Origin of the sequence: Methylorubrum subtropicum (assembly GCF_038442325.1) — a bacterium.
GTDB lineage: Bacteria > Pseudomonadota > Alphaproteobacteria > Rhizobiales > Beijerinckiaceae > Methylobacterium > Methylobacterium subtropicum.
The window spans coordinates 111,699-223,910 of record NZ_JBBXMW010000007.1 but is presented as its reverse complement, the minus strand read 5'-3'; the positions used below and the strand labels follow the sequence as shown (position 1 = coordinate 223,910).

At 70.0% G+C, this 112,212-nt stretch carries 110 protein-coding genes, 1 tRNA gene and 1 riboswitch (2 of these 112 running past the window's edge); of the genes, 64 read left to right on the top strand and 47 right to left on the bottom strand.

The annotated features are described in order from the left end of the window. The 3 genes from AAHG03_RS12460 to AAHG03_RS12450 form a co-directional block, all read right to left on the bottom strand. Positions 1–1,087 carry the 5' portion of a DNA-packaging protein gene (locus AAHG03_RS12460; protein ID WP_342150986.1) on the bottom strand. 218 nt of this gene lie to the left of the window's left edge, so only the first 1,087 of its 1,305 coding nucleotides appear in the window; the start codon lies at positions 1,085–1,087; its stop codon lies beyond the left edge, outside the window. Then, positions 1,011–1,385, bottom strand: coding sequence for a hypothetical protein (locus tag AAHG03_RS12455; protein ID WP_342150985.1), 375 nt, complete (start codon positions 1,383–1,385; stop codon positions 1,011–1,013). Before AAHG03_RS12455 ends, AAHG03_RS12460 begins: the two co-directional genes overlap by 77 nt. Before the next feature lie 194 nt (positions 1,386–1,579). Beyond that, the gene (locus AAHG03_RS12450; protein ID WP_342150984.1) at positions 1,580–2,227 is read right to left on the bottom strand and encodes a hypothetical protein; all 648 of its coding nucleotides are present in this window, start codon (positions 2,225–2,227) and stop codon (positions 1,580–1,582) included. A gap of 2 nt (positions 2,228–2,229) precedes the next feature. Between AAHG03_RS12450 and AAHG03_RS12445 the strand changes: the two genes are divergently transcribed. Further along, complete coding sequence (locus tag AAHG03_RS12445) at positions 2,230–2,403, top strand: hypothetical protein (protein ID WP_342150983.1); 174 nt, start codon at positions 2,230–2,232, stop codon at positions 2,401–2,403. 119 nt (positions 2,404–2,522) lie between these two features. Here AAHG03_RS12445 and AAHG03_RS12440 read toward each other — a convergent pair whose 3' ends face one another. The 12 genes from AAHG03_RS12440 to AAHG03_RS12385 all read right to left on the bottom strand — a co-directional run bounded on the left by AAHG03_RS12440 (position 2,523) and on the right by AAHG03_RS12385 (position 14,627). Beyond that, positions 2,523–3,134 carry a hypothetical protein gene (locus AAHG03_RS12440; RefSeq protein WP_342150982.1) on the bottom strand — a complete coding sequence of 204 codons (612 nt, stop codon included), beginning with the start codon at positions 3,132–3,134 and terminating at the stop codon, positions 2,523–2,525. 201 nt (positions 3,135–3,335) lie between these two features. Further along, complete coding sequence (locus tag AAHG03_RS12435; RefSeq protein ID WP_342150981.1) at positions 3,336–4,316, bottom strand: IS1595 family transposase; 981 nt, start codon at positions 4,314–4,316, stop codon at positions 3,336–3,338. A gap of 284 nt (positions 4,317–4,600) precedes the next feature. Next, on the bottom strand, positions 4,601–5,374 hold the full coding sequence (gene cobJ, locus AAHG03_RS12430; RefSeq protein ID WP_342150980.1) for a precorrin-3B C(17)-methyltransferase: 774 nt from the start codon (positions 5,372–5,374) through the stop codon (positions 4,601–4,603). Continuing rightward, a complete protein-coding gene (locus AAHG03_RS12425; RefSeq protein ID WP_342150979.1) occupies positions 5,371–6,165 on the bottom strand; it encodes a precorrin-2 C(20)-methyltransferase in 795 nt (264 codons plus the stop codon). The genes cobJ and AAHG03_RS12425 overlap by 4 nt, the downstream gene beginning before the upstream one ends. Further along, complete coding sequence (locus AAHG03_RS12420; RefSeq protein ID WP_342150978.1) at positions 6,165–6,797, bottom strand: precorrin-8X methylmutase; 633 nt, start codon at positions 6,795–6,797, stop codon at positions 6,165–6,167. The genes AAHG03_RS12425 and AAHG03_RS12420 overlap by 1 nt, the downstream gene beginning before the upstream one ends. Continuing rightward, the gene (gene cobG / locus AAHG03_RS12415) at positions 6,794–8,083 is read right to left on the bottom strand and encodes a precorrin-3B synthase (protein ID WP_342150977.1); all 1,290 of its coding nucleotides are present in this window, start codon (positions 8,081–8,083) and stop codon (positions 6,794–6,796) included. The genes AAHG03_RS12420 and cobG overlap by 4 nt, the downstream gene beginning before the upstream one ends. Beyond that, positions 8,080–11,538: a cobaltochelatase subunit CobN gene (gene cobN, locus AAHG03_RS12410; RefSeq protein WP_342150976.1), complete on the bottom strand. Its 3,459-nt coding sequence runs from the start codon at positions 11,536–11,538 to the stop codon at positions 8,080–8,082. The genes cobG and cobN overlap by 4 nt, the downstream gene beginning before the upstream one ends. Before the next feature lie 10 nt (positions 11,539–11,548). Continuing rightward, on the bottom strand, positions 11,549–12,160 hold the full coding sequence (locus AAHG03_RS12405; protein WP_342150975.1) for a Uma2 family endonuclease: 612 nt from the start codon (positions 12,158–12,160) through the stop codon (positions 11,549–11,551). Between the two features lie 67 nt (positions 12,161–12,227). Then, the gene (cobW, locus tag AAHG03_RS12400; RefSeq protein WP_342150974.1) at positions 12,228–13,262 is read right to left on the bottom strand and encodes a cobalamin biosynthesis protein CobW; all 1,035 of its coding nucleotides are present in this window, start codon (positions 13,260–13,262) and stop codon (positions 12,228–12,230) included. 4 nt (positions 13,263–13,266) lie between these two features. After that, positions 13,267–13,671, bottom strand: coding sequence for a DUF1636 domain-containing protein (locus tag AAHG03_RS12395; protein WP_342150973.1), 405 nt, complete (start codon positions 13,669–13,671; stop codon positions 13,267–13,269). Next, positions 13,664–14,422, bottom strand: coding sequence for a CbtA family protein (locus AAHG03_RS12390; RefSeq protein WP_342150972.1), 759 nt, complete (start codon positions 14,420–14,422; stop codon positions 13,664–13,666). The genes AAHG03_RS12395 and AAHG03_RS12390 overlap by 8 nt, the downstream gene beginning before the upstream one ends. Positions 14,423–14,450: 28 nt before the next feature. Then, on the bottom strand, positions 14,451–14,627 hold the full coding sequence (locus AAHG03_RS12385) for a CbtB domain-containing protein (RefSeq protein ID WP_342150971.1): 177 nt from the start codon (positions 14,625–14,627) through the stop codon (positions 14,451–14,453). A 44-nt stretch (positions 14,628–14,671) separates the two neighbouring features. Continuing rightward, positions 14,672–14,863, bottom strand: a riboswitch (cobalamin riboswitch). 92 nt (positions 14,864–14,955) lie between these two features. Here AAHG03_RS12385 and cobU point away from each other — a divergent pair. Together cobU and cobO are read left to right on the top strand one after the other, a co-directional pair. Continuing rightward, entirely contained in the window at positions 14,956–15,477 is a 522-nt protein-coding gene (gene cobU, locus AAHG03_RS12380) for a bifunctional adenosylcobinamide kinase/adenosylcobinamide-phosphate guanylyltransferase (RefSeq protein WP_342151029.1), read from the top strand. Further along, positions 15,474–16,073 carry a cob(I)yrinic acid a,c-diamide adenosyltransferase gene (gene cobO / locus AAHG03_RS12375; RefSeq protein WP_342150970.1) on the top strand — a complete coding sequence of 200 codons (600 nt, stop codon included), beginning with the start codon at positions 15,474–15,476 and terminating at the stop codon, positions 16,071–16,073. The genes cobU and cobO overlap by 4 nt, the downstream gene beginning before the upstream one ends. A gap of 42 nt (positions 16,074–16,115) precedes the next feature. Here cobO and AAHG03_RS12370 read toward each other — a convergent pair whose 3' ends face one another. Together AAHG03_RS12370 and fae are read right to left on the bottom strand one after the other, a co-directional pair. Further along, the gene (locus AAHG03_RS12370; protein ID WP_342150969.1) at positions 16,116–16,457 is read right to left on the bottom strand and encodes a hypothetical protein; all 342 of its coding nucleotides are present in this window, start codon (positions 16,455–16,457) and stop codon (positions 16,116–16,118) included. A 130-nt stretch (positions 16,458–16,587) separates the two neighbouring features. Then, complete coding sequence (gene fae, locus AAHG03_RS12365; RefSeq protein ID WP_342150968.1) at positions 16,588–17,127, bottom strand: formaldehyde-activating enzyme; 540 nt, start codon at positions 17,125–17,127, stop codon at positions 16,588–16,590. Positions 17,128–17,405: 278 nt separating this feature from the next. Between fae and AAHG03_RS12360 the strand changes: the two genes are divergently transcribed. Beyond that, positions 17,406–17,627: a hypothetical protein gene (locus tag AAHG03_RS12360; protein ID WP_342150967.1), complete on the top strand. Its 222-nt coding sequence runs from the start codon at positions 17,406–17,408 to the stop codon at positions 17,625–17,627. A gap of 67 nt (positions 17,628–17,694) precedes the next feature. On the opposite strand, the gene AAHG03_RS12355 is transcribed toward AAHG03_RS12360, so the two are convergent. Beyond that, a complete protein-coding gene (locus AAHG03_RS12355; protein ID WP_342150966.1) occupies positions 17,695–18,141 on the bottom strand; it encodes a hypothetical protein in 447 nt (148 codons plus the stop codon). A 184-nt stretch (positions 18,142–18,325) separates the two neighbouring features. Here AAHG03_RS12355 and AAHG03_RS12350 point away from each other — a divergent pair, with 184 nt between their 5' ends. The 3 genes from AAHG03_RS12350 to AAHG03_RS12340 all read left to right on the top strand — a co-directional run bounded on the left by AAHG03_RS12350 (position 18,326) and on the right by AAHG03_RS12340 (position 21,762). Continuing rightward, positions 18,326–19,201 carry an alpha/beta fold hydrolase gene (locus AAHG03_RS12350; RefSeq protein ID WP_342151028.1) on the top strand — a complete coding sequence of 292 codons (876 nt, stop codon included), beginning with the start codon at positions 18,326–18,328 and terminating at the stop codon, positions 19,199–19,201. Between the two features lie 363 nt (positions 19,202–19,564). After that, on the top strand, positions 19,565–20,476 hold the full coding sequence (locus AAHG03_RS12345; RefSeq protein WP_412759742.1) for a sulfurtransferase: 912 nt from the start codon (positions 19,565–19,567) through the stop codon (positions 20,474–20,476). Next, positions 20,473–21,762, top strand: coding sequence for a YeeE/YedE family protein (locus AAHG03_RS12340; protein ID WP_342150965.1), 1,290 nt, complete (start codon positions 20,473–20,475; stop codon positions 21,760–21,762). Before AAHG03_RS12345 ends, AAHG03_RS12340 begins: the two co-directional genes overlap by 4 nt. A 91-nt stretch (positions 21,763–21,853) precedes the next feature. Here the strand turns inward: AAHG03_RS12340 and AAHG03_RS12335 are convergent, their stop codons facing one another. Both AAHG03_RS12335 and AAHG03_RS12330 read right to left on the bottom strand, forming a co-directional pair. Continuing rightward, on the bottom strand, positions 21,854–22,006 hold the full coding sequence (locus AAHG03_RS12335; RefSeq protein WP_342150964.1) for a hypothetical protein: 153 nt from the start codon (positions 22,004–22,006) through the stop codon (positions 21,854–21,856). 140 nt (positions 22,007–22,146) lie between these two features. After that, entirely contained in the window at positions 22,147–25,443 is a 3,297-nt protein-coding gene (locus AAHG03_RS12330; RefSeq protein WP_342150963.1) for a hybrid sensor histidine kinase/response regulator, read from the bottom strand. Positions 25,444–25,745: 302 nt separating this feature from the next. On the opposite strand from AAHG03_RS12330, the gene AAHG03_RS12325 reads away from it, so the two are divergent. Together AAHG03_RS12325 and AAHG03_RS12320 are read left to right on the top strand one after the other, a co-directional pair. After that, positions 25,746–26,882, top strand: coding sequence for an OpgC family protein (locus tag AAHG03_RS12325; protein WP_342150962.1), 1,137 nt, complete (start codon positions 25,746–25,748; stop codon positions 26,880–26,882). After that, a complete protein-coding gene (locus AAHG03_RS12320; protein ID WP_342150961.1) occupies positions 26,804–27,766 on the top strand; it encodes an SGNH/GDSL hydrolase family protein in 963 nt (320 codons plus the stop codon). The genes AAHG03_RS12325 and AAHG03_RS12320 overlap by 79 nt, the downstream gene beginning before the upstream one ends. A gap of 334 nt (positions 27,767–28,100) precedes the next feature. On the opposite strand, the gene AAHG03_RS12315 is transcribed toward AAHG03_RS12320, so the two are convergent. Then, positions 28,101–28,244 (bottom strand): NepR family anti-sigma factor, encoded by a 144-nt coding sequence (locus tag AAHG03_RS12315; RefSeq protein WP_342150960.1) that lies wholly within the window; start codon positions 28,242–28,244, stop codon positions 28,101–28,103. Between the two features lie 257 nt (positions 28,245–28,501). Here AAHG03_RS12315 and AAHG03_RS12310 point away from each other — a divergent pair, with 257 nt between their 5' ends. Next, entirely contained in the window at positions 28,502–29,887 is a 1,386-nt protein-coding gene (locus tag AAHG03_RS12310; protein WP_342150959.1) for a lipopolysaccharide biosynthesis protein, read from the top strand. A gap of 4 nt (positions 29,888–29,891) precedes the next feature. After that, positions 29,892–31,046, top strand: coding sequence for a GNAT family N-acetyltransferase (locus AAHG03_RS12305; RefSeq protein WP_342150958.1), 1,155 nt, complete (start codon positions 29,892–29,894; stop codon positions 31,044–31,046). A gap of 188 nt (positions 31,047–31,234) precedes the next feature. Here the strand turns inward: AAHG03_RS12305 and AAHG03_RS12300 are convergent, their stop codons facing one another. Beyond that, entirely contained in the window at positions 31,235–32,224 is a 990-nt protein-coding gene (locus AAHG03_RS12300; RefSeq protein WP_342150956.1) for a CobW family GTP-binding protein, read from the bottom strand. Positions 32,225–32,509: 285 nt separating this feature from the next. Between AAHG03_RS12300 and AAHG03_RS12295 the strand changes: the two genes are divergently transcribed. After that, a complete protein-coding gene (locus tag AAHG03_RS12295; protein WP_342150955.1) occupies positions 32,510–32,785 on the top strand; it encodes a hypothetical protein in 276 nt (91 codons plus the stop codon). A 21-nt stretch (positions 32,786–32,806) separates the two neighbouring features. On the opposite strand, the gene AAHG03_RS12290 is transcribed toward AAHG03_RS12295, so the two are convergent. After that, positions 32,807–33,382: a TetR/AcrR family transcriptional regulator gene (locus tag AAHG03_RS12290; RefSeq protein WP_342150954.1), complete on the bottom strand. Its 576-nt coding sequence runs from the start codon at positions 33,380–33,382 to the stop codon at positions 32,807–32,809. A gap of 181 nt (positions 33,383–33,563) precedes the next feature. Between AAHG03_RS12290 and AAHG03_RS12285 the strand changes: the two genes are divergently transcribed. From AAHG03_RS12285 to AAHG03_RS12230, 12 genes are all read left to right on the top strand, one after another. Beyond that, on the top strand, positions 33,564–34,493 hold the full coding sequence (locus AAHG03_RS12285) for a quinoprotein relay system zinc metallohydrolase 2 (RefSeq protein ID WP_342150953.1): 930 nt from the start codon (positions 33,564–33,566) through the stop codon (positions 34,491–34,493). Positions 34,494–34,527: 34 nt separating this feature from the next. Then, positions 34,528–35,343, top strand: coding sequence for a quinoprotein dehydrogenase-associated SoxYZ-like carrier (locus tag AAHG03_RS12280; protein WP_342150952.1), 816 nt, complete (start codon positions 34,528–34,530; stop codon positions 35,341–35,343). 4 nt (positions 35,344–35,347) lie between these two features. Continuing rightward, positions 35,348–35,926: a rhodanese-like domain-containing protein gene (locus AAHG03_RS12275; RefSeq protein ID WP_342150951.1), complete on the top strand. Its 579-nt coding sequence runs from the start codon at positions 35,348–35,350 to the stop codon at positions 35,924–35,926. An 11-nt stretch (positions 35,927–35,937) separates the two neighbouring features. Then, complete coding sequence (locus tag AAHG03_RS12270; RefSeq protein WP_342150950.1) at positions 35,938–36,324, top strand: thioredoxin family protein; 387 nt, start codon at positions 35,938–35,940, stop codon at positions 36,322–36,324. Positions 36,325–36,657: 333 nt separating this feature from the next. Beyond that, a complete protein-coding gene (gene panB / locus AAHG03_RS12265) occupies positions 36,658–37,482 on the top strand; it encodes a 3-methyl-2-oxobutanoate hydroxymethyltransferase (protein WP_342150949.1) in 825 nt (274 codons plus the stop codon). Between the two features lie 254 nt (positions 37,483–37,736). After that, a complete protein-coding gene (locus AAHG03_RS12260) occupies positions 37,737–37,880 on the top strand; it encodes a hypothetical protein (protein WP_342150948.1) in 144 nt (47 codons plus the stop codon). Between the two features lie 25 nt (positions 37,881–37,905). Continuing rightward, on the top strand, positions 37,906–38,217 hold the full coding sequence (locus AAHG03_RS12255) for a hypothetical protein (protein ID WP_342150947.1): 312 nt from the start codon (positions 37,906–37,908) through the stop codon (positions 38,215–38,217). 164 nt (positions 38,218–38,381) lie between these two features. Then, positions 38,382–38,915: a hypothetical protein gene (locus AAHG03_RS12250; protein ID WP_342150946.1), complete on the top strand. Its 534-nt coding sequence runs from the start codon at positions 38,382–38,384 to the stop codon at positions 38,913–38,915. Between the two features lie 93 nt (positions 38,916–39,008). Then, entirely contained in the window at positions 39,009–39,494 is a 486-nt protein-coding gene (locus AAHG03_RS12245) for a hypothetical protein (protein ID WP_342150945.1), read from the top strand. Between the two features lie 120 nt (positions 39,495–39,614). Then, positions 39,615–40,595: a DctP family TRAP transporter solute-binding subunit gene (locus tag AAHG03_RS12240; RefSeq protein ID WP_342150944.1), complete on the top strand. Its 981-nt coding sequence runs from the start codon at positions 39,615–39,617 to the stop codon at positions 40,593–40,595. 11 nt (positions 40,596–40,606) lie between these two features. Next, positions 40,607–42,580: a methyl-accepting chemotaxis protein gene (locus AAHG03_RS12235; RefSeq protein WP_342150943.1), complete on the top strand. Its 1,974-nt coding sequence runs from the start codon at positions 40,607–40,609 to the stop codon at positions 42,578–42,580. 434 nt (positions 42,581–43,014) lie between these two features. Next, complete coding sequence (locus AAHG03_RS12230) at positions 43,015–44,376, top strand: cytochrome P450 (RefSeq protein WP_342150942.1); 1,362 nt, start codon at positions 43,015–43,017, stop codon at positions 44,374–44,376. Positions 44,377–44,428: 52 nt separating this feature from the next. Here AAHG03_RS12230 and AAHG03_RS12225 read toward each other — a convergent pair whose 3' ends face one another. From AAHG03_RS12225 to AAHG03_RS12205, 5 genes are all read right to left on the bottom strand, one after another. Continuing rightward, positions 44,429–45,040, bottom strand: a complete 612-nt coding sequence (locus AAHG03_RS12225; protein ID WP_342150941.1) for a PepSY domain-containing protein — start codon at positions 45,038–45,040, stop codon at positions 44,429–44,431. Positions 45,041–45,220: 180 nt separating this feature from the next. After that, a complete protein-coding gene (gene minE / locus AAHG03_RS12220) occupies positions 45,221–45,499 on the bottom strand; it encodes a cell division topological specificity factor MinE (RefSeq protein ID WP_342150940.1) in 279 nt (92 codons plus the stop codon). Further along, positions 45,496–46,311 (bottom strand): septum site-determining protein MinD, encoded by an 816-nt coding sequence (minD, locus tag AAHG03_RS12215; protein WP_342150939.1) that lies wholly within the window; start codon positions 46,309–46,311, stop codon positions 45,496–45,498. Before minD ends, minE begins: the two co-directional genes overlap by 4 nt. Positions 46,312–46,322: 11 nt before the next feature. Next, positions 46,323–46,961 (bottom strand): septum site-determining protein MinC, encoded by a 639-nt coding sequence (minC, locus tag AAHG03_RS12210; RefSeq protein ID WP_342150938.1) that lies wholly within the window; start codon positions 46,959–46,961, stop codon positions 46,323–46,325. A 349-nt stretch (positions 46,962–47,310) separates the two neighbouring features. Beyond that, the gene (locus AAHG03_RS12205; protein ID WP_342150937.1) at positions 47,311–48,291 is read right to left on the bottom strand and encodes a hypothetical protein; all 981 of its coding nucleotides are present in this window, start codon (positions 48,289–48,291) and stop codon (positions 47,311–47,313) included. Positions 48,292–48,566: 275 nt separating this feature from the next. Between AAHG03_RS12205 and AAHG03_RS12200 the strand changes: the two genes are divergently transcribed. After that, positions 48,567–49,721: a calcium-binding protein gene (locus AAHG03_RS12200; RefSeq protein ID WP_342150936.1), complete on the top strand. Its 1,155-nt coding sequence runs from the start codon at positions 48,567–48,569 to the stop codon at positions 49,719–49,721. Positions 49,722–49,820: 99 nt separating this feature from the next. Here the strand turns inward: AAHG03_RS12200 and minC (AAHG03_RS12195) are convergent, their stop codons facing one another. After that, entirely contained in the window at positions 49,821–50,549 is a 729-nt protein-coding gene (gene minC, locus AAHG03_RS12195; RefSeq protein WP_342150935.1) for a septum site-determining protein MinC, read from the bottom strand. 256 nt (positions 50,550–50,805) lie between these two features. Next, positions 50,806–52,053 carry a DUF2254 domain-containing protein gene (locus AAHG03_RS12190; RefSeq protein WP_342150934.1) on the bottom strand — a complete coding sequence of 416 codons (1,248 nt, stop codon included), beginning with the start codon at positions 52,051–52,053 and terminating at the stop codon, positions 50,806–50,808. Between the two features lie 235 nt (positions 52,054–52,288). Between AAHG03_RS12190 and typA the strand changes: the two genes are divergently transcribed. Then, positions 52,289–54,115, top strand: a complete 1,827-nt coding sequence (gene typA, locus AAHG03_RS12185; protein ID WP_342150933.1) for a translational GTPase TypA — start codon at positions 52,289–52,291, stop codon at positions 54,113–54,115. A gap of 73 nt (positions 54,116–54,188) precedes the next feature. Here typA and AAHG03_RS12180 read toward each other — a convergent pair whose 3' ends face one another. The 8 genes from AAHG03_RS12180 to AAHG03_RS12145 all read right to left on the bottom strand — a co-directional run bounded on the left by AAHG03_RS12180 (position 54,189) and on the right by AAHG03_RS12145 (position 63,645). Continuing rightward, positions 54,189–55,877 carry a methyl-accepting chemotaxis protein gene (locus tag AAHG03_RS12180; protein ID WP_342150932.1) on the bottom strand — a complete coding sequence of 563 codons (1,689 nt, stop codon included), beginning with the start codon at positions 55,875–55,877 and terminating at the stop codon, positions 54,189–54,191. 216 nt (positions 55,878–56,093) lie between these two features. Continuing rightward, on the bottom strand, positions 56,094–56,261 hold the full coding sequence (locus tag AAHG03_RS12175) for a hypothetical protein (protein WP_342150931.1): 168 nt from the start codon (positions 56,259–56,261) through the stop codon (positions 56,094–56,096). Positions 56,262–56,301: 40 nt separating this feature from the next. Continuing rightward, on the bottom strand, positions 56,302–57,315 hold the full coding sequence (locus AAHG03_RS12170; protein WP_342150930.1) for an NAD-dependent epimerase/dehydratase family protein: 1,014 nt from the start codon (positions 57,313–57,315) through the stop codon (positions 56,302–56,304). Continuing rightward, complete coding sequence (rfbC, locus tag AAHG03_RS12165) at positions 57,312–57,845, bottom strand: dTDP-4-dehydrorhamnose 3,5-epimerase (protein WP_342150929.1); 534 nt, start codon at positions 57,843–57,845, stop codon at positions 57,312–57,314. Before rfbC ends, AAHG03_RS12170 begins: the two co-directional genes overlap by 4 nt. Positions 57,846–58,038: 193 nt before the next feature. Continuing rightward, positions 58,039–59,268 (bottom strand): class I SAM-dependent methyltransferase, encoded by a 1,230-nt coding sequence (locus AAHG03_RS12160; RefSeq protein WP_342150928.1) that lies wholly within the window; start codon positions 59,266–59,268, stop codon positions 58,039–58,041. A 165-nt stretch (positions 59,269–59,433) separates the two neighbouring features. Further along, entirely contained in the window at positions 59,434–60,516 is a 1,083-nt protein-coding gene (rfbG, locus tag AAHG03_RS12155; protein ID WP_342150927.1) for a CDP-glucose 4,6-dehydratase, read from the bottom strand. Continuing rightward, on the bottom strand, positions 60,516–61,283 hold the full coding sequence (rfbF, locus tag AAHG03_RS12150) for a glucose-1-phosphate cytidylyltransferase (protein WP_342150926.1): 768 nt from the start codon (positions 61,281–61,283) through the stop codon (positions 60,516–60,518). The genes rfbG and rfbF overlap by 1 nt, the downstream gene beginning before the upstream one ends. 211 nt (positions 61,284–61,494) lie before the next feature. Next, positions 61,495–63,645 carry a glycosyltransferase gene (locus AAHG03_RS12145; RefSeq protein ID WP_342150925.1) on the bottom strand — a complete coding sequence of 717 codons (2,151 nt, stop codon included), beginning with the start codon at positions 63,643–63,645 and terminating at the stop codon, positions 61,495–61,497. A gap of 220 nt (positions 63,646–63,865) precedes the next feature. On the opposite strand from AAHG03_RS12145, the gene AAHG03_RS12140 reads away from it, so the two are divergent. Further along, positions 63,866–64,510 (top strand): MarR family winged helix-turn-helix transcriptional regulator, encoded by a 645-nt coding sequence (locus AAHG03_RS12140; RefSeq protein WP_342150924.1) that lies wholly within the window; start codon positions 63,866–63,868, stop codon positions 64,508–64,510. Between the two features lie 6 nt (positions 64,511–64,516). On the opposite strand, the gene AAHG03_RS12135 is transcribed toward AAHG03_RS12140, so the two are convergent. Continuing rightward, the gene (locus AAHG03_RS12135) at positions 64,517–64,774 is read right to left on the bottom strand and encodes a hypothetical protein (protein WP_342150923.1); all 258 of its coding nucleotides are present in this window, start codon (positions 64,772–64,774) and stop codon (positions 64,517–64,519) included. Between the two features lie 163 nt (positions 64,775–64,937). On the opposite strand from AAHG03_RS12135, the gene AAHG03_RS12130 reads away from it, so the two are divergent. After that, on the top strand, positions 64,938–65,852 hold the full coding sequence (locus tag AAHG03_RS12130) for a DMT family transporter (protein WP_342150922.1): 915 nt from the start codon (positions 64,938–64,940) through the stop codon (positions 65,850–65,852). A gap of 18 nt (positions 65,853–65,870) precedes the next feature. On the opposite strand, the gene AAHG03_RS12125 is transcribed toward AAHG03_RS12130, so the two are convergent. The 4 genes from AAHG03_RS12125 to AAHG03_RS12110 all read right to left on the bottom strand — a co-directional run bounded on the left by AAHG03_RS12125 (position 65,871) and on the right by AAHG03_RS12110 (position 69,764). Next, entirely contained in the window at positions 65,871–66,149 is a 279-nt protein-coding gene (locus AAHG03_RS12125) for a hypothetical protein (RefSeq protein ID WP_342150921.1), read from the bottom strand. Between the two features lie 413 nt (positions 66,150–66,562). Continuing rightward, a complete protein-coding gene (locus tag AAHG03_RS12120) occupies positions 66,563–67,873 on the bottom strand; it encodes a hypothetical protein (protein WP_342150920.1) in 1,311 nt (436 codons plus the stop codon). Positions 67,874–68,076: 203 nt separating this feature from the next. Next, a complete protein-coding gene (gene msrB, locus AAHG03_RS12115; protein WP_342150919.1) occupies positions 68,077–68,490 on the bottom strand; it encodes a peptide-methionine (R)-S-oxide reductase MsrB in 414 nt (137 codons plus the stop codon). 101 nt (positions 68,491–68,591) lie between these two features. Further along, positions 68,592–69,764 carry a YihY/virulence factor BrkB family protein gene (locus AAHG03_RS12110; protein ID WP_342150918.1) on the bottom strand — a complete coding sequence of 391 codons (1,173 nt, stop codon included), beginning with the start codon at positions 69,762–69,764 and terminating at the stop codon, positions 68,592–68,594. A 132-nt stretch (positions 69,765–69,896) separates the two neighbouring features. Here AAHG03_RS12110 and AAHG03_RS12105 point away from each other — a divergent pair, with 132 nt between their 5' ends. Then, positions 69,897–70,592 carry an SDR family oxidoreductase gene (locus AAHG03_RS12105; protein WP_342150917.1) on the top strand — a complete coding sequence of 232 codons (696 nt, stop codon included), beginning with the start codon at positions 69,897–69,899 and terminating at the stop codon, positions 70,590–70,592. Between the two features lie 13 nt (positions 70,593–70,605). On the opposite strand, the gene AAHG03_RS12100 is transcribed toward AAHG03_RS12105, so the two are convergent. After that, positions 70,606–71,094, bottom strand: coding sequence for a CAP domain-containing protein (locus AAHG03_RS12100; RefSeq protein WP_342150916.1), 489 nt, complete (start codon positions 71,092–71,094; stop codon positions 70,606–70,608). Between the two features lie 214 nt (positions 71,095–71,308). Next, positions 71,309–71,385: transfer RNA gene (locus tag AAHG03_RS12095), tRNA-Asp, on the bottom strand. A 438-nt stretch (positions 71,386–71,823) separates the two neighbouring features. On the opposite strand from AAHG03_RS12095, the gene AAHG03_RS12090 reads away from it, so the two are divergent. The 31 genes from AAHG03_RS12090 to AAHG03_RS11940 all read left to right on the top strand — a co-directional run bounded on the left by AAHG03_RS12090 (position 71,824) and on the right by AAHG03_RS11940 (position 105,840). Continuing rightward, entirely contained in the window at positions 71,824–72,189 is a 366-nt protein-coding gene (locus AAHG03_RS12090; protein ID WP_342150915.1) for an NADH-quinone oxidoreductase subunit A, read from the top strand. A gap of 43 nt (positions 72,190–72,232) precedes the next feature. After that, entirely contained in the window at positions 72,233–72,820 is a 588-nt protein-coding gene (locus tag AAHG03_RS12085; protein WP_342150914.1) for a NuoB/complex I 20 kDa subunit family protein, read from the top strand. A gap of 10 nt (positions 72,821–72,830) precedes the next feature. Then, entirely contained in the window at positions 72,831–73,502 is a 672-nt protein-coding gene (locus tag AAHG03_RS12080; RefSeq protein WP_091942010.1) for an NADH-quinone oxidoreductase subunit C, read from the top strand. A gap of 11 nt (positions 73,503–73,513) precedes the next feature. Beyond that, on the top strand, positions 73,514–74,704 hold the full coding sequence (locus AAHG03_RS12075) for an NADH-quinone oxidoreductase subunit D (RefSeq protein ID WP_342150913.1): 1,191 nt from the start codon (positions 73,514–73,516) through the stop codon (positions 74,702–74,704). Beyond that, positions 74,701–75,102 carry a hypothetical protein gene (locus AAHG03_RS12070; protein WP_342150912.1) on the top strand — a complete coding sequence of 134 codons (402 nt, stop codon included), beginning with the start codon at positions 74,701–74,703 and terminating at the stop codon, positions 75,100–75,102. Before AAHG03_RS12075 ends, AAHG03_RS12070 begins: the two co-directional genes overlap by 4 nt. A gap of 2 nt (positions 75,103–75,104) precedes the next feature. Continuing rightward, positions 75,105–76,433, top strand: coding sequence for an NADH-quinone oxidoreductase subunit NuoE (gene nuoE / locus AAHG03_RS12065; protein ID WP_342150911.1), 1,329 nt, complete (start codon positions 75,105–75,107; stop codon positions 76,431–76,433). A 4-nt stretch (positions 76,434–76,437) separates the two neighbouring features. After that, positions 76,438–76,692 carry a hypothetical protein gene (locus AAHG03_RS12060; protein WP_342150910.1) on the top strand — a complete coding sequence of 85 codons (255 nt, stop codon included), beginning with the start codon at positions 76,438–76,440 and terminating at the stop codon, positions 76,690–76,692. A 17-nt stretch (positions 76,693–76,709) separates the two neighbouring features. Beyond that, positions 76,710–78,011, top strand: coding sequence for an NADH-quinone oxidoreductase subunit NuoF (nuoF, locus tag AAHG03_RS12055; RefSeq protein WP_342150909.1), 1,302 nt, complete (start codon positions 76,710–76,712; stop codon positions 78,009–78,011). 5 nt (positions 78,012–78,016) lie between these two features. After that, entirely contained in the window at positions 78,017–78,502 is a 486-nt protein-coding gene (locus AAHG03_RS12050; protein WP_342150908.1) for a hypothetical protein, read from the top strand. A 13-nt stretch (positions 78,503–78,515) separates the two neighbouring features. Beyond that, complete coding sequence (gene nuoG / locus AAHG03_RS12045; protein ID WP_342150907.1) at positions 78,516–80,582, top strand: NADH-quinone oxidoreductase subunit NuoG; 2,067 nt, start codon at positions 78,516–78,518, stop codon at positions 80,580–80,582. 11 nt (positions 80,583–80,593) lie between these two features. Continuing rightward, complete coding sequence (gene nuoH, locus AAHG03_RS12040) at positions 80,594–81,616, top strand: NADH-quinone oxidoreductase subunit NuoH (protein ID WP_342150906.1); 1,023 nt, start codon at positions 80,594–80,596, stop codon at positions 81,614–81,616. A gap of 13 nt (positions 81,617–81,629) precedes the next feature. Further along, positions 81,630–82,118, top strand: coding sequence for an NADH-quinone oxidoreductase subunit NuoI (gene nuoI / locus AAHG03_RS12035; protein ID WP_342150905.1), 489 nt, complete (start codon positions 81,630–81,632; stop codon positions 82,116–82,118). Between the two features lie 125 nt (positions 82,119–82,243). Then, a complete protein-coding gene (locus AAHG03_RS12030) occupies positions 82,244–82,864 on the top strand; it encodes an NADH-quinone oxidoreductase subunit J (RefSeq protein WP_183570476.1) in 621 nt (206 codons plus the stop codon). A 2-nt stretch (positions 82,865–82,866) separates the two neighbouring features. Then, positions 82,867–83,172, top strand: a complete 306-nt coding sequence (gene nuoK / locus AAHG03_RS12025) for an NADH-quinone oxidoreductase subunit NuoK (RefSeq protein ID WP_243913647.1) — start codon at positions 82,867–82,869, stop codon at positions 83,170–83,172. A 54-nt stretch (positions 83,173–83,226) separates the two neighbouring features. Then, entirely contained in the window at positions 83,227–85,353 is a 2,127-nt protein-coding gene (gene nuoL / locus AAHG03_RS12020; RefSeq protein WP_342150904.1) for an NADH-quinone oxidoreductase subunit L, read from the top strand. Then, the gene (locus AAHG03_RS12015) at positions 85,353–86,933 is read left to right on the top strand and encodes an NADH-quinone oxidoreductase subunit M (protein WP_342150903.1); all 1,581 of its coding nucleotides are present in this window, start codon (positions 85,353–85,355) and stop codon (positions 86,931–86,933) included. Before nuoL ends, AAHG03_RS12015 begins: the two co-directional genes overlap by 1 nt. Further along, positions 86,930–88,369 (top strand): NADH-quinone oxidoreductase subunit NuoN, encoded by a 1,440-nt coding sequence (nuoN, locus tag AAHG03_RS12010; RefSeq protein WP_342150902.1) that lies wholly within the window; start codon positions 86,930–86,932, stop codon positions 88,367–88,369. The genes AAHG03_RS12015 and nuoN overlap by 4 nt, the downstream gene beginning before the upstream one ends. A gap of 5 nt (positions 88,370–88,374) precedes the next feature. Further along, positions 88,375–89,349, top strand: a complete 975-nt coding sequence (locus AAHG03_RS12005; RefSeq protein ID WP_342150901.1) for a biotin--[acetyl-CoA-carboxylase] ligase — start codon at positions 88,375–88,377, stop codon at positions 89,347–89,349. 18 nt (positions 89,350–89,367) lie between these two features. Further along, positions 89,368–91,041 (top strand): ribonuclease J, encoded by a 1,674-nt coding sequence (locus AAHG03_RS12000; protein WP_342150900.1) that lies wholly within the window; start codon positions 89,368–89,370, stop codon positions 91,039–91,041. Between the two features lie 202 nt (positions 91,042–91,243). Further along, entirely contained in the window at positions 91,244–91,648 is a 405-nt protein-coding gene (mce, locus tag AAHG03_RS11995) for a methylmalonyl-CoA epimerase (RefSeq protein WP_091942038.1), read from the top strand. Between the two features lie 202 nt (positions 91,649–91,850). Continuing rightward, a complete protein-coding gene (locus AAHG03_RS11990; protein WP_342150899.1) occupies positions 91,851–92,183 on the top strand; it encodes a DUF1467 family protein in 333 nt (110 codons plus the stop codon). Between the two features lie 10 nt (positions 92,184–92,193). Beyond that, on the top strand, positions 92,194–92,829 hold the full coding sequence (locus tag AAHG03_RS11985; RefSeq protein ID WP_342150898.1) for an acyltransferase: 636 nt from the start codon (positions 92,194–92,196) through the stop codon (positions 92,827–92,829). Positions 92,830–92,988: 159 nt separating this feature from the next. Next, positions 92,989–94,266, top strand: a complete 1,278-nt coding sequence (locus AAHG03_RS11980) for a sugar MFS transporter (protein WP_342150897.1) — start codon at positions 92,989–92,991, stop codon at positions 94,264–94,266. Between the two features lie 492 nt (positions 94,267–94,758). Beyond that, positions 94,759–96,084, top strand: coding sequence for a proline--tRNA ligase (proS, locus tag AAHG03_RS11975; protein WP_342150896.1), 1,326 nt, complete (start codon positions 94,759–94,761; stop codon positions 96,082–96,084). 10 nt (positions 96,085–96,094) lie between these two features. Further along, positions 96,095–97,402, top strand: a complete 1,308-nt coding sequence (locus tag AAHG03_RS11970; protein ID WP_342150895.1) for a lipoprotein-releasing ABC transporter permease subunit — start codon at positions 96,095–96,097, stop codon at positions 97,400–97,402. 10 nt (positions 97,403–97,412) lie between these two features. Further along, entirely contained in the window at positions 97,413–98,123 is a 711-nt protein-coding gene (locus tag AAHG03_RS11965) for an ABC transporter ATP-binding protein (protein ID WP_342150894.1), read from the top strand. Between the two features lie 25 nt (positions 98,124–98,148). After that, on the top strand, positions 98,149–99,024 hold the full coding sequence (locus tag AAHG03_RS11960) for a sulfotransferase family protein (protein ID WP_342150893.1): 876 nt from the start codon (positions 98,149–98,151) through the stop codon (positions 99,022–99,024). A 24-nt stretch (positions 99,025–99,048) separates the two neighbouring features. Further along, entirely contained in the window at positions 99,049–99,888 is an 840-nt protein-coding gene (locus AAHG03_RS11955; RefSeq protein ID WP_342150892.1) for a glycosyltransferase family 2 protein, read from the top strand. A gap of 143 nt (positions 99,889–100,031) precedes the next feature. Then, complete coding sequence (locus AAHG03_RS11950; protein WP_342150891.1) at positions 100,032–100,712, top strand: sulfotransferase family 2 domain-containing protein; 681 nt, start codon at positions 100,032–100,034, stop codon at positions 100,710–100,712. A 508-nt stretch (positions 100,713–101,220) separates the two neighbouring features. After that, a complete protein-coding gene (dnaE, locus tag AAHG03_RS11945; RefSeq protein WP_342151026.1) occupies positions 101,221–104,742 on the top strand; it encodes a DNA polymerase III subunit alpha in 3,522 nt (1,173 codons plus the stop codon). Between the two features lie 312 nt (positions 104,743–105,054). Further along, positions 105,055–105,840, top strand: coding sequence for a lytic murein transglycosylase (locus AAHG03_RS11940; protein ID WP_342150890.1), 786 nt, complete (start codon positions 105,055–105,057; stop codon positions 105,838–105,840). A gap of 4 nt (positions 105,841–105,844) precedes the next feature. Here AAHG03_RS11940 and AAHG03_RS11935 read toward each other — a convergent pair whose 3' ends face one another. Beyond that, positions 105,845–106,549: a gamma-glutamylcyclotransferase gene (locus AAHG03_RS11935; RefSeq protein WP_342150889.1), complete on the bottom strand. Its 705-nt coding sequence runs from the start codon at positions 106,547–106,549 to the stop codon at positions 105,845–105,847. A 254-nt stretch (positions 106,550–106,803) separates the two neighbouring features. Beyond that, entirely contained in the window at positions 106,804–107,202 is a 399-nt protein-coding gene (locus tag AAHG03_RS11930) for a hypothetical protein (RefSeq protein WP_342150888.1), read from the bottom strand. Between the two features lie 111 nt (positions 107,203–107,313). Here AAHG03_RS11930 and recO point away from each other — a divergent pair, with 111 nt between their 5' ends. From recO to AAHG03_RS11910, 4 genes are all read left to right on the top strand, one after another. Then, positions 107,314–108,054, top strand: a complete 741-nt coding sequence (recO, locus tag AAHG03_RS11925; RefSeq protein ID WP_342150887.1) for a DNA repair protein RecO — start codon at positions 107,314–107,316, stop codon at positions 108,052–108,054. Positions 108,055–108,205: 151 nt separating this feature from the next. Continuing rightward, positions 108,206–110,452, top strand: a complete 2,247-nt coding sequence (gene parC, locus AAHG03_RS11920; RefSeq protein WP_342150886.1) for a DNA topoisomerase IV subunit A — start codon at positions 108,206–108,208, stop codon at positions 110,450–110,452. A 360-nt stretch (positions 110,453–110,812) separates the two neighbouring features. Beyond that, positions 110,813–111,901, top strand: coding sequence for a glycoside hydrolase family 19 protein (locus AAHG03_RS11915; RefSeq protein ID WP_342150885.1), 1,089 nt, complete (start codon positions 110,813–110,815; stop codon positions 111,899–111,901). 248 nt (positions 111,902–112,149) lie between these two features. After that, positions 112,150–112,212 carry the start of a hypothetical protein gene (locus AAHG03_RS11910; protein WP_342150884.1) on the top strand. It continues 183 nt past the right edge of the window, so the window shows 63 of its 246 coding nt (coding positions 1–63); it begins with the start codon at positions 112,150–112,152; its stop codon lies off the right edge, out of view.

Here is a 112,212-nt window from a genome sequence, read left to right as displayed (position 1 = left end):
GCGTCGCCCGCACCGGGAGAACCGGCACATTCGCGTCGGCCTCGGCGAAGACGGCCGTGACCATCTCGCCGCCCTGGTTGACCTCCGCCACCAGGGCGTCGGCCTCCAGCCGGTGATAAAGCGCGAGCGCCGACCGCGCCCAGGCGGCGGGGCTCGCCCGTTCCAGGGTCGCGTCGGCGAGCACGTAGGCGGTGCCGTCGGCGGCCAAGCCGGCCGCGACGATCCCGCAGGCATCGGCCCCCGCCCGCGAGGAGGCCGGCGGATCGACCGCGACCGCGATCCGTCGCAGCACGGGTGCTGCGGCGACACGGGCGCGCTCGATCCCCTCACGGGTCCAGAGCGCGTCCGGCCGATCCTCGATCAGCTCGCCGTCGAGTTCCTGTCGCCCGAGCCGGGTGCCGGCATAGCGGCCGACCACCTCGTCCAGAAAGACCGGCGCGAGGTTTTCCGAGTTGTCGGCGGTGCGCGAGCGGGTCACCGCGGTGCGCGGATCGGACAGCAGCCGCCGGATCAGCGGCACCGGCCGCGGCGTCGTCGTGACGAGGCCGCGGGGACGCCGGCCCAGCCGCAGCCCGAACTGGATCATGTCGTAGGCGGCTTCCGCCTCGCGCCACTTGGCGACCTCGTCGGACCATGCCGCCCCGAACTGCGGCCCGCGCAGGGAATCCGGTTCTTCGGCCGAGAAGGCGAGCGCCACCGCACCGTTGTCGAACACCAGCCGCCGCCGCGACGGCTGCCACGAGGGCGGCACGTGGCCGAGTGAGGGCAGGCCGAGGAGACCCGACGGCCCCTCGATCATCACGTCGCGCACGTCGGCAAAGGTCTCGCCGATGAGCGCGATGCGCCCCACAGCAGCGTCGGTGAAGGCCGGATCGCCGTGGGCCAGCCCCCGCACCCACTCGGCGCCGGTGCGAGTCTTTCCGGACCCGCGCCCGCCGATCACCGCCCAGGTGGTCCAATCACCGGGCGGGGGAAGCTGATCCTCGCGGCCCAGATGCTGCCAATCGACGTCAAGCGCCTGAAGGTGCTTCAGCGGCAGGGTCGCCAGGAACCGAGGCCCTAGTTTCTTGCGCCTCGAACGCTGCATAGCGTCGCGCGAGATCCGCGCGGAGTGCCACGAGGTCGAGGGGCGGACCGCCCGATCCATGCCCCTCCTCCATCCGCAATTCATCGAGCAGGGCCTTGAGGCCGCGCAGGTCCCGCAGCACCTTGGCCGAATCGAACCCACCCGGCGTCACCTCGGCATCGAGGGCGGTGTCGAACCGGTCGATCTGCCGTTCCACATGCGCAAGAAACTTCGCCCGCAGCCGCTTGGCCGTCGGCGCCGGTTTCTTACGTGGCTTGGGGCTGGGCGGCTCATCCTGGGGTTCGGAGCTTCGCGACATCGCGGGGTCTCCATCCACACTTCTTGAGCGTGGGAAATCTCTACCTCAGGAGCGTCGCGCTGTCAATGCTAATTTTCCTAATTATATACCTGAGAAAGCAGACACTGGCTCCCCTTGCCACTACAATGCCTTAGCTAAGGCATTGAGCAGACAGGGTGAGTTCGCTATGGCGGACGCTGAAAAAGTCGAGGAATTTAAGCCTGATCGTTTAGGCGCGGAACCGAGCGACGAGGCCATTCGGGCGGGAGTCCGATTTCTGTGGCGCTCAGGGCGCTTAAGCGAAGAAGCTCCGGGTCCAGACGCTGATCTAGTGCGGGCTCTCGTGCGCGTTGTCCAAGAAAGAGACCGAGTACATAGGCATACATCTTGAGGTCTCTCGATAGAGCCCACAAACTACGCTCCGCGGCCTCAATCATATGTTGCGTGAAAACAGGATATCCTCGCAGCGGATCGGGGCCGTATTTAGCTATATTATTCAGATCTCTTATCATCGGGCGCAATTCGTATTGTTTATCGCGTTTGGCCTGCGGATTAATCATGACCTGATAGTGCGCTATCGCATTTCTAGTTTTTCGCCTTTTCGTTGCCCGATTATACAGAGACTTCCAGCGAGAAAGCACATCACCGCTTGCAAGACGCATCGAAACAGCCGAATGCGTAATGCTTATTTTCACCTCCGGGCTTTGGACGGCATAGAAGCTTGCAAACGCTGGTGCGCTGTTTGGCGCGCCGATGGCTTCCATATAAATTGCGGCCAGCTCATCCTCGACGTGCGCCCAGGCTGTGATGCAGCGGCCTATGGCGGTGTAAAATCGTAGATCGACTTCTTCCTCAGGGGACATTGATGGCCGCCAATGATTCGAAAAAGAAGCCGCAGCTTACCGACGCTGACAAGGCGCTCCTAGAAGCCGATCCCGATTGGGAGCGGATGGGGCAGGCGGCGAAGCAGTTGCTGAGCGAGAGACCATCTAAACAGGGTGCGACGAAGGTTAGCGCACGAGCCAAGAACAATCCCTGATGGGCAGGAGACATTAATGCATCAACATCAAAAATATGGAATAAATGACAATGCCCCGCTCGCCGAAGAGACGGCGCATTCTGTTATAGTAAAATTGCTGCGCGCCGAAATCGCAGATGCTAAGCCTGACGACTTAGCCTTTCTCGAAGGGCAGGTTCCGCGCATAGCGCGAGATATATTGCATCGTCTTTATTCGATGGATGTTGGCTCAGCATCCTTTTAAATTTCATGCCAAATTCACACACCAGATCGTTATGGTCAATGATTTTTTGGAAGTCGCGCTCGCGATAAACATAGATATGCTCCTCACTAATTCCATCATAAGTATGCTTTGGGTTAGCGAGAAGAAATGCATCTGGGATTTCTGGCGAATAACCCCAAGTCCAATGAGCTAATTTATCCCTTCCAGTTTGGCCGGTCTTGGCCGTCTTGATGATCGCCATTAAGAGATCACGATAGTTGTCTTCAAGTACATCATTGGCAACGGCGTTGATTATTGTCGTTTTGGCGTTTTGCGCTTCTAGCGCTAGATACGCAACAGCGGCCGGTTCGCTTGGACCGCCCAACATATGAATATATGTATCGAGCATAAAGCGTTCGACATTTGACCATGATATAATCGCTTCCATTGCAAGCAGTCCAAGTTCGGAATTGTGCCGAAGAGGGCGATCCCCAGCATTGCACATGACGATACTAGCACCGGGCATCACGCGAGACAGGGGTTGAGGCATCAGAGGCTCCATTGGTGGCTCCGGCAATAACACGCTAGAGGAAGCCAAAACCGATGGCGCGGCTCCGACGACCTCGCCGCAGCTAAGCATGAATTCAGCAGGTTTGGGACTCAACTACTAGCAAAGTCGCGCGGACAAATGCCCAGCCGTTGCATACCGCAGCGCTAATCTTTTCGCTTCAACAACCTAAGGCGATGCCTCTCAGCCATGTAGGTATCGACCGGCCTCGTCAGTCCGCCGATAGGTGAGGCGCTTGCCAGCGATGCCAGCCGCAAGCTTGCAGGAACGCTCGTAATCCGAAAAGCCGAGCTTCGTGCGGGTGTTGTAACGGAAATCGAACTCCGCGAGGTAGCGGTGCAGGTGCTTCTCAGCGCAGTGCTGATAGATGCCACGCATGCCACGCTTGAAGACCGAGAAGTAGTTTTCGACCGTGTTGGAGTGGACTTCGCGGTCGGTCAGGCGAACGTACTCGCCAGCCGAATGCTTGACCGTGGAATGCTCCACGAAATGCGCTGAGAGGCCCGTGTAAAGGCGGCTCTCATCGGTCATGAAGCGGCTGTCCTTGGAGATGTTCGCCTTCACGATCTCCTGCACGTTGGCCTTGGTCGCGGTCGCGGGATGGAAGGAACGGACAGTGCCGCCGCGCTCGACCAGGGAGACGACGGCGCACTTGTCGTAACCGCCGCCGGTCTTGAGGTGGGGACGGCCCTTGCGGGACTTGGACGGCTGCGCCTCTTCGACCTTGCCGATGTAGGTCTCGTCAGCCTCTACGACCTTGCCAGCGCCGCCCATGGGCTCCTGAGAGCCGGGAAGCGGGCGCATAGCCTCACGCAAACGGTGGGACATGAACCATGCCGTCTTGTAGGTGATGCCGAGCATACGGTGAAGCTGGTGGGCCGGGACGCCTTTCTTGCTCGCGGCCATCAGGTGAAGGCCCATCACCCACTTGGTCAGCGGGATTTTGGAACGCTCCATCACCGTGCCGACCGTGACCGTGAACTGCTCACGGCACTCGTTGCACTGATAGACGCCGGGGCGGTGAGACTTGCCGGCTAGAGCCCTGATCTTGGCCTGATCGGCGTTGCCGCAGTGAGGGCAGGTCCGACCCGTGGGCCAACGCTGTGCCTCAAGCCACTCGCGGGCGGCGGTCTCATCAGTGAAGCGGGGCTGGTTGAGCGACATGGCGGGCGGGTCCGTTCGATAGATAGGACTTACACCCTCATTCTTGCTTTGTCACGTATATAATTGCGCTAATTTTCCTATATAAGGGAAATATGCCGGATGCATCGCCCCTCCAACCCTCCCCCCTCATCCTGAGGCGGCGACGCGAAGCGGCGCCCTCGAAGGAGGGCTCCAGTGGAGCGCGCGATCCCTGGAGCCCTCCTTCGAGGCTACGCCTTCGGCTCCGCACCTCAGGATGAGGGGGTTTGATGGGATTAGGATGGGATGATCGAACCGGCCAACGATCAGCCCGCGGCCACGCTCCGCGGCGTGTAGACGAACGGTGCCTGCCCCTCCCGCTCGATCAACCGCGTCGTCGAAGTCCCGATCAGAATCATCGTCGCCATGTCGGCGGGCGCCGTGCGGGCTTCCGTCAGCGTCAGCACGCGAACCGATTCGTCGGGCCGGGTCACGGCGCGGGCGAAGATGACGGGGGTGGTGGCGGGCAGGATTTCGGCGGCGAGCGCCAGCGCGCGGCCGAGTTGCCAGGGGCGGGCGGACGAGATCGGGTTGTAGAGGGCGACCGCGAAGCCGGCGCGGAACACCGCCTCCAGCCGGGCGGTCACGACCTCCCAGGGCTTCAGGTTGTCCGAGAGCGAGAGCGCGCAGAAATCGCCGCCCAGCGGCGCGCCGAGCCGGGCGGCGGCGGCGAGCATGGCGGTGATGCCGGGCTCGATCCGGATGTCGAGGGTGCGCCACTCCGGTAAGCCATGTTCGATCGCCTCGAACAGGGCCGCCGCCATGGCGAACACGCCGGGATCGCCCCCCGACACCACCGCGACGTGGCGGCCGGACATGGCGAGTTCGAGGGCGTGGCGGGCGCGGTCGAGTTCGACCCGGTTGTCGGTGGAATGGCGGGTGAGGCCTTCGCGCTCGGGCACGCGGGCGACGTAGGGGTGGTAGCCGATCAGGTCCTGCGCGGCGTCCAAAGCCGCGCGGGCGGATTCGGTCAGTAGGCGCGGGTCGCCGGGGCCGAGGCCGACGACCGTGACGCTTCCCCCGGAATTTGCCCGAGTCACGGCCGGCGGCCTTCGCCGGGCACCAGCACCATCGAGAAGTAGGGGGCGGAATCGTCGGGCTTCTGCGCCAGCGGGATCACCCGCTCGCCCGCCATGGTGCCGCGCTCGACATAGACCGCGCGGTCGAGGAAGCCGGTCTCGGCCAGCACGCCGCGCACCTTCGGCAGATGGCGCCCGAGCTTCATGATGACGGCGGCATCCGTCCCCTTCAGGCGCTCGACCAGCGCCGCTCGCGGCAGTGTCGCGGGCAGGATGGTGAGCACGTCGTCGCCCCAGGTGATCGGCGTGCCGGCCCGTGTCCAGCAGCCCGACATGCCGGTGACGCCGGGGATCACCTCGACGGGGAAGCGGTCCTTCAGGCGCCGCCACAGATGCATGAACGAGCCGTAGAAGAACGGATCGCCCTCCGACAGGATCGCGACGTCGCGGCCCGCGGTCAGATGCGCGGCGAGCCGGTCGGACGCCTCGTCGTAGAAGCCGGCAAGCGCCGCGACGTAGTCCGGATGATCGGGCGGCAATTCGGTGGTGTAGGGATAGGCCAGCGGAAACTCGCGGGCGGGGTCGCGCAGCACCGCGTCGGCGATGGTGCGGGCGTTGCCGCGCTTGCCCTGCTTGCAGAAGTGGACGAGCACCGGCGCGCGCTCCAGCACGCGCATCGCCTTGACGGTGAGGTAGTCGGGATCGCCCGGCCCCATGCCGACGCCGAAGAGCGTGCCGGTCTTCTGGCGCACGGGGTTCTCGCCCGCGCCGTCCGTCTCGGCCGGGGCGTCGATGCGCACGCTGCCCTCCATCACTCGACCTCGTTCGCGAGCGCGTTGATCGCCGCCGCCGTCATGGCGCTGCCGCCGCGGCGGCCGTGGACCACGACGAAGGGCACCCGCCCGTCACGCGCCAGGGCTTCCTTGGATTCCGCCGCTCCGACGAAGCCGACGGGAATGCCGATGACGGCGGCCGGCGGCGCGACGCCTTCGTCCAGCAGTTCGAGCAGGCGGAACAGCGCGGTCGGCGCGTTGCCGACCGCGACCACGCTGCCGGGCAGGTGCTCGCGCCACAACTCCATCGCGGCGGCCGAGCGGGTGGTGCCGAGTTCCTGGGCGAGGCCCGGCACGCGTGGATCGCCGAGCGTGCAGACGACCGGGTTGTTCGCCGGCAGCCGCGTGCGGGTGACGCCGTCGGCGACCATGCGGACATCGCACAGGATCGGGGCGCCGGCCTTCAGCGCCGCCTCGCCGGCCTCGGCGAAATTTTGGGACATCTCGACGTCTTTCGGCAGGTCGGTCATGCCGCAGGCGTGGATCATCCGCACAACGACGCGCTCGGCCGCGCCCGACCAGCGCGCGAGGTCGGATTCGGCGCGGATCATCGCGAAGGAGCGGGCGTAGATCGCGCCGCCGTCGCGGATGTAGTCGTGCCGGGCACTCATTGCGCGTCGTTCCGAAAAGCCAAATCCAGGGCCGGGCGGCCGGCCGCGGCAGCCTTCTTTATCCGGTCCAGCGCCGCCTCGAAAGCGAGACGCGTGGTCGGCGTATCACCGGGCGCACCGCCGGGCACCGCGTCGTAGATGCCATCGCGCGCCACCAGCGTCAGGTCGGCGGGGCCCGGATGGGCGCAGCCCTTGTGGCAGCCCGAGACATGCGCGGTCAGCCCGAGGCCGGCGAGCGGGGCCAGCGCCTCGGCGAGCCGCGCAGCGTGGTCGGGCACCGGAGTGGTGCCGGAGCGGCAGGCCGGGGCGCCGGGGCAGGCGAAGACCGCGCGGCGGGGATCGTCCGGGCTCACGATGAAGCCGGCCTGCGCCAGGGCCGCCTGGAGCGCGGCGGTGTCGCCCGCGGGCGCGACGAGGGCGAGGCCGCGCTCGGGGCTGAGCCGCGCGCCCTCCGGGCCGGCCAGCGCCGCGACGCGCTCAAGCCGATCCGCGGTGCAGCGGCCGAACGGCGCCTGGACCAGAACCGCGGCGCGGCCCTCGGATAGAGGCGCGAGTCCCGGCGCGGCCGGTGACGGGGCGGGGGCGAGCGGGCTCGGTGTGAGCGGATGGAAGCCCGCCGCCGCCGCGACGAGGGCGCGTTCCGCCGGATCGAGGTCGCGCACCCGGCGCTTGCCGGTGCCGGCAAAAGCCGCGAGCGCGAGGCCGAGCGCCCCGGCGGCGCCGAGTTCCGGCAGCAGGCCGCAGCGCAAGGGCCCGTCCGCCCCCGCCAGCCCGAAGGCGACCTGGGCCCGGCCCGTGGCAAAGAGAAAAAAGTCGGCCTCCACAATGCCGAGGCCGAAGGCGCCGCCGCCATCGACCGCCACGAGCGTCTTGGGCGGCAGGCCCGGCACGGCGAGGCCCGCCGCCTCGACGGCGCGGGCCAGCGCCGGCACGTCGATGGCCTCAAGCTCGTCGAGGCCGGCGAGCGGCGCGGTCAGCGTCAAGCGCTGCGGGCCACCGTCGTCGCGGGTGTCGGCGAGGCCTGCTTCCGCCAGCGCGCAGGCGAGGCGCGGGGCGCTCTCTTCGCTGACGCCGCGGATCTGCAGGTTGCCGCGGGCGGTCACGTCGATATGGCCGTTGCCGTGGGCCCGCGCCCCCTCGGCCACCGCCCGCATCTGGTCGGGGGTGAGGCGCCCGAGCGGCGGGTGGACGCGGGCGAGCAGGCCGTCGCCGGTCGGCATCGGCCGGGTCAGCGACGGGCACCAGCCGCGGCGGGCGCCCTCGGGCAGGGTACGGCGGGCGCTCATTCGGCAGCCATCAGTTCGTCGGCGGGGGCGGCGTTGCGGCGGCTCTGCCAGAGGCCGCGGGCGCGCATCTCCTCGAAGCGTTCGAGGATGGCGCGGGTCGCCTCGGGGTTGGCCGTCCGCAGGGCATCGAAAGTCTCGGAATCGGCGATCCAGGCGCCGTAGAGCCGGTCGAGGTCGGCGCTCGCCACCGCATCGGTCGCCGCAGCCAGCACGAACACGGCGTCGATCCCCTGCGCGAATTCCTGGGCGCCGCGATAGCCGTGGCGCAGCTGCGCCGCGATCCAGCGGGGGTTGGATAGCCGGCCGCGGATCAGCCGGGCCACGTCCTCGCGGGCGGTGCGGGGGCGCGGCGCCTCGGGGTTCGAGACGTCGAGGCTGTAGAGGGCGGGCGTACCACCCTCGGCGGAGGCGGCTGCGAAGAAACCGCCCATGGCATCCGCCGCGGCATCGCCGTCCAGAAGATCGCGCTCGGCCACGTCGAAGGCGTGGACATAGGCGTCCGCCGCGGCCACCCGGGCGGCGAAGTGCGCGTCCGGCGCTTCCGCATCGCCGTAGGCGTGGGTGGTGGCGGCGAGATAGGCCGCGCCGAGATCGACCCGCGCCTCCCAGGCGCCGTCGAGCGCCTGTTCGGCCGCGCCCGCGCCATAGCGGCCGGGTGCGGCGCCGTAGATGCGGGCGGCGGATTCGCCCCGGCGGCGGGCGGCGGCGAGGGGGTTCTCGTCGTCCTCCTCGTCGCGGGCGGCCACCGCGCGGGCGGCGCGGTCGAGCAGCGCCAGCGTCTCGGGAAACGTGTCGCGGAAGGCGCCGGAGACGCGGCAGGTCACGTCGATGCGCGGGCGGTCGAGCATCGCCAGCGGCAGCACCTCGAAGCCGGTGACGCGGGTCGAGGCGTGGTCCCAGACCGGGCGCACGCCCATCAGGCTCATGGCGTGCGCCACGTCCTCGCCGCCGGTGCGGAGCGTCGGTGAGGCCCAGAGGTCCATGACGATGCGGGCCGGATACTCGCCCTCGTCCTGCAGGTAGCGGCGCACCACGGCATCCGCCGCCTTGGTGCCGAGCATGGTCGCGGCCCGCGTCGGCAGGGCGCGGGGGTCGAGGGTGGTGAGGTTGCGCCCCGTGGGCAGCACGTCGGCCCGCCCGCGCGACGGGGAGCCGGCGGGGCCCGGCGCGACGAAGCGGCCGTCGAGCGCCGCGATCAGCGCCGTGCGCTCGGCCTCGGCCGAGGCCCGCACCGCCTCCGAGGCGTCTTGCGATGCACGGCCGAACACGTGGAGGCCGTCGCGCATCGGCGTCTCGCCGAGGTCGCACAGATGCGCGTCGAGCGCCGTCAGCGCGTCGGCCATCGGCGTGTCGGCTGCGATCCCGGCGCCCGCAAGCAGCCCGGCGGAGGCGGCCTCGTCGAGGATCGCGCTCGCGATCAGACCCGCCCGACGCGGATCGAGGACGCTCGCGGCGGAATACTCTTCCACCAGTTCGCGCAGCGCCGCGGCCTCCGGCGTCAGTCCCGCGGCCTCGACGGTGGGGGTGAGGTGGCCGAGCGCCACGCCGCCGAGCCGGCGCTTCAGGGGCGCGGCCTCGCCGGGATCGTCGACGATGAAGGGATAGACCACCGGCAGCGCTCCGACCGCCAGCGCCGGCCAGCAGGTGGGGGAGAGCGCCAACGCCTTGCCGGGCAGCCACTCGGTGGTGCCGTGGGTGCCGAGGTGGATCAGCGCGTCGAAGTGCGCGCGCAGGCCGAGGTAGAACGCGAGATAGGCGTGCGTCGGCGGCTCGTCGGGATCGTGATAGCCGGCCTTGCGGTCGGTGGCACGGCCGCGGTCGGGTTGGAGGAAGACGGTCAAGCTCTCGTCCCTCCCCCCTCTGCGGGGGAGGGTGGTCCCCGAAGGTGATCGGGAGAGGGGAAACCCCGCTTCCAGAGAATTCGCGTCGAGGGCGGCCAAGCGGAACCGTTGCTCCCCTCTCCCGCCTGCTCCGCAGGCACCCTCCCCCGCGGAGGGGGGAGGGTTTTCGGAGAGCGCCCGCACCATCCGGAACCGGAACGCACCGTCACGGCAATGCGGATCATCTTCCGGCGCGCCCCAGCGCTCAATCAGCTCGCTACGCCGCTCCTCCGGCAATCCTGCAAACCACGCCGCGTACTCGGCGAGCGAGACCGCAAAGCCCGCCTCGCCCTCGGCCAGCGCCGCCATCAGCGCCCCGGCCTCCGGCAGCGCACCCACCGAAAACCCCGCCGCGGCGAGGTCGTCGGCGATGGCGCGCGCGCTCTCCGGCGTGTCGAGGCCGACCGCGTAGCCGGCCCGTCCCCCGCGGGCGGGATAATCGGACAGCACCATCGCGAGCCGCCGCTGTTCGCGCGGCGTGCGGCGCAAGGAAACCCAGGCGGCAGCGCGATCCGCGAGCGCGGCGATGCCTTCCGCATCCGGCACGGCGCGGCGCTCGGAAAAGCCCTCGACCGCCGCCCCCTCCTCCTTGAACGAGACCGAGAACCCCGAGAGCCGCCCGTCGAATTCCGGCAGCGCCACCTGCATGGCGAGGTCGGACGCGTTCATGCCGCGGCCCGACGCCGCCCAGGCGGCGCGGGGGGCGCCGACCGTGTAGGCCTGAATCACCGGGCAATCGGCAGCGTCGAGGACGAAGCCGGCGTCGTCGCGGGCCGAGAAGGCGGTGGCGGCGAGCACGATGTCGGGGCGGCGCGCTTCGAGCGCGGCGCGCAGAACGGCGACTGCCTCCGGGTCCTTGAGGCTCGACACCGCGAGCGTCAGGCAGCCGATCCCGCGTTCGCGCAAGGCCGCAGTCAGGTGGACGGCCGGGGCGGTTTCGCCCGAGAGCACGGCGGATCGGTAGACGAGGAGCAGCGCCAGCGGCCCGGGGCCAGCGGCTTCCACTGCCCGCTCGACCGGAACCGGGCCGCAGCCCGCGCACCACGCGAAACCCCGCGGCAGCGCCCGCGGCGGCTCGGGCACCAGCGCGTGGCCGGCCTCCACGGCGAGGCGCCGCAGCAGGTTTTTGAGGTTGTCCGGCCCGCCGGCGCGGAAATACGCATCGAGGGTGGCGCAGGTCTCCGGCGGCAGGGTCGAGAAGGCGTCGAGGCGGGGGTCGGGCCGGTCGTCGCCGGGGAGCACCGCGAGGCGCACCCCGTGGGCGCGGGCGGCGGCGCTCGCCCGCTCGATGCCGTAGCGCCAGTAATCGAGCCCGCCGAGGCAGCGGATGACGCAGACCCTGGCCCGCGCGATCACGGCATCGACGTAGAGATCGACCGACATCGGATGGCGCAGCTGCGCCATCTTGGCGAGCCGCAGCGACGGAAGGGCGGGGTCCGAAGCGTGGGCCCGCGCGATGGCGGCAAGATCGGTGTCGGTGAACGACAAGAAGACGATCTCGCCGGGGGTCTGGCCGAGATCGACCGCCGCCTCGCCCTCGTCGAGGGAGACCGTGTCGATGCGGATCAGGTGCATGGCGCTCCGCTCACCGCTCGGGCTCGCCGGGCGTCTCGTCCTGAACGAGGCGCGGGCGGGTCGGGAAGGTCACGCCGTCGTAGAGGTCGGCGAGCGCGAGTTCGATCCGCAGGCCCGTCAGGGCGAGCCGGCCGTCGCGGCCGGAGACGCGCTCCTTGCGCCACGTGCGGTCCGGTTCGCGGGACCAGAGCATGACCTCGGCGGCGTTGGGCTCGATCAGCAGGATGTGGTCGAGGCCGGCCATGCCCTTGTATTCGGCGAGCTTTTCGAAGGCATCGAAATCGCGCGTGCTCGGGGACAGGACTTCCGCCACGAGGCGCGGGTCCGCCGCCTTCATCGCGCTCGGATCGCGGGCGCCGCAATCGACGCCCGCATCCGGCCGGCGGATCTGATCCGGCAGGGTCTCGACGCTGCCGTCGCCGGTGAAGGGCCGGCAGCCGCTGCCGCGTAGCGCCGTGTGGAGGGCGGCGAGCAGGTTGACCACGATGTCGTCGTGGACGTTGCGGGCCCCCGCCATCATCCGCACCGGCACGCCGCCGACGAGTTCGTACCGCTCCGCTTGGCGCTCCTGCCACGCGAAGAAGGCCTCGACGGTCATCGGCGGGTGGATCGGCTCCAGCATGCTCGTACGGTGTCTCGAAGGGCGCTCAGCATACCCTGATGGCGCCCACATCACGAATCGGGCGCCTTTAGCCCCTGAGCGCGGCGGCGACCGCGTCCTGATCGAAACCCTTCAGGCCGATGACGACGAGGCGGCCGTCGCGGGGCTCGGCGCCCTTCCACGGGCGGTCGTAGTGATGGGCGACGCGGCGGCCGACGCCCTGCACCACGAGGCGCATCGGTTTGCCCTTCACCTCGGCAAAACCCTTGATGCGCAGCACGCCCTCGGTCTCGGCGGCCTTCTCGACGCGGGCGGCGAGGTCTTCCGGGCTGCCGGCGATGCCGACGGGGAGCGCGACCGATTCGAAGTCGTCGTGGTCGTGGTCCTCGCCCTCGCCGTGATGCGAGGGGCGGGCGTCGAGGTCGTCCTCGGCCGCCGCGGCGATACCCAGCAGCACGCGTGGGTCGAGGCGGCCGTGCTCGGTCGCGACGATCTCGACGGCGCGCGGCAGATGCGCCTCGATGTCGGCGCGGACCTTGTCCTGGGCCGCCGCGTCCAGAAGGTCGGCCTTGTTGAGCACCACGAGGTCGGCGCAGAGGATCTGGTCCTCGAACACCTCCTCCAGCGGGTTGTCGTGATCGACCGCTTGGTCCGCCGCGCGCTGGTTGGCCAGAGCCTCCGGGTCGTCGGCGAACAGGCCGGAGGCCACCGCCGGGCCGTCCACCACGGCGACGACGCCGTCCACCGTCACCCGCGAGCGGATCGACGGCCACTGGAACGCCTGGACCAGGGGTTTGGGGAGCGCGAGGCCGGAGGTCTCGATCAGGATGTGCTCCGGCGGCTCGGGCCGATCGAGCAGCTTCGTCAGCGCGGGCACGAAGTCGTCGGCGACCGTGCAGCAGATGCAGCCGTTGGGCAGTTCCACCACGGAGTTCTCGTCGCAGCCCTCGATGCCGCAGGCGGCCAGGAACGAGCCGTCGAAGCCGAGATCGCCGAACTCGTTGACGATGACGGCGAGCCGCCGGCCGCGGGCCTGCTCGATGGTGTGGCGCACCAGCGTCGTCTTGCCGGCCCCGAGGAAGCCGGTGACGATGGTGCAGGGGATCTTTTCGAGGATGGCCATGGGGTCAGGATTCCGCTCGTGTCGGGGTCAGCGGCGGGATGCGGGCGACGACGCCCTTGCGGAACGCCTCCGGGCGCGCGCGCCAGGGCACGATCCCATCGGGCGTCTTCTGGTAGTCGCGCAGGCCCGCCAAGATGGTGCGGGCGGAAGTCTCCGCGCGCTCCAGCGCGTCGAAATCGCCGTAGACGTAGGTCCAGCGGCCGGGAGAGGCCACCGCCACCGTGCAGGGCCGCTTGCAGACCGAGAGGCACTCGGCACCCTCGATCCGCAGGCCCGGCACCGGCTCGCGGTCGGCTTCGGCGCGAAGTGCCGCCAGCAGCCGGGCGCCGGCCCGCGGCTCGGACGCGTCGCCCGCAGCCCGGCAGGTGGTGCAGACGGAGAGGACGGTCTCGGGCTGATCCTCAGGCATGCGCGCGGCCGCCCGCCTCGCGACCGAACAAGCCCCAGGCCCAGCCATAGGCCAGCCCGATCAGCGCCCAGAACACGAAGCCGATGGCGAGCGAGCGCGCCACGAACTGCGCCGCGACCGCGGGCGGCACCTGCGAACTCACCGTGTCGATCGATTGCGGCGCCCCCGCCAGATGCGGGGCGACGATCAGGATCAGGCCGCCGAGAATCGTAATCGGCACCCGCCGCACCGCGATGAGGTAGAGGCCGATGCCGGTCGCCGCGACTGTCATCACCCACCAGGTCTGGCGCAGGACGAGAGGGGCAGCGCCCATGCCGGGCAGTTCCGGCGGCAGGCCGATGGCCGGGGCCAAAGCCACCGCGAGGAAGCCCGCGATGCCCACGGTGAGCCCGCTGCGCGGGGTCGGCTCGCGGCGTAAGCCCAGCATCACCGCGGCGAGGAGCAGCGCGTAGCCGACGCCGCCGATCAGCGTGGCGAGGCCGGTGAAGGCCATGCGCTGGAAGCCCTCCGCGGGCTGCCATTCGTCGGATTTTTCAGCCTCGGTGCCGGCCTCGCCGTGGCCGTGGGCATGCGCCTTCACGATCAGCGAGGCGGGCGTGAGCGAGACGGGGGCGTGCGCATGCGAATGCCCGCCCTCGAACGTCTCGGCCTGGAGGATCAGGGGCGAGGTCAGGGCGAGTTGGAGGCCCGTCGCGACGACGGACGCGAGGAAGCCGGCGACGAGCGCCGCCGACAGCAACCGGGTGATCATGGAGCCGCTTTCGCGTGTCGGAAAGCGGTCAGTGGCAGGGGAAGTTCTGCGCGTGGCGGAAATCGTGCGCCGCGTTGTGCAGCACGCTCGCCGGGGCGAAGCCCGCCAGGAACACGAGGCCGAGGCCGAGGAAGGCGGCGACGAGCAGGGCGCGGGCGCCCTCGCCGGAGCGGACGGCGGAGGTCTGAAGGGTCGCGGTCGTCATCGGGTCACGGGCTCCGGCCGCCCCACCGGCGGCGTTCGAGAAAACGTTTTTCGTGCCGGACGGCAGGTCTCCTGGCTCGCGGTTGGTATCGCGCCTGCCGCCTTCCCAGGTCGCCCCGGTGGCTCTCGGCAGGAACTCGCCGCTCACAGTTGCGGGGGCAGCTGCGGTTTCGGGTTTCCCCTCACCGCATTCCCTTTTCACCCCGTTGCCGGGGCACCGTCCTATGGCTCGCTTCTAGCGCGCGCCGGGCCGCCTTGCAAAGCGCCATTGCGTGAACGCTCGCCTCCGGTGCAAACCGACGCCCATGGATGCCCGCCCTCCCGACCGGATGACGCTGGTGCTCGGCGGTGCCCGCTCCGGCAAGAGCGCCTATGCCGAGCGGCTGATCGAGGCCTGCCCGGCGCCCTGGCTCTACATCGCCACCGCTCAAGGTTGGGACGACGAGATGCGCGCGCGCATCCACGAGCACCGGGCGCGGCGCTCCGCCGAGTGGCGGACCCTCGACGTGCCGACGGCGTTGCCCGAAGCGGTCGCGGCCTCGACCGGGCCGACCCTGGTCGATTGCCTGACGCTGTGGGTCACCAACCTCCTGCTCGCGGAGGCCGATCTCGACGCCGCCACCGAGGCCCTGGCCCGCGCCTGCGCGGCGGCGCCGGGGCCGCTGGTGCTGGTGGCCAACGAGGTCGGGCTCGGCATCGTGCCGGACAACGCGCTGGCCCGCCGCTTCCGCGATGCGGCCGGGCGCCTGCATCAGCGGCTGGCGCGCGAGGCCGACCGCGTGGTCCTTACCGTCGCGGGCTTGCCGCTCACCGTCAAACCTTCCGCCGAGAATCCAGGGAATCGCTCATGAGCGACGACGACCGCCACCGCGAAAAGATGGCCAAGCGCAAGGCGGTGCAGGACGCCGAGGTCGCGTCCAAAAAGATCGAGAAGGGCCTGCTCATCGTGAACACCGGCCCCGGCAAGGGCAAGACGACGGCCGCGCTCGGCCTTGTGCTGCGCATGCTCGGGCGCGGCCACCGGGTCGGCGTGGTGCAGTTCATCAAGGGCGCCTGGGACACCGGCGAAGCTCGCGCGCTCAAGGCCTTCGGCGACCGGATCGCGTGGCACGCGCTGGGCGAGGGCTTCACCTGGGAGACCCAGGACAAGGCCCGCGACATCGCCGCCTGCCGCAACGCCTGGGAGCAGGCCCGCGCCCTGATGGCGGACGCGAGCATCCGCCTCCTCGTCCTAGACGAGCTGAACATCGCGCTGCGCTACGACTATCTCGACCTCGAGTCGGTCGTCGCCGAGTTGCAGGCCCGCCGGCCCGACCTCCACGTCGTCGTCACCGGCCGCAACGCCAAGCCGGCGCTCATCGAGGCCGCCGACCTCGTGACCGAGATGGGCAGCGTGAAGCACCACTTTTCGGCGGGGGTGAAGGCGCAGGAGGGGATCGAGTTCTGAGGGCGCCCTGTGGGTCCCGAGGAGCGGGCGCCTCGCGCCCATTCAGGGTTCGCGATCCGAGAGGGTCTCCAGCAGGCTCTTCTCCCGCATTGCCGTCACCAGGGCGACGATCTGCTCGCCGCTCGCTCGGTACGCATCGGAGCCCTCGATCCGACGGAAGCCGTGAAATTCCGCGGCCTCGACGATGGCGTTGGCGGCCTCACTGCCGGGAGCGGGCGGCATCAGGGGAGCGCGCCCTTCGTCGCGTGACCGGCGCGCTTGGCGCAGGCCCTCGTAGATCTGCTCGATCAGGACATGGCCGCTCCAATCGTCTGCGATCCGGATGACGGCGTCGCCGTGCCGAATCTCGAACAGGGGGGCGGTGGTGTCGATGCTTCCAGTCATGCCCGCTCATGCCACGACGGCAACGATGGCGGGAAGCGCGGAGGATCGTCGGTATAGAAAGGTCCGACGTAGCGGCAGCGTTCGGGTGATGGGACGCGACCGGAGCCGCGCCCCAAACAGCCAAAAGAACTCAGTACTCGATGATGTCTTCCAGGGCGTAGTGCTTCACCGTCTTGCGGTTGGCGATCAGCTCGTCGATCGTCGGCTCGCCGCGGATCGCCCGGCCGATGGCGAGCTTCGTGGCCTCGTAATTGGTGCGGTAGAGGTCCTTGCGGTCGAGTTCCTCGTGGCTGCCGCAGCGCTCGTCGAGCCAGATCGTGATGATCATGCACAGCTCGTCGAGGCCGTCCTTGGGCAGGATGCCCTCGATCACGCAGTCCACGATGGCGTCGCCGGTGGCGGCCTGCACCACGCCGCCGAGCAGCTCGGCGTATTCGGCGGTGTGGATCGTGACCTTGGTGGTCATGATGGTGGAGGGGCGGACCAGCTGGTTGAGGTCGCGTACCACGAACATGCGGGTGTGGCCCTGCACCTGGCCGAGCATGCCGGCAAACGCCTGCCCCACGGGGCCGCGGACGGAGCCGATCAGCACCTCCGGCATCGCGTCGGTGTATTGCCCCTCGGCGGCGAGCACGGTCGCCTCGCCGGTGCGGAACCAGATCTCGGACATGGTGGTCGTCCCTGCTCTCTCGTGAAAACGTCTTGCCCCGCGGGCGGGTCGCCGCGCGAGACATCATTCCCCGCCGTCGCCGTCAATCGCGCCGCCCGCGGCCCTGCCCGGCCCCCTGGTCCGGGCGGCGGGGGGCGACCATCTGAAGGGAGGCCGAAGCCGCATGGGGCCCGATTGCATCGGACCCGACACGGCTCTAGGCCTCGGTTCTCACGCGCCGTCTTTCACCGAACCGACATCCCCTTGGTCGGACGGCGCTTCGAAGAGGATTCGTCCCGATGAGCGAGTCCGGCCCATCCGACAAGCGCGGCTGGAGCCTGTCGGCGACCGCCGAGGGCGAGGGCGTGCGGCTCGAACTCGGCCTGCCCGATCTCGACGGGCGCCCGGTCACCGCGATCCTGAGCCTGGAGCGGCACGAGGCGCGGGCCTTCGCGCGGGCTCTACTGGCGGCGGCGGGGGACGCGACCGAGCGGACCTTCGTCGGCCCGGCCGAGTCCTAGATTCCTGGGCCGCATCGCATCTTTTCGAAATCCGGCCACCCCCTTTCGGGCCGATGCTCGAAAAAAATCAGCGTTGCAGCCGCCGGCCCGGCAGGCGGGGCACCTGGGTGCCGCGGGGCTCGATCGGCGCGTCGCAGGCGTAGACGAACTCCGTCTGGAGGTCGCTGAACACGGTCTCGCCGGTGATGGTGCAATCCTCGCGCACGGTCTCGTCGAGATAGGTGCGGGCGGCCGTGCGGAAGCGGGCGGCGCGGGTCTCGGCGGGCGGGCGGCCGGCGCCGAGGCGACCGACGTCGCAGCCCGTCACCTCGCGCAAGGCATTCGAGACCACCAGCACCCGGCGCTTCTGGCGGTTGTCGTAGATCTCGTAGGGCTCGTTGCAGCCGATGGTGACGACCTGCGGCACCTGGGAGACGTAGGTCTTGGAGATGTAGGCGAAGCCCGTGCAGCCGGACGCCGTGAGGCCGAGCCCAAGCGCGAGCGGGAGCGCGAACCACCGAACCGTCGTCGCCATCTGCCGCCTCGCGCGCCTCGTCCCCGGCCGGAGGGCGGGGCCGCGCATTGAAACAGCTGAGCTTGCCCGGTCAAGCTGTCGTCGGCAGAGATGTCTGCACCGTGTCCGCGGCGCATCCGGAACGCGGACGCCGCCTTGCCGCGTTGCCCCGTCCCAGAGCACGAGGAGACGGACGACGGTGGAGATCCGACACGAGGACGTGCGCGCCAACGGCGTGCGGCTGCATGTGGCCCGCGCGGGCGAGGGGCCGCCGCTGGTGCTGCTGCACGGCTGGCCGGAATTCTGGCTGACCTGGGAGCCGGTGATGGCGCGGCTGTCCCAAAAATTCAGCCTGATCGCCCCGGACCTGCGCGGCTTCGGGGCGAGCGAAAAACCCGATCCCGGCCCCTCGGACCGGGCCGGCCCCGAGGTACACGCCGCCGACATTTTGGGAGTTCTCGATGCGCTGGGGATCGAGCGGGCCGGCATCGTCGGTCACGATGTCGGGGCTTATGTCGGGCAGGTCCTTGGGCGCATGGCACCGGAGCGGCTCACCGGCCTGTTCTTCTTCGATTGCCCCTATCCCGGCATCGGCCCGCGTCTGGCGCAGCCCGAGATGCTGGCCGAGATCTGGTACCAGTCGTTCCATCTCCAGCCCTTCGCGGCGAAGGTGGTCGGCGCCACCCGGGAATCCTGCCGCGCCTATATCGGCCACTTCCTGAAGCATTGGGCCGGCGGCAACCCGCACGCCTTCGACGACGTGCTGGAGGCCTTCACCGACAACTTCATGACGCCGGGCAACCTTCAGGGCGGCTTCAACTGGTATCTCAGCCAGCAGGCGGGCCGGCTCGCCATGCTGAAGGGCGAGGCGCACGACCTGCCGCCGATCACGGTGCCGACCGGCATCCGCTGGGGCACGCAGGACCCGCTCTTCCCCTACGCCTGGACCGACCGCCTCGGCGAGACATTCTCAAACCTCGACCTCGCCCCGTTCGAGGGCACCGGGCATTTCCCGCATCGGGAGCGGCCGGACGCGGCGGCGCGGGCGATCGCGGAGTTTTTCGGGCGGATCACAGGTTGAGGCCCGCCACGTCCCGCTCTCCAAGATAATCCTCCACAAAAGCGCGGCCGTGAGGAGAAGCACCCTCGCCTAAGCCCCTGAACTACGGAGGATTATTCCGTTGACCGGACGCCCCTGAGGCGGCGAGATTGAAGCGCGGCCCGGTCTCCACCGGCCCTCCCTCAAGACAGGTTCCGGCGAACGGAGCGGGTCCTCGGGGAGTGGCCGGGACGACGCCGGGCCTGCCCAATTCCTCCCGAAGCGAGACCCCGACGGGGCGGCGCGCCGCCGCCCCGGACGATCGCTGCCGCCTTGTCCGGAGCCAATCCCGTGCTGCGCAAATCCGCCTTCCTGTTCGCCGTCGCCGCGGCCGTCCTCCTGCCCGTGGTCCCGGCCGCCGCACAGGAGCCGGCCGCCAAGCCCGCCCAAGCCGGTGCCGCCAAAGAGAGCCCCCTGGTCTCGACCGAATGGCTGGAGAAGAACCTCGACTCGAAGAAAATCCGGATCGTCGAGGTCAGCGTCGAGCCGGGCGTGTTCGAGCGCGGCCACATCCCGAACGCGCAGAACGTTTCGTGGCACACCGACCTCGTCGAGACAGTGACCCGCGACATCGCCGGCCCCGAAAAATTCACGGCGCTCGCCCGGCGGCTCGGCGTCGATCGCGACACCACGGTCGTGCTCTACGGCGACAACAACAACTGGTTCGCCGCCTGGGGCGCCTGGGTGTTCGCCCAGTACGGCCTGACCGACAACGTCAAGCTGCTCGATGGCGGGCGCAAGAAGTGGGAGGCCGAGAAGCGCCCGCTCGACACCCGCAATGCGGAGGTGCCGGCCTCGACCTTCACGGCGCAGGCGCCCTCGCCCAAGCTGCGCGCGCGCTTCGCCGACGTGCTGGCGGTGGCCAAGAAAGAGCGCGACGAGCAGATCCTCGACATCCGCTCCCCCGACGAGTTCAGCGGCAAGATCATCGCGCCCGCCGGCATCCAGGAACTGGCGATCCGCGCCGGCCACATCCCCGGCTCGGTCAACATCCCCTGGGCCAAGGCGGTGAACCCGGACGGCACCCTGAAGTCCAAGGAGGAGTTGAAGGCGCTCTACGCCGCCGCCGGGATCGACGGCTCCAAGCCGATCATCACCTCCTGCCGCATCGGCGAGCGCTCCAGCCATTCGTGGTTCGTGCTGAGCCGCATCCTCGGCTACGACGCCCGCAACTACGACGGCTCGTGGACCGAGTACGGCAACGCGGTCGGCGTGCCGGTGGTCAACCTCGCCGGCACGGTGTGGGGCGGCAAGTGACATCACGGAACGCTCTGGCGGAGCCGGTCGGCTCCGTCAACTTCGCCGCCAAGCCGGCCCGGCGCCTCGCTCGGGCCGGTCTCGTGCCGGCGCTGCCGGAGCCGGCGCCGGTCGCGGCCTCGAGCGGTCTTGCGCTCCGCGCGACCCTCGCGGCGCTCATCGCCGCCGGGCTGATGGTCGGGGCGTGGCGGCTCTCGGGCGAGGCGGGCGGCACCCGGCTCGCCCTCTCGCTCGTGTTCGGCGCGCTGTTCGGCCTCGTGCTCCAGCGCAGCCGCTTCTGCTTCTACTGCCAGTGGCGCGACTTCCTCGTGCTCGGCGATCCGCGCGGGATGCTCGGCATCCTGGCCGCCCTCGCCGCCGGCATCGCCGGCTACGCGGTCGTGCTCGGCGCCTGGATGCCCGACCCGTCGGGCATGCGGCTGGCGCCCGACGCGCATATCGGCCCCGTCGGACCGGTGCTGGTGCTCGGAGGCCTCGCCTTCGGGGCCGGCATGGCGCTGTCGGGCTCCTGCATCAGCGCCCACCTCTATCGGCTGGGCGAGGGCTCAGCCACGGCGCCGTTCGCGCTCATCGGCACCGCGCTCGGCTTCGTGCTCGGCTTCCTGACGTGGAACCCGCTCTACCTCGCCAGCATCTCGGACGCCCCGGTGCTGTGGCTGCCGCGCCATCTCGGCTATGCCGGCACGCTGACGCTCTCGCTCGCGGCTCTGGCTGCGCTCGCTTGGCCGCTGCTGCGCCGCCTGCCCGCACCGGCGCCGGCCGCGCGGCCCGATCCGCTGCACGCCGTGTTCGTGGCGCGCTGGCCGGTCTGGCTCGGCGGCCTCGCGGTCGGCGCCCTCGGCACGCTCAGCTATCTCCGGGTCGGCCCGCTCGGCGTCACCGCCGAGATCGGCGGACGCGCACGGCAGGCGGCGGGCTCGCTTCAACTGCTGCCGGACCGGCTGGAAGGCCTCGACACGTTCCGCGGCTGCGCCACCGCGGTGCGCGACGCGTTGCTGACGCCCAACGGCCTGTTCATCGGGGGGCTCGTGCTCGCTTCTTTCGCCGCGGCCCTGGTCGCCGGCCAGTTCCGCCCCGCCCTGCCGACACCGGGACAGGTGGGGCGCGGCCTCGCCGGCGGCCTGCTGCTCGGCTGGGGCGCGATGACGGGGCTCGGCTGCAGCGTCGGCACGCTGCTCTCGGGCATCATGGCCGGCGCGGTCTCCGGCTGGGTTTTTGGGCTCGCGATGTTCACGGGCGCGGCGGCGACGCTTTGGCTCGGGCGGCGGACGGGGGTGCTGGCGTAGGAGGACGCCGGCCCCTCAGCAGAGGATCACCTCAAGGTCGCTCTCACACCCCCACGAGGGCATGGGTATCGAGAAGGACGCCCGGCAACGGCTACGGGTCTGTCCGCTCGCCGCGTCGTGGAGCGAACGCCTGCTCGGCGATCGGCTTCAGGAGGTCGATCCCCTTGCCGAGTTCGAGATCGCTGTCCTTGAGCGCGCCGAACCCCTTCACGGTCACGGTCGCACCCGTCCGCGCGTCGCGCACGACCTTCGTCGCGGCCGGCGCCGGTTTCGCAGGTCGGCTCGGGGACGATGTCGGACGAGTCTTCGCAATGCCACCATCATAGCAGGCCGATGGCTGGGTTTCGAGCCGAAGATCGGGACGGCGCATGAGACACAGGCCCCTCACCCCCGCGCGATCATTTCGCGGATGCGCAGGCCCAGCGTCTCGACCACGAAGGGCTTGGTCAGCACCGCCATGCCGGGCTCCAGATGGCCGTTGCCGACCGCGGCGTTCTCGGCGTAGCCGGTGATGAACAGGATCTTCAGGTCGGGCCGCGAGACGCGGCCCGCATCGGCCATCTGGCGGCCGTTCATGCCGCCGGGTAGCCCCACATCGGTGATGAGCAGGTCGATCCGCACGTCCGATTGCAGCACCTTGAGGCCCGAGACGCTGTCGGCTGCCTCGATCGCGGTGTAGCCGAGGTCTTCCAGCACCTCGGTGACGAGCATCCGCACGGTCGGCTCGTCGTCGACCACAAGCACCGTCTCGCCCTGCTCGGCGCGGGGGGCATCGACCAGGGGGCCGTGCGAATCGGGCTCGGTCGCCGCGCCGTGATGGCGCGGCAGGTAGAGGCACATCGTCGTGCCCTGGCCGAGTTCGGAATAAATCCGCACCTGCCCGCCCGATTGCTTGGCGAAGCCGTAGATCATCGACAGGCCCAAACCCGTGCCCTGGCCGGTGGGCTTCGTGGTGAAGAACGGATCGAACGCCTTGGCCTGGACATCCGGGCTCATGCCGGTGCCGTTGTCGGTCACGCACAGCGCGAGATAGGGGCCGGGCGGCATGTCGAGCCGGCGGGCGGCCTGGGGGTCGAGCCACTTGTTGGCGGTCTCGATGGTGATGCGCCCGCCCTCCGGCATCGCGTCGCGGGCGTTGATGCAGAGGTTCAAGAGCGCGTTCTCGAGTTGCGGCGGATCGACCAGCGTCGGCCACAAACCCGCGGCGCCGACGACCTCGATCGTCACCGTCGGGCCCACGGTGCGGCGGATCAGCTCCTCCAGGCCGAAGACGAGGCGGTTCACGTCCGTGGGCTTGGGGTCGAGGGTCTGACGGCGGGAGAAGGCGAGCAGGCGGTGGGTGAGTGCTGCGGCGCGCTTGGCCGCCCCCTGCGCCGCGCCCATGTAGCGGTCCACGTCCTTGAGCCGGCCCTGGCCGATGCGGGTCTGCATCAGTTCGAGCGAGCCGGAGATGCCGGCCAGCAAATTGTTGAAGTCGTGGGCGATGCCGCCGGTGAGCTGGCCCACGGCTTCCATCTTCTGCGACTGGCGCAACGCCTCCTCGGTCTGCATCAGCGCGCGGGTGCGGGTGGCGACCTGCTCCTCCAGGGTCTCGTTGAGTTCGCGGAGCGCATCCTGGGCGGCGCGCTGCTCGGTGATATCGACGTTGGTGCCGAACCAGCGCACCACCGCGCCGGCCTCGTCGCGGATCGGCACGATGCGGGTCAGGAACGACCGGAACACGCCGTCCGCGCCTTTGAGCGGGAAGGTCATCTCGAAGGGTTCGCCGGTGGCGAGCGAATGCCCCCAGCGCGCCGTGACAGAAGGGAGTACGGCCGGGTCGTGCACGGCCTCCCAGCCCCAGCCCTGCATCGCCGCGTAATCGGTGCCGGTATAGCTGTACCAGCGTCGGTTGTACCAGTAGATGTGCCCGTCGGCCCGCGCCATCCAGCACAGGACCGGGATGTTGTCGGCCAGCGTCTCGAACTCGACCGCCTTCTCGCGGGCGAGCGCGCTGGCGCGGTCCCGCTCGGCCGCAACGGCGCGGCGCTCCTCGACGTCGATGAGCACGCCGGGGAAGCGGATCGGCCCGCCGTCGCTTCCGTGCTCGACCCGGCCGTTGGCCTCGATCCAGTAGTAACGCCCGTCGGCGCGCCGCACCCGGTACTGGTGGGCGTAGGCGCCGCCGCTGCGGATCACCGCCTCGATCGCCCGCGCCAGCCCCACCTTGTCGTCGGGATGGACCGTCTCGACCACCTGTTCCAGGCTGAGGCCCACGCGGCCGAGCGCCGGATCGAGGCCGAAGGCGCGGGCGAAGGCCTCGTCCACGGTGAAGCGGTCCGCGGTCACGTCCCAGAACCACGTGCCGATGATGGCGCCGGCCGCGAGCGCCAGCCCGACCCGCTCGGCGTTCTCGCGGGCCAGCGCCTCGCTCTCCCGCAGGCGCCGCTCGACGGCGATGCGCTCGGTCACGTCGAGTTCGGCCACCACGCCGCCGAGCAGGGTGCCCGCCGCGTCGCGGATCGGCGCGGCGTTGTTGAGGAACAGCCGCCGCCCGGTGCCGTCGAACCGCTCGATCTCGACGAGTTCGTCCTGCACCGTCTCGCCGTGCAGCAGCGCGCGGGCCATACCCCATTCCTCGGCGGAGAGGCGCGCGCCGGTCTCGGGCCAGTAGCCCTTCCACTCTCCGTAACCGGTCCAGTCCGGGGTCTCCGGCGGCACGCCCCAGATCGCCCGGTTGGCGGCGTTGTCGCGCACGATCTTGCCCTGCGCGTCGGCGATGATGACGCCCACGGGGAGCGCGTCGAGGGTGGCGGCGAGCAGCGCCTCGCTGCGGCGCGAGGCGTCAGCGGCCTCGCGCCGGGCGGTGACGTCCCGGTAGAACACCGCGAGCCCCTCGCTCACGGGATAGGCGCGCATGTCGATCCAGGCGATGCGTCCGTCGGACCAGACGTAGCGGTGCTCCAGCACGACGGGGACGCGCTCGGCCATGGCCCGGCGCTGGAGGCGCACCAGTTCCGGGTCCATGTCGGGATAGACCTCCCACTGGATGCGCCCGACGACCGCCTCCCGCGGGCGCGTGTCCATGCGCAGGGCCTCGGCGTTCATGTCGAGGATGCGGAAGTCGCGGTCGAGCAGCGCGAAGGCCTCGCCCATGTTGTCGAGCACGCCCTTGGCCCGGTCGCGCTCGGCCCGTAGTTCCGCCTCCACCGCGCGGCGGCTTTCCTCGGCCCGGATGCGCTTGGTCGTCTCGTTGGTGAAGATGAACAGGCCCGCGATGCGGCCCTCCCCGTCGAGCACCCGCGAATAGGAGAACGACCACCACGTGTCGGCCTCGCCCCGGTCGGTGGCGAGTTTCCACGGCAGGTCCTCGAACCGGCGGCTGCGGCCGGCGAAGGCCTCGTCGATGATGGGTTTCGCCTGTTCCCAGCCGTCGGCCCACACTTTGTCGAAGCGTTCGCCCATCGCCCAGGACAGGCGGGGCCCGAGCAGCGGGAAGTAGGTGTCGTTGAAGAAGAAATGCAGTTCCGGGCCCCAGGCCAGGATCATGCTCTCGGGCGAGTTGAGCACGAGGCTCAGCGCCGTGCGCAGCGATTCCGGCCACGTCTCCGGGGATCCGAGCGGATGCCCCGTCCAATCGCGCTCGGCGATCATCCGGGCGGCCTCGCCGCCGCCGGCCAGGAAGGGGGGTCGATCGGTCATGCGCCCGGATTTACACAGGTGAGAGGCTCCCGTGTAACTCCCGCTCACGGACATTTGGCCGATAGGCCGGGATGTCGGCTTTCGGGAGACAATCGCGCGGCGCGCTCCGCCGACGTGTCACGCGATGCCGGCGATCCTCACCCGACCGTGGCTTTCCAAGCCGCCCCGGCGCGGTCTATCACGGCCGCGCCTTACCGCTTCCGGGTCGCGGGTCCCGAAGCGCGCCGGGCGGGGGCTCGCGCCCCCGCCCGGGAGGCCGGGGCCTGCCGCTGCGATGTCACACCGCCGGACCGTGGAGCCTGATGCGCGAGCCGAACGCGATCGATTTCTGGCGTGGCGTCGCGCTCGTGACGATCTTCATCAACCACATCCCGGGCAACTTCTTCGAGCGCTACACCTTCTCGCAATACGGCATCTCGGACGCCGCCGAGCTGTTCGTGTTCCTGGCCGGCTGGTCGATCGGCCTCGCCACCCGCGGGCGCGACGGCCAGCCGGAGCCCCGGCTCATCACCGTGCTGCGGCTCCTGTCGCGCACGGTCGAGGTGTACCGGGCGCAGATCGTCATCATGGCGCTGGCGCTCGCCATGATCGCGGGATGCGCGCTCTATCTCGACAACCCGCTCATCCTCGAATGGCACAATGCCGGCGGCTTCTTCGCCGACCCGATCCAGACCATGGTCGGCATCGTGCTGCTGACCCACCAGCTCGGCTTCTTCAACATCCTGCCGCTCTACGTCGTGCTGATCGCCATCGCGCCCGTCGTGGTGCTGCTCGGCCGCGTCAGCCGGCCGCTCGTGCTCGCCCTGTCGTTCTCGCTCTATGCGGCCAGCCTCGTGTTCGAGTGGAACGTTCCGTCCTGGCCGGGCGAGGGCGACTGGTTCTTCAACCCGCTGTGCTGGCAGCTCCTGCTCGTCCTCGGCTTCGTCTCGAACGAGGCCGCCCGCGAGAACCCGCGCCTGCGCGCGCTCGCCCGGCGGCTGACGCCGCTCGGCATCGGGCTGGTGGTGCTCGGCGTCGTGCTCGCCGTGTGGGAGCTGCGCCCCGATCCGATGCTGGCGCCCGAGCCGCGCCTCGTCTTCACCTTCGACAAGACGTACCTGTCGCCGGGGCGCCTGATCCACTTCTGCGGGATGGTGCTGGCGTTCCAGGCGGTCTACGGGCTGATCGCGCCGCGGGTAATGCCGCTCGCGCGGTTCCTCTCGGGGCTCGGGCGCAACTCGCTCGCGGTGTTCTCGATGGGATCGCTGTTGAGCCTCGCCGCGCAGTTCGTGCGCTTCCAGACCGGAGGCGGTATCATCGTCGATGTTTCGGTCGTAGGCTCCGGCCTGTTTGCACTGGGTTTCACCGCATGGTTCGTCGAATGGCGTGCCCGCAGACCGCGCGCCCCGCGGACGCCGCCCGACGGCGCCGCCTCGCGCCCGGCCTCTCCGCCGGCCTGAGTCTCGCCCTCGGAGGTTGGCTCCTCGCTTCGGCGCCCGCGCGCGCCGAGACGCCCCCGGCCGCCCCGCCGCCCTCCGCGGTCAAGGTGGCGCCGGTCCAGGCGGCGGAGGCGCTCGACCAGAGCCTGTCGCCCGAATGCCGGGTGCCGGGCTCCAAGCTCTACACGCTGGCCAAGCTCAACGCGGTCAAGGCCGCGCTCAAGGAGAAGCGGCCGATCCGGGTGCTCTCCATCGGCTCGTCCTCGGCGGGGCTCGGCACCGGGTCGAGCTATCCGGTCAAGCTCGAGAACGCGCTGGAGAGCGCGCTGCCGGACGTGCAGGTCGAGGTCGAATCGCGCGCGCTCCCCGGCGAGGTCGCGAGCGGGGCGGGCGAGCGGCTGCGCACCATCGTGGCCGAGGTCGAGCCCGATCTGGTGATCTGGCAGGTCGGCACCAACGACGCGCTGGCCCGCGTCGACATCGACAGCTTTGCGGAAGCACTGGACGAATCGGTCAAGTGGGTGATGTCGCACGACATCGACATCGTGCTGATCGACCCGGTCTTCACCGCGAGCCTCGCCCAGGACGATTATTACAACCGCATGGTCGGCATCGTGCAGGAGGTCGCCCGGCGCGAGGCGGTGCCGCTGGTCCACCGCTACGCGGCGATGCGCTTCCTCTCGACGCGGGGCAACGACGAAGCGCACATGCTCGGGCGCCAGTTCCGGCTGAACGATCTGGGCCTGCGCTGCATGGCCGAGCACGCGACCCGCGCGATCACCCTGTCGCTGCTGCAATCCGATCCGGTGAAGCCCGACCCGAGCGCGGTCCCCGACCGCACCGGCACCGCGACCCGCCCCGTGGTGCCGGGCCGTGAGGCCGCTCCCGCGGGACGCGGAAACTAGCCCAAGGCCCCGGACGAGATAAAAATTGCGGCAATCAGGACGGGTTTTGGCAAAATCCTGCGCAAAGGCCCTTGGCGCCCGCCCCCGAGCCGGCTAAACCGCCCGTCACCCGAGACAAAAAAGGCCGCCCCGGTGAAGGAGCGGCCCGAAGTCTAGGGAGGAAACGCCCAAGAAGGGCAACGGGACCGCGACGCCATCGCGATCTCGCATGAGTCGAAGTTATATGCTGCGTCGCACAAAGCAACCCGTCTCGGGCTGCGCGATGTGCATGAAGGGCGCTTTGTCCGCCGGGTGGTGCGCTTTCGCACCATGACCCCCGGCCGGCCTCTCGGCCTCAGTGGTCGCCCCGCTCGCGCTTGTCGCTTTCCAGCTGCTGGAGCAGCTCCGCCAGCCGCGGATCGAGGGGCTCGTCGATCACGGGCTCGTATAGCGCCTTGAGCTGGCGCCCGAGGCGTTCCCGGGTCTGTGCATCCAGCACCGGGCCCTGATCGGCCGGCAGCGATTCGGTGTGTGCCCGCGCGTGAACCATGGGGCTAACATTGATCGGCGCTCGCGGAAGGCAAGCGCGAAGAAAAGCCTAAGCCGGCGCGATTTCGCCGATGGGCGGGATAGCCCGGAAAACCTATGCGGGCGCCCCGGGCGCCGGCCCCCGGCTTAACCTCGCCGAAACGCCAAGTCCCCTAGCCTGAGGCTCGAATGTGCCGGATGCGTCCGGCTCCGGGGGAGGGCGTGGCCTTGGCGGCGGATGAGTGGGCGGCCGGCCCCATCCCGGACGCGGCGTCCCCGGTCCGCCGGGTTCGCGCCTGGGCGATGGCGGCGCGCGCCGGGGCCGGCGGGGCGGCGCTCGGGGTGTTCTCGGTGCGCATCGCGGCGGCGGGCTGCGCCTACCTCGCCCAGGTGCTGATGGCCCGGATGATGGGCGGCGAGGAATACGGCATCTTCGCCACCGTCTGGGTCTGGATCGCGATCCTCGGCCACACCGCGACCCTCGGTCTGGCGCAGGGCGCGAGCCGCTTCCTCCCCGTCGAGCGGGCGCGCGGCCATCTCGACGCGGTGCGCGGCTTCCTCCTCGGTGGGGCGCTGGTCGGCACGGCGGGGGGCCTGAGCCTCGCGCTCGCCGGCCTCGCCGTCGCCGAGATCCAGCACGACATCCTCGACGGCCTCTACGGCGCCCCGATCCTCGTCGCCGTCCTCGTCGTGCCGCTCTTCGCGTTCCAAGACTATCTCGAAGGCGTGGCCCGCAGCCAGGGCTGGCCGATGCTCGCCATCGCGCCGCCCTACCTGCTGCGCCAGGGGCTGATCATGGCCGGCATGGTCGGCGCCGTGCTGTTCGGCGCACCCGCCCACGCCTGGGTCGCCATCGCCTGCACGCTGGTCGCGACAGGCGTCGCCGCGACCGTGCAGGGCGTGGTGCTGCTGGCACGATTACGCCGCCACCTGCCCGCGGGCCCCCGCACCTATCGCTGGAAGATCTGGCTCACCGCCTGCCTGCCGATCGCGGCGGGCGAACTCGCCACCAGCGCCTTCGGCTTCATCGACGTGGTGCTCCTGGGCTTCCTCGCCCCGCCCGCGGCGGTGGGCCTGTACTTCGCCGCCACGCGCATCCAGCAATTCGTGGTCTTCGTCGCCTACGCGGCCTCCGCGGCGACCGCGCCGCGCTTCGCCGCCGCCCGCGCCGAGGGCGACGAGGCGGGGCTGGCCGCCCTCGTGCGGGCGCAGGCGCGCTGGACCTTCCTCGGCACGGTTCTGGTCGGGCTCGGCGTCATCGCCGCCGCGCCGCTGCTGCTCGGCCTGTTCGGCTCGGACTTCCACGACAGCCTGCCGGTGCTGGCGATCCTCGTCGCGGGCGGCGTCGCGGCGAGCCTGTTCGGGCCGGGCGAGGACATCCTGATCATGCTCGGCGGTGAGCGGCTCTGCGTCGCCATCACGCTCGCCGCGCTGGCGCTCGCCGTCCTGCTCTGCCTCGTCCTGATCCCCTGGTTCGGCATCGTCGGGGCGGCGCTCGCCATGGCCGGCGCCAACGCGCTACGCGGCCTCGCCATGGCGGCGGGCGCCAGGGCGGTGCACGGCATCGCCACGCCGGCCTTCTCCCTCCCGTCCCGAGGCCGAGGCACCGCCTGAACCCATGGGAATCCCCCTCCGCTCGGTCCTGCCGTCTGCCTTCAACGCCGCCGTCGAGCCCGTCTCCGCCCTCGCGGCGGGGCCTTGGGACGCGCTGGCGCTGGCGGCGGCCGAGCCGCATCCGTTCTACGCCCGCCGCCCGGTCGCGGCGCACCGCGCGAGCGGGCTTGCCCCCGACGATCTCGCCGCGGTGGTCGTGCGCGGCCCGGACGGCCTCGCGGCTTTGCTGCCCTTCGTCCTGCGGGCCGACATCGCCGGGTTCGGCGCGGCGGTGGCCCAGCCCTTCCTCTCCCCCTACGTGACCGCGAGCCTGCCCCTCGTCGCCGACGGCCCCGGTCTCGACGCCCGGCTCGACGCCCTGGTGGCCGGCCTCGCGCTGGCCTCCGACGGGCGCTGCTGGCGCTGGCCGCTGCTGGCGACCGAGAGCCGCCTCGGCGCGGGCCTGATCGCCGCGATGGAACGCGCCGGCTGGCAGGTCGCCACCGTGGCGAGCTTCGAGCGCCCGGTCCTCGACCGTCGCCCGGACCACGCCGCGTTCCTGGCCACCCACCCGCACAAGAGCCGCCTGAAGGACCTGCGCCGCCGCCGCCGCCGCCTCGGCGAATCCGGTGCGCTGACCTTCGTGGTCGCCACGGAGGGCCCAGCCCTGGAGCGGGCGCTCGACGGCTTCCTGGCGCTGGAGGCCGCGGGCTGGAAGGGCGAGGCCGGCACGGCGCTCGCCAGCCGCGCCGACACCACCCGCTTCGCCCACGCCCTGTTTCGGCAGGACGAAGCATCCGGTCCGCCCGCGGTGCGGGCCGATTCCCTCTGCCTCGACGGCCGGACGATCGCCGCGAGCCTCGCCCTGGTGTCGGGCCCGACCGCCTACCTGCTCAAGACCGCCTACGACGAGTCCTTGCGCGCCCACGCCCCCGGCCTCGTGCTGGAGGACGAGATCGTCCGCGCGCTCCACGACACCGCCTTCGCCGACCGGCTCGATTCGGCGACGCTGCCGGGCTCGCCCCTGGAGGGCCTGTTCCCCGAGCGCGTGCGGATCGCCGAGATCCTTGCCCAACCCCCCGGCGGCGGCAGCCTCCTCCCCCTGGAACGCCGCGCCGACCTCGCCCGCTTCGAGCACCGGGCGCGGGCGGAGATGAAGCGGCTGATGGGGCGGCGGTAGCGGCGGGTTTTCGCGTTCCTTCGGGACGCCTCTCCCACCCATCCCCTCATCCTGAGGTGCTGAGCGTCAGCTCAGCCTCGAAGGAGGGCTCCAGCTCGCTCGCGACTGCCGGAGCCCTCCTTCGAGGCCTCCGCTTCGCTCCGGCACCTCGGGATGAGGAGAGTGGGTTGGAAGCGCCGACCGCCCGATCAGACCTTACACTCGTAAAACCCCTGGCGGATCGCCTCCGGGTCGAGGTTGCGGCCGATGAAGACGACGCGGGAGACGCGGGGCTCGTCGGCGCCCCATTCGCCCTGCACGTCGCCGTCGAGGATCATGTGGACGCCCTGGAAGACGAAGCGCTTGGGCTCGTCGGGGAAGGCGACGATGCCCTTGCAGCGCAGGATGTCCGGCCCCTGAACCTGGGTCAGGTTCGAGATCCAGGGCATGAACTTTTCCGGGTCCACCGGCCCGTCGATCTTCGCCGAGACCGACTGCATCTGTTCGTCGTGATGGTGATGGTGGCCCTCCTCTAGGAAGTCGGGCTCGATGTCGAGGATGCGCGACAGGTCGAAGGCGTTGCGGTCGAGCACCTGATCGAGGGCGATGTCGCAGCGCTGGGTGCGGTGGACCTTGGCCCAGGGGTTGATCGCGCGAATCCGGCCCTCGACCCGGTCGAGGTCGTCGCCCGAGACGAGGTCGGACTTGTTGAGCAGGATCACGTCGGCGAAGGCGATCTGGTTCTTGGCCTCGGGCGCGTCGGCGAGCCGGTCGGTCAGCCACTTGGCGTCGGCCACCGTCACCACCGCGTCGAGGCGGGCGGCCTCGCCCACGTCCTGATCGACGAAGAAGGTTTGCGCCACGGGGGCCGGGTCGGCGAGCCCCGTGGTCTCGACGATGATCGCGTCGAACTTGCCGCGGCGCTTCACCAGGCCGTCCATGATGCGGATCAGGTCGCCGCGCACGGTGCAGCAGACGCAGCCGTTGTTCATCTCGAACACTTCCTCGTCGGCCCCGACCACGAGGTCGTTGTCGATGCCGATCTCGCCGAACTCGTTGACGATCACGGCGTAGCGCTTGCCGTGCTGTTCGGTGAGGATGCGGTTGAGCAGCGTCGTCTTGCCGGCCCCGAGATAGCCGGTGAGCACCGTCACCGGGATCTTTTGGGACGAGGCGGCGAGGGGAGAGGCGTCGGACATCGGGGCGCTTGTGCTGTGAGGGGTGTTTGAGGCTGTCATATTGTATCAGCGGGGCCCGATGGAAGGTCGGGGCGCGCTTATCCGGGGAAACGCCACCACGCCGCGAGGGGCGCGGCGGACTGCGCGTATTTGCCCTAAGCCCTCGGCCGTTTCGGCGGCCCTTCGGCGCCTAGTTCACCTCAAACGGACACTCGTGCTCGTACCGGCCTGCGCTTCGGCTGCGGCCGGCTTCTCGATGAAGTCCGGCGTGCCGTTATCGGTCCATCGCAACCCGAGGTCCTGACCATGCGCTTCCTTCTCACTGGCGCCGTCTCCCTGTCCGTGCTGGCGACGCCCGCCTTCGCGCTCGGGACGGGTGACAAGATGCAGGCTTGGGGCGCGGCCTCGCCGGCCGAAAAGGACGCCCTCCTGCAGAAGATGGACGCGTCGGGCGGCGCCTCGTCCAAGGCCGGCGTGCGCTCCTGCCTCGACGACACGGCGAAGGCGCCCGGTCACTCGAACCTGTCGATCTCGGACATCTTCAAGGCGTGCTCCGAGCAGGCCGGGAAGGAGAATATTTAAGGTATCGGTGCGGGCCGGGTTTCACGATCCGCTGCCCGGCCGCAACCCCGCGCTCAGCGCCCCCAGCGCCTGCCCGAACCCCGCCGGCCCCGCCAGAAACCGCTCCAGCAGCAGCGCGCCCTCCAAGGTCGCCACCACCATGCGGGCATGCGAGGGCGGGTCGATCCCGGGGCGGACGCTGCCGTCGGCGACGCCTTCCGCCAGCACCCGCTCGAGCCAGGCGATGTGCCCCTCGAAAAACGCACTGAGCTGCCGCCGCAGGCCCTCGGGCAGGGTCTCCAATTCGACGGCGAGCGCCGCGCACAGGCAGCCGAGCCCCTGCTCGACCCCGCCGAGATAGAGCTTTCCGTAGGCCTCGATCCGCGCCACGCCGTCCGGGGTCTGCGCCAGGATGTCGGCGAGCGCCGCGTCGTAGCGCGCCGCGTAGGCCGCGAGCAGCGCGCCCGCGAGGTCTTCCTTGGTGCGGAAATGGTGGTGGATGCTGGCCTTGCGGATGCCCACCGCCTCGGCGAGGTCGGCGTAGCTGAAACCCGAATAGCCCCGGCCGCGTACCAGGATCTCGGCCTCGCTCAGGAGCGACGCGCGCGTGTCTCTCATCGTCCGTCCGTCGTCCGGGGCGCTCACGCAAACGCGATCCCGCCCAAGTCACCTAGGCCAGGATCGCACTTGACGCGCCGGAAATCTACCTACTAGATGGTTGGCAATATATCACCGAGAAATCGGGAGGAGACGGCATATGGCGGTACGCCGGCCGGAGCAGCGAGCCGGGGAGCGCGGCGTGAGCGCCGCGACCCGTAGGCAGGCCCTGTTCGGCGGCCTGTGCCTGTGCTGCCTGCCGACCCTCGGGCGCGCCGCCGAATCCTTCTCCATGGACGAGGTGGCGCCCGGCATCTTCGTGCGCCGCGGCCCCGACGCGGAAGCAAGCCCTGAGAACAACGACGCGATTGCCAATATCGGCTTCATCGTCGGGCGCGACGGGGTGCTGGTGACCGAATCCGGCGGCAGCCTCGCCGACGGGCAGTGGCTGCGCGCCGAGATCGGGAAGCGCACCGACAAGCCGATCAAATACGTGATGCTGACCCACGTGCATCCCGACCACGTCTTCGGCGCCGCCGCCTTCAAGGCCGACAACCCGACCTTCGTCGGCCACGCGATGCTCCGCGGTGCGCTCGACGCGCGCGGCGAGTTCTACCGCAAGCGCCTCGTCGACATCCTCGGCGAGGAGCGGGCCGGCACGGTGGTCTATCCCACCATGGAGGTGAAGGACGGGGCCGAGATCGATCTCGGCGACCGCACGCTGCGGCTCACGGCGCACGGCACCGCGCACACCAATTGCGACCTGTCGATGCTGGATTCCGGCAGCGGCCTCTTGTTTCCCGCCGACCTGCTGTTCGTCGGCCGCATCCCCTCGCTCGACGGCAGCCTGATCGGCTGGCTCAAGGAGATCGAGCGGCTCAAAGACATGGGCGCCACCGACGCCGTGCCGGGCCACGGCCCGACGCGGGTGAAGCTCGCGCCTTCGCTCGGCGATCTCGCGCGTTATCTCACAACATTGCGCGACGAGACCCGCAAGGCGGTCGCCGCCGACACGCCGATCGAGCGGGCGGTGACGACGGTCGCGCAGGGGGAGAAGGACAAGTGGGCCCTGTTCGACACCTATAACGGCCGCAACGTCACCCAGGCCTACCAAGAGCTCGAATGGGAGTGATCCCGCGACTTAGAAGATTCGGAAGGAAACGACCATGAAACGCCTGCTCCTCGCCCTCAGCCTCACCCTCTCGGCCGCCGCGCTCGCCCCCGTGCCGGTGCGGGCCGGCGCCACCGATTCCGACGAGGAGCGCGCCGCCCGCTGGACCGAGATCAAGAAGACGATCTTCGGCGACCGCGCGGTCGAGGCGAACGATGCCGCGGTGAAGATCGACGCGCCCGCCCGCGCGCTCGACGCCTCGCTGGTGCCGATCGGCCTGACGCTCGCCGACAAGGACAACGTCAAGGGCCTCTATTTCATCATCGACGACAACCCGTCGCCCTACGCCGCGCACTTCACCTTCGGTCCGGCCGCCGACCCGGCCGAGATCAAGATGCGGGTGCGGGTGAACAACTACACCAACGTCCACGCCGTGGTGGAGACCAAGGACGGCAAGCTGATCGAGTCGGCCAAGTTCGTGAAGGCGTCCGGCGGCTGCTCGGCCCCGATGGGCATGAGCGACGAGGAGGCGATGAAGGGCATGGGCGACATGCGGATGAAGTTCGCCGGCGGGGCCCAGGGCGGTCAGCCGGTCGAGGCGACCCTGATGGTGCGCCACCCGAACTTTTCCGGCATGCAGATGAACCAGGTCACCCGCGACTACACGCCGGCCCGCTACGTCGACAAGCTCGACGTCACCCACGGCGACCAGCTCGTGTTCAGCCTCGCCGGCGACATCTCCATCGCCTCGAACCCGGTGATCAATTTCGGGATCAAGCCCGAGGGCAAGGGCCCGATCAAGGTCGCGGCCACCGACAACCAGGGCGGACGCTGGGAGCACACGTTCCAACTCCCCGCGGCGAGCAACTGAGCCGATGCGGATCGCCCGAACCGCCGCCCTTCTCGCCCTCGGGCTGATGCTCGGGGGCGCGGGGCCGGCGGATTCGCCGGTGAACGTGCCCGAGCCCGAGGGGCTCTATACCGGCCCCACGCACGGCTACACGCCCGCGACCCTGAAAGGGGCGACCGTGCTCGACCTCAAGGGGCTGGAGACGCTGCTGCCCGAAAAGCCGGTGCTGCTCGACGTGGTGCTGGCCGACCGCAAGCCCGCGGGCTTTCCGGCGAACCGTCCCTGGCTGCCGACCCACCGCTCGCTGCCCGACGCCGTCTGGCTGCCGGGGGCGGGCGAGGTGCCGCTGGCTCCGGCGCGGGAAGAGGCGTTCCTCGCCCGCGTCGCCGCGCTGACCGGCGGCGACAAGGCCAAAGCGATCGTCACCTTCTGCCGGCCGGAATGCTGGGGCAGCTGGAACGCCGGCAAGCGGCTGGTGGCGGCGGGGTATTCCCGCGTCTACTGGTTCCCGCTTGGCGTCGAGGGCTGGCAGGACGACCACGACACCGCGGCCGTGAAGCCCGACCCGCAATGGGTCGCGGCGAGCGCCCCACCCGAGCGATAGGGCTTTTCTCGATGCCGACCCGCCGCCACGCGCTCGCGCTGACCGCCGCCCTGATCTTCGCCGGGACGGCGCGGGCCGCCGCGCCCGTGCCGTTCGACGCCGCCGCCTTCGAGGCGGCGCAGGCGGCGGGCCGGCCGATCCTCGTGCAGATCTCGGCGCCCTGGTGCCCGATCTGCAAGACGCAGAAGCCGATCCTGGCCACACTTTCCGCCGAGCCGCGGTTCAAGGATCTGGCGGTCTTCACCATCGACTTCGACAGCCAGCGCGATCTCGTGCGCCGGTTCGAGGCGCGGACGCAGAGCACGCTGATCGCCTACAAGGGCAAGGCCGAGGTCGGCCGCTCCGTCGGCGAGACCCAACCCGAATGGATCGAGCAGCTTCTGGAGAAGGCGCTCTGAGGGTCCGCCTCAATCATTTGTCACATTTTCGACAAGTTTCCGGCAAAGCTCGAAATTCGAGCAATTTCAAACCCCTTGTGACAGGCGAGGGCGGTTGACACCGGGCCGGATGTGGCGGAAAAACGGCACGCCCGGAGGCGGTCCGAAGTCTAGGGAGGAAACGCCCGAATAACGGGCGCGCGGGGCGGCAAACGCCACCGCAACAGGAGGCAGGTGCCTCCGGGCCACATTTTTCTGCAAGCACACGGCGTCGAACGTCCGGGCGAACCGGGCTATAGACGGGCCTCCCACGACGGTTCCGGCGCGCCCGGAACGCATCCCGGATGGCAAGCCATGTCGCAGCACGTCCAGTCCCGTCGCCTCAGGGCGGTCGACCTGGCCAAGCGCAAGGCGGAGGGGCGCAAGATCATCGCGCTGACCGCCTACCACGCCCACACGGCGGGCATCCTCGATCCCTATTGCGACTTCATCCTCGTCGGCGACTCGCTCGGCATGGTGATGCACGGCATGGAATCGACCCTGCCGGTGACGCTGGAGATGATGATCGTCCAGGCCCAGGCCGTGATGCGGGGCACGTCCCGCGCCCTCGTCGTCGTCGACATGCCGTTCGGCTCCTACGAGGCGAGCCGGGAGCAGGCCTTCCTCAGCGCCGCCCGCGTCCTCAAGGAGACCGGGGCCGGGGCGATCAAGCTGGAGGGCGGGGCGCGCTTTGCCGACACCGTCGCCTTCCTGACCGAGCGCGGCGTGCCGGTGATGGGCCATATCGGGCTCACCCCCCAATCCGTGAACACGATGGGCGGCTTCAAGGTGCAGGGCCACGGCGCGGGCGACGAGGCGCGCCTCATCGCCGACGCCCGCGCCATCAGCGACGCGGGCGCCTTCGCCATCGTGCTGGAGGGCATCGTCGAGCCGGTGGCCCGCGCCATCGCGACCGACCCGGCCGTGACGGCGGCCACCATCGGCATCGGCGCCACCAGCGCCTGCGACGGCCAGATCCTCGTGCTGGAGGACATGCTGGGCCTCAGCGAGCACGCCCCGAAATTCGTCAAGGGCTACGGCTCGCTGCGCGAGCATATCGAGGGCGCGGTGCGGATGTACGCCGAGGAAGTCCGCGAAGGGAGATTCCCCGCCGACGAGCATACCTACGCGCCGCGCTGATTCTTTTGGGCGGATCGCGCGCGTTTCCCCTCCCCACGGACCTCGGGCTTGCCCGAGATCCGTACCTTGCTTGCCCAGATCGGGCAGGCCCGATCTGGGTGGGGAGGGGTCAGGGGTGGGGGTCGTGCAGGAGGCACCGTGACGGTTCCTTCTGAACCACCCCCACCTCCTGCCTCCTCCCCGCAAGGGGACGAGAGGAGCCGGGTTCTGCCGTCGTCGAGCGGTGTCGCAATCGACAGCCACGGAGAGACGCCATGCGACTGTATCGCCTCGGACTGGCCGGGTTCCTCGGGGCGCTCGCCGGCATGGTGCTGTTTCCCCGCCCGGCGCAGGGCGGCCGGCGGGCGGAGCGGGAGACCGAGCCGGCTTGCGCCGCGCCGGATCGTCGGCGCAGATAGCGCGCTCTTAATGGAACCCTCGACCATGACGCGCGCGGCCTCCATCCTCCTGCTCGCCGGTCTCATGGCCGGTCCGGCCGCGGCCCAGCCGCTCGGTTCGGATCGACCGTTCACCCCCGCGCTCACCTGCGCGGCGGTGCAGGGCCTCGTGGCGCGCCGGGGCCGCGTCGTGCTGGCGTCGAGCCCGACCGCCTACGAGACCGTGTATTACGAGAGCGGCGCCTGCCGGAACGAGGTGGTCGGCGCCCCGGCCTTCGAGCCGACGTTGGACGAGCCCTACTGCTTCGCCGGCTATCGCTGCGTTCAGAGCAATCACGGCGAGAACTCGGTGCGGTAGAGGCTTCTCTCTTCCTCCCACCCACTCCCCTCATCCTGAGGTGCTCAGCCGAAGGCTGAGCCTCGAAGGAGGGCTCCAGCCAGCCGCGCGATCCCTGGAGCCCTCCTTCGAGGCTGCGCTTCGCTCCGCACCTCAGGATGAGGGGGAGGGGTGGGAGGCGCCGGGTGTCCCAGGGCGGAATCCACAGCCTTCCGCTGGCCTCGCCTCGACCGGCGGGCGGGCCCTGTGCCAGCCTCGCCTTCGTGCAAACCTCCCGAGACCTCTCGAAACACCGACTCGCCGACCTCGTCCGCGCCGCCGCTCTGCCCGAGGGCGCGGCGATCGCCGCCTTCCTGCGCGACGAGGCGACCGCCTTCGCCAGCAACCCGTTCGCCGCCACCAAGGCCGGCGCGGTGCGCCATACCTGGGGCGGGCAGGCCTTCGAGTTCCGCGTGCTGGGCGTGGCCGCCGTCGGCCTGTCGGGCCTGCTGGAGGCGGTCGCCGCGCTGCCACCCGACGAGGCCCTGGTGCAGGAAATCTGCCGGAGCGGCCCGCACACCTGCTGCGTCCTGATGAATCGTGAGCGCACCCGCGTCGTCGGCGCGGTGCTCTACGCCAAGCCCGGCATCCCGCTGCCCGATCTCGCCCCGCCGGCCCCGCCCGCGCGCCCGGCCCGGCGCACGAAAACCCCGGCGGCGCAGCTCGACCTGTTCGCCTGAGACCGCCTCACGGCGACGTGCGCGCGGGCGCCTCCCGCCTCTCGAAAATTTCCGATAGGCTCTCGTCCACGATCCGGCCGGGGGCGGGACGCGATGCGGCGCCTTCTCAAGTTCCTGCACACCATGGGGGCCATCGGGCTCATGGGGGCGATGGCCGCCCTGCTCGTGCTGCTCGGGCGGGTGCCGTCGCCGGCCGCCATCGAGAGCTATGCCCTGATCCGCGGCGCCATGGGGGCGGTGGCGACGTGGCTGTTCCTGCCCTCGCTGGCGCTCACGCTGCTCGCCGGCCTGCTCTCCATCGCGCAACGCGCCTTCCACAATGCCGGCTGGGCCTGGGCCAAGCTCGCCACCGGCATCGTGATGTTCGAGTGGGGGTTCGTCGGCGTGCAGGGGCCGATGCAGGAGGAGGCGCGCCTGAGCGCCGAGGCGCTCGCCGGCCGCGTGAACCCGGCGAGTCTGGGTCAGGATCTCGGCGCGGAGCGGGGCACGCTGTGGGTACTCCTGTTCATCGCCACCCTCAACGTCGTGTTCGGCATCTGGCGCCCACGGCTGATCCGGCGCCCCCAGCCCGCGAGCTGATTTTGGCGATCAAAGTCAGGTACCTGATCGATCAAAGTATTTTATGTTAAATTCGAGCGAAACTCTCCATTAATCGCTCATCGTCATCACTGCGCGCAAACGTTTTCGTGGGGTTGATCGGTGAGTGCGCGTTGGGGAATTGCCGCGGCCGTCTTCGGGCTGTGCTCGCTCGTCGCCGTCGAGGCGCGGGCCGGGGAACGTGTGCTCCGGCTCGGCTACCTGTTCGCGCCGACATCGCAGCTCGGCGCGGGCGCCGAACGCTTCGCCGGCGAGGTCGCCGCGCGCACGGGCGGCGCGGTCCGGGTCGAGCCCTATCCCAACGGCACCGTCGGCGGCGAGGTCGAGATGGTGGAGGAACTGCGTGCCGGCCATCTCGACATGGCCTTCATCACCAGCGCGCCCTTCGCCAGCGTCCTGCCCGAATTCGGCGTGTTCGACATCCCGTTCCTGTTCCGCGATGCGGCGCACGCGCATGCGGTGTTCGACGGGCCGATCGGCCGCGCGTACCTCCGGAAATTCGCCGCCAAGGGGCTGGTGGCGCTCGCCTGGGGCGAGAACGGCATGCGCCACATCACCAACGCCAAGCGCCCGATTGCCGGTCCGGAGGATCTGAAGGGCCTGTCGATGCGGGTGCCGCAATCCGAGATCATGCTGACGGGCTTCCGCAGCCTCGGGGTGAAGGCCGAGCCGCTGGCCTTCCCGGCGCTCTACGGCGCCCTGCAATCGGGCCAGTTCGACGGCCAGGAGAACCCCATCGCCGTCATCAGCGCCTCGCGCTTCGAGCGGGTGCAGAAGCACCTGACGCTCTCCGGCCACGTCTATTCCTGGGCCGCGCTCGTCATGTCGCAATCGGCCTGGGACGCGCTCTCGGTGGACGAGCGGGCGGCGTTCACGGCGTCCGCGCAACTCGGCGGGCAGGTCTCCCGCGAGGTCGCCGGCAAGGCCGAGCGCGAGGGCGTCGAGGCGCTCAGGAAGTCCGGCATGAGCGTGGTCGCCACCATCGACCGCGCCGCGTTCGAGCGCAGCCTGGAGACCGCGAGCGCCGGCTTCAGCCAGACCTTCGGTGCCGAGACCATCCGGCAGATCAAGTCCGTCCAGTAAGGCGTCCCGACGTGCTGACCTCCGCTCTCCGCCTCGACCGGCTCACGGTCGCACAACGCATCCTGGCCGGCTTCGGCGTCGTGCTGCTGCTGTTGCTCGCCTCCGCCGCGCTGACCTTCCGCGGCGTCGGCGCCGTGAACGGCGCCATCGACGACGCCAACGCCCGCGTCGAGGCCGCGGAGCGGGCCGGCGGCTTCGACCGCGAGTTGAACGCCGCCCGCCGCCTCGTCCTCAACTACACCCGCACCGAGCAGGGCGAGATGCTGGCCGAGCTGAAGGCGGGGCTGACCGCCCTCGCCGAGGTGGGCCGGAGCCAGCCCGAGGCGCGGGCGCAGGTCGAGGCCTACGGCGCTGGCACCGAGCGGCTGATCGCGGCGATCCAGGCGCGCAAGACCGCACAGGCCGCGTTGGCCAAGCACGGCGCGGCGCTCGCCAACGCCGGCTACGCCATGGCGACGACGGCCTCGGCCGAGCCGGCGCTGGCGGCCGCCGCCTTCCGGGCCGACCGGGCGCTACAGAGCGCGCTGGCCGCAACCCACCTGTTCCGCGGCAGCGCCAACCCGGCCGATGCCGGCACCGCCCGCATGGAGTCTGCCCGCTACGGCCGCGAGCTGGAGGCTCTGGCCCGGCTCGATGCCTCGGCGACGCTCCGCGCGCCGCTGGCGGCGATCCGGGGCCGGCTCCCGGCCTTCACCGCGGCGCTCGACGGCGTGCTCGACGGCGCGGGCGCGATCGACGCGGCGTTCCTGGCGCTGCGCCGGACCGGCGACGCCCTCGTCGCCGCCAGCACCACCGCGCGCGAGGCTTCGCTCGCCGAGCAGCGCCGCATCATGGCGGCGATGACGGGCGACGCCCACGCGCTCCAGCGCAACGTCGCCCTGATCGGCCTCGTCGCGCTCCTCGTCGGCGGCGTGCTGGCATGGCGGGTCGGGCGCGGCGTCGCCCGGCCGGTGACGGCGCTGACCGGCGCGATGGGCCGGCTCGCCTCCGGCGACACCGAGGCCGCCGTGCCGGGCGCCGGGCGCCGCGACGAGATCGGCGCCATGGCGCGGGCCGTGCAAGTGTTCAAGGACGCGCTCATCGCCAAGCGGGCCGCCGACGCGGCGGCTGCCGCCGAGGCCGCGGCCAAGGCCGAGCGGGCCGCCCGGCTCGACGCCCTCGCGCGCGGCTTCGAGGCCAACGTCTCGGTGCTGACGCAGGGGCTCGCGGGTGCGGCGACCGAGATGGAGGCCACCGCCCGCGCCATGGCCGGCACCGCCGACGAGACCGAGCGCCAGTCCGGCACCGCCATGCGCGCGGCGGAGGAGACCTCGGCCAACGTCCAGACCGTGGCGGCGGCCAGCGAAGAGATGTCCGCCTCGATCCGCGAGATCGCCGGTCAGGCCGGCCAGTCGGCCCGCATCGCGCGCCAAGCCTCCGAGGAGGCCCAGCGCACCGACGGGCTGGTGCGCCAGCTCGCGGCCTCGGCCGAGCGGATCGATACGGTGGTCGCGCTCATCAACACCATCGCGGGCCAGACCAACCTCCTGGCCCTGAACGCCACCATCGAGGCGGCGCGGGCCGGCGAGGCGGGGCGCGGCTTCGCGGTGGTGGCCGGCGAGGTGAAGGATCTGGCCGGCCAGACCACGCGGGCCACCGGCGAGATCGCCGGGCAGATCGGCGCGATCCAAGAGGCCAGCCGCCAGTCGGTCGAGGCAATCCGCACCATCGGCGCCACCATCGCCGAGATGGCCGCCGCCTCGAACGCCATCGCCGCCGCCATGGAGCAGCAGGGCGCGGCGACCCACGAGATCGCCCGCACCGTGCAGCAGGCGGCGAGCGGCACCGGCGAGGTCGCCCAAAGCATCGCCGACGTGCGCGGCGGCGCCGGCTCGACCGGGGCGGCCGCCGCCCAGGTGCTCGCGGCGGCCCAGGAGCTGTCGCGCCATTCCGAGAGCCTGCGGCGGGAAGTCGGCGGGTTCCTGGAGGGGGTGAAGGCGGCGTGAGGGTGCCGCAGCGTCCCCTCTCCCCGCCCCGAAGTTGGGCCTGCCCAACTTCGGTCTTCGCTGCTGATCCCGGGCAGGCCCGGGATCAATTGGGGAGAGGGTCGCGACGACCTCGTCGTCGGCGCGACGAGGCGGCAGCCGAGGTGTGAGGGGGCTTATCCGAAGAGTCTCATCCGTCGAGTCCCCCTCACCGCCGCTTCGCTCCCTGTAGTGACGACAAGGTCCCTACAGGCCTCTCCCCGCGTGCGGGGAGAGGGGGGAAGCAGCTCGCCGCCTCTCGCTCTGCCAGGAGGCGGAGAGCTGACGCGGTCACGGCCTGCCGAGCCCCGCACCGTACCTTGGCCTCCCCCGCCGCGATTGCGCTCGCGGGCGAAAGCCTGAGCGCCTAGAACCCTCCCCATGGCGGCCGGACGCGCGGCCCGGGTGAGAGGCCCATGACCATCGATCTGCAGACGGCGGCGGCAAGTCCGCGACCCGACGCCCGCCTCGTGCCGCCGGTGCCAGTGCCGCCGGCGCGGGAGCTCTCGACGCTGCGCTTCGTCGCGACCATGCGGACCAACGGCATCGGCTGCTGGCCGGCCTCGGCCTACGAGGCGCCGCTGCGGCGGCGCCGCGTGCTCGGCAAGGTGCGGCTCACGGTCAGCGACCCGGAGGCCGTGCGCCGGGTGCTCGTCGAGAACGCCGGCAACTACGCCCGCACCGCGATCACGATCCGCATGCTGCGGCCGATGCTCGGCGACGGCCTGCTCATCAGTGAGGGCGCGGCGTGGCGCCACCAGCGCCGGGCCTTGAGCCCCGCCTTCACCCCGCGGGCGGTGGAGACGCTGGTGCCCCACATCCTCTCGGCGACCGACGAGGCGGTGGCCGCCCTCGAAGGCCCGGCCGCGAGCGGGCCGGTCGATCTGTTCGGCGCGCTCCAGCACCTCGCCCTGGAGATCGCCGGGCGCACCATGTTCTCGGTCGGCATGGCCCGCCACGGGCAGCGCCTGCGCGGCTTCCTCAGCGCCTATTCCGAGCGGCTCGGGCGCCCGCACCTCACCGACGCGCTCGTCCCCCTGCGCTTCGCCACGCCGCTCGACCGGGCCCGCGCCCGCTTCCGCCGCGACTGGGTCGCCTTCTTGGATACCGTCATCGCCGACCGCGCGACAGAGCGCGACGGGCAGCCGCGCGACCTGCTCGACCACCTGCGCGCCGCCCGCGATCCCGAGACCGGCCGCAGCTTCACCGCGGAGGAACTGCGCGATCAGGTCGCCACCATGATCCTGGCCGGACACGAGACCACGGCGCTGACCCTGCTCTGGGCCTGCACCCTGCTCGCCCTCGACCCGGAGGCCCAGGAGCGGGTCGCCGCCGAGACGGAAGCGGCGGACAAGCCCTACACCCGCGCGGTGATCGACGAGACCCTGCGGCTCTATCCCCCGGCCTTCATCATCGCCCGCGCCGCGCTCGGGCCGGACGTGCTGGCGGGCCAAGCGGTCGCGCGGGGCGACAGCGTGACGATCTCGCCCTGGCTGCTGCACCGGCACCGCCGGCTGTGGCGCGATCCCGACGCGTTCGATCCCGGCCGCTTCCTGCCGGGCGCTCCGCCCGTGCCGCGCTTCGCCTACATGCCGTTCGGGGCGGGCCCGCGCATCTGCATCGGCGCCGCCTTCGCGCTCACCGAGGCGACGCTGGCGCTGAGCCGCCTCGTCGGCCGCTTCCGCATCGCGCGGGCCGACGACCGCCCGGTCCTGCCGGCGGCCGTGGTGACGACCCAGCCCGACCACGCGCCGGCGTTTCGGCTGACGCTGCGATAGGGGGGCCGGCTTCCCCTCGTGAGGGCGCCGGCCGTCGTGCGGAAGGAGTGTATCAGTCGGCCTTCAACGTGCCGTCGGACCCGACCTTGATCTCCTGCGGGCGGCTGATCAGCGCCAGCTTGATCTCGTACTCGACCGAGCCGCCCTCGCGCTCGACCTCGGCCTCGTAGGCCTTGCCGCCGGGGGCCTTCTTCTCGGCCAGCGCGATCGCATCCTTGAGACCGACCTTGGCGTTCTGGAAGTCGCTCGCCTTGAGGCGGGTGAAGTAGCGCTCGATCGGCTGGTTCTCGGACTTGTAGAGCTCGCCCGTGTCGGCGTCGATCGCGTGCTTCACGAGCTTGCCGCTGGGGTACACGATCTTGATCGCGTAATGGGCGGGCGTCGTGCCGTCGGCGTTCTCGAAATCGGCGTCGATAGCCCGGCCCCCCGCCTCGTCGCCTTTGGCTTCGGCGGTGGCGATGGCCTTGGCGAGATCGACCTTGGCCGATTTTGCGACCTGCCATTCCCTCAGGTTGTCGTCGGATTTGGCGGCCTGGGTCGCGGTGGGCGCGCGGCCGGTGTTCTCAGGCGTGGTCGTCAGGTCCGGATTCTGGGCAAAAGCCAGTCCAGGCGCCAGGACGAGCAGGGCGGTGGCGGCCGTGAGGCGGAACGCGGTGAGCGGCATCGGATCTTTCGCGTGTCGGTGACGGTGTCACCGTGAACGATCCGGCCGCGCCTTGGTTGCGCTGCAACATCGATGGGGCGGCGCCTCTTGCAGGGCGCCTCTTGCATGGCGCCTCTGGCACGGCGCTGGTCCGCAGCATCCTCGCGGGTGCCGCAGGTCAGCGCCGTGCGGGGGGCCGTCTCAAGCGCTCGCCCGCTTCTTGGCGGCCTTGGGCGTCTCGACCGGGAACTCGATGTCGACGCCCAGCGTCGACACCCCTTCGCCCCGCTCGAGCGTGATCTGCACCTTGTCGCGCTCGACCTCGATATGCTTGGCGATCACCGCGAGGATCTCTTCGCGCAATGTGATGACCAAGTCCGGGCGGCTCGTCTCCGAGCGCTCGTGCGCCAGGATGAGCTGCAGGCGCTCGCGGGCGACGGAGCCGGAGCCCCGAGGCTTGAGGAAGGTCAGGACACTCATGCGGCCCTCCGGGTGAACAGCTTGTTGATCAGGGACTTGCGGTCGGTGGGGATCGACATCGCCACGGTCTCGCCCTTCAGGCGGCGCACCGCGTCGGCATAGGCGCGGGCCGGGGCGCAGAGCGGGTTGTTGAGCGTCACCGGGCAGCCGAGGTTCGACGCGCGCAGGACTTCGAGGCTCTCCGGGATGATGGCGAGCAGCGGGATCGACAGGATCTCCAGCACGTCGTCGACCTTCAGCATGTCGCCGCGGTCGGCGCGCGCCGGGTCGAAGCGGGTCAGGATCAGGTGCTTCTCGATCGAGTCGCCGCGCTCGGCGCGGACGGTCTTGGAGTCGAGCAGCCCGATGATCCGGTCCGAGTCGCGCACCGAGGAGACTTCCGGGTTCGTCACCACCACGGCGACGTCGGCGTGGCGCATGGCGAGCTGGGCGCCGCGCTCGATGCCGGCGGGGCTGTCGCAGACGATCCAGTCGAACTTTTCGCGGAGTTCCCCCATCACCCGCTCGACGCCCTCGTCGGTGAGCGCGTCCTTGTCGCGGGTCTGCGAGGCCGGCAGCAGCGAGAGGTTGTCGAGGCGCTTGTCGCGGATCAGCGCCTGCGGCAGCTTGGCGTCGCCGTTGGTGACGTTGATCAGGTCGTAGACCACGCGGCGCTCGGCGCCCATGATCAGGTCGAGGTTGCGCAGGCCGACGTCGAAATCGACCACGCAGACCTTCTCGCCGGCCTGCGCCAGCGCCGCACCGAGTGCGGCCGTCGTGGTGGTCTTGCCGACGCCGCCCTTGCCGGACGTGACACAAAGAACCTTGGCCATACTGTTTCCCCTTAACCCAAGGCTGCGATTCGGATCGCGCCGCCGTCGTTCCAGATCTGGACCGCTTGGCCGCGCAGGTGATTGCCCATGTCCTCGGCCGTGCGGACGAGGCGGTCGATGCCGAGAAGCTCGGGCTCGAACTTGCGGCAGTAGATGCGGGCGCGCGGGTTCTTGGCGGCGCCGGCGATGGCCCGGCCGCGGAGCGCCCCGTAGACGTGGATGGAGCCGCCCGCGAGGATCTCGGCGCCCGAGGACACCGAGCCCATCACGGTCACGTCCCCTTCCGGGTGGACGATGCTTTGCCCTGAGCGCACCGAACCCTCGATGGTGAGGGACGAGACGCCCGGCTTCTCTTCCGGCACCGCCGGCGCTTCGAGGTCGTCACCCTGCGGACGGCCCGCGACGAGGCGCGGCGGCAGGGTGGCGGGAAGCGCGGCGTCCGCGCCCTCGATGCCGAGGATGCGCAGGCGCCTTGTGCTCAGTTCGGCGATCAGGCTCTCCAGTTCGCTCGCCGTGGGCTTTAGGCCCGCGACGTCGAGGATCACGGCCTTGTCGTCGAACAGCGTCGGATCGCGCTTCAGGGCGCCGTCCAGAAGGACGAGCCACTCGGCGGCCGGGCCTTGCGGCGCCAGCGAGAGCGCGCGGAACACGCGGCCTCGCAGGGGCAGTGAAGGACTGGGCAGTGTGGGGTGGGGTGAAGCGGGGTTGGTCACGGGCGTTGACGTTTCCTTACCGACACGCCCATTGATCGTCGGTAAGGTTACCGGGCGGTTAATTTTTACGCTTGTCTCGGCAAGAATTGCCGGCCCGGTCATTTTTGCCGAGTGCTGCGCCGAACGGTCAAAGCGCAGCGGGGACAAGGGATTGGTCGCCCTCGGCGGCGGGCCGGGATAATGGTTAAAGTCGGGCGGGCTTGAGAAAAGTCCTTAACCCCGGGAATCCGCCGATCCTGTGATCGCGGGTTCAAGGGGCCGCGTGATTCGGCTCACCCCATCCGCCTCACCCCATGCCGCGCAGCGCCTTGGTCTTCAGGCGGCGGTTCTGGAACGTCACCGTGACCGAGCCGGACCCGACCGGCGGCGACCAGACATAGACCTCGAAGGTGCCGGTCCCGTCGATCACCGCAGCGCTGTCGAGCCGCCCGCGGCAGCCGAACAGTCCCTCGACCTCGGTCAGGCTCATGCCGGCGGCGACGCGCTCGAACCGGTCGCGCGTCACGAGGCAGGTCGGGGCGGGCTCGTCCGCTTCGTCCTGGGCGGCGCCCTGGCGGAAGGCCGGCTCGGTGCCGAGCGCCGTGGCCGGCGCGAAGGCGGCCCGCGGGGCCTCCCGGCGCGAGGGGGCAGCAACAGGCGCCGGCTCGGACGGGAGTGCGGGTGTCGATGCCGGCGGCGGAAGGGCGGCCGGAGCGTGCGCGGCGACGCGGGGCGCGGGCGGCACCGCCGGGGCGGCGGCGCGGGCGGAATCCAGCGGCACGAAGGCCGGGCCGGGGCCGCGGCGCCCGGTGCGGCGCGCGGCCTCGCTGCCGTTGCCGCCGGCCTCGGCCACGGACAGGGCGCCGGCCCGCAGCGCCGGATGGGCGGCAGCCTCCTCGACCTCGGCGGGCCGCGCGCCCAGCACCACCGCCCGCTGCATCGCCTCGGCGAGGCGGTCCATCCGCTCGGTCAGGCGCCGCTCGCGCTCGGCGGCGTTGCGGCTCTGGCCGGGCCGGGCCGCCTCGCAGTCCCGGATCACCGCGACGAGGTCGCCGATCTCCTCGCCGCTCCAGTCCGCGGCGGGCTTGCCGAACAAGAGGAGCGGGGCCGCCGCGTCGCCCTTGCGCGCCTGCTCGAAGGCGGCGAGTTCTCCCTCCACCAGGGCGCGGCTCTCGGCGCAGCCGCCCTGCCCGGCGATGATCTCGGACAGCCGCGCGCGAAACGCCTCGTCCGCGGACGCGACGGAGGGGGCGAGGGCGATCAGGACCGCCAGGGCAGGCACGCGCATGGGACGACGCCTCCGGAACTGCGATCCGCGATGAAGTCGCGATTTGCGTGAAGCGAGGATTAAGCCAGCGGCGCGAAGGCCTCGGTGCCGGGCGGAAAGCCGGGGATGGCCGCGCCGCGGCGGCCGGATTGCGGACCTTCGGGTCGATGCGATCGTCGCAGAAATTGTCCGAATTCGTGGCCGCAGCAAGCGTAGCCATTAACCGTTCGATAACGTAGATCTTCGTAAGCACAACAATTGTTAAATCGAAGCAAAGATGGTTCCGGGGGTTGGTTGTGTCGCGCTCAAAGCTGTTCGGTGCCGACGACGATGAAGTCGGCGGCGCTCTCAAGGTCAATCTCGTCAAGCAGATCTCGGCATCGGCGACCACGTATCTGCCGAGCGACGTGTTGAACCTTGTCCTGACCGGCACGGCCGATATCGGCGGTTACGGGAACGCACTCGATAACGTCATCACCGGCAACGCCGGGGGAAACCGTCTGCTGGGCTTCTACGGTGACGACCGCCTGTCCGGCGGAGACGGCAACGACACGCTGTCCGGCCACGACGGCAAGGATCAGCTGTTCGGCGACGGCGGCAACGACACGCTGTCCGGCGGTGTGGGCAAGGATCAGCTGTTCGGCGGCAACGGTGACGACACGCTGTCCGGCGGCGCGGACGACGACCGGCTGGACGGCGGTGCGGGCTCCGACGTCCTGCGCGGCTCCGATGGCAACGACCGCTTGGGCGGCGGCGCGGGCATCGACGAGATGTGGGGCGGCGAAGGAAGCGACACGTATGTCGTCGACAGTTTCTACGACAGGATCATCGATACCTCGACTGACGCGGCCGATATCGACCGCGTGTTCGCGAGCGTCAGCTATCAGCTGAGCGAAGGGCTCGATACGCTCACTTTGACCGGTAAGGCCAACATCGGCGGTACCGGCAACGCGCTCGCCAACGTCATCACCGGCAACGCCGCAAGTAACAAGCTGCACGGGCTCGGCGGCAACGACACTCTGCTCGGCCAAAATGGCAGCGACCAGCTCTATGGCGGCGCCGGCAAGGACATCCTCGTCGGCGGCGCGGGCGCCGATACGCTGATCGGCGGGACGGGCCGCGACAGCTTCGTGTTCCAGTCGCTCTCGGACAGCCCCGGCGGCAAGGGCGGTCATGACGTGATCGGCGACCTGAGCCTGAGCGCGGGCTTCGAGCGCGGCGACCGGATCGATCTCTCGGCGATCGACGCGAACACGAAGGTCGCAGGCAATCAGGCCTTCAGCCTCGTCAAGGCGTTCGGTGGCCATGCCGGCGAACTGCAGGTGACGAAGGTCGCGGGTGCGGCAAACAGCGTCCTCGTCTCGGCGGACGTGAACGGCGACGCCAAGGCCGACTTCGTGGTGCAGGTCAACAGCCTCGTTCACCTGCAGGCGAGCGACTTCGTACTCTGAAACTTGAGCGCATCGTCTTTTCCGAAAGCCGGTGGCCGCCTTTCGGGCCGATGCTCTCAAAACAAGGGCCCCCGGTCATCCGGGGGCCTTCACGAGGTCTCAGTCGAGGGCCGAAACCACGATGGCGTCGCCGTCGAGGCGGGCCTGGACCGCCTGGCTGCGGCCGGTGGCGCCGAGGTCGTCGGCGGTCTTGTAGAGGCCGTCGATGGCGATGAGTTCCGGCTCGAACTTACGGCACAGGATGCGCGCGTTGGCGTCGCCCACCGCGCCCGCGATGGCGCGGCCCCTGAGCGCCCCGTAGATGTGGATCGAGCCGCCCGCGATCACCTCCGCGCCCGAGGCGACCGAGCCCATCACGGTCACGTCGCCGTCGAGATGCTGGATCACCTGCCCCGAGCGCACGGGCGCGTCGAGCACGAACGAGCGGTGCCGGGGCGCGGCCGGCGCGGCCTGGACCGGCGCCGTGGCGCTGGCCTGCGCGGCGGCGGGCGTCTGCGCGCCGGGCTCGGGCGGGGCGAAGTCGTCGATCGGCTTGCCGCCGACCAGCGGCGGCGGGAAGCCCGGCCCCAGCGAGGTCGGGCCGATGCCCTCGATGCCGAGAATCGTGATCGAGCGCTTGTTCAGCTCGGCGCAGAGGTCGAGCAGGTCCGAGCGGTCGAAGGACAGGCCGGTCACGTCGAGGATAATCGCGCGCACCGCGAAGAAGGCGGGCGCGCGCTGCTTGAGCGCATCGAGTTCGGCCAGCCACTGATCGACCGGTGGCACCGGCGCCAGCACCATCGCCAGGAACGAGCGGCCGCGGAAGCGGATCGGGGGGCGGGCGGTCACGGGCGGAGCCGGGTCGGACGGGTCATGGCCGCGAGCTTATGCCAGATCGCGAGGGCATCCGCCCAGGGGCGGGGATTGCTCAACAGCAATCGTCGAGGCGGTCAGTCGGCGTGGTACGCCCAGTCGGCGACGCCCAGGCCGACGGCGAGCGCCATTGGAGCGCATTCCGACGAAGTGGACACCGGTTCGTCGAAAGAATGCGCGGCAAAGCAAAGGCTCTACGGCGTGACGATGAAGACGACGATCTCGATGTCGGTCATGGCGATGAACCTTCGAGCAGCGCGCGCAGCCGCGCCTTGTCGGCTTCCAGCGTCAGCGCAGCCTCGGCCCGGTCGAGGGCCATGCGCGACTGGTGCCGCGCGGCCTCGCCGAAGGCCGGATCGCCGATGCGGCCGAGCGCCGAGAGCCCCTTCTGGATGCGCAACTGCACCTCGATCAGCCCGGCCCCGTCGCGGGCCATCAGCATGACGGCATCCTCCAAGAGGTCGGCGGCCGTCAGCGGCGGGATGTGGACGCGCGGATGCTCCGGTTCGCCGTCGGGCGGGGTGGCGCTCTCGCGTGCCCACAGGGCCAGCAGCCGGATCGAGCGGCCGATGACGTCGATGGCGGTGCCGGGATCGTTCGTCGCGGGCGACAGGGCGCGGGAGCCGATCTCGCTCAGGACCGCGAGGCCGAAGCGCGGGTCCTGATCGAACGAGCGCTCGTTGCCGACCGTGAAGGTGCGGGCGACGTGTTGCACGAGGGCGTCGCGGTCGGTCTCCGGCTCGGACTGTGCGATCCAGGCGACCGGGGCGTCCGGATAGGCGAAGGTGCCGGGCACCGCCCGGACGAAGACTTCCGTCCCGGCCGCCTCGCACAGCTTCGACAGGGCCGGCATGTCGATGTGCTGGACGTAGCCGATCGCCGCCAATGTCACCGGGACGGCATCCGCCGGGATGGCGTCCGCGTCGCGCCAGGGGCGCCCGCCGAGATAGGGCGCGCGCAGTCGCGCCTCGATCGCCTTGCGGGTGGCGGCCTCGACCCGGTCGGTCGTCTCGCCGACCCGGCCCAGCCGCGTCAGGTGGTTGATCCAGCGCAGCAGCGCCACGACGATCAGGGCGATGACCGCGATCGTCACCGCGAACAGGATCGCGCGCCCCTGCTCGCCGTAGGCTCCGGTCTTCGACACCACGAGGCCGACGATGCCGAACAGGAACGAGCCGAGGAAGGTCGAGAGCACGGTCTGGGTCAGCCCGTCCTCGATCAGCAGGGTGGTGGCCCGCGGCGTGACGTTGTTCGTGGCCGACCCGTAGGCCGAAACCGTGATGCTGAGCGAGAACGTCGTCACCGTCAGCATGGAGGAGGCGATGACGGTGAGGATGCTGTCGAGGGCGTCGGTGCTGATCGTGATCGGCACCTGCCAGGGCAGGTAGCGATCGACGCTGGTCGCCAGGATCGCGGCCAGCACGCCGGTGAGGCCGATCAGCGTCGCGCGCACCCACAGGCGCCGCGTCAGCTGCGCCATCAACCATCGCCACCGCGGCATCCCGTGTCCTTTCCCCGGTCCCGTCGGACATAACAGGGAAGACCCGCCCCGCGTCGCACGCCCTTCCCGCGTCGCACGCCCTTGCCGGATCGGCCCCCAGCTTATATTGCGACGCGATACCGCCCGAATCGTACTTTGGCGTCACGACCGTCGAACACGGCCCGCGACACGCCGCCTTATGGCCGGGTTTCGTCCGCTCCCTTCGAGAACCCCGATGAAGCTGCGCAACATCGCCATCATCGCCCACGTCGATCACGGCAAGACCACGCTGGTCGACAAGCTGCTCCAGCAGTCCGGCACCTTCCGCGAGAACCAGCGGGTCGAGGAGCGGGCGATGGACTCGAACGACCTCGAGAAGGAGCGCGGCATCACGATTCTCGCCAAGGCGACCTCGGTCGTCTGGAAGGACACCCGCGTCAACATCGTCGATACCCCCGGCCACGCCGATTTCGGCGGCGAGGTCGAGCGCATCCTGTCGATGGTCGACGGCGTGATCGTGCTGGTGGACGCCGCCGAGGGCCCGATGCCGCAGACCAAGTTCGTGGTCGGCAAGGCGCTCAAGATCGGCCTGCGTCCGATCGTGGCGATCAACAAGGTCGACCGGCCGGACGCCCGCATCAACGAGGTCGTGAACGAGGTGTTCGACCTGTTCGCGGCGCTCGACGCCACCGACGAGCAGCTCGACTTCCCGATTCTCTACGGTTCGGGCCGCTCGGGCTGGATGAACACGTCGCCGGACGGCGACCAGAGCCAAGGTCTCGCCCCCCTGTTCGACCTCGTGCTGGAGCACGTGCCGCAGGCGCGTGTCGAGGACGGCCCGTTCCGCATGCTCGGCACCCTGCTCGAAGCCAACCCGTTCCTCGGCCGCATCATCACCGGCCGCATCGCGTCGGGCACGGTGAAGCCGAACCAGTCGATCAAGGTGCTCTCGCGCGACGGCAAGGTCGTGGAGACCGGCCGCGTCTCGAAGATTCTCGCCTTCCGCGGCCTGGAGCGCGCGCCGATCGATGTCGGTGAGGCGGGCGACATCGTCTCCATCGCGGGTCTGCTCAAGGGCACGGTGGCCGACACCTTTTGCGATCCGGCCGTCAACGAGCCGATCCAAGCCCAGCCGATCGATCCGCCGACCGTCACCATGTCCTTCATCGTCAACGATTCGCCGCTGGCCGGCACCGAGGGCGACAAGGTCACGAGCCGCATGATCCGCGACCGCCTGTTCAAGGAGGCCGAGGGCAACGTCACGCTCAAGATCGAGGAAGCCGCCGACAAGGATTCGTTCTACGTCTCCGGCCGCGGCGAACTGCAGCTCTCGATCCTGATCGAAACCATGCGCCGCGAGGGCTTCGAGATCGCCGTCTCGCGTCCGCGCGTCGTGCTGGAGAAGGGCGAGGGCGGCGAGACCCTGGAGCCGGTCGAGGAGGTCGTGGTCGACGTCGACGAGGAATACTCGGGCGTCGTCGTGCAGAAGATGTCGGAGCGCAAGGCCGACATGATCGAGATGCGCCCGTCCGGCGGCAACCGCCTGCGCCTCGTGTTCCACGCGCCCACCCGCGGCCTCATCGGCTACCAGGGCGAGCTGATGACCGACACCCGCGGCACCGCGATCATGAACCGCCTGTTCAAGGCCTACGAGCCCTACAAGGGCGAGATCGCCGGCCGCCGCAACGGCGTGCTGATCTCGAACGACAAGGGCGAGGCCGTGGCCTACGCCATGTGGAACCTGGAAGACCGCGGCCCGATGATGATCGAGCCCGGCGCCAAGGTGTACCAGGGCATGATCGTCGGCGAGCACAACCGCGAGAACGACCTCGAAGTGAACGTGCTCAAGGGCAAGAAGCTGACGAACATCCGCACTACCTCGAAGGACGAGGCCGTGCGCCTGACCCCGCCGATCCGCATGACGCTGGAGAAGTCGCTCGCCTGGATTCAGGACGACGAGCTGATGGAAGTCACGCCGAAGTCGATCCGCCTGCGCAAGGCCGTGCTCGACCCCAACGACCGCAAGCGCGCCGAGCGTGCCAAGGACTCGCTCTCGGCCTGATTCTTTTTCAGGGCTGAAATGAAAGGCCACGGCGCCCGGCGCCGTGGCCTTTTTCGTGAGCGGTTTCGATGGCTCAGGCGGCCCGCACCGACTCGAGGAAGTGGCGCACCTGCGCGTCGAGCTGCTCCGAGCGCTGCGACAGCTCGGAGGCCGAGGCGAGGACTTGGGCCGCCGCCGCGCCGGTGGTCTCCGCCGCCTCGGCCACGCCCGCGACGTTGCCGGTGACCGCGCCGGTGCCGGAGGCGGCCTCCGTCACGTTGCGCACGATCTCCTGCGTCGCCGCGCCCTGCTCCTCCACCGCCGCCGCGATGCTGCCCGCGAGCCCGTCGATCTCGCGGATGCGGCCGGCGATCCCGCCGATCGCCGCCACCGCCCGGTCGGTGATGCCCTGAACCTGGCCGATCTGGCCGGAGATCTCGTCGGTCGCCCGCGCGGTCTGGTTGGCCAACTCCTTCACTTCCGCGGCCACCACCGCGAAGCCGCGACCGGCCTCGCCGGCCCGCGCCGCCTCGATGGTGGCGTTGAGCGCCAGAAGATTGGTCTGGCCCGCGATGGTCGAGATCAGGCCGACCACGTCGCCGATCTTGGCCGCCGCCGCGCTCAGATCCTGCACGAGCTGGGCGGTGCCCTCGGCCTCGCCCACGGCGGCCTGCGCCAACGTGGTCGAGCCCGAGACCTGACGGCCGATCTCGCCCACCGAGGCGCCGAGTTCCTCGGCCGCCGCCGCGACCGTCTCGACGTTGGCGGCCGCCTCCGCGGCGGCGGAGGCGGCCGCGCCCGATTGCGAGGCCGTCTGCGCCGCGGTGCCGGCCATGCTCTGCGCCGTCGCCTGAAGCTCGGTCGCGGCGGAGGCCACCGCCCCGACGATGCCGCCGACCGCCCGCTCGAACTCGTCGGCCATCGCCCGCATCGCCGCCTTGCGTTGCGCCTCGGCCCCGGCGCGGGCGAGCGCCGTCTCCTCCTCATGGGCGCGGGTGCGGATCAGGTTGTCCTTGAACACCTGCACGGCGGCGGCGACCGCGCCGATCTCCTCGCGCCGCTCCCGGAACGGGATCGCGACGGTGGCGTCGCCCGCGGCCAAGCGGCCCATCAGGTCGGTCATCCGGCGCAAGGGGCGGGAGACGGTGAGCGCCAGCAGCAGGATGCCGAAGGCCGACACGACGAGCATCGCCGCGTAGCCCGCGCCGGCGGCGAAGCGCGAGGCGGCGGCCGCCTCGTCGGCGATCCGGGCGCGCCGATCGAGCAGGCCCTCCTCGGCCCGCGCGATCTCGGCCGCGGACGCGCGCACGGCGTCCATCGAGACCTTGCCCCGGCCGGACGCCGCGATCCGCAGGGCTTCCGCCCGCGTGGCCTCGTCGCGCATCAGCGCGATCTCGCGCTCGGCGATCTCGGCGGTCCACGTGCGGGCGGCGGTTTCCAGCGCGTCGAGCCGCTTCATCTGCTCGGCATTGTCGGAGACGAGGCCGCGCAGCTCCCGCATCGTCTCGGCGAAGCTCTGGGCGCCGGCGCGGTAGGGAGCGAGGAAGGCGGGGTCCGAGGCGATCAGGTAGCCGCGCAGGCCGGTCTCCTGATCGACCATGGCGCCGGTCAGCCGATCGACCTTGCGTAGCACGAGATAGGTGTGGTCGCGCCAGCGGTTGGCCTCCTCGATCGTGCCGAGGTTGCGCCAGCCGAGGAAACTCGAGGCCGTCACCGCGCAGACGACCAGTCCGAACGCGAGGGCGAGCTTGGCGACGATGGGGAGGTTCGAGACGACGCGCATGGCTGGGTGTCGGAAGCGATGTTGCGGGGAGCAAATTGCTGCCGGGGCGTGGCTAACGAACCGTGAAAGGCCGATCACGGACTGATAAAGGGCGCGCCGTACCGCGCGAGGACTGGTGAAAGTGTGCTCTATGCGGCACAGGCCGAAGCCGTGCTTGTCATGGCGGCGGGCGTGACGCGTAGAGGGCGTGTCAACATAGCCTGTCAGGCTGGGGCGTCAACCGGAATGGGCGGCGAGGAATAGTCCGAGGCCGACGGCGAGCAGCAGGCCGGCGATGCGGGCGAACGCCGTCGCGCCGACCCCGTCCTCCTGCCGGCGCAGATGGGCGAGCTGCGCGAAGATCGCCGCCCAATAGGCCGCCCACAGGCTGAGCACCGCGTTCATCTCAGGGCACATGGGCCCCGGGAGGGACCGCGGGAAGGGCTCAACGCGCGGCGTAGGCCGCGAGCGTGGCGCGCAGGCCCTCGTCCAGGGTGAGGCGGGAGCGAAAGCCGACTTCCTCGGTCAGCCGCCGGATGTCGGCTTCGATGCAGGCAGGCTCGCTCGGGGGGAGGGGGCGGGCGCCGAACGCGATCAGTTCGGGGCGGCCGGTGAGCCGGCCCAACGTCTCCAGGATCGCCCGCACCGGCACCGCCGCGCCGGAGCCGACATTGACCGGGCCCTCGACAGTAGAATCGAGCAAAGCCGCGAAGGCCTCGCCGGCTTCTGACACATGCAGAAAATCGCGGCGCTGGCGGCCCTCGCTGGTGGCGAACTCTTGTCCGGCGAGCAGCGCGCGGACCGCATCGCCGACGAGCCGGCCCGACGCCTCGCCCGGTCCGTAGAGATAGAACAGCCGGCCCCAGGCCAGCGACAGGCCGGTGCCCGCGGCATAGGCCGACAGGATGCGGCGCAGGCCGTCCTTGGCGGCGCCGTAAAGCGTGGTCGGGCGGCAGGGGGCGGATTCGGACAGGTGCCCGTCGATGGCGCGTCCCCTCCCCCTTGCGGGGAGGGGTTCGGGGTGGGGGTGGTTCAGGATGAGGCGAGGCGGTGCCTCCTGCACCACCCCCACCTCCGGCTCCTCCCCGCAAGGGGGAGGAGAGGCGACCGTCCAATCGTACTCCGCGCAGGTCCCCGCCACGACGGCGCGCGTGCCGCCGGCCTCGTGGAAGCCGCGCACGAGGTCGAGGCTGGCGGCCGTCCAGTCGAGGTTGTCCGGTGCCTGCCAGTAGCGGCCGGGCTCGGTCACCCAGGCGAGGTGGAGGAGATGGCTGGCGCCAGCCGCCCGCACGGCGGCGCGGCGGGATACTTCGTCGAGCAGGTCGGCGGCGTGGAAGACGTGGGCGCCCGCCGGCGCGCGGCGGCCCACGGCGTGGATCTCGAAGCCGCGGGCAATCAGCGCCGCCACCGCAGGGCGACCGACGAAGCCGGCCCCGCCGGTGACGAGGACGCGCCTCACCGCGCCGTCCAGTCGGGATAGGTACGGTCGCGCTCGGAGATCACCGTGACGGGCTCGGGCCACGCGACGGCGAGGGCGGGATCGTCCCAGCGCAGGCCGTCGGCGGCCCCGGCCGTGAACGGGCGGTCAATCATGTAAAGGACTTCCGCGCCGTCGCTCAGCGCCTGGAAGCCGTGGGCGAAGCCTGCCGGGATGTAGAGCGCGTGGCGGCTCTCGGCCGAGAGCGTCACCGCGCACGATTGCAGGTAGGTGGGCGAGTCGGGCCGCAGATCGACCGCCACGTCGTGGATCGCGCCCGCGGTGCAGCGCACGAGCTTGGTCTCGGCGTGAGGATCGCGCGAAAAATGCAGGCCGCGCACGGTGCCGCGGCGGGCGTTGAACGACACGCTCGATTGCGCGAACCGGGCGATCAGGCCGTGTCGGGCGAACTCGTCCTCGCAGAAGGTGCGGGCGAACAGGCCGCGTGCGTCCGCGTGCGGTTCGGGCGCGATCCGGACGAGGCCGGGGAGGGCGAGGGGTTCGAAGATCATGGCGCCGACCGGGCGCCGCGAGCGATCCCCCCCACGCCCTCATCCTGAGGTGCCGGAGCGCAGCGGAGGCCTCGAAGGAGGGCTCCAGTCCGCGCGCGATCCCTGGAGCCCTCTTTCGAGGCCCGCCAAGGCGGGCACCTCAGGATGAGGGGGAGGGGGGGAGTGAGGGGGAGGGTGGGATGATCCCGCATCCTCAAAACACCGTCAGTTCCGGAATCGCCACCGCGAACCGCCCGCCCCATTGGCGGATCGCCGCCATCTCGCCCGCGATCTCGTCCTTGAGGTTCCAGGGCAGAATCAGCACCGTGTCGGGGCGCAGGGCCAGAAGCGCCTCCGGCGAGACCACCGGGATGCGGCTGCCCGGCAGCCACGTGCCCTGCTTGTGCGGCGAGCGGTCGGCGACCGCCTGCACCAGTTCGGGGCCGATCCCGCAATAGTTCAGGAAGGTGTTGCCCTTGGCCGCCGCGCCGTAGGCGCAGACGGTGCGGCCGGCCGCGCGCTCGTCGATCAGGAAGCGGAGCGCCGCGCATTTGATGTCGGCGACCGCGCGGCCGAAGCCGGCATAGCCGGAGGGATCGAACAGGCCGGCGGCCCGCTCCGCGTCGAGCACGCGGGCGACCGCTTCGGTCGTGGCGTGGGCGGCGGAGTCGCAGCAGGCGAAGACGCGCAGCGAGCCGCCATGGGTCGGCCATTCCTCGACGTCGAACACCCGCAGCCCGTGGCGGGCCAGGATGCCGGCGACGACGCCGAGCGAGAGATAGGAAAAGTGCTCGTGGTAGATCGTGTCGAACTGCCGGCTCTCGATCATCCGCAGCAGGTGCGGGAACTCGAAGGTCGCCACGCCCTCCGGCTTCAGGATTTCCGAAAAGCCGGCCACGAAATCGTGGATGTCGGGCACGTGGGCGAGGACGTTGTTGGCCGCCGTCAGGTCGGCGCGGTGGCCGCTTCGCGCGAGGCGGTGCCCGGTGTCGCGGCCGAAGAACGCCACCTCGGTCGGCACGCCGCGCTCGACCGCGACGCGGGCGACGTTGGCGGCGGGCTCGACGCCGAGCACGGGCACGCCGCGGGCGACGAAATATTGCAGCAGGTAGCCGTCGTTGCTCGCCACCTCGACCACGCGACTGTCCGGCCCGAGGCGGAAGCGCGCGATCATCGCATCCACGTAGGCTTCCGCGTGACGCAGCCATCCGGCGGAGAAGCCGGAGAAGTAGGCGTAGTCGGAGAAGATGGCCTCGGGGCTCTCGAAGGCCTCCAGCTGCACCAGCCAGCACGCCTCGCAGACATAGGCGTGGAGCGGGTGGAAGGTCTCGCCCCGGTGGCGGTGCTCCGCACGGACGTAGGCGTTGGCCAGCGGCGACAGGCCGAGATCGCAGAAGGTCCGGGTGAGGGCGGCGCCGCAGGCGCGGCAGATCGGAAGCGACATGCGGGTTCCGATGGATCGGAGACGGGCGGATTTCCCCTCCCCCTTGCGGGGAGGGGTCAGGGGTGGGGGTGGTTCAGGATCGAGCGCCGCGGTGCCTTCTGCACCACCCCCACCTCCGGCTCCTCCCCGCAAGGGGGAGGAGAGTACGTGGCGCCTCAAGCCTTATCACGGCTTGGAGCCCAGGGGCCCGTAGCGGGCGATCTGCGCCTCGGTCAGCGCCCGCGGGTCGGCGCCGGCGGCGGCGTCGCGGTACCATGCGGCGGTCCAGTCGAGGGCGGCGTCGAGGGGGAGGCGGCGGTCCCAGCCGAGGCGGGCGCGGGCCTTCGAGGCATCGACCTTGAGGTAGGTCGCCTCGTGCGGATGCGTCTTCTGCGAGAGGTGCCAGCCGGCGCCGCCACCCCAGCCCCGGCTCAGCCGCTCGACCAGATACGAGACCGGCCGGCAATCCTCGTCGGCCGGCCCGAAATTCCAGCCTTCGGCGAAAGCCGCACCGTCCATTCCGAAAAGGCATTCGGCGAGCCGCAGGTAGCCGGCCAGCGGCTCCAGCACGTGCTGCCAGGGCCGGATCGCGTGGGCTGAGCGGATTTCGACGGACTCGCCGTTCTCGAAGGCGCGGACGATGTCGGGCACGAGCCGGTCCTGCGACCAGTCGCCCCCGCCGACGACGTTGCCGGCCCGCGCGCTGGCGATCCGGGCCGGATGGCGCCCCTCGCCGAAGAACGAGGCGCGGTAGGCGTTCGTGACGAGTTCGGCGCAGCCCTTCGAGGCGCTGTAGGGATCGTGCCCGCCCATCGCCTCGGTCTCGCGATAGGCGTAGGGCCATTCGCGGTTCTCGTAGGCCTTGTCGCTCGTCACCACCACGACGGCGCGCACGTCGCGCGCGGCCCGCACCGCCTCCAGCAGGTGGACGGTGCCCATGGTGTTGACCGAGAACGTCCCCACCGGATCGAGATAGGACGGGCGCACGAGCGCGCGCGCCGCCATGTGGATGACGATGTCGGGCTGCGCGACCGCGAAGGCATCGCCCAGCGCCCGGGGGTCGCGGATGTCGCCGATGCGCGAATATTCCGGCGGGAAGCCGATGCGCTCGAACAGGTTCGGCCGGGTCAGCGGCGGCAGGCCGAAGCCGACGACGCGGGCGCCGAGCGTTTCGAGCCACAGGGCAAGCCATGCGCCCTTGAAGCCGGTGTGGCCGGTCAGCAGCACGCTCTTGCCGGCCCAGAAGGCGGGATCGGGCAAGGTCCCCATCACCACACCTTCCACGGCGCGTCGCCCCGCGCCCACAGTTCCTCGAGGTGCTTCTTGTCGCGTAGGGTGTCCATCGCCTGCCAGAAGCCGCGGTGGTGGTAGGCGTGGAGTTGCCCCTCGCGGGCGAGGCGCTCCAGCGGCTCGCTCTCCCATACGGTGGCGTCCCCCTCGATGAGGTCGAGGACTTTCGGCGAGAGCACGAAGAAGCCGCCGTTGATGGTCGCCCCGTCGCCCGCGGGCTTTTCGCGGAAGGCGCGGACCGCATCGCCATCGAGGTCGAGCGCGCCGAAGCGGCCCGGCGGCACCACGGCGGTGAGCGTGGCGAGGCGGCCATGCGCCCGATGGAACGCGTGCAGCGCGGTGAGGTCGATGTCGGCGACGCCGTCGCCGTAGGTCATGAAGAAATCCTCGTCGCCGAGGTAGTCGCGCACCCGCTTGAGGCGTCCGCCGGTCATGGTGGCGTCGCCCGTCTCGATCAGCGAGACGCGCCAGTCCTCGGCGGTCGAGCGGTGGAACGCGACATGGCCGCGGCCGAGGTCGAGCGTGACGTCGCTCAGGTGCAGGCGGTAATTGAGAAAAAACTCCTTGATGACGTAGCCCTTGTAGCCGAGGCAGATCACGAACTCGCTCACGCCGTGGGCGGCGAAGATCTGCATGATGTGCCAGAGGATCGGCCGTCCGCCGATCTCCAGCATGGGCTTGGGGCGCACCACGGTTTCTTCGGACAGCCGGGTGCCGAGGCCGCCCGCGAGGATGACGGCTTTCATCGGCGGCTCCCGCGACGCCAAAACCCTCCCCCCTCCGCGGGGGAGGGTGCCTGCGGAGCAGGCGGGAGAGGGGAGCGACGGTGCAGAGCGAGGCGCACGGCATACGCCGCTGCGCCACCTACGGGCACGGGGTTTCCCCTCTCCCGACCCCCTTCGGGGGCCACCCTCCCCCGCAGAGGGGGGAGGGTTCTTTGCGTTGGCATCGTCCCGATCATCGCCACGCCTCTACCATGCGCCGCGCGGCTTGCGGAAACCGCTCGGCGTCGAGGGTGAAGGCGGGGGGGCGGGTGCCGAAGGCGTCGGGGTAGTACGGATCGCGGGCGGTGAGCGCGCCCCAGCGGCGGCGGAAGCGGGCCTGCTCGTCCGGATCGACCACGGGGACACGGTTGCGGCTCTCGTAATGGTGGAGCACCGCGTCCGCGCAATAGATCGTGCGAAGCCCCCGCTCGTGCAGGCGCAGGCACAGGTCGATGTCGTTGTAGTTGACCGGATAGGTCTCGTCGAAGCCGCCGAGCGCCTCGAAATCGGCTCGGCCCACCATCACGCAGGCGCCGGTCACCGCGAGGTAGTTGCGGTTGGCCAAGCTCGATCCGTGGTCGCCGGAATCGTCGCCGGGATATCCGCGGCGGACATGGTTCGGAAACCCCTCGCCGAAGACGACGCCGACATGCTGGAGCGTGCCGTCCTCGAACAGGAGCTTGGGGCCGACCGCGCCGATGCCAGGGACGGCGAGCAGCGACAGCATCGCCTCGATCCAATCGGGCGTGATGACGGCGATGTCGTCGTTGAGGAAGACCAGAACGTCGCCCCGCGCCGCCAGGGCGCCGCGGTTCATCTTGGCGGCGAAGTGGAAGGCCGGATCGGGATAGGGCACGCCGCGGGCGCCGTGCCGGTCGATCGCCGCGCGCGCGGGCTCGGGCAGAGTGCCGTGCTCGACGACGACGATCTCGACGGCCTCGTAGGCCGTCCGCGCCCGGATCGAATCGAGGCAGTTGGCCAGAAGGTTGATGCTGCGCCCGCCCACGATGCTGTCGCGCCCCGCCGTCGGGATCACGATCGAGACGAGCGGGCGCGTCGCGAGCGGCCGGCGCAGCGCGAAGGTGCCGGGCGCGAGGCGGCGCACGGGGCCGCGCTCTGCAAGCGCCCGCAGGGCCGCCGCGTCATCGAGGGTCGCATCCGCGGGGCGGTGGGCGAGCACCTGCGGGATGTGATCGACGCGGGCGCCCTCCGCGGTGAGGCGGAGCGCGAGGTCGTAGTCGAGCGCGCTCGCGCATTCGGCGCGAAAGCCCCCGAGCGCCCGCACCCGCTCGGTGCGGTAGAGGGCGGGGCGGCCGATATAGAAGCCGGCTTCCAGCGTTTCGGGCGACCAGTCCGGCTTGAAATGCGGCTCGGCGCGGGCGCCGTCGGGCATCAGCCGGTCCTCGTCGGCGTAGACGAGATCGAGGTCGGGCTCCGTGGCGAGGCGGCGGGCGAAGGCGAGGAGAGCGTGGGGCGGGAGCCGTGCGCCGGGCTCCAGCACCATGAGATGGGTGCCCCGCGCCGCCGCCAGGGCCGCCTGCAAGGCCGCCGCCTCGCCGGGGGCGTCGGGGCGGCAGGGGCGCAGCCGCGGTTCGTCGGTGGGAAGCGGGGCGTCCGTCCCGAGGCACAGTTCCCAGTCGGAAAAAGCTTGCGCCCGCAGGCTCGCGAGGGTGGCGGCGACGCCCTCCGCCTCGCCCGCACCGGCCGCCATCAGCACCGAGAGCGTCGGGCGGGCGGGCAGCGCGCTCACCAGCGCCCGCATCCGCTCGGGCGCGGGGAGCGCGGGCGCCTCGACCGCGGCGATCCAGTCCGCATAGGTCGCGGGCGGGCGCGCGGTCGCGCCGGCACGGGTGAGGCGCCGCACGATCTCGCCCGGCGGCACCGTGCGCAGCAGGCCGAGCGCCCGGCGCATCAGGCGCAGCGGCGTGCGCTCCTGCGGCGGCAGCCGTTCGAGAATTTTTCTCGCCCGGTACAGGCCGGCGGCGGCGCGGCTCAGCGGCTCGACCGAGACGGCATCGAGCCGGAAACGCTCCGAGCCGGGCTCGATCCGCAGGGCGCGGGTGGCCGGCGGCAGGCGGATCAGGTCGTCGGTGCCGGGCTCAGCCTGAAGCGGGGTCAGCCGATAGCGAAGCGGCGCGGCGAGCCCCTCGGCCTCGACGGCGAGCACGGGCGCAGCGCCCTCGTGGCGGCAGCGGAGGCGCACCCGAGCCCCCGACAGACCCGCCACCGCCGCATCGGGGCCGAGCCCCAGCACCGGATCGGGGCCGGTGGCGATCCATTCGCCCTCCGACCCGCGGCGCAGGTCGCGCAGGGCGTGGAGGTGAAAGACCTCGCGCCGCCTCATCGTGCGCTTCCGCCGAGCCGAGCCCGCATCCGCCTCATCCGATCGCGTCCCCGCCATGATCCGCGCCGTGCATCCTCCGTCGAAAGCTGTGAGGCAAGCCCGTGGACCCGAGCGTTCTGTCATCGAAGCTTCATCGCGAGGCGTCAGATGCTGCCCGCGAGGAGCACCGTAACGAGGCGGTCTCCCGGCTCGCCCGCCTTGCGCTGAAGGAATCCGGATCATGTCGGCGACGGCAAACGAAGCTCTCGCCGTGAGCGGCAAAGGCTCCGACAAGGGATCGAAGGCGGATCAGGGCAAAGGGGCCGACAAGACCGTGAAGCGGCTGCGCCCGCCCGCGGCCAAGAGCGTCGGCTGGGCGCTGGTGCAGGCGGCCCGGCTCCACCGCGCCCGCGTCGGCGACCGGCTCGCCGCGCTTGATCTGTTCGCCGGCCAGGAGCAGGTGGTGCAGGCGCTGGCCGCCGCCGGCAGCATGACCATGGGCGACCTCGCCGCGACCCTGCGGGTGCGCCCGCCGACCGCCTCCAAGACGATCTCGCGGCTCGCGGCCCTCGGCTTCGTCGAGCGCCGGGCGGAAGCCGGCGACGGGCGCATCGTGCGCGTGCGCCTGACCGAGACCGGGATGGCCAAGGCGGCGGCGATCGAACGGATCTGGGACGAGGTCGAGGCCGAACTGCTGGAGGGCTTCGACAACAAGGAACGGCGGCGCCTGCGCAAGCTCCTGCGCCGCGTCGCCCGCAGCCTCGCGGAGGCCGCGGGCGTGACCGGCCACGAGGCCGATCACGAGATGGACGGCGAGGGCGACGACGACGAGGCCGACGCCCTGCTCGGCCCCAGCGCCGCCGACGGGGTGGCGACCACTCCGTAATTCAGATCAATCGTCGTCGTCCTCGTCGATCTCGTAGACCCGGCGGACCGAGCGGCGCTCGATCACGCGCACCGGACGCTCCTCGATCTCCTCGACGCGGCGGTACTGGCGCACGGGCCGGTAGCCGTCGCGGTATCCGTCGTCGAGCACGCGGGCGCAGCCGTAGCCGACGCAGGTGCCCCCGCCCCAATCGTAGGCCTGGGCGGGACCGGCCAGCACGGCGGCGGCGGAGGCGCCGGCCAGGATCACGGCAAGCTTGGTCATGAGCTTCGTCTCCTCAGCTTCGATGGGGCGGACAACGATTTTTTGGGAGTTCCGTTCCCGCCGGGCCCGATCCGCAGGCGTGCCGCGCATGTCGGCGGGGTGCCGTGCAGCCCGCCATGCGCTAGGAGAGCCGCCGAACGAGGGCCGCAGCAGGAGCCGGGACGTGGGCGCGGAACCATCCGCCGGAGCCGAGCGCATCGCCCGTGATCCGCGCCGGCTCGTCGGCATCGCCTTGATGTGCGTGGCGCCGGTCCTGTTCGCGAGCCTCGACGCCACCGGCAAGTGGCTGGCGGGCGCGGGCGTCGATCCGCTGCTGACGACCTTCATGCGCTACGCGGTCAACGTCGCGCTGGTCACAGCCTTCCTCAACCCGGTGACGCGGCCCGGCGTGGCGCATTCGCGGCGCCTGCCGCTGCAGGTGGTCCGCTCGCTGCTGCTGTTCGGCTCCACCGCCTGCAATTTTCTGGCGCTCCGCTCGCTGCAACTGGCCGAGACGGTCTCGATCCAGTTCGCCGCGCCGCTGGCGGTCGCCCTGCTCGCCGGGCCGATGCTGGGGGAATGGTCGTCGCGGCTGCGGCTCGCGGCGGTGGCGGCGGGCTTCGTCGGCGTGCTGGTGATCGTGCGGCCCGACACGCTCACGGCCAAGCCCGCGATGCTGTTCAGCCTCGGCAACATGCTCTGCTACGCGTTCTACGTGATCGTGACGCGCAAGCTCGCGGCCTACGATTCGAGCGCGACGACGATCTTCTACACCGGGCTCGCCGGCCTCGCCCTGATGGCGCCGCTGCTGCCGTGGATCTGGACGGCGCCGGACTCGCTCCACGTCTGGGGGATGCTGGTGGCGGTCGGGCTGTTCGGCACCGCCGGGCACTGGCTGCTGGTGCTGGCCCATGCCCGCGCCCCCGCGAGCCTGCTCGCGCCGCTGATCTACACCCAGATCCTGTGGTCGGTGCTGCTCGGCTACGCCGTGTTCGGCGACGTGCCGGGCGCCTGGACCCTGGTGGGCGCGCTCGTCATCGTCGCCTCGGGCCTCGTCCTCATCGTCGAGGATTCTTGGAAGCGGCGGCGGCGGGCCTGAACCCGCCGCCCTCGCCCGTCAGCGGTAGTGGCGGTGACGGCGGTGGTGATAGCCGCGGTGCGAGCGCATGCGGGTGCGGTAGGCGCGCCGGCCCGGATCGATCCCGAGCACGCCGTTGACGCCGCCGACCGCCCCGCCGACCGCACCGCCCACCACGGCGCCGATCGGGCCGCCGACGCGGTTGCCCTCGGCCGCGCCGCGCTGCATGCCGCCGGGCACGCCCTGGGCCTGAGCCTCGCCGGCGAGCGGCATGAGGCAGAGCATCAGCCCTGCGGCGGCGGCGGCGAGACGGATCATGGCGGCGTTCCCTTGCATCCCGGAGCCCGGGGCCTGACGGCGCCGCACGGCAGCCGTCCCCGGTCGTGAGGGGAACGAAGCTTGAGCATTCCGGTTCCGGGCCGGACGAGACCGGCGACTGGGGCCGGTCGCGGCTTTTGCCTGCGCTGAGGGCGAAGAATGACCCGCACCGTCATCGCGAGGCGGAGCCGAAGCGATCCAGAGCGCGACATCGCAGGATGAGGCGAGACGGCGAAGGCCACCCCGTCATCGACGACGCGCTTCCTCCGGGCAATGCGGAGCCCTGGATTGCGTCAGTTCCGCCTCGCAATGACGGCGGAGCGTCGGAAGACGGAGAGCCGAGCCGTCCGGGCACGAAAAAACCGGCCCCGCGGGAGCGAGACCGGCTTTGTCGTCCCGTCAGCCGTGGGGCCTCAGGTCTGCTGGGTGCGGCGGGGGCGGACCTGCCAGCGCTCGAACGCCTCGGCGACGTCCTCGTCCTTGCTCGGCTCCTGCGGGTTGCGGATCGCCGCGCCGAGCGCCTTGGACAGGCTCTCGATCACGTCGTCGATCCGGGCATCCGGCGGCAGGCGCTCCTCGCCCTCGGGGGTGGTGACGGACGCGGCCACCGGAGCCGGAGCGGGCTCCGGCGCCTTCGGCGGCTCCGCGGCCTTCGGAGGCTCCGCCGGTTTGGGCGCCTCGACCGGCTTCGGAGGCTCGGCGGCCTTCGGGGGCTCGGGCGGCGGCGCGGGCCTGGGCGGTTCGGCAGCCTTCGGCGGCTCCGCGGGCTTTTCGGGCTCGGTCGGCTTGGGCGCCTCGGCGGCCTTCGGCTCCTCCTCGGCCTTGGGCGGCTCCGGTGCCTTCGGAGGCTCTGCCGGCTTCGCGGGCTCGGCGGCCTTCGGGGGCTCCGCCGGCTTGGGCGCCTCGGCCGGTTTGGGGGGCTCTACCGCCTTCGGCGGTTCGGGCGGCGGCGCAGGCGGCTCGGGCGCCTTCGGAGGCTCGGCCGGCTTCGCGGGCTCAGCAGCCTTCGGCGGTTCCACGGGCTTCGGAGGCTCGGCGGCCTTCGGCGGCTCGGGCGGGGCCGGAGCGGGCTTCGGCGGCTCGGCGGCGATCACGGCCTCGACGGGCTTAGGAGCCTCCGGAGGCTTGGGCGGCTCGGGCGGCTTCACCGCGGGGGCGGGCGGGGCGGCCGGGCGGGGCGGGACGGCCGGTCGACCGCCGCCGAAGCGCGGCTCGATCAGGTCCAGCACCGCGTCGAGGGCGGCGTTCGACAGCGGCACCTCGCCCGCGGCCGGCACGCCGGTCAGCGCGATCGACTGGCCGTGATAGGCCGCGTCCGCGCTCACCTCGGCCCCGAACCACACCGGCGGCGTGAAGGCCTTGGCGGCCTCCGCCTCCTCGAACACGAGGCTGACGAGGTCGAGCCCGGCCGGGCGCACGTAGCGGTCCACCAGCGCCTCGGTGCCGGCGAGCGCCACCGCGGTGCGCTCGTAGATCGCCTTGCCGGCGCAGACGTCGAGCAGGGCGTCGCCGTGGGCGCGCGGCACCTCGGTGCGCTCCTCGGCGGTGGCGCCCTCGGCGCCCGTCACGAGGACGAGGAAGCAGTTGTTGCCCTGCAGGCGCACGAACGAGGTCCGGCCGGCCTGGGGCGCGAAGTAGCCCTCGGTGATGCGCGCCCCGCCGCGCTCCTTGCGCAGCAGGCGGACCAGCGAGGGCGCCACGAGAAAGCGGCGAACGACACTCATACACTTCCCTCCGGAGCCGGCTCGATCGCGGCGCGGCCCGAAAACCCGCCGGGGCGGACGGCGCCGACGACCCTAAGCCTTCACCAAGTCTTGACCATGGCCTTCGTCGGCAAGTGATGGCGCGCAAACAACCACACGGCAAGCCTCGGGGGCAAAAAGTCGTTGAATTGGCGGCAGTACGGCCGGGATTCGCAGAACCGAGTTCAGTCCGCCGGCTCGAAATCGAGCGAGACGCCGTTCATGCAGTAGCGCAGGCCGGTGGGCGCCGGGCCGTCCTCGAACACGTGGCCGAGATGGCCCTTGCAGCGGGCGCAATGGACCTCGGTGCGGGTCATCCAGTGGCTGCGGTCGGTTTGCGTCTCCACCGCACCCTCAAGCGGGGCGAAGAAGCTCGGCCAGCCGCTGCCCGATTCGTACTTGGTGCCGCTCTCGAACAGCGGCGCGCCGCAGCCGGCGCAGAAGAACGTGCCGGCCCGCTTCTCGGCGTTGAGGCAGCTCGTGCCGGCCCGCTCGGTGCCGTGCTCGCGCAGCACGCGGTACTGCTCGGGGGTGAGGGCGGCGCGCCACTCCGCCTCGGTGCGGGTCTCGGGAGCGCTCAGCGCATCGGTTCCGGCCATGACATCCTCCGGGGTCTTCTTGTCGTTCAAAGGTAGGCGCAGCCGGCAAGGCCCGCGAGTGCGGCCCGGCGGCGCGGCTGCCCCTGGTATACCAGATTTTTTCAGGCTGCCGCGCCCACCGTATCGGCCATGCGGGCGCCGCGACGGCCGAGCGGCTGGATCGGCCGAGTGGTCGAATCGCGGGCGGTCTGGTGCTCGATCTCGGCATTGATCTCGCCGCCGACCAGCACGATGATCGCCGAGATCCACATCCACGTCATGAAGCCGATCACGCCGCCGAGCGTGCCGTAGGTCTCGTTGTAATTGCCGAAATTGGTGACGTACCAGGAGAACAGCAGCGAGGCGATCAGCCAGAGCACGCCCGCGACCACGCTGCCCGCGCCGACCCAGCGCCAGCGCGCCCGCTCCCGGCTCGGCCCGTAGCGGTAGAGCACGGCGAGCCCGCCGAGCAGCACCGCGAGCAGGGCCGGCCAGCGCGCCAGCGCGATCAGCCGCGCCCCGTCGCCGAGCCCGAGGAAGTTGAACACCACCGGCAGCACCACGATGGCCGAGAGCGCCAAGATGACGAACAGCAGGGCGCCGACCGTGAAGGTGAGCGAGCGGACGTTGAGCCAGAAGAAGTTGCGCTTCTCCTCCTCCTCGTAGACCACGTTGAGGGCATCGAACATCGCCTTCATGGCGGCGTTGGCGCTCCACAGCGACAGCGTCAGGGAGGTGAAGAAGGTCACGCCCAGCGTGCCGCCGCCCTTGGCCGCGATGCGCTTCACCTGCTCGCCGATGATCTCGAGGGCGCTGGCCGGCAGCACGCCCTGGAGCAGGGCGAGATGGACGTTGATGGTGTTGGCGTCCGCGATCAGGCCGTAGCAGGTCACCAGCGCGGCGATCGCCGGAAACAGCGACAGCAGCGAGTAGAAGGTGACGCCGGCCGCCACCGACATCACCCGGTCGCTCACGAATTCCTGGTAGACCCGGACAGCGATGTCCCACCAGCCCGGCGCCGGGATGTCCTTCGGGTGGTCGGCGTCGCGCCCGCGGTCGCCTTGCGTCGCCGCCACCCAGCGGGCGGCCCGCCCCTCGTGCGAATGGGCGCCGCCGTTGGTCTTGGGCCCGCCGGATTTGGGCTCGTCGCCCGCCTCTTCGACCGGCTCGGGCGCAACGACACGCCGCGGCGCGACGGCGAGCGCCACCAGCGCCATCCCGGCGAACACGGTCCAGAGCACGGAGGCGGTGGTCTCCCCGGCCGGCCGGGGCGTGGGGCTGGGGGAGGCGGACATCGGTCGGGCGGTTCGGTCGGCGGGAGTGACCCCGTTCAACGTCACTCAGGCTTGGCCGTTCCCAGATGTCCGGGAACCGAGGGCGCCCCCGGCGCGTCGGAGGGCCGGAAACTCAGAGAACGGGACAAGACCATGGCGGATCAGGCGGCAACCGGACGGCGCGCGCTCATCGTCGGGGCCTCGCGCGGGCTCGGCCTCGGCCTTGCCGAGACGTTTTCGGAGCATGGCTGGCAGGTCGTCGCCACGCAGCGCTCGTCCTCGCCGGATCTGGAGCGGCTGACGGACAAGGGCGTGCGCGTCGAGACCGCCGACATCGACGACGACGCCTCCGTCGCCGCCCTGCGCGAGCGGCTGGGAAGCGAAACATTCGATCTCGTCTTCGTGGTGGCGGGGGTCGCGACCGAATCGGACAAGCCGCTGCACGCGGTATCGCGGGACGTGAGCGCGCAGGTCTACCTCACCAATGCGGTCAGCCCGATCCTGTTCGCCGAGACCTTCGCCGACCGGATCGCCCCCGGCGGCACGCTCGCCTTCATGTCCTCGATCCTCGGCAGCGTGGCGCTCAACGAGGACGGCGGCTGGGAGAACTACCGGGCCAGCAAGGCGGCGCTCAACACCAACGCCCGCAGCTTCGCCGTGCGCCATTCCGAGCGCGACTACGGCATCCTGCTCGTCCATCCGGGCTGGGTCCGCACCGACATGGGCGGCGCCGAGGCCGACCTCGACGTGGAGACCAGCGTGAACGGCATGGTCGCGGTGATCGAGGCCTTCGCCGGCCGCCGGGACGTGGCCTATCTCGATTACCGGGGCGAGACGCTGGCGTGGTGAGGCGCACCTCGTCTCAGTCGGCCGCCATCACCAGCGCCCAGAAGCGCTTGTAGCGGGTGCCCGGCGCGTCCACGCGGGCGATGCCGACCCGGCGCAGTTGCGGGATCAGCATGTTGCGGTTGTGCTCGGGCGAGGCCTTCCAGCGGGCGAGCACGCCGTCGAAGGTCTCCGAACCGGCGCTGAGGTTCTCGCTGGCGTAGCGCTTGCCGAACCCTGCGCTCGCCATGCGGCTGTCGAATGTGCCGGCGACCTCGTGGCTGAGGCGGCCTGCCCGCGCGTTGGCGCCGGCCTGGAGCGAGGCGGCGCGGATCAGGCGCGAATCGATGGTGACGGGCGAGAGGCCGTGCTGCGCTCGGTAGCGCGAGATCGCCTCGGCCGCCGCGCCCTCGTCGAGGATGACCGGCACCGTCGGCAGGCTCGCCTCCAGCACGGGCGAGCCGCCGCAGCCGGCGAGGGCGAGCGCGAGGAGGATCGCGGCGGAGGCGGGGCGCAGGAGCGACATCGACGGGTTCGCGGGTGAGGACGGACGACGCCCGGCCCTTCATCGGCCGATGCGGCGAAACCGCGGCGAGATGGAAGGGGCCGCTCGGCCGCCGCCGGAGGGTGGCGGACGCGCAACAGGCGGGTAGCGCCTGACGAAGGCGCAAAGACTCTGACAATGCCGGCCAGACGAGTCTGACAGGATGACAAGAGTAGCCGCTATGTGCTTGAAAGAATGGCGCGGGCGACGGGGCTCGAACCCGCGACCTCCGGCGTGACAGGCCGGCACTCTAACCGACTGAGCTACGCCCGCGCTTTGTGTCTGCCGGAGGGGCTGGCCTCGCTGCCGGCGACGAGGCGGGGTTTAGGTGGGGCGCCTTGAGCTGTCAAGCAACGGAATCGCCGTTTCGCGATTTTGGTCCGCAGCCGGCTTCCGAGCCGTCCGTGGAGCGGGATTTCGGGAGTCCCTCGCCCGCGCACGCGCCGCTTTTTCCGACCGCTCCGCCGTCGCAATTCATGCGTGCGGTGGGGGCGGCCCATGCATTGGTATACCAGCTTCGCGATCTGTCACCGCATGGGCTGATTGTGCGACGCGCAATGCCCTTGTCTCTGTTCTAGGGCTCGTCTAAGCCTCGCCCGGCGCCCAGTCTGGCATTGGAGGAATTCCATCGGGAGGATTCTTCTCCGCGGCCAGGCGTCGACGCGAGGGCACCTCCATGATCCTCCCGCGCAACGAAACGAGGGGTTCGGCATGACCGGCCTGCTGGCGGACTATCTTCCGCTCATCGTGTTCATCGGCGTCTCGCTGTTCATCGCCGTGGCGCTCCTCGTCGCGCCGTTCATCGTGGCCTATTCGAGCCCCGATCCGGAAAAGCTCTCGGCCTACGAGTGCGGCTTCAACGCCTTCGACGACGCACGCATGAAGTTCGACGTGCGCTTCTACCTCGTGGCGATCCTGTTCATCATCTTCGACCTCGAAGTCGCGTTCCTGTTCCCCTGGGCGATCACGTTCGGAGAACTCGGCTGGTTCGGCTTCTGGTCGATGATGGCCTTCCTCGGCGTCCTCACCGTCGGCTTCGTCTACGAGTGGCGCAAGGGCGCCCTCGAGTGGGACTAGCCTTCGCCCAAGCCGCCCTCCGTTTCCCCGCTCAGAGGCAGAGATGGCCCTGAACCCGACCCTGTCCCGCGCGCCCGAGATCGCGCCCCAGCCGAAGGGGATCATCGATCCCTCGACCGGCCGGCCCATCGGCGCCAGCGATCCACTATTCCTCTCGATCAACGACGAGCTGGCCGACCGCGGCTTCCTCGTCACCAGCGCGGACGAACTCATCAACTGGGCCCGCACCGGCTCGCTGATGTGGATGACCTTCGGGCTCGCCTGCTGCGCCGTCGAGATGATGCAGATGTCGATGCCGCGCTACGATTGCGAGCGCTTCGGCTTCGCCCCGCGCGGTAGCCCACGCCAGTCCGACGTGATGATCGTCGCCGGCACGCTGACCAACAAGATGGCCCCGGCTCTGCGCAAGGTCTACGACCAGATGCCGGAGCCGCGCTACGTCATCTCGATGGGCTCCTGCGCCAACGGCGGCGGCTACTACCACTATTCGTATTCGGTGGTGCGCGGCTGCGACCGGGTCGTGCCGGTGGACATCTACGTGCCGGGCTGCCCGCCCTCGGCCGAGGCGCTGCTCTACGGCGTCCTGCTGCTGCAGCGAAAAATCCGCCGCATCGGCACGATCGAGCGCTGAGGGGAAGGCGATGAGCGAGACCACCTCCGCCGTCACCACCAACGGCATCGTGCTACGCGGCACCGTCGCGGCCGCTCAGGGCGACGAGGCGCTGCGCGCCATGGGCGAGCGGATCGCCGGAGCGCTGGGCCCCGCGGTCACCGACTGGACGGTCGCGTTCGGCGAGCTGACGCTGAACGTGCAGGGCAGCGACATCGTCTACGCGCTGACTTACTTGCGCGACGAGCCGGCCTGCGCCTTCCGCTGCTTCATCGACATCTGCGGCGCCGACTATCCCCAGCGCGCCCGCCGCTTCGACGTCGTCTACCACCTGCTGAGCCTGCGCCATAACATGCGCGTCCGCGTGAAGGTGCAGACCGACGCCGCGACCCCGGTGCCCTCGGCGATCACGGTGTTCCCGGCGGCCAACTGGTTCGAGCGCGAAACCTACGACCTCTACGGCATCCTGTTCTCGGGCCATCCCGACCTGCGGCGCCTCCTCACCGATTACGGCTTCGAGGGCCATCCGCTGCGCAAGGACTTCCCGCTGACCGGCTTCGTCGAGGTCCGCTACGATCAGGACGAGGCGCGCGTCGTCTACGAGCCGGTGAAGCTGACGCAAGAGTTCCGGAACTTCGACTTCCTGTCGCCCTGGGAAGGCACGGACTACGTGCTGCCGGGCGACGAGAAGAAGTCGAGCTGAAGGTCGCGGGCATGTCCGAACACAACATCCGCAACTTCTCGATCAATTTCGGGCCGCAGCACCCGGCGGCGCACGGCGTGCTGCGCCTCGTGCTCGAACTCGACGGCGAGGTGGTCGAGCGGGTCGATCCGCATATCGGCCTGCTCCACCGCGGCACCGAGAAGCTGATCGAGCACAAGACCTACCTCCAGGCGACGCCCTATTTCGACCGGCTCGACTACGTGTCGCCGATGAATCAGGAGCACGCCTTCTGCCTCGCGATCGAGCGGCTCGCCGGCATCGAGGTGCCGCGGCGCGCCCAGCTCATCCGCACCCTGTTCTGCGAGATCGGGCGGCTGCTCTCCCACCTCCTCAACGTGACGACCCAGGCGATGGATGTCGGCGCGCTCACGCCCCCGCTCTGGGGCTTCGAGGAGCGCGAGAAGCTGATGATCTTCTACGAGCGCGCCAGCGGTGCCCGTTTGCACGCCAACTACTTCCGCCCCGGCGGCGTCCATCAGGACCTGCCGCCCGCGCTCATCGACGACATCGACGCGTTCTGCGACCCCTTCCTTCAGGTGGTGCAGGACCTCGACGACCTCGTCATGGCCAACCGCATCTTCAAGCAGCGCAACGTCGACATCGGCATCGTCACCCAGGACGAGGCCATGGCCTGGGGCTTCTCGGGCGTGATGGTGCGCGGTTCGGGCATCCCGTGGGACCTGCGCAAGTCGCAGCCCTACGAGGCCTACGAGGAGATGGATTTCGACATCCCCGTCGGCAAGAACGGCGACACCTACGACCGGCAGGTCATCCGCATGGAAGAGATGCGGGAATCGGTGAAGATCATGAAGCAGTGCTGCGCCAAGCTGCGCGAGCCTGCGGGCCAGGGCCCGATCGCCTCCACCGACGGCAAGTTCGCGCCCCCGCCGCGCCGGGAGATGAAGCGCTCGATGGAAGCGCTCATCCACCACTTCAAGCTCTACACCGAAGGCTTCCACGTCCCCGAGGGCGAGGTCTACGCCGCCGTCGAGGCGCCCAAGGGCGAGTTCGGCGTCTATCTGGTCTCGGACGGCACCAACAAGCCGTACCGCTGCAAGATCCGCGCGCCGGGCTTCGCCCACCTGCAGGCGATGGATTGGATGTGCCGCGGCCACCTGCTGGCCGACGTGTCCTGCGTGCTCGGCACGCTGGACATCGTGTTCGGTGAGGTGGACCGGTGACAGCACGGGTCGGCCTCGCGTTCGGTTTGATCCTGTTGGCGCCCGCCGCCGGCAGCGATCCCGCGCGGGCTCAAGGTGTATGGAACGAGTTGCAAGCCTGGGAGCGAGCGGCGCCCGCGCGGGAAGCCGAGCAACAGGCCATGGCCGCACGCGCCCAAGCCGCATTCGCTCCCTGCAAAGGTGAGAAATCACCGTGCAGGACGCAACTGATCGAACAAGGCTGGCGTGTCACCTTCTCCAGCTTTGAACCGCTGGGTATCGACATCGGTCTCGCGATCAACCTTCTTGAACTGGAAGGTCAGCGACAGATTTGCACGACTTTCATTGCTCATGACGACGCGGAACAAGAACGGCCTTGCCGTGGCATGGTACCGTCGAGCGACATGGTAAAGAACTGACGATGGCCAACCGTAGATTAGCCCCCGCCGCCGAGCAGCCCCAATCCTTCGCGTTCACGCCCGAGAACGCCGAGTGGGCCCGCGGCCAGATCGAGAAGTATCCGGAGGGGCGTCAGGCCTCCGCCGTGATCCCGCTCCTGTGGAAGGCGCAGGAGCAGAACGGCGGCTGGCTGCCCCAGAAGGCGATCGAGGCGGTCGCCGACCAGCTCGGCATGCCGCATATCCGCGTGCTGGAGGTCGCGACCTTCTACACGATGTTCGCGCTGGAGCCGGTCGGGCGCTTCTGGATCCAGCTCTGCGGCACCGTGCCGTGCGATTGCTGCGGGGCCAAGGAACTGAAGGCGGCGCTCCAGGCGCGCCTCGGGCCCCCCGGCCACGTCTCGGCCGACGGCAATTTCTCCTGGCTCGAAGTGGAGTGCCTGGGCGCCTGCTGCAACGCGCCGATGGTGCAGATCAATCAGGACTATTACGAGGATCTGACGCCGGAGAGCCTCAACAAGCTCATGGACGACCTCGCCGCGGGCAACCCGGTGAAGATCGGTTCGCAGATCGGCCGGGTCTCGTCCGAGCCGAAGGATGCGGTCAACACGCTGACCGACCCGACCCTGTTCGACGGCTCCCGCGTCGGCGCGTGGCGCAAGCGCTTCGAGGCGACGAAGGACGAGGAGGCGATCAAGCAGGACGAGGCGAAATCCAGCGAAGCGCGCGCCGCGACCGAAGCCAAGCCCGCCCGCCCCGAAGCCGGTCGCCCGGTCGAGCAGGGCACCGCCGACGGTCCGGCCCAGCGCGTCGCCGCGGGTGAGCCGCCGGTTCGCGAGGCGGACCGGGCGGACGCGTCCGAGCGCGGCACCTCGCAGGCCAAGACCGCCGCCGCCCGCCCCGGCGACAGCCCGGCGCTCGATTCGCCGGCCGAGCGCGCCGCCGCGGGCGAGCCCCCGGCCAAGACCGAGACGCCCGACGCCGAGACCCGCGCGCTCGCCGAGGACGCGACGCTGCGCACCGAGCCGCCGCCGCACCCGGCCGCCGAGGGCGCCAACGACGACGTGCCCCAGCCGGAGAACCCGGAGGCCCGCGCCGACGCCGTCGGCCAGCGCCCCGAGGGGCTGGAGGCCGCCCGCGACGACCGGCCGGACGATCTCACCAAGATCAAGGGCGTCGGCCCGGTCAACCAGACCCGGCTCAATGCTCTCGGCATCTGGCACTACGATCAGATCGCCGCCTGGACCCCGCGGGAGGTCGCCTGGGTCGGCGCCTATCTGGCGTTCCCCGGTCGCATCGACCGCGAGAACTGGGTGAGTCAGGCGGCCGACCTCGCTGGAACGAAGGGCTGAGGCCATGGCCGAGGTGAACAACGAGCTGATTTACGAGGTGCTGAAGGCCATGCAGGCGCGGCTCGGCAACATCGAAGAGGGTGTGCGGGAGGTGCGCGGCGAATTGCAGGGGGTGCGCGGCAATCAGCGCGCGCAGCAACTCCAGCTGAACGCCGTACAGACCGACATTGCCAACCTCTACGAAGCCTACGGCGCGATCGACTCGCGGCTGTCGCGCATTGAGCGCCGCCTCGATATCATCGACGTCCCGGCCACCTGAGAGACGGGAACAACAACATGCTCTCCGATCAGGACCGCATCTTCACCAACCTCTACGGCCTGCATTCGCCCGATCTCGAAGCGGCGAAGAAGCGCGGCGCGTGGGACGGCACCAAGTTCCTGCTCGACCAGGGCCGGGACTGGATCATCGACGAGATGAAGGGCTCCGGCTTGCGCGGTCGCGGGGGCGCCGGCTTCCCGACCGGCCTCAAGTGGTCGTTCATGCCCAAGAAGTCCGACGGGCGTCCGCACTATCTCGTCGTCAACGCCGACGAGTCGGAGCCGGGCACCTGCAAGGACCGGGAGATCATGCGGCACGATCCGCATCTCCTGATCGAGGGCTGCATGCTGGCCTCCTTCGCCATGGGCGCGCATGCCTGCTACGTCTATCTGCGCGGCGAGTACGTCGCGGAGAAGTTCGCTCTCCAGCGCGCCGTGGACGAAGCCTATGCGGCCCGGCTCGTGGGGAAGTCGAACGTCCACGACTACCCGTTCGACATCTACGTCCACCACGGCGCGGGCGCCTATATCTGCGGCGAGGAGACGGCCCTCATCGAAAGCCTCGAGGGCAAGAAGGGGATGCCGCGGCTGAAGCCGCCGTTCCCGGCCAATATGGGCCTCTACGGCTGCCCCACGACGGTCAACAACGTCGAGTCGATCGCGGTGGCCGGCACGATCCTGCGCCGCGGCGGCGCGTGGTTCGCGGGGCTGGGCGGTAAGAACAACACCGGCACCAAGCTGTTCTGCGTCTCGGGCCACGTCAACAAGCCCTGCAACGTCGAGGAAGAGCTCGGCATCACCTTCCGCGAGCTGATCGACAAGCATTGCGGCGGCATGCGCGGCGGCTGGGACAACCTGCTCTGCTCGATCCCCGGCGGCTCCTCGGTGCCGCTGGTGCCGGCCGAGCAGATCATCGACGCCAAGATGGACTTCGACACCCTGCGCAACCTCGGCTCGGGCCTCGGCACCGCAGCCGTGATCGTGCTCGACAAGTCGACCGACATCGTCGGGGCGATCGCCCGCATCTCGTACTTCTACAAGCACGAGTCCTGCGGACAGTGCACGCCCTGCCGCGAGGGCACCGGCTGGATGTGGCGCGTGCTCACCCGCATGGCCGCGGGCCGGGCGCAGAAGCGCGAGATCGACATGCTCTTGGAAGTCACCAAGCAGGTTGAGGGCCACACCATCTGCGCGCTCGGCGACGCCGCGGCGTGGCCGATCCAGGGTCTCATCCGCCACTTCCGGCCGGAGATCGAGAAGCGGATCGACCAGTACAGCGCCAACCCGCATTCCGATGCCGTGCCGATGGCGGCGGAGTGACGGCGATGGCCGAAGTCGCTAAATCTCAGTTTCTGGGGCTGGATGGTCCGACCGAATGGGGGGATCTGGCCACTATAATTGGCAGCATGGCGTCGTCTATTGCGGCGGTTATCGCTATAATGGCTGCTTTTTATGCGCGGAGTCAGATTAAGCAGGCAAAAATCATTCAAAGAGAGTCTGGTGCTCATCAGGCGTATTTGGCTTATCTGCAAATGGCATTTGCCAATCCAAAATTTTCGAGTGGGTACAAGGGTAAAAGCCCGGAGGAGTTCGAACAGTACGAGTGGTACATCTCTTATTTGCTCGATATGGGAGAGCAGGTGCTTGAGATGTCTGAGTATATAGAAACTTGGACGAACGTAATGCAATTGCAAATTTCCTATCACTCCGACTACTTTCGAAATAACAAAAACTTCAAAGAGAGTTATAAGAAACACTACAGCAAGACTATGATTAAATTGATCGATGCAGAAGTAGCTAACGTCAGATGAGCTGGGCGCACTGATGACCAAAATCCTTGTCGACGGCACCGAGGTCGATGTCCCGGCCGACTACACCCTGCTCCAGGCCTGCGAGATCGCGGGCGCGGAGATTCCGCGCTTCTGCTTCCACGAGCGGCTGTCGATCGCCGGCAATTGCCGCATGTGCCTGGTGGAGCTGAAGGGCGCGCCGAAGCCCGTGGCCTCCTGCGCCTACGCGGTGAAGGATTGCCGGCCGGGGCCCAACGGCGAGCCGCCGGAGGTGCTGACGCGCTCGGGGCTGACGAAGAAGGCCCGCGAGGGGGTGATGGAGTTCCTCCTCATCAACCACCCGCTCGATTGCCCGATCTGCGACCAGGGCGGCCATTGCGATCTTCAGGATCAGGCGATGGCCTACGGCGTCGACTCGACCCGCTATCACGAGAACAAGCGCGCGGTCGAAGAGAAGTATATCGGCCCGCTGGTGCGCACGGCGATGAACCGCTGCATCCACTGCACCCGCTGCGTCCGCTTCCTCGCCGAGGTGGCCGGCGTGCCGGATCTCGGCGCCATCGGCCGCGGCGAGGACATGGAGATCACGAGCTACCTCGAACAGGCGATGGGCTCGGAGCTGCAGGGCAACGTCGCCGACCTCTGCCCGGTCGGCGCGCTGGTCCACAAGCCGCAGAGCTACAACGTGCGCCCGTGGGAGCTGCACAAGACCGAGTCCGTCGACGTGATGGACGCGGTGGGCTCCGCGATCCGCGTCGATGCCCGCGGCCGCGAGGTGATGCAGATCGAGCCGCGCGTCAGCGAGGAGATCAACGAGGAGTGGATCTCCGACAAGACCCGCCACGTGGTCGACGGCCTGCGCCTGCAGCGGCTCGACCGGCCGTTCCTGCGCGAGAACGGCCGTCTGCGCCCGGCCTCCTGGGGCGAGGCCTTCTCGGCGATTGCCGCCCGGCTGAAGGGCGCCGACCCCAAGCGCGTCGGCGCGCTGGTCGGTGACCTCGCGGGCGCGGAAGAGATCTTTGCGCTGAAAGCTCTCATGGGTTCGCTCGGCGTCACGAACCTCGACTGTCGCCAGACCGGCGAGGCGATTGATCCGGCTTGGGGCCGGGCCGCCTACACGCTCGGCGCGACGATTCCCGGCATCGAGGCGGCGGACGCGATCCTCTTGGTCGGCACCAACCCGCGCACCGAGGCCTCGCTGCTCAACGTGCGCATCCGCAAGCGCTGGCGCATGGCCCCGCTCGCCGTCGGCCTGATCCTCGACGAGCAGCCGGACCTCACCTACCCCTACACCTATCTCGGCGCCGGCCCGGACACGCTCGGTTCGCTGGGCAAGGGCGAGCACAGCTTCCTCGACATCCTGAAGAAGGCCGAGCGCCCGCTCATCATCGTCGGCGAGGGCGGGCTGGGCGCGCTCGGGGCCGCCGCGGCCTTGGCCAAGGACCTCGGCGCCGTCACCGCCGAGTGGAACGGCTTCGGCGTGCTGCACACGGCCGCCGCCCGCGTCGGCGCGCTCGATCTCGGCTTCGTGCCGGGGGAGGGGGGCCTTGGCTTCTCGGCCATGCTGGAGGCGAACGCCCTCGACGTGGTGTTCAACCTCGGCGCCGACGAGCGGGCGATCCCGGCCGGCGCCTTCGTGATCTACCAGGGCACCCACGGCGACGCCGGCGCCAGCCGCGCCGACGTGATCCTGCCGGGCGCCGCCTACACCGAGAAGAGCGCGACCTACGTCAACCTCGAGGGCCGGGTGCAGATGACCAACCGCGCCGGCTTCCCGCCGGGCGACGCCCGCGAGGATTGGGCGATCCTGCGCGCGCTGTCCGACGTGCTCGGCAAGCGTCTGCCCTATGATTCGCTGGGCGCGCTGCGCAAAGCGATGTATGCCGCCCACCCGCATCTCGCCGCCGTCGGCGCGGTCGAGCCGTCCGACGCTGTGGCGATCCTCGACAAGCTGACGGCACTGCCGGGCAACGCCGAAAAAGCGGCGTTCACCTCGCCGGTCGCCGACTTCTACCTCACCAACCCGATCGCCCGCGCCTCGCGGGTGCTCGCCGAGTGCTCCGGGCTCGCCCGGGGCCGCGCGCTCGAAGCCGCGGAATAAGGGGCGCCTCGATGACCTTCCTCGAAGTGCTCGGCACCGTCCTCCTGCTGGCTCTCAAGAGCTTCGTGCTGCTGGCGGCCCTCCTCGTCTTCATCGCCTACGCGCTGCTGGCCGACCGCAAGATCTGGGCGGCGGTGCAGCTGCGCCGCGGTCCCAACGTCGTCGGGCCCTGGGGCCTGTTCCAGTCATTTGCCGACCTGCTGAAGTTCGTCCTGAAGGAGCCGGTGATCCCGGCGGGCGCCAACAAGGCGATCTACCTGCTAGCGCCGCTGGTCTTCGCCATGCTGGCGCTGGCGTCCTGGGCGGTGATCCCGCTCTCCGACGGCTGGGCGATCGCCGACATCAATGTCGGCATCACCTACATCTTCGCGATCTCGTCGCTCGGCGTGTACGGCGTCATCATGGGCGGCTGGGCGTCGAACTCGAAATACGCCTTCCTCGGCGCGCTGCGCTCGGCGGCGCAGATGATCTCCTACGAAGTCTCGCTCGGTTTCGTCATCATCTGCGTGCTGCTGTGTGCCGGCTCGCTCAACCTCTCGCGCATCGTCATGGCGCAGGACACCGCGCTCGGCATCTTCGGCTGGTACTGGCTGTGGCTGTTCCCGATGTTCGGCGTGTTCTTCGTCTCGGCGCTCGCCGAAACGAACCGCCCGCCCTTCGACCTTCCGGAGGCCGAATCGGAACTCGTGGCCGGTTACATGGTCGAGTATTCCTCGACGCCGTACCTGCTGTTCATGCTCGGCGAGTACGTGGCGATCATGACCATGTGCGCCCTCGGTACGGTGCTGTTCCTCGGCGGCTGGCTCTCGCCGATCCCGTTCGCGCCCTTCACCTGGGTGCCCGGCGTGATCTGGTTCACGCTGAAGGCCAGCTTCCTGTTCTTCATGATCGCCATGGTGAAGGCCATGGTGCCGCGCTACCGCTACGACCAGCTCATGCGGCTGGGCTGGAAGGTGTTCCTTCCGCTCTCGCTGATCTCGGTCGTCGTCGTCGCCTTCGTCCTGAAACTCACCGGTCTCGCGCCGGGCGCTTGAGAAGGATCGCGCCGTGAAGCTCGATCAGGTCGCCAGAAGCCTTCTCCTGAAGGAGTTCGTGTCGGGGTTCGTCCTCACCATGAAGTACTTCTTCAAGCCGAAGGCCACGATCAACTACCCCTTCGAGATGGGCCACCGCGGACCGCGCTTCCGCGGCGAGCACGCGCTGCGCCGCTATCCCAACGGGGAAGAGCGCTGCATCGCCTGCAAGCTCTGCGAGGCGATCTGCCCGGCCCAAGCCATCACCATCGAGGCGGGGCCGCGTCGCAACGACGGCACGCGGCGCACCACGCGCTACGACATCGACATGGTGAAGTGCATCTATTGCGGCATGTGTCAGGAAGCCTGCCCGGTGGATGCCATCGTCGAGGGCCCGAACTTCGAGTTCTCGGTCGAGACCCGCGAGGAGCTGCTCTACGACAAGGAGAAGCTGCTCGCGAACGGCGACCGCTGGGAGCGCGAGATCGCCCGCAACATCGCCACCGACGCGCCCTACCGCTAAAGCCTACGCGCCATCACCGTTGTGCGCCGCAAGGGCCGGTTCTATAGACGGGCCGCCGCCTGCGGCCGAGGGTCCACCGAGGCAGAAGGGAGCCGCCCGAGAGGGCGGCCGATGCTGAACACCGCATGACCGCAGCCGCCGCCTTCTTCTATCTCTTCGCCGGTCTCGCCGTGGCCTCGGGCTTCATGGTGATCGCCGCCAGGAACCCCGTCACCTCGGTGCTGTTCCTGATCCTCGCCTTCGTGAACGCCGCGGGCCTCTTCGTCCTGATGGGCGCCGAGTTCCTGGCGATGATCCTGATCGTCGTCTATGTCGGCGCGGTGGCGGTGCTGTTCCTCTTCGTCGTGATGATGCTCGACGTGGACTTCGCCGCGCTGCGCCAGGGCTTCCAGCGCTACCTGCCGATCGGCGGGCTGATCGGCGCGGTGTTTCTGATCGAGCTGCTGCTGGTGGTGGGCACCTGGACCCTCGATCCGGGCCTCGTCCAAGCGCCGCTCGGGCGCGCGGCCCACGGCGAGAGCCTCACCAACACCCAGGCGCTCGGCCGGGTGCTCTACACGGACTACGTCTACTTCTTCCAGATCGCCGGCCTGATCCTGCTGGTGGCGATGATCGGCGCCATCGTCCTGACCCTGCGCGACCGCGCCGGCGTCAAGCGCCAGAACATCTCGGTGCAGAACGCCCGCACCCAGGCGATGGCGGTGGACACCATCAAGGTTCCGTCCCGCCAGGGCGTGGAGGTCTGAACATGATCGGCCTGAGCCATTACCTGACGGTCGCCGCGATCCTGTTCACGCTCGGCGTGCTCGGCATCTTCGTCAACCGCAAGAACGTCATCGTGATCCTGATGTCGGTCGAGCTGATCCTGCTCGCGGTCAACATCAACCTCGTGGCGTTCTCGACCCATCTCAACGACATCACCGGACAGGTCTTCGCCCTGTTCGTGCTGACCGTGGCCGCCGCCGAGGCCGCCATCGGTCTCGCCATCCTGGTGGTGTTCTTCCGCAACCGCGGCTCCATCGCCGTCGAAGACGTGAGCATGATGAAGGGCTGAGGTCGCGCACGCGAGACCACCCCTTCGTCCGCCTGCTGCGAGGCACGATCCCCCATGTATCACGCCATCGTCTTCTTCCCGCTGATCGGCGCGCTGATCGCCGGCCTGTTCGGGCGCACCATCGGCGCGCGGATGAGCGAGCTCGTCACCACGGGCTGCCTCGCCTTCGCCTGCCTGCTCGCCTGGGGCGCCTTCTTCCTCGTCACCGGCGACGGCCGGGCCGAGACGGTGCACGTCGCCCAGTGGTTCACCGCCGGCGACCTCGTGGTCGATTGGGCCTTCAAGGCCGACACGCTGACCGCGATCATGCTGGTGGTCGTGACCTCGGTCTCGACCCTCGTGCACGTCTATTCCATCGGCTACATGCACGAGGACCCGCACCGGCCGCGCTTCTTCGCCTACCTGTCGCTGTTCACCTTCGCCATGCTGATGCTGGTGACGGCCGACAACCTCGTGCAGATGTTCTTCGGCTGGGAAGGCGTCGGCCTCGCCTCCTACCTGCTGATCGGCTTCTGGTACGAGAAGCCGTCGGCCAACGCCGCGGCGATGAAGGCCTTCATCGTCAACCGCGTCGGCGATTTCGGCTTCTCCCTCGGCATCTTCCTCGTGTTCGTCCTCACCGGGTCCGTGGGCTTCGATGCGATCTTCGCCAAGGCGCCGGAGCTGAAGGACGCGACCTTCCATTTCCTCGGCCATGACTGGCACGCCCTGACGCTCGCCTGCCTGCTGCTCTTCATGGGCGCCATGGGCAAGTCGGCGCAGTTCCTGCTGCACACGTGGCTGCCCGACGCCATGGAGGGCCCGACCCCGGTCTCGGCCCTCATCCACGCCGCCACCATGGTGACCGCGGGCGTGTTCATGGTCGCCCGCCTGTCGCCGCTGTTCGAGCTGGCGCCCACCGCGCTCACCGTCGTCACCGTCATGGGCGGCATCACCGCCTTCTTCGCGGCGACCGTCGGCCTCGTGCAGAACGACATCAAGCGGGTCATCGCCTACTCGACCTGCTCGCAGCTCGGCTACATGTTCGTCGGCCTCGGCGTGGGCGCCTACGCCACCGGCGTGTTCCACCTCTTCACCCACGCCTTCTTCAAGGCGCTGCTGTTCCTCGGGGCCGGCTCGGTCATCCACGCGATGCACCACGAGCAGGACATGCGGAACATGGGGGGCCTGCGCCAATACATCCCCTTCACCACGGCGATGATGACGATCGGCACCCTCGCGTTGATCGGCTTCCCCTTCACCGCCGGCTACTACTCCAAGGATGCGATCATCGAGGCGGCCTATATGTCCGACCGCCCCGGCCACGTGCTGGCGTTCCTCGCCACCGTGATCGCCGCGCTGATGACCTCGTTCTATTCCTGGCGCCTGTTCTTCCTCACTTTTGAGGGCCCGCAGCGCTGGGTCGCGCACGGGGCGCACGGTCACGACGACCACGCGCATGCCGCGCACGACGACCATGCCCACTCGCATGCCCTCGCCCACGAGGCCGACGGCAAGCCCGGCCATCACGAGGGCGTCGCCCACGATGACAAGGGCCACGACATCGAGCCCGCCTCGCACAGCGCGATCGAGCACCACGACGATCACGGCGCTCACAAGCCGCACGAGAGCCCGCTCGTGATGACGATCCCGCTCGGCATCCTGGCCTTCGGCGCCCTGTTCGCCGGCCTGATCTTCAAGGAGCGGTTCATCGGCCACGACATGGACAAGTTCTGGGGCTCGGCGCTGCCGCACGATTCCGGCAACGGCATCATGCACAAGCTCCACGACGTGCCCGGCTGGGTCGCCAACGCGCCGTTCGTGATGCTGGTGCTCGGCTTCCTGCTGGCGTTCTGGATGTATCTGCGCCGGCCCGAACTGCCGAACCGCCTCGCGACCTCGCAGCCGATCCTGTACCGCTTCCTGCTCAACAAGTGGTACTTCGACGAGATCTACGACCGGCTGTTCGTACGGCCGGCCAAGAACTTTGGCCTGTTCCTGTGGAAGGAGGGCGACGGGCGCGTCATCGACGGCTTCGGCCCCGACGGCATCTCGGCCCGCGTGGTCGACGTCACCCGCGGCGTGGTCCGCTTCCAGACCGGCTACGTCTACCACTACGCCTTCGTGATGCTCGTCGGGGTCGCCGGCCTGATCACGTGGTACCTCGTCTCCGGCGTGCCGGCGGTCGGAGGAGCGCATTGATGTTCGGCCTCGGCATTCTCTCCGGGCTCCTGATCGTCCCCCTCGCGGGCGCCGCCTTCATCCTGACGCTGGGTGAGGAGACGGAGGCCGTGAAGCGCAACGCCCGCTGGGCCGCGCTCATCACCACGGTCGTCACCTTCCTGCTCTCGCTCGCCGCCTGGGCCCGCTACGACATCGCGTCCCCGAGCTTCCAGCTCGTCGAGTCGCATGCGTGGCTCGCCGAGAACATCCGGTTCAAGCTCGGCGTCGACGGCTTCTCGATGCCGCTGATCCTGCTGACCACGTTCCTGATGCCGTTCTGCATCGGCGCCTCGTGGCTCTCGGTCGAGAATCGGGTGAAGGAGTACTTCGTCGCCTTCCTCGTGCTGGAAACCACGATGATCGGCGTGTTCTGCGCGCTCGACCTCGTGCTGTTCTACCTGTTCTTCGAGGCCGGCCTGATCCCGATGTTCCTCATCATCGGCATCTGGGGCGGCAAGCGGCGCATCTACGCGAGCTTCAAGTTCTTCCTCTACACCCTGCTCGGCTCGGTGCTGATGCTGCTCGCCATCATGGCGATGTACTGGGAGGCCGGCACCACCGACATCCCGACGCTGCTCGCCCACCGCTTCCCCGTCGGCATGCAGTGGTGGCTGTGGCTCGCCTTCTTCGCCTCGTTCGCGGTGAAGATGCCGATGTGGCCGGTCCATACCTGGCTCCCCGACGCCCACGTCGAGGCGCCGACCGCGGGCTCGGTGATCCTGGCCGGCATCCTCCTGAAGATGGGCGGCTACGGCTTCATCCGGATCTCGCTGCCGATGCTGCCGGACGCGAGCGCCCAGTTCGCGCCGCTGGTCTTCGCCCTCTCGGTGATCGCGATCATCTTCACCTCGCTCACCGCGATGATGCAGACCGACATCAAGAAGCTGATCGCCTACTCGTCTGTGGCGCACATGGGCTTCGTGACGCTCGGCCTGTTCACGCTGAACGAGCAGGGCATCCAGGGCGCGCTATTCCTGATGATCTCGCACGGCATCGTCTCGGGCGCGCTCTTCCTATGCGTCGGCGTCGTCTACGACCGGATGCACACCCGCGAGATCGCCGCCTATGGCGGCCTCGTGAAGCGCATGCCGCTCTACGCCGCCGCCATGATGGTGTTCACCATGGCGAACGTCGGCCTGCCCGGCACGTCCGGCTTCGTCGGCGAGTTCCTGGCGATGATGGGCGCCTTCAAGGCCAACCCCACGGTCGCCTTCTTCTCGGTCTTCGGCATCATCCTCTCGGCCGGCTACGCGCTCTGGCTCTACGCGCGGGTGATCTACGGGAAGCTGGAGAAGCCCAACCTCCAGGGCATCCTCGATCTCGACCTGCGGGAAAAGATCATCATCGCGCCGCTCGTCGCGCTGACGATCTGGTACGGCGTCCACCCGGCCCCCGTGCTCGACACCTTCGCGCCCTCGACCGAGGCGCTGATGCAGAACATGCGCACGGCGCTCGCCAACACGCAGAACGCGGAGGCCGCCGCCAAGGCGGCGAAGCTCGCGGCGGCGGAGAAGACCGCCCCCGAGACCTCCCAAAAAATCGAGGCCGCCGCGCGATGACCCCGATCCAGTCCGTCCTGCCGTCGATCACGCCGGTCCTGCCGGAGATCGTCCTGAGCGTCGGCGCGCTGCTGCTGGTGCTCTGGGGCGCGTGGCGCGGCGAGCGCTCGGCCGAGAGCACCAATCTCGGCGCGCTGGGGCTCCTGATCTTCACCTTCTTCCTCGTGGTCTCGCAGACCGGCACGGTGACGACGCTCAACGGCGCCTTCATCGCCGATCCGTTCGCCCGCGTGATGAAGGCCTTGATCCTGATCGGTTCGGCCGCCACGATCCTGCTGTCGCGCGACTACTTCCAGCGCGAGCGCATCGACCGGTTCGAGTACCCGATCCTGATCGTGCTCTGCACCATCGGCATGATGGTGATGGCCTCGGCCAACGACCTGATCTCGCTCTATCTCGGCCTGGAGCTGCAATCGCTCGCGGCCTACGTCATCGCCGCCTTCCACCGCGACGACGTGAAGTCGACGGAAGCCGGCCTGAAGTACTTCGTGCTCGGCGCGCTCTCGTCCGGCATGCTGCTCTACGGCTCGTCGCTGGTCTACGGCTTCACCGGCACGGTCTCGTTCCCCGGCATCGTCACGGCGCTGAACGGCCCAGCGAGCTTCGGCCTCGTGCTCGGCATCGTGTTCGTGGCCGCGGGCGTCGCCTTCAAGCTCGCCGCGGTGCCGTTCCATATGTGGACGCCCGACGTCTACGAGGGCTCGCCGACGCCGGTGACCGCCTTCTTCGCCTCCGCGCCGAAGATGGCCGCCATGGCGATGACGGTCCGCGTCTTCATCGGCGCCTTCCCGGACGTGACCGCGGTCTGGCAGCAGATCATCGTCTTCGTCTCGATCGCCTCCATGGCGCTCGGTTCCTTCGCGGCGATCGGCCAACGCAACCTCAAGCGCCTGATGGCCTATTCCTCCATCGGCAATGTCGGCTACGCCCTCATCGGTCTCGCCGCCGGCTCGGAAGAAGGCATCCGCGGCGTCGTCATCTACATGATCGTCTACCTCGCGATGACGCTCGGTGCCTTCGCGGTGCTGCTCAGCCTGCGCCGCAAGGATAAGATGTTCGAGACCATCGACGACCTGTCGGGCCTCTCGCGCACCCATCCGTGGCTGGCCTTCAGCCTCGCCGCGATGATGTTCTCGCTCGCTGGCATCCCGCCGCTGGCCGGGTTCTTCGCCAAGTTCTACGTCTTCGCCGCCGCCATCAAGGCGGACCTCGTGGCGCTCGCCGTCATCGGCGTGGTGACCTCGGTGGTCGGCGCGTTCTACTACCTGCGCCTCGTCAAGGTGATGTACTTCGACGAGCCCCAAGCCCCCTACGAGCGCATCCCGCCGGGCTCGGCCATCGTTCTGGCGGCGTCCAGCGTCGTCGTGGTGCTGTTCTTCCTGATCCCGGCCCCGCTGGTGGCGGCGGCGGGGAATGCTGCGAAGTCCCTGTTCTGAGGAATATGACCTTCCGGCTCAGCCCGGCGGCCCGTGCGGACGGCCACCGCCTGCACAGCCACGACCGTCTCGGCTCGACCAATACCGAGGCGCTCGCCCGCGCCCGCGAGGGCGAGACCGGCCCGCTCTGGGTCACGACCCGCGTGCAGGACGCGGGCCGGGGCCGGCGCGGCAACGTCTGGCAATCGCCCGAGGGCAATTTTTTTGTCAGCCTGCTCTGGCCGGTGGCCGGCGTGGCACCGGAGATGGTCGCGACCCTGGGCTTCGTGGCCGGGGTGGCGCTGGTCGATGCCATTCGGGATGTGTGCCGGTTACACACCCCCTCTCCCCGCACGCGGGGAGAGGGTCGAGCCCCCCTCGTCGGGGGCGAGACAAGCGGCAGCGGGGGTGAGGGGGCTTCTCCGGAAGAGACTCCTTCGGAAACTCCCCCTCACCATCGCCTGCCGGCTCGCTCTGCCGACGACGAGGTCGGCAGAGCCCTCTCCCCGCGTGCGGGGAGAGGGGATGCCGCGGATGCCTTCCGCCTGAAATGGCCCAACGACGTCCTGATGGACGGCAAAAAACTCGCCGGCATCCTGTTGGAAGCCGAGCAGCTCCCCGGCGGGCGCCGCGCGGTCGTCATCGGCTTCGGCGTCAACGTCGCCGCCGCGCCCGACGATTTGCCCTATCCGGCCGCGGCCCTTCGCCCCGCGCATGCGGTCGATGCGCCCATTCTGCTCGAATCCCTGACGGAACGATTTGTCGAAGCGGCCCGGATCTGGAACAAGGGGCGCGGATTCCAAAACATCCGGCAGCTCTGGCTGGAGCGCGCGGCGGGGGTCGGGGCCCCCGTGTCGGTGCGAACCGCCGAGACGGTGCTGTCGGGCACGTTTGACACGATCGACGAGGGGGGGCGGCTCGTGATCCTCGCCCCGGACGGAACACGACGAACCGTGACGGCGGGCGAGGTGCATTTCGGACGTGCCGCGACGGCGGCTTGAAATTGGATAGACGACAAGATGACGACACGGCAGGACGAGCTCGTCTTCGTGCCGCTCGGCGGCGTGGGCGAGATCGGCATGAATGCGGGCCTCTACGGGATCGGTCCCGAGCGGCAGCGCAAATGGATCATGGTCGATTGCGGCATGGGCTTTGCCGGTGAGGAGGGCTTGCCGGGCATCGATCTGATGTTCCCGGATCTCGCCTTCATCGAGGAGCGCAAGAAGGATCTTCTGGGCATCTTCATCACCCACGCGCACGAGGACCATATCGGCGCGATCTCCGAGCTGTGGCCGCGCCTCAAGGCGCCGGTCTATGCCACGCGCTTCGCCAAGCAGTTGCTGGAGACCCGCCGCCTCTCGGAGCCCGGCGCCCCGAAAGTGGACCTGCGCGAGATCAAGCCGGGCAAGCGGGTGACCGTCGGCCCGTTCGAGATCGAGTTCGTGCCGGTGGCCCACTCGATCCCGGAATCGAACGCGGTGGCGATCCGCACCGAGTTCGGCCTCGTGGTCCATACCGGCGACTGGAAGCTCGACGACACGCCGGTCGCTGGCGACACCACCTCGCCGGAGGCCTTCACCGCGCTCGGCGACGAGGGCATCCTGGCGCTGGTCTGCGACTCGACCAACGTGCTGCGCGAGGGCCGCTCACCCAGCGAGTCCGAGGTGTCGGCGACGCTGCGGCGCATCATCGAGGAATCGCCCCACCGCGTCGCGGTCACGACCTTCGCCTCGAACGTCGCCCGCATCCGCGCGGTGGCGGAGGCCGCCCAGGCCTGCGGCCGCGAGGTGATCGCGGTCGGGCGCGCCATGGACCGGGTCATCGATGTCGCCCGCGAATGCGGCTACCTCGACGGCCTGCCGGACTTCCGCGGCGCCGAATCCTACGGCCACATCCCGCGCGACAAGGTGGTCTGCCTGCTCACCGGCTCGCAGGGCGAGCCGCGGGCGGCGATGTCGCGGGTCTCCCGCGACGACCATCCGGCGATCTCGCTGACGGCCGGTGATCGCGTCATCTTCTCGTCGCGCGCGATTCCCGGCAACGAGCGCGATGTCGGCGCCATCATCAACGACCTGATCGAGGCCGGCGTCGAGGTCATCACCGACCGCACCGAACTCGTCCACGTCTCAGGCCATCCCCGCCGCGAGGAGATGGTGGCGATGTACGGCTGGACCCGGCCCAAGGCCGTGGTACCGGTCCACGGCGAGGCGCTGCACCTCGACGAGCACGCCCGCTTCGCCCGCTCCCAAGGCGTCGAGACCGTGGTGAAGGCCCGCAACGGCGCCGTCGTGCGGCTCGCCCCGGGCAAGCCCGAGGTGGTCGAGCACGTCCGCGCCGGGCGGCTCTACAAGGACGGCAACGTCCTGATCGACCACAAGGACCGGGCGATCCCCGAGCGGCGCAAGCTGTCCCAGACCGGCATCGTCTCGGTCGCCATCGCCATCGACGACCGCGGCATGGTGGTCGGCGAGCCGGCGGTGGACATCATGGGCCTGCCCAACCGCGGCCGCAGCAACGAGCCCCTGCTCGACACCGTGGTGGACATCGTCCACCGCACGCTGGGCAACCTGCCGCGCGGCAAGATGAAGGACTCGGAAGCGGTCGAGAACGCGGTCGACCGCGCCATCCGCTCCGCCGTCAACGAGGCCTGGGGCAAGAAGCCCGCCTGCCACGTGCAGGTGGTGGAGGTGTGAGTATCCTCTCCTCCCCACGGATCTCGGGCTTGCCCGAAATCCGCACTTGTCTGCCTAGATTGGGCAGGCCCAATCTAGGTGGGGAGGAGCCGGAGGTGGGGGTAGTGCAGGATGGGGCGAGGCGGTGCCTTCTGAACCACCCCCACCCCTACCCCTCCCCGCAGGGGGGAGGGGAATGCAGCGGGCAGGGAGGAGCAAAAACATGATCGGACGGCTCAATCACGTCGCTATAGCCGTAAAAGACCTCGACGCGGCGACCGCGGTCTATCGCGACACGCTCGGCGCCAAGGTGACGGAGCCGCTGCCGCAGCCGGAGCACGGTGTCACCGTCGTCTTCGTGGAACTGCCCAACAGCAAGGTCGAGCTGATGTCGCCGCTCGGCGAGAACTCGACCATCCAGGGTTTTGTGGACAAGAACCCGGCCGGCGGCATCCACCACGTCTGCTATGAGGTGGACGACATTATTGCGGCCCGCGACCAGATGAAGGCCGCCGGCGCACGGGTGCTCGGCACCGGCGAGCCGAAGATCGGCGCGCACGGCAAGCCGGTGATCTTTCTGCACCCGAAGGATTTCTTGGGGACGCTGGTCGAACTGGAGCAGGTCTAGCGGCCTAACCCTCCCCCCTCCGCGGGGGAAGGTGCCCCGCGGATGCGGGGCGGGAGAGGGGACGACGCTTCCGGAGAGTCCTTTTTCGAACGCGGCCAAGCGGCACCGTCGCTCCACTCTCCCGACCCCCTTCGGGGGCCACCCTCCCCCGCAGAGGGGGGAGGGGATACGCGCGGCGCGCGATCAGCAAAAACGGCAAACCATGACCCCCCTACGCACCCTCGCCGCCTCGACGCCGCTGACCGTCCTCACGGTGGCCGCGCTCGTCGCCGTGCTGGTGGCGGTGGCCGTCAAAGGGTTCGCGCTGACGATCTTCGGCGCGCTCGCCCTCTACTTCGTCCTGTGGTGGACCTTCCTGTTCGCGATCCTCCCGCTCGGCAACGCCGCGGAGGCCGATCCGCAGCGGCTGGTGCCGGGCCAGGACCCCGGCGCCCCCGCGGCCCCGCGTCTGCGCGAAAAAGCGCTGCTGACGACGCTCCTGGCCGGCGCCGCCTTCATGGCCGCGATCCTGATCTTTCCGCTGGCGCGCCTTTAACCTCGGCGCCATGAGCCCCGCCGGTCCCCCCGCACCCCGAAAAGCCCCGCGGCGGACGCGGCCCGCGTGGCTCGACCGCGACAATCGCTTCGAAGGCAGCGGCCTCAGTGCCGGCCTGACCCGCCTGACCACCTTCTTCCACGACGGCGCCCGCGGAAACCTCGTGCGGATCGGGCGCAACTTCCGCACCCGCGGGCTGGTGATCGCGGTGCGGGGCGAGGGCAACCGCATCGAGATCGGCGACGACGTACGGTTCTCCGGGCGGATCGGCCTGCGCGGCGAGGGCCTCACCGTCCGCATCGGCGACCGCACCGACGCCAAGACCACCCGCATCGTCGCGGGCGGGGCCGATGTGCGGATCGGCGCCGATTGCCTGATCGCCAGCGGCGTGCGCCTGCGCAGCGGCGACCTGCACGCCATCCTCGAGCGCGCGACCGGCCGGCGCCTCAACCCGCCCGAACCGGTGATCGTCGGCGACCGGGTCTGGCTCGCGGCGGAGGCCGCGCTGATGAAGGGCGCGCGGGTGCCCGAGGGCTGCGTCGTCGGCTTCCGCTCGACGGTGATGCACGGCTTCGACGAGCCCGACTGCGTCCTCGTCGGCACGCCCGCCCGCATCGCCCGGCGCGGCATCCTTTGGTCGCGCTGAGCATCGGCCCAAAAGGTGGGAACCGGCTTGTCAGAGAAAGCCGATGCGGCAGAACAACCGAGACCATCGACGCAATCGTCAATTGACACGGTCCATGCCGGCTTCGACACCTTGGAAGAGGCCGCTCGTCGCAGAGGCGGCCCGCGAGGGAGAGACGCCATGGCCGCGACGATGCCGGGGTCGCGCCCGCCCGCCGACGGCGCGGGCGGCGGCCAGGGATGGCTCCTGCCGTTCATGCTGGCGCTGTTCTTCGCCTGGGGGCTCGCCACCGTCCTCGTCGACATCGTCACGCCGAAGCTCAAGAGCCTGTTCGACCTGAGCTACACCGAGGCGACGCTCACCCAGTTCTGCTTCTTCGCCGCCTACGCCCTGATCTCGCTGCCCGCGGGCGCGATGGTGACGCGCATCGGCGCCATGCGCGGCCTCGTCGTCGGCCTCGTGGTGATGGCCGCGGGCTGCCTGCTGTTCGCGCCCGCCGCGCGGATCGGGCTGTTTCCGATGTTCCTGCTAGCGCTGTTCGTGATGGCGTCGGGCATCGCCGTGCTGCAGGTGGCGGCCAATCCGTTGGTGGCGCGGCTGGGCGATCCCGCCCAGGCATCGAGCCGGCTGACGCTCGCCCAGACCTTCAACGCGCTCGGCACCACCATCGGCCCGGTCATCGGCGCCTGGACGATCCTGGCCCACACCGTCACGCCGACGGGCACCGATCCGGCCGCACTCGCCGCCGCGCGGCAGGCCGAGGCGGATGTCGTGCGCACGCCCTTCCTCGTCATCGCCGCGGGCCTGTGCGCGCTGGCGATCCTGTTCTGGTTCCTGCGCCGCCGGGTGCGGGAGGAGCGCGCACCCGAGACCGCCGGCCCGGCCGGGCTCGGGCTCGATCTGTTGCGGCAGCCGCGCCTCGCGCTCGGGGCGACGGCGATCTTCCTCTATGTCGGTGCGGAGGTCGCCATCGGCACGCTGATGGTGAGTTGGCTGGAGCAGCCGCAGGTGCTCGGCGCGACCCCTGAGCAGGCCGGTCATCTGCTGAGCTTCTACTGGGGCGGGGCGCTGGCTGGGCGGATCGTCGGCTCGTTCGTACTGCGGATGGTCCGGCCGGGGGCGGCGCTGTGCGCGGTGGCGCTGACGGCGGCCGGGCTCACGGCCTTGGCCGCGTCGAGCGCCGGCACGCTGGCGGGCTGGGCACTGATCGCGGTGGGGCTCGCCAACGCGATCCAGTTCCCGACGATCTTCGCGCTGGCGATCGAGGGGTTGGGCGAGCGCACGGCGCAGGGCGCGGGCATCGTCTGCGTGGCGATCGTCGGCGGCGCGATCATCCCGGTGGCGACCGGGGCGCTCGCTGACGGCTTCGGCCTCGCGGTGGCGCTCGCCGCCCCGGTCCTCTGCTATCTCTGCATCGCGGGCTTCGCCGCGGCCCATGCCCGCGGTGCGCTCGGCTGAACAGCGCAATCTTAGCGAGGGCCCGAAAAACAAAAAGCAAGGCACGAGGCCTTGCTTTGAAACAATCGAGTGTTTTGCAGCCTAGCTTTATCTCGCGCATTGCTTACGGCGCGGCGGCTGCTTGTTCCTCCCGAGACTCGGACCGTGCGCCACCTCGCTGGGCGGCGACCATCGCGAGGTGCTTATAGGAAGAAGATTTCCCTTTGTCATCAGGCCGGAGACGGTTCCCAGCGCTTTTTTGCCGACCTTGCGGCAAACCGCACCCTGGCGGATCGAAAAGGGCTGCGCGCACCCCCGCTCCCCGCCTCCACCGCCGTCATTCCGGGGCCGCGCTGCGGAGCCCGGAATGACGGCGTACTGAATCGAGACAACCATCCCCCGCCCGGCCTGTGCTCCGTCCACGCTTGTGTTTTCCCGGCGCAATGTGTTGTGTGCCTCGCGCGCCGGCCCGTCTCCTGCTGCCGGGCGTGGTCAGCCGTTCAAGGTCGAAAGATGCGTCTCTCCCGCTACTTCCTGCCGATCCTGCGCGAGACGCCCAAGGAAGCCGAGATCGTCTCGCACCGGTTGATGCTGCGCGCCGGCATGATCCGCCAGGAGGCCGCGGGCATCTATGCGTGGCTGCCGCTGGGCCTGCGCGTGCTCGACAAGGTCTGCCGGGTGATCCGCACCGAGCAGGACCGCGCGGGCGCCGTCGAGATCCTGATGCCGACGATCCAGGCCGCCGACCTGTGGCGCGAATCCGGCCGCTACGAGGCCTACGGCAAGGAGATGCTGCGCCTGAAGGACCGCCACGAGCGCGACCTGCTCTACGGGCCGACCGCCGAGGAGGTCGTCACCGAGATCTTCCGCGCCAGCGCCCGCTCCTACAAGGACGTCCCAAAAAACCTCTACCAGATCTCGTGGAAGTTCCGCGACGAGGTGCGCCCGCGCTTCGGCACCATGCGCTCGCGCGAGTTCCTGATGAAGGACGGCTACTCGTTCGACCTCGATCAGGCCGGGGCGCGCCACTCCTACAACAAGGTGTTCGTCTCGTACCTGCGCACCTTCGAGACGCTGGGCCTTCGCGCGATCCCGATGCGCGCCGACACCGGCCCCATCGGCGGCGACCTCAGCCACGAATTCATCATCCTGGCCAATACCGGCGAGAGCGAGGTTTTCTGCGACCGCGCCTATCTCGACATGCCGGTGCCGCCCCCGTCCGTCGATTTCGATGATGTCGCCGGCCTCCAGGGCGTGGTCGATGCCTGGACCTCGCATTACGCGGCCACCGACGAGATGCACGACACGGCCGCTTTCGCCGAGGTGCCGGAGGCCTCGCGGTTGTCGGCCCGCGGCATCGAGGTCGGCCACATCTTCTATTTCGGCACCAAGTACTCCACGCCGATGAAGGCCGTCGTCACCGGCCCGGACGGGCAGGAGCGGCCGGTCCATATGGGCTCCTACGGCATCGGCCCGAGCCGGCTCGTCGCCGCCACCATTGAGGCGAGCCACGACGAGGCCGGCATCATCTGGCCGGACGCCATCGCCCCGTTCGATGTCGCGCTGATCAACCTCAAGGTGGGTGACAACGCCTGCGACACGGCCTGCGCCGAGATCCAGGCCGCGCTCGAGACCGCGGGCCTCTCGGTCCTCTACGACGACCGCGACGACCGGCCCGGCGCCAAGTTCGCCACCGCCGACCTGATCGGCCTGCCCTGGCAGGTCATCGTCGGCCCGAAGGGTCTGGCGGACGGCAAGATCGAGCTGAAGCGCCGCGCGACGGCTGAGCGCGAGACGCTCGACCCGGTCGATCTGCCGGCCCGGCTGCGGCGCGTCTGAGGCGGTCGCGATGGCGCGCGCGCTCGGCGACTGGAAGGGCGCGCTCGCCCGATTGCGCAATGCGCGGGCGAGCGCCTCGACGCGGCCCTTCGCGGGCTTCGAGTGGCTGATCGCGGGCCGCTATCTCCGCGCCCGGCGCCGGGGCGGCGGCGTCTCGGTCGTCGCCCTGTTCTCGGTGCTCGGCATCGCGGTCGGCGTCGCCACCCTCATCATCGTGCTCTCGGTGATGAACGGCTTCCGCACCGAGCTGCGCTCGAAGATCATCGGGCTGAACGGCCACGTCTTCGCCGCGCCGATCGACAAGCTGTTCACCGACTACGTCGATCTCTCCGAGCGGCTGGAGAAGGTCGCGGGCGTGCGCGCCGTGGTGCCGATGGTGCAGGGGCAGGCCTTCGCCTCCTCGCCCTATGGCGGCTCCGGCGTACTGGTGCGCGGCGTGCGCGAGGCCGATCTCGCCAAGATTCCCGCCGTCTCCACCGCCATCAAGAGCGGCACGCTGGAGGGCTTCGACGACGGCACCGGGCTGGCGCTGGGCAAGCGTCTGGCCGATTCCCTCGGGCTCCAGGCGGGCGATCAGGTCACGCTGCAGACGCCGAAGGGCGCGAGCACGCCGTTCGGCACCGCGCCGCGCTCGAAGTCCTACACCGTGAAGGCGATCTTCGAGATCGGGGTCACCGATTTCGACACCACCATGGCTTTCATGCCGCTCACCGAGGCGCAGGCCTTCTTCAACCGCGACGGCGATGTCAGCCTGATCGAGATCTATCTCGACGACGCCGACACGGTCGCCGAGATGCGCGAGCCCCTCGAACTCGCCGCCGAGCGGCCGATCCTGTTGACCGACTGGCGCCAGACCAACCGCACCTTCTTCGGCGCGCTGGAGGTGGAGCGGAACGTGATGTTCCTCATCCTCAACCTCATCGTCATCGTGGCGACGCTCAACATCATCTCCGGCCTGATCCTGCTCGTGCGCGACAAGTCCTCGGACATCGCCATCCTGCGCACCATGGGGGCGACGCCCGGCACGATCATGCGGGTGTTCCTCATCAACGGGGCGCTGATCGGCCTCGTCGGCACGGTGATCGGGCTGATCGGCGGGGTCTTGTTCACCCTCAACATCAAGCCGATCCAGCGCACGCTGTTTCCCGGCGCCTGGGACCCGACGGTGCGCTTCCTCGCCGAGATCCCGGCCGAGATGAACACCACCGAGGTCACGATCATCGTGGTCACCTCGATCCTGCTCTCGCTCGCCGCGACCCTCTATCCCTCCTGGCGCGCCGCCCGGCTCGATCCGGTGCAGGCCCTGCGCTACGGCTGACGGAATCTCCATGGCACAGTCGCAAGCCGGCGCCGCGCAGCCGGTGCCGGCCCTGTTCTTCTCGGGCGTCGAGCGCCGCTACCCGCAACGGGAGGGCGCGCTGGAAATCCTGCGCGGCACCGATCTGGCCATCTGGCCGGGCGAACTCGTCGCGCTGGTCGCCCCCTCCGGCGCCGGCAAGTCGACGCTGCTCCACCTTGCGGGCCTCTTGGAGCGGCCGGACGGCGGCGAGGTCTATATCGGCGGCCAGCCCACCGCCGCGATGTCCGACGGCGAGCGCACCCGGCTGCGGCGCGAGGAGATGGGCTTCGTCTACCAGTTCCACCACCTGCTGCCGGAGTTCTCGGCGCTGGAGAACGTGGTGCTGCCCCAACTCATCCGCGGCCTCGGCCGGAAAGAAGCGGAGGCGCGCGCGGCCGAACTCCTGAGCTTCCTCGGCCTCAAGGAGCGCCTGCCGCACCGCCCGGCCGAGCTGTCCGGCGGCGAGCAGCAGCGCGTCGCCATCGCCCGCGCGGTCGCCAACGGCCCGCGCCTGCTGCTCGCCGACGAGCCCACCGGCAACCTCGACCCGCAGACCTCGGGCCGGGTGTTCAACATCCTGCTCCAGCTCGTGCGCGCCTCGGGGCTCGCCGCGCTCATCGCCACCCACAACATGGAGCTGGCCGCCCGCATGGACCGGCGCGTGACCATCCGCGACGGGATGATCGAGCAGGTGGGGTGACGGGTCGTCACGGAGGGACAGTCGAGTGAGCACACGGACGCCGCCCCCCGCCCCCTTCGTCGTCGGCGTCGGGCGCTCGGGCACGACGCTGCTGCGGCTGATGCTCGACGCCCATCCCGACCTCGCGATCCCGACCGAGACGCATTTCCTCGGCGCGCTGCTCTCCGCCGAACCCGGCGCCTCGCCGGACGCGCTCGTCGCGCGCATCACCGGCAGCGAGACCTGGCCGAACATGGGCATGGAAGCGCAGGCGCTCGCCCAAGCTGTCGCGGCGGAAGACGCGACCACCCCGGCCGCGGTCGCGCGGGCGTTCTACCGCCTCTACGCGGCCCAGCGCGGCAAGGCGCGCTGGGGCGACAAGACCCCGCCCTATCGCGGCCTCGTCCCGGTCATCGCCGCCGCGCTGCCGGAGGCCCTCTTCGTCCACATCGTCCGCGACGGCCGGGATGTCGCCCTGTCCTATCGCGGGCTGTGGTTCGGGCGCGGCGACGACGTCGAGGCGCAGGCCCGGTTCTGGGTGAGCGAGATCGAGCGGACCCGGCGCCTCTGCGAGGCGGCCGACGCCGTCGAGATCCGCTACGAGGATCTCGTCGCCGATCCGGCCCGCGTGCTGACCGCGCTCTGCGCCCGCCTCGACCTCGCCTTCGATCCCCTGATGCTGGACTATCACCGGCGCGCGCCCGAACGCATGGCCGAGTTCGTCCGGCCCTTCGGCGTCCCGCCGACGCAGGAGGTGACGATCGAGCGCTTCCTGTCGATCCACGCCCTGACGGCAAAGGAGCCCGACGCGAGCCGCATCGGCCGCTGGCGCACCGAGATGACGCGGGGCGAAATCCAGGCCTACGAGCGGATCGCCGGGCCGCTGCTGGCCGACCTCGGCTACGAGACCAGCGCCGTTTGAGGCGCGAAATCGGGCGCGGATGCGATGACGATCGTGATGACCCTGCTGGTGCGCGACGAGGAGGACATCCTGCGGGAGAACCTCGCGTTCCATCTCGACCGGGGCGTCGATCACGTGATCCTGATGGACAACGCCTCCGTCGACGGCACCGCCGAGATCGCCCACGACTTCGCGCGAAGCGGCGTGCTCACCTACCTGCACCAGCCGGAGGACGATTACGCCCAAGGCCGATGGGTGACCGCGATGGCACGCCGCGCCTTCGACGAATTCGGCGCCGCGTGGGTGATCAACAACGACGCCGACGAGTTCTGGTGGCCGCGCCACGGCTCGCTGCGGGACGCCCTCGCGACGATCCCGCCCGACGCCCTCGCGGCGTCGGCCGAGCGCACCAACTTCGTCGCCCGCACGCCCGAGACCGGCCGGTTCTGGCAGCGGATGGACGTGCGCTGCCGCGTCAGCCTCAACCCGCTCGGCCGGCCGCTGCCCGGCAAGGTGGCCCATCGCGGCGCCGCCGACATCGAGGTGGCGCAGGGCAACCACGCCGCCACCCGGCCGGGCCAAGCCCCGTCCGTCGCCCCCGCGCCGATCCTGATCCTGCATTTCCCGGTGCGGACCCGCGCGCAGCTCGTCAACAAGATCGCCAAGGGCGGGGCGGCCTACGCCCGCAACACCGACCTCGATCCGGGCATCGGCAGCACGTGGCGCATTCTCTACGACACGCTCCGCCGCGACGGGCTCGACGCGGTCTACGAGGGCGACCTCTACGACGCGGCCCGCATCGGAGCGGGCCTGCGCGACGGAAGCCTGATCCGCGACGAGCGCCTCAAGCAGGCGCTGGCGGCGCTCCCCGTCGCCCGGACCTGACGCGGATACCACCGCAGCGGGATTGCGGCCCGTCCGGGGTTGCCAACCCGCCGCGAGGCGTGAGACTCGAAGCCCCTCGACGCGCCGCGGGCGCCTCGCCGGCCGACCGCCTCCCGCCCCGACGAAACTCTGTCCCTGAGTTCATGCCGATCGTTCGCATCAACGGCCGCCTCGTCTACTATTGCCACGTGCCCAAGGCGGCCGGGACGGCGATGGAGGCCTATCTGCGGGCGCAGTTCGGGCCGCTCGCCTTGGCCGACGAGCAGTTCTACGCCGTGGACGCGCCCGACCGCTGGACCCGCAGCTCGCCCCAGCACCTCGATGTCGAGAGCCTCGGGCGGCTGTTTCCCGCGGACTTCTTCGACGAGGTGTTCGCGGTGGTGCGCGATCCGCTGCCGCGCCTCGTCTCGGCCTACAAGTTCCAGAAGCTGGTCGAGGGCTCGATCCCGCCGGAGACGAGCTTCGACGCCTGGGTGCTCGGCCTCGACCGGGCCACGATCGGCCAGCGCTTTGCCCTCGACAACCACCTCCTGCCGATGCACCGCCTCGTGCCCGAGGGCGCCCGCGTCTTCCGCCTGGAGAGCGGGCTCGGCGCGGTGATCGACTACCTCCGCGGCCTCGCCGCCCCCGAGGCCGCGCTGCCGGACTGGGTGGAACCCGTCAACGTGCTCTCGGTCCGCCTCGACTGGATGGGCACCGCGAACGAGCCCGTCACCGTCGGCGACGAAGCCCGCCGCCACATCGCGGACCTGTACCGCGAGGATTACGAGCGCTTCGGGTATCCGTTGCCGGTTCCGGTGGGGGCGAAGGCGGCTTCCGACTGACCGCGACGGATGCCGGACTGAGCGCGTGTCCCCTCCCCCTTGCGGGGAGGAGAGCGCCCTGTCCTGTGCGCTACGCTGTGTCCGCTCGGCCACGCCTTTGGAGCTTCGTCAACCTTCCGTTCACCCTGCCGCCATCCTCCGCCATTTCGGGCTTTACAAAGAACAAAACAAGAACAAAACTCGCCTCATCACCAGGGAGCGAGCAGATGGCCAAGCGCGGGTTCCTCACCAACCTCGTCGAGTTCACCGCCTTCGGCATGCTGTTCGGCGCGGTCGCGCTGTGGGCGGTAGCCTTGGCGCCGATCCATTAAACGATCTTGTTTCGTTCTGGTCGGGGGTCTTCGATCCACAGCGATCTTGTCGCCCCGGCAACGTAGGGCGTTGGATGCGTTGTCGCTGATGTGCTTCGAGGAAAGATGCGGTCTCGGCCCTAGTGGCGTCTTAACTGCGCGTTAAGGCGCCCGGACGCTGGCTGGGCCGGAAGCTTGGCTGCTCAGGGCGGGTCCGCATCGTGAAAGTGCTGAAGGAGGTTGGCTTCGTCCACCTCCACGTCCACTCGTCCTACTCGCTGCTCGAAGGCGGCGTGAAGGTCGCCGACATCGTGAAGGCGGCGGCCGCCGACCGGCAGCCGGCGCTGGCGCTCACCGACACCAACAACCTGTTCGGCGCGCTCGAGTTCTCGGAAAAAGCCGCGGGCACCGGCATCCAGCCGATCGCGGGCCTCCAGCTCACCGTCTGCTTCGAGGCGCCCGATCCGATGGCGCGCATGCCCCAGGCCGCGTGCGCCAACATCGTGCTGCTGGCCCAGGACGAGACCGGCTACGGCAACCTGCTGCGGCTGGCGAGCCGGGCCTATTTCGACGGGCCGCTGGGCGCGGCGCCCAACGTCGCGGTCTCCGCGCTGGAGGGCAACGTCGATGGCCTGATCGGCCTGACCGGCGGCCTGACGGGGCCGCTCGACACCTGCCTGCGGGCCGGCCGCGTCGATCAGGCGGCGCGGCGCCTGGAGGTGCTGAAGGGCGCCTTCGGCGAGGAGCGGCTCTACGTCGAGGTCCAGCGCCACGGCCTCGACGACGAGCGCGCGGTCGAGCGCGAGCTGCTGCGGCTCGCCGACCGCCACGGCCTCGGGCTGGTGGCGACGAACGAGCCGTTCTTCGCCAAGCCCGACGATTACGGCGCCCACGACGCGCTGCTCGCCATCGCCGACGGCCGCCTCGTCTCGGACGAGCGCCGCCGCCGGCTGACGCCGCGCCACGCCTTCACCACCCGCGCGCAGATGCTGGAGCTTTTTCGGGATTTGCCGGACGCGCTCGCCGCGACGGTCGAGATCGCCATGCGCTGCGCCGTCCGGGTGCGCACCCGCAAACCGATCCTGCCGAATTTTTCGGTCGTCGCTGCGGGCGAGGCGCCCCCCATGGCCGAGGTTCTGGCCGAAGCCGCCGACGCGCCGATCCAAGAGGTCGCCGCCGACGAGCCGACCGAACTCTGCCGTCAGGCCGAAGCCGGCCTCGAACTGCGCCTGCAACAGCACGGCACCGCGCCGGGTTTTTCCGAGGACGATTACCGCAAGCGCCTGAAGTTCGAGTTGGACGTCATCGTCAAGATGAAGTTCCCGGGCTACTTCCTCATCGTCTCGGACTTCATCAAGTGGGCCAAGGACCACGACATCCCGGTGGGTCCGGGCCGCGGCTCGGGCGCGGGCTCGCTGGTGGCGTGGTCGCTGCTCATCACCGATCTCGACCCGCTGCGCTTCGGCCTGCTGTTCGAGCGCTTCCTCAACCCCGAGCGCGTCTCGATGCCGGATTTCGACATCGACTTCTGCGTCGAGGGCCGCGAGCGGGTGATCCGCTACGTGCAGCAGCGCTACGGCGAGCGGCAGGTCGGGCAGATCATCACCTTCGGTACGTTGCTCGCCCGCGGCGTGCTGCGCGACGTCGGCCGCGTCTTGGAGATGCCCTACGGGCAGGTCGACAAGCTGACCAAGCTCGTGCCGCAGAACCCGGCCAACCCAGTGACGCTGGAGCAGGCGATCGAGGGCGAGCCCAAGCTCCAGCAGGCGATCGAGGAAGAGCCCATCGTCGCCCGGCTGATGGAGATCTCGAAGAAGCTGGAGGGTCTGCACCGCCACGCCTCGACCCACGCCGCCGGCGTGGTGATCGGTGATCGCCCCCTCGAAGAGCTGGTGCCGCTCTACCGAGACCCGAAGACGGGCATGCGGGTGACCCAGTTCAACATGAAGTGGGTCGAGCAGGCCGGCCTCGTCAAATTCGATTTCTTGGGCCTCAAGACGCTCACGATGCTGCGGTGCTGCACCGACCTGCTCAAGCAGCGCGGCATCGAGGTGGACCTCGCCCAAATTCCATTGGACGACAAGCAGACCTACGTGCCCATGGGCCGGGGCGAGACGGTCGGCGTGTTCCAGGTGGAATCCGCGGGCATGCGCAAGGCGCTCTGCGAGATGCAGGCCGACCGGCTGGAGGACATCATCGCGCTGGTGGCGCTCTACCGGCCGGGCCCGATGGCCAACATCCCGGTCTATTGCGAGCGCAAGCTCGGGCGCGACGCCGGCAACGAGGCGAGCTGGTATCCGCACCCGATGCTGGAGCCGATCCTGCGGGAGACGTTCGGGATCATCGTCTACCAAGAGCAGGTGATGGAGGTCGCGAAAGTCCTCGCCGGCTACTCGCTCGGCGAGGCCGACATGCTCCGGCGCGCCATGGGCAAGAAGATCAAGGCGGAGATGGACGCCCAGCGCGACCGCTTCGTGAAGGGCTGCGAGGCGAGCGGCATTTCGCAGGCCAAGGCCAACGAGATCTTCGATCTTCTCGCGAAGTTCGCGGACTACGGCTTCAACAAGTCCCACGCCGCCGCCTACGCGCTGGTGACCTATCATACGGCCTATCTGAAGGCGAATTACCCGGTCGAGTTCCTGGCCGCGGCCATGACGCTCGACCTCGACAACACCGACAAGCTCGCCGAATTCCGCCAGGACGCGCAGCGCCTCAAGATCACCGTCGAGCCGCCGTCCGTGAACACCTCGGGCGTCGTGTTCGACGTGCGGGAGGACCGCATCCTCTACGCGCTCGCCGCCATCAAGGGCGTCGGCCGCGCGGCGGTGGAGTCGATCGTCGCGGCGCGGGGCGACAAGCCGTTCAAGGATTTGGCCTGCTTCGCGCGCCGCCTCAATCCGCGCCACGTCAACAAGCGCACGCTGGAGAACCTGATCGCGGCCGGCGCCCTCGACTGCATCGAGCCGGACCGGGCCCGCGCCTGGGCCGCCGTCGAGCCGATGATGAAGATGGCCCAGGGTGCTGCCGAGGCCGAGACCTCGGGCATCATGGACATGTTCGGCGGCGTCGCCTCCGTGGACGTTTCCTTGCGCATCCCGCCGCACGAGTTCTGGACGCTCACCGACAAGCTGAAGCGCGAATGCGACGCCATCGGCTTCTTCCTCTCGGGCCATCCGCTCGACGAGTACGGCCAGATCCTCGAAAAGCTGCGGGTGCAGTCCTGGGCGGATTTCTGCCGGGCGGTGCGCTCCGGCTCGGCCCAGGTCGGACGGGTCGCGGCCTCGGTGCTCGACCGCTCGGAGCGGCGCACCAAGAGCGGCAACAAGCTCGGCATCGTCACGCTCTCGGACCAGACCGGGCATTTCGAGGCGATCATCTTCTCGGAAGGCCTCAACCAGTACCGCGACATCCTCGAACCGGGCCGCCCGCTGGTGCTGACGCTGCAGGCCAACCTGGAGGGCGAGGACGTGCGCGCCCGCATCACCACCGCCGAGCCGCTGGATCAGGCCGCCGCCCGCCACCAGAAGGGCATGCGCATCTACCTGCGCGACGACCGCCCGATCGGCTCGGTGCACAAGCAGCTCTCGCTGCGCGGCGAGGGCGAGGTCTCGCTGATCCTTATCCTCGACGGCGGCGACCGCGAGGTCGAGGTCAAGCTCCCCGGTCGGTATCAAGCGACCCCGCAGGTCGCGGGCGCGCTCCGGGCCGTGCCGGGCGTGGTCCAAGTCGAGATGAACTGAAATCCGGGATCGCAAAGGGATCATCCCTTTGCCGGGGCACCGGGGCAGAGCCCCGGTCTCCCTGCCAAACCCAGGGCTCTGCCCTGGACCCGCGAAAGGACGTAGTCCTTTCGAAACCTCGGACTTTTTTTACCATGGCCACGCTTCGGGCTTGCTCGGCCTTACGGGCGCCACAGCTCAGTGGTCCTCCGGTGCCCGGTTCTCGGCAAAACATCGGATGATGGCTTCGACTTCGGCTAGAAGCGTTGCAGCGGCCGAGCTGTTCGAAGTGGCCGCGGCGCCGGCAGGGCGCCGCCTGGAGGATTGACGGTGATGACCAGACACGGGTTCAGGATGCTCGTGGCGGCCGGCTTGACGGCGCTCGCCGGCGGGGCGCAGGCCGCGCAATGCGGCAACACCGCCGCCGGGTTCGAGGCCTGGAAGGACGAGTTCGCCGCCGAGGCCCGCGGCCGGGCCAGCGCCGCGAGCCTGCAGGCGCTCCAGGGCACCTCGTATTCCACGGCGACGATCTCGGCCGACCGCGGCCAGAAGAGCTTCAAGCTCTCGCTCGACCAGTTCCTGGCCAAGCGCGGCGGCAACACCATCGTCTCGCGCGGGCGTGCCCTCAAGGCGCAGAACGCGGCGCTCTTCGCCTCGATCGAGCAGCGCTACGGCGTGCCGCCGGGCCCGCTGATCGCGATCTGGGGCATGGAGACCGGCTTCGGCGCCGTGAAGGGCAACGTCAACACGCTCTCGGCGGTGGCGACGCTCGCCTACGATTGCCGCCGCTCGGCCTTCTTCACCGACCAGCTCTACGCCGCGCTGAAGCTCGTGGATGCCGGCATCATCACGCCGAGTACCCGCGGCGCCGCCCACGGCGAGGTCGGCCACACCCAGTTCCTCCCGAAGAACGTCCTCACCTACGGCGTCGGCGGCAGCCTCGATAGCGCCCCCGTCGCCCTGAACTCGACGGCGAACTTCCTCAAGGGTCACGGTTGGCAGCGCGGCGCGGGCTACCAGCCCGGCGAGCCGAACTTCGCGGCGATCCAGGGCTGGAACGCGGCCGGCGTCTACCAGCGCGCCATCGCGATCCTGGGCGCGCGCATCGACGGGCAGTAAGCCGTCACGGCGGGCCGTTCCCGGCCCGCCGTTCCAACCGCTCGGCCACGAGCCGTTGCAGGCTCCACAGATGCCGGTCGCGGATGCCGAGCGCCGCGCAGGTCTCCGCGGTGCGGAACAGGTACTCGGCGCTGGGGCCGAGATGCCCGCAGGCCGTCGCGATGAGGTCGGCCAGCGCCGCGTCCGGCAGGCGGCCGGTGTAGCGCTCGCTCGAGCGGTTCGCCACGAAGGTGAGCGCCGGCAGCGGTCCCCCCTCGGTCGCGACGCTGACCCAGCGGGCCTCGTAGCCCTTGCCCTTCATCTCGCGCCGCCAGACCGGCATCAGCGTCGCGTGCGGGTCGGAATCGTCGAGCCGGAACGCGACGCCCCGGCACAGCCCGCCGGGCTCCAGCGCCAGCACGAGCCCCGGCTTATCGAGCGTGCCGCGGAACCGGTGCTGCAACAGGCAGAACCGCCGGTGCCAGCCCCGCACCGTGCCGACGCGCTTTTCCGTAAACGCGAATTCCGGATTCCATAGCAGCGAACCGTAGGCGAACACCCACAGGCCCCCCTCGGGCGAGAGGCGGCGCGCCAGCATCGCGGCGAGATCGGGCGCCATGTCCTCGTCGGTGAGGAGCGCCAGCGCCGACGGGTCGTCCGCGATCTTCCGGGGGTGGGCGCGGGCGATGAGGTCGAGGGAGAGGGCGGGGGAGGGGGGACGAGGCGGCATGGGCCGGGAGCGGACCATTCCGGGCGGCGCCGCGCAACCCGTGGCGGCTCAGGGCCGCCACGAAGATGGCTCATGGAACGCCGCTGCATCGCCCTCCCCCCTCCGCGGGGGAGGGTGGGCCTCGGGTAAGCGAGGGGCGGGAGAGGGGAGCGACGCTTCCGGAGATCCCTGGACGATGGCGGCCAAGCGGCGCCGTCGCGCTGCCCCTCTCCCGTCCGCTCCGCGGACACCCTCCCCCGCGGAGGGGGGAGGGTTCAGGCCGGCGCGCTTGCCGTATCCAACTCCGGAAACGGCTCACTGCGATGCCCCTCGCACACGTCGTCCTCATCGCGCAGCACGCTGAGCGCGCCGCCGTCGTCCCGCACCACGATCTTTGGCCGCTCCGGCTTCCCGAAAGTCCGCCCGTACATCCGCGTCCTGACGCAGTAGAGCCGCCGCCCGCCATCCTCGAACGGGCCGGCGAGGCGGCTGTGCTCCAGCCGCACCGGCAGCAGCGACACCGAGCCGAACTCGACCTGCCCCAGCGCCAGGGCGGCGATGCGCTCGCGCAGGGTGCCGGCGGGGGCGCCCGTCGCGGGGGGCGGCGCGGTCGTGGTGCAGGCGCCGAGCCAGACGGCGAGCCCCGCCGCGCCCCACACCCCGCTGCTGCGCATCGCCGAATCTCCCGCCCCGCGAGAAGCGTAGCCGTTTCGAGCCCTGCGTGAAACGGGCCCGGCGGCGCGGGGGGCCATCCCGAACACCCGAAAAGCCCCTATCTTCCCCCCATGCAATGGATCGACGAGGGCCTCGTGCTGGGCCTGCGGCGGCACGGCGAGACGTCCGTCGTGCTCGAACTGATGACGCCGGAGCGCGGGCGCCATCTCGGGCTCGTCCATGGCGGGCGCTCGCGGCGGATGCAGCCGGTGCTTCAGCCGGGCAACCTCGTGCGCGCGACGTGGCGGGCCCGGCTCGACGGGGCGCTCGGCGCCTACACGGTCGAGCCCCTGCGCTCGGAGGTGTCGCGGCTGATGGGCTCGGGGCTGGCACTGTACGGCATCGGTCATCTCTGCGCCCTGCTGCGGCTGCTACCGGAGCGCGACCCCCATCCCGATCTCTACGAGGCCGCGCGGGTGCTGATCGAGCATCTCGATTCCCCCGCCATCGCCCCGGCCCTGATGGTGCGGTTCGAACTTGCGGTGCTGGCCGGCCTCGGCTTCGGGCTCGACCTTGCGCACTGCGCAGCGACGGGCGCCAACGACGCGCTGATCTACGTCTCCCCGAAGAGCGGGCGGGCGGTCAGCGCCTCGGCGGGCGAGCCGTACCGCGACCGGCTGCTGGCCTTGCCCCCCTTCCTGCGCGACCGCGACCAGCCCGGCAGCGGCTGGCGCACGCCCGACGCCCACGACGTTCGGGAGGGGTTTACCTTGACGGGGTATTTCCTCGATCAGCACGTCTGGCGCCCCCGCGCGCTGGCGCCGCCGGAGGAGCGGGCACGATTCGTCGCACACGGCACTGGCCAGGGGTGACGATGTTCGTGCTATGTTCTTCGTGATTCTTTTGTGCAGCGCGGACGGCCGAGGCCGCCCGCGCTGCGCCCGGCGAACGTTCGCCGCCCCGCATTCGCGGGGGCGGACGACGAAGGGTCGTCGTCCGGTTTAGTAAGTCGTGGAGTGAACGATGGGCCAGCCCGTCCTGCCGCCGCCGGGCGACGGCATCGAGAGCGTCGAGCTGAAGACGGCGCTGGAAGAGCGCTACTACGCCTACGCGCTCTCCACGATCATGCAACGCGCGCTGCCGGACGCCCGCGACGGCCTCAAGCCCGTGCATCGGCGCATCCTGCACGGCATGAACCTGCTGCGCTTGAACCCCACGGCGGCGTTCAAGAAGTGCGCAAAGATCGTCGGCGACGTGATGGGTGACTTCCACCCCCACGGCGATCAGGCGATCTACGACGCGCTGGTGCGCCTCTCCCAGGACTTCGCCCAGCGCTACCCGCTGGTCGATGGCCAGGGCAATTTCGGCAATATCGACGGCGACGGCCCCGCCGCCTACCGCTACACCGAGGCGCGGCTGACCGAAGTCGCCCGGCTGCTGCTAGACGGGATCGACGAGGACACGGTCGATTTCCGTCCCTCCTACAACGGCGAGAAGGACGAACCGGTCGTTCTCCCCGCGGCCTTCCCGAACCTGCTGGCCAACGGCAGCCAGGGCATCGCGGTCGGCATGGCGACCTCGATCCCGCCGCACAACGCCGCCGAACTCTGCGACGCGGCCCTCTACCTGATCCAGAACCGCGAGGCGTCGTCCGAACAGCTCTGCACCTTCGTCCAGGGCCCGGACTTCCCCACCGGCGGCATCCTGATCGACACGCCCGAGACCATCCGCGAGGCCTACCGCACCGGCCGCGGCGGTTTCCGGGTGCGCGCCCGCTGGGCCAAGGAGGATCTGGGCCGCGGCACGTGGAACATCGTCGTCACCGAGATTCCCTACGGCGTGCCGAAGGCCCGCCTCATCGAGAAGCTGGCCGACCTCCTCCAGGAGAAGAAGCTGCCGCTCTTGGCCGACGTGCGCGACGAATCGGCCGAGGACGTGCGCGTCGTGCTGGAGCCGCGCTCGCGCTCGGTCGATCCGGTGATGCTGATGGAATCGCTGTTCCGGCTCTCCGAGCTGGAGGCGCGGGTTCCGCTCAACCTCAACGTGCTCGTCGGCGGCGTGGTGCCGCGCGTGATCGGGCTCGCCGAGTGCCTGCGGGAATGGGTCGATCACCGCCGTGTCGTGCTGCAACGCCGCTCGACCTACCGCCTCGGCCAGATCGACCGGCGCCTCGAAATCCTGGGCGGCCTGCTCATCGTCTATCTCGACCTCGACGAGGTGATCCGCATCATCCGCGAGGAGGACGAGCCCAAGCCCGCCCTGATGGCCCGGTTCGAGCTGACGGAAGTCCAGGCCAACGCGATCCTCGACACCCGCCTGCGGTCGCTCCGTAAGCTCGAAGAGATGGAGCTGAAGCGGGAGTTCGACGCGCTGACCGCCGAGAAGGCCGGCATCGAGGCGCTGCTGGGCTCCGAGAAGCTTCAGTGGTCGGAGATCACGAAGCAAATCCGCGCGGTGAAGAAGACCTTTGGGCCGGACACGAAACTCGGCAAACGCCGCACCACGCTCGAAAACCCGCCGGACACGGCCGGCATCGACTTCACCGCGGCCATGGTCGAGCGCGAGCCGATCACGGTGATTCTCTCCGAAAAAGGCTGGATTCGCGCGCTCAAGGGCCACGTCGCCGACCTGTCGGGCGTCGCCTTCAAGGGCGACGACACGCTCAAGGTGTCGTTCCCGAGCGAGACCACGCAAAAGCTCCTGCTGCTGGCCTCCAACGGCAAGGTCTTCACCATCGAGGCCTCGAAGCTGCCGGGCGGGCGCGGCTTCGGCGATCCGGTGCGGCTGATGGTCGATCTCGACGACGGCACCGAGATCGTCGCCGCCCTGCCGTACAAGCCGGACAGCAAGCTCCTGCTCGCCTCGTCCGACGGGCGCGGCTTCATCGCGCCCTCCGACGCGCTGGTGGCCAACACCCGCAAGGGCAAGGCGATCCTCGGCCTCGACGACGGCGCCAAGGCGGTGCTGCTGGTGCCGGCCGAGGGCGACCACGTCGCGGTCTGCTCCTCGGACAAGCTGATGCTGGTGTTTCCGGCCTCCGAACTCACCGAACTCGCCCGCGGCAAGGGCGTGCGGCTGCAACGCTGCCGCATGAGCCATCTCGCCGACGCCTGCGTGTTCACGCTCACCGAGGGCCTGCCCTGGCGCGACGGCTCGGGCCAGACCAAGGTCGCCAACGCCGCCATGCTGGAAAAGTGGATCGGCCACCGCGCCGAGGCCGGCCAGCTGATGAGCCGCAGCTTTCCGAAGTTCGAGCGGTTCGGGAAGTAGGGGGCAAGGCAGGGTTCTCCCACCCAACCCCCTCATCCTGAGGTGCGAGCCGAAGGCGAAGCCTCGAAGGAGGGCTCCAGGGATCGCGTGATACACGGGAGACCTCCTTCGAGGCTGCTTCGCAGCGCCTCAGGATGAGGGTTTTGGGTTGGATAAAGCAGAGTATTGCACCGGATCGGACTTCGGAAGCCAAGTCGAAAACGCTGACGCCCTCTCGAAAATCTCGCACCGATCCGGCGAAAACTCCGATCGAAGCCGGCGCAACTCGAGATTTAAAATTCACCCGATCCGAATGCAACTCAGATTGCAATCCCCCCACGCGATCGTAAAACTTCTCGTCGCGTCGCGGGGGCAATGCACATGCCGGAACAACCGTTTTCCCTGACGGGGAGCCAAGTCCTCGTCGCTCTCGCGGTGTGCGGCATCATGGGGATGCTGGGCCAGGGCGTGCGCGCCATCGTCGGCCTCAAGAATGCCGGCTCGCTGAACGGCACCGGCGGCACCCCGCAATCGCCGTTCGACGCCGCCTATCTCGCGCTCAGCTTCATGATCGGCGCCATCGCCGGCATCCTGGCTGGCCTCGTCACCGGCCTCGACCAGTTCACCACCGCCCTGACGCTGCAAAAACTCCTGGCGATCGCGGCCTCCGGCTATGTCGGGGCGGATTTCGTCGAGAACTCGATGTCGCTGGTGCTGCCCAGGAGCGCGCCCGCGCCGCAGGCCCCGTCGGCACCCCCGTCGGCACCCGCGCTGCCGGTTCCGAGCCCGGCGCCGGCCGACATCGCGCCCGTGGCCCCGCCGCCCGTCCCCACGCTCGCGCCCGCCGCGGCCGACCGCTTCACCGCAGCCCTCCACGCGGTCGCGCCGCGGGTCGATCTCGGCAAGTGGGGCCGCCCGCTGGAGGACGCCTTCGCGAAGTTCGATTTCGGCACCGACCGCCGGCAGGCGGCGGCCATCGGCCAGTTCCTAGTCGAGGCGGGCGACGCGCTCAGCGAGGTCGTAGAAGACCTGTACTACACCCATGTCGAGGCGGTGATGCGGGCGTTCGGGCCGCACTTCGCCAGCGAGGACGAGGCTGCGCAGTTCCTGCGCGATCCGCGCAAGCTCGCGAACCGCGTCTACGCCAACCGCCTCGGCAACGGCGACGAGGCCTCGGGCGACGGCTACCGCTATCGTGGGCGGGGCCTGATCCAGCTCACCGGCAAGGACGAGTACGCGGACTTCGCCAGAAGCATCGGCCAGACCCCGGAACAGGCCGCCGATCTCTGCGAAACGGCGGAGGGCGCCGCGCTGTCGGCCTGCTGGTATCTCGCCACGCGCCAATGCCTGCCGCCCGCCGACGCCTGGGACATCCGCCTCGTCACGCGGCTGGTGAACGGCCCCCGGATGCTCGGGCTCGCCCAGCGCACCGCATATTCGGACGCGATGCTGGCGCGGCTTCGGGGTTAGGGGGCAAATCCGGCCCGGCCGCATTGGGGCGCGCGAGTCACGGCGCAGACACGCAAATGTCGAGCTATCGTCCGCAATGCCTTTCAAGTTGTATTAGCGACTAATATTTAAAGATCGACCAAGCAAAAGGCTCCTGCCCGCCCTCCTCGACGCCGGGCTACGTCAGTTGCACCACGGATACGATCCGGGACTACACTGCCCGCAAGGCGAATACGATGATCCGCTTCCCGACGATGGAACGGTCGATCATGCCGATCGACAAGGTGTCGGGCGCGATCCGCGTCTACGCCGGGACCGGCACCGATCCCGAC

Coding starts and splice junctions, on each gene's coding strand:
- AAHG03_RS12455 (WP_342150985.1), bottom strand. CDS start 1,385: ATGTCGCGAAGCTCCGAACCCCAGGATGAGCCGCCCAGCCCCAAGCCA.
- AAHG03_RS12450 (WP_342150984.1), bottom strand. CDS start 2,227: ATGTCCCCTGAGGAAGAAGTCGATCTACGATTTTACACCGCCATAGGC.
- AAHG03_RS12445 (WP_342150983.1), top strand. CDS start 2,230: ATGGCCGCCAATGATTCGAAAAAGAAGCCGCAGCTTACCGACGCTGAC.
- AAHG03_RS12440 (WP_342150982.1), bottom strand. CDS start 3,134: ATGCCTCAACCCCTGTCTCGCGTGATGCCCGGTGCTAGTATCGTCATG.
- AAHG03_RS12435 (WP_342150981.1), bottom strand. CDS start 4,316: ATGTCGCTCAACCAGCCCCGCTTCACTGATGAGACCGCCGCCCGCGAG.
- AAHG03_RS12425 (WP_342150979.1), bottom strand. CDS start 6,165: ATGGAGGGCAGCGTGCGCATCGACGCCCCGGCCGAGACGGACGGCGCG.
- AAHG03_RS12420 (WP_342150978.1), bottom strand. CDS start 6,797: ATGAGTGCCCGGCACGACTACATCCGCGACGGCGGCGCGATCTACGCC.
- cobG (WP_342150977.1), bottom strand. CDS start 8,083: ATGAGCGCCCGCCGTACCCTGCCCGAGGGCGCCCGCCGCGGCTGGTGC.
- cobN (WP_342150976.1), bottom strand. CDS start 11,538: ATGCACCTGATCCGCATCGACACGGTCTCCCTCGACGAGGGCGAGGCG.
- AAHG03_RS12405 (WP_342150975.1), bottom strand. CDS start 12,160: ATGCTGGAGCCGATCCACCCGCCGATGACCGTCGAGGCCTTCTTCGCG.
- cobW (WP_342150974.1), bottom strand. CDS start 13,262: ATGGCCATCCTCGAAAAGATCCCCTGCACCATCGTCACCGGCTTCCTC.
- AAHG03_RS12395 (WP_342150973.1), bottom strand. CDS start 13,671: ATGCCTGAGGATCAGCCCGAGACCGTCCTCTCCGTCTGCACCACCTGC.
- AAHG03_RS12390 (WP_342150972.1), bottom strand. CDS start 14,422: ATGATCACCCGGTTGCTGTCGGCGGCGCTCGTCGCCGGCTTCCTCGCG.
- AAHG03_RS12385 (WP_342150971.1), bottom strand. CDS start 14,627: ATGACGACCGCGACCCTTCAGACCTCCGCCGTCCGCTCCGGCGAGGGC.
- cobU (WP_342151029.1), top strand. CDS start 14,956: ATGACGCTGGTGCTCGGCGGTGCCCGCTCCGGCAAGAGCGCCTATGCC.
- cobO (WP_342150970.1), top strand. CDS start 15,474: ATGAGCGACGACGACCGCCACCGCGAAAAGATGGCCAAGCGCAAGGCG.
- AAHG03_RS12370 (WP_342150969.1), bottom strand. CDS start 16,457: ATGACTGGAAGCATCGACACCACCGCCCCCCTGTTCGAGATTCGGCAC.
- fae (WP_342150968.1), bottom strand. CDS start 17,127: ATGTCCGAGATCTGGTTCCGCACCGGCGAGGCGACCGTGCTCGCCGCC.
- AAHG03_RS12360 (WP_342150967.1), top strand. CDS start 17,406: ATGAGCGAGTCCGGCCCATCCGACAAGCGCGGCTGGAGCCTGTCGGCG.
- AAHG03_RS12355 (WP_342150966.1), bottom strand. CDS start 18,141: ATGGCGACGACGGTTCGGTGGTTCGCGCTCCCGCTCGCGCTTGGGCTC.
- AAHG03_RS12330 (WP_342150963.1), bottom strand. CDS start 25,443: ATGACCGATCGACCCCCCTTCCTGGCCGGCGGCGGCGAGGCCGCCCGG.
- AAHG03_RS12325 (WP_342150962.1), top strand. CDS start 25,746: ATGCGCGAGCCGAACGCGATCGATTTCTGGCGTGGCGTCGCGCTCGTG.
- AAHG03_RS12320 (WP_342150961.1), top strand. CDS start 26,804: ATGGCGTGCCCGCAGACCGCGCGCCCCGCGGACGCCGCCCGACGGCGC.
- AAHG03_RS12305 (WP_342150958.1), top strand. CDS start 29,892: ATGGGAATCCCCCTCCGCTCGGTCCTGCCGTCTGCCTTCAACGCCGCC.
- AAHG03_RS12300 (WP_342150956.1), bottom strand. CDS start 32,224: ATGTCCGACGCCTCTCCCCTCGCCGCCTCGTCCCAAAAGATCCCGGTG.
- AAHG03_RS12295 (WP_342150955.1), top strand. CDS start 32,510: ATGCGCTTCCTTCTCACTGGCGCCGTCTCCCTGTCCGTGCTGGCGACG.
- AAHG03_RS12290 (WP_342150954.1), bottom strand. CDS start 33,382: ATGAGAGACACGCGCGCGTCGCTCCTGAGCGAGGCCGAGATCCTGGTA.
- AAHG03_RS12280 (WP_342150952.1), top strand. CDS start 34,528: ATGAAACGCCTGCTCCTCGCCCTCAGCCTCACCCTCTCGGCCGCCGCG.
- AAHG03_RS12275 (WP_342150951.1), top strand. CDS start 35,348: ATGCGGATCGCCCGAACCGCCGCCCTTCTCGCCCTCGGGCTGATGCTC.
- AAHG03_RS12270 (WP_342150950.1), top strand. CDS start 35,938: ATGCCGACCCGCCGCCACGCGCTCGCGCTGACCGCCGCCCTGATCTTC.
- panB (WP_342150949.1), top strand. CDS start 36,658: ATGTCGCAGCACGTCCAGTCCCGTCGCCTCAGGGCGGTCGACCTGGCC.
- AAHG03_RS12260 (WP_342150948.1), top strand. CDS start 37,737: ATGCGACTGTATCGCCTCGGACTGGCCGGGTTCCTCGGGGCGCTCGCC.
- AAHG03_RS12255 (WP_342150947.1), top strand. CDS start 37,906: ATGACGCGCGCGGCCTCCATCCTCCTGCTCGCCGGTCTCATGGCCGGT.
- AAHG03_RS12245 (WP_342150945.1), top strand. CDS start 39,009: ATGCGGCGCCTTCTCAAGTTCCTGCACACCATGGGGGCCATCGGGCTC.
- AAHG03_RS12230 (WP_342150942.1), top strand. CDS start 43,015: ATGACCATCGATCTGCAGACGGCGGCGGCAAGTCCGCGACCCGACGCC.
- AAHG03_RS12225 (WP_342150941.1), bottom strand. CDS start 45,040: ATGCCGCTCACCGCGTTCCGCCTCACGGCCGCCACCGCCCTGCTCGTC.
- minE (WP_342150940.1), bottom strand. CDS start 45,499: ATGAGTGTCCTGACCTTCCTCAAGCCTCGGGGCTCCGGCTCCGTCGCC.
- minD (WP_342150939.1), bottom strand. CDS start 46,311: ATGGCCAAGGTTCTTTGTGTCACGTCCGGCAAGGGCGGCGTCGGCAAG.
- AAHG03_RS12205 (WP_342150937.1), bottom strand. CDS start 48,291: ATGCGCGTGCCTGCCCTGGCGGTCCTGATCGCCCTCGCCCCCTCCGTC.
- AAHG03_RS12190 (WP_342150934.1), bottom strand. CDS start 52,053: ATGGCGCAGCTGACGCGGCGCCTGTGGGTGCGCGCGACGCTGATCGGC.
- typA (WP_342150933.1), top strand. CDS start 52,289: ATGAAGCTGCGCAACATCGCCATCATCGCCCACGTCGATCACGGCAAG.
- AAHG03_RS12180 (WP_342150932.1), bottom strand. CDS start 55,877: ATGCGCGTCGTCTCGAACCTCCCCATCGTCGCCAAGCTCGCCCTCGCG.
- AAHG03_RS12175 (WP_342150931.1), bottom strand. CDS start 56,261: ATGAACGCGGTGCTCAGCCTGTGGGCGGCCTATTGGGCGGCGATCTTC.
- rfbC (WP_342150929.1), bottom strand. CDS start 57,845: ATGATCTTCGAACCCCTCGCCCTCCCCGGCCTCGTCCGGATCGCGCCC.
- AAHG03_RS12160 (WP_342150928.1), bottom strand. CDS start 59,268: ATGTCGCTTCCGATCTGCCGCGCCTGCGGCGCCGCCCTCACCCGGACC.
- rfbG (WP_342150927.1), bottom strand. CDS start 60,516: ATGGGGACCTTGCCCGATCCCGCCTTCTGGGCCGGCAAGAGCGTGCTG.
- rfbF (WP_342150926.1), bottom strand. CDS start 61,283: ATGAAAGCCGTCATCCTCGCGGGCGGCCTCGGCACCCGGCTGTCCGAA.
- AAHG03_RS12145 (WP_342150925.1), bottom strand. CDS start 63,645: ATGAGGCGGCGCGAGGTCTTTCACCTCCACGCCCTGCGCGACCTGCGC.
- AAHG03_RS12140 (WP_342150924.1), top strand. CDS start 63,866: ATGTCGGCGACGGCAAACGAAGCTCTCGCCGTGAGCGGCAAAGGCTCC.
- AAHG03_RS12135 (WP_342150923.1), bottom strand. CDS start 64,774: ATGACCAAGCTTGCCGTGATCCTGGCCGGCGCCTCCGCCGCCGCCGTG.
- AAHG03_RS12125 (WP_342150921.1), bottom strand. CDS start 66,149: ATGATCCGTCTCGCCGCCGCCGCCGCAGGGCTGATGCTCTGCCTCATG.
- AAHG03_RS12120 (WP_342150920.1), bottom strand. CDS start 67,873: ATGAGTGTCGTTCGCCGCTTTCTCGTGGCGCCCTCGCTGGTCCGCCTG.
- msrB (WP_342150919.1), bottom strand. CDS start 68,490: ATGGCCGGAACCGATGCGCTGAGCGCTCCCGAGACCCGCACCGAGGCG.
- AAHG03_RS12110 (WP_342150918.1), bottom strand. CDS start 69,764: ATGTCCGCCTCCCCCAGCCCCACGCCCCGGCCGGCCGGGGAGACCACC.
- AAHG03_RS12105 (WP_342150917.1), top strand. CDS start 69,897: ATGGCGGATCAGGCGGCAACCGGACGGCGCGCGCTCATCGTCGGGGCC.
- AAHG03_RS12100 (WP_342150916.1), bottom strand. CDS start 71,094: ATGTCGCTCCTGCGCCCCGCCTCCGCCGCGATCCTCCTCGCGCTCGCC.
- AAHG03_RS12090 (WP_342150915.1), top strand. CDS start 71,824: ATGACCGGCCTGCTGGCGGACTATCTTCCGCTCATCGTGTTCATCGGC.
- AAHG03_RS12085 (WP_342150914.1), top strand. CDS start 72,233: ATGGCCCTGAACCCGACCCTGTCCCGCGCGCCCGAGATCGCGCCCCAG.
- AAHG03_RS12080 (WP_091942010.1), top strand. CDS start 72,831: ATGAGCGAGACCACCTCCGCCGTCACCACCAACGGCATCGTGCTACGC.
- AAHG03_RS12075 (WP_342150913.1), top strand. CDS start 73,514: ATGTCCGAACACAACATCCGCAACTTCTCGATCAATTTCGGGCCGCAG.
- nuoE (WP_342150911.1), top strand. CDS start 75,105: ATGGCCAACCGTAGATTAGCCCCCGCCGCCGAGCAGCCCCAATCCTTC.
- AAHG03_RS12060 (WP_342150910.1), top strand. CDS start 76,438: ATGGCCGAGGTGAACAACGAGCTGATTTACGAGGTGCTGAAGGCCATG.
- nuoF (WP_342150909.1), top strand. CDS start 76,710: ATGCTCTCCGATCAGGACCGCATCTTCACCAACCTCTACGGCCTGCAT.
- AAHG03_RS12050 (WP_342150908.1), top strand. CDS start 78,017: ATGGCCGAAGTCGCTAAATCTCAGTTTCTGGGGCTGGATGGTCCGACC.
- nuoG (WP_342150907.1), top strand. CDS start 78,516: ATGACCAAAATCCTTGTCGACGGCACCGAGGTCGATGTCCCGGCCGAC.
- nuoH (WP_342150906.1), top strand. CDS start 80,594: ATGACCTTCCTCGAAGTGCTCGGCACCGTCCTCCTGCTGGCTCTCAAG.
- AAHG03_RS12030 (WP_183570476.1), top strand. CDS start 82,244: ATGACCGCAGCCGCCGCCTTCTTCTATCTCTTCGCCGGTCTCGCCGTG.
- nuoK (WP_243913647.1), top strand. CDS start 82,867: ATGATCGGCCTGAGCCATTACCTGACGGTCGCCGCGATCCTGTTCACG.
- nuoL (WP_342150904.1), top strand. CDS start 83,227: ATGTATCACGCCATCGTCTTCTTCCCGCTGATCGGCGCGCTGATCGCC.
- AAHG03_RS12015 (WP_342150903.1), top strand. CDS start 85,353: ATGTTCGGCCTCGGCATTCTCTCCGGGCTCCTGATCGTCCCCCTCGCG.
- nuoN (WP_342150902.1), top strand. CDS start 86,930: ATGACCCCGATCCAGTCCGTCCTGCCGTCGATCACGCCGGTCCTGCCG.
- AAHG03_RS12005 (WP_342150901.1), top strand. CDS start 88,375: ATGACCTTCCGGCTCAGCCCGGCGGCCCGTGCGGACGGCCACCGCCTG.
- AAHG03_RS12000 (WP_342150900.1), top strand. CDS start 89,368: ATGACGACACGGCAGGACGAGCTCGTCTTCGTGCCGCTCGGCGGCGTG.
- mce (WP_091942038.1), top strand. CDS start 91,244: ATGATCGGACGGCTCAATCACGTCGCTATAGCCGTAAAAGACCTCGAC.
- AAHG03_RS11990 (WP_342150899.1), top strand. CDS start 91,851: ATGACCCCCCTACGCACCCTCGCCGCCTCGACGCCGCTGACCGTCCTC.
- AAHG03_RS11985 (WP_342150898.1), top strand. CDS start 92,194: ATGAGCCCCGCCGGTCCCCCCGCACCCCGAAAAGCCCCGCGGCGGACG.
- AAHG03_RS11980 (WP_342150897.1), top strand. CDS start 92,989: ATGGCCGCGACGATGCCGGGGTCGCGCCCGCCCGCCGACGGCGCGGGC.
- proS (WP_342150896.1), top strand. CDS start 94,759: ATGCGTCTCTCCCGCTACTTCCTGCCGATCCTGCGCGAGACGCCCAAG.
- AAHG03_RS11970 (WP_342150895.1), top strand. CDS start 96,095: ATGGCGCGCGCGCTCGGCGACTGGAAGGGCGCGCTCGCCCGATTGCGC.
- AAHG03_RS11965 (WP_342150894.1), top strand. CDS start 97,413: ATGGCACAGTCGCAAGCCGGCGCCGCGCAGCCGGTGCCGGCCCTGTTC.
- AAHG03_RS11955 (WP_342150892.1), top strand. CDS start 99,049: ATGACGATCGTGATGACCCTGCTGGTGCGCGACGAGGAGGACATCCTG.
- AAHG03_RS11950 (WP_342150891.1), top strand. CDS start 100,032: ATGCCGATCGTTCGCATCAACGGCCGCCTCGTCTACTATTGCCACGTG.
- AAHG03_RS11940 (WP_342150890.1), top strand. CDS start 105,055: ATGACCAGACACGGGTTCAGGATGCTCGTGGCGGCCGGCTTGACGGCG.
- AAHG03_RS11935 (WP_342150889.1), bottom strand. CDS start 106,549: ATGCCGCCTCGTCCCCCCTCCCCCGCCCTCTCCCTCGACCTCATCGCC.
- AAHG03_RS11930 (WP_342150888.1), bottom strand. CDS start 107,202: ATGCGCAGCAGCGGGGTGTGGGGCGCGGCGGGGCTCGCCGTCTGGCTC.
- recO (WP_342150887.1), top strand. CDS start 107,314: ATGCAATGGATCGACGAGGGCCTCGTGCTGGGCCTGCGGCGGCACGGC.
- parC (WP_342150886.1), top strand. CDS start 108,206: ATGGGCCAGCCCGTCCTGCCGCCGCCGGGCGACGGCATCGAGAGCGTC.
- AAHG03_RS11915 (WP_342150885.1), top strand. CDS start 110,813: ATGCCGGAACAACCGTTTTCCCTGACGGGGAGCCAAGTCCTCGTCGCT.